General features: G+C 63.9%; 104 protein-coding genes, 2 tRNA genes and 1 pseudogene (2 of these 107 running past the window's edge). 55 read left to right on the top strand and 52 right to left on the bottom strand.

All coding sequences use genetic code 11. From position 1 onward, the window contains the following. Positions 1-1522, bottom strand: partial view of a 3-dehydroquinate synthase gene (gene aroB, locus ACQY4S_RS04590; protein WP_428484011.1) — the 5' portion only. It extends 158 nt beyond the left edge of the window; only the first 1522 of its 1680 coding nucleotides appear in the window; it begins with the start codon at positions 1520-1522; its stop codon lies off the left edge, out of view. Between the two features lie 110 nt (positions 1523-1632). Between aroB and ACQY4S_RS04585 the strand changes: the two genes are divergently transcribed. After that, positions 1633-1779 (top strand): hypothetical protein, encoded by a 147-nt coding sequence (locus ACQY4S_RS04585; protein WP_428484010.1) that lies wholly within the window; start codon positions 1633-1635, stop codon positions 1777-1779. A gap of 11 nt (positions 1780-1790) precedes the next feature. After that, positions 1791-2696, top strand: coding sequence for a tyrosine recombinase (locus ACQY4S_RS04580; protein ID WP_428484009.1), 906 nt, complete (start codon positions 1791-1793; stop codon positions 2694-2696). Positions 2697-2933: 237 nt separating this feature from the next. Here the strand turns inward: ACQY4S_RS04580 and ACQY4S_RS04575 are convergent, their stop codons facing one another. The 4 genes from ACQY4S_RS04575 to oxlT all read right to left on the bottom strand — a co-directional run bounded on the left by ACQY4S_RS04575 (position 2934) and on the right by oxlT (position 6603). Next, a complete protein-coding gene (locus ACQY4S_RS04575; protein ID WP_428484008.1) occupies positions 2934-3581 on the bottom strand; it encodes an SCO family protein in 648 nt (215 codons plus the stop codon). Further along, complete coding sequence (locus ACQY4S_RS04570; protein WP_428484007.1) at positions 3578-4012, bottom strand: copper chaperone PCu(A)C; 435 nt, start codon at positions 4010-4012, stop codon at positions 3578-3580. The genes ACQY4S_RS04575 and ACQY4S_RS04570 overlap by 4 nt, the downstream gene beginning before the upstream one ends. 19 nt (positions 4013-4031) lie before the next feature. Continuing rightward, positions 4032-5063: a cytochrome c oxidase assembly protein gene (locus ACQY4S_RS04565; RefSeq protein ID WP_428484006.1), complete on the bottom strand. Its 1032-nt coding sequence runs from the start codon at positions 5061-5063 to the stop codon at positions 4032-4034. Positions 5064-5319: 256 nt separating this feature from the next. Then, entirely contained in the window at positions 5320-6603 is a 1284-nt protein-coding gene (gene oxlT / locus ACQY4S_RS04560; protein ID WP_428484005.1) for an oxalate/formate MFS antiporter, read from the bottom strand. Between the two features lie 645 nt (positions 6604-7248). On the opposite strand from oxlT, the gene secD reads away from it, so the two are divergent. Both secD and secF read left to right on the top strand, forming a co-directional pair. After that, positions 7249-8826, top strand: a complete 1578-nt coding sequence (secD, locus tag ACQY4S_RS04555; protein WP_428484004.1) for a protein translocase subunit SecD — start codon at positions 7249-7251, stop codon at positions 8824-8826. A 9-nt stretch (positions 8827-8835) separates the two neighbouring features. Further along, a complete protein-coding gene (gene secF / locus ACQY4S_RS04550; protein ID WP_428484003.1) occupies positions 8836-9894 on the top strand; it encodes a protein translocase subunit SecF in 1059 nt (352 codons plus the stop codon). A gap of 103 nt (positions 9895-9997) precedes the next feature. On the opposite strand, the gene ACQY4S_RS04545 is transcribed toward secF, so the two are convergent. Continuing rightward, entirely contained in the window at positions 9998-10645 is a 648-nt protein-coding gene (locus tag ACQY4S_RS04545) for a class I SAM-dependent methyltransferase (protein WP_428484002.1), read from the bottom strand. A 167-nt stretch (positions 10646-10812) separates the two neighbouring features. Between ACQY4S_RS04545 and ACQY4S_RS04540 the strand changes: the two genes are divergently transcribed. Together ACQY4S_RS04540 and ACQY4S_RS04535 are read left to right on the top strand one after the other, a co-directional pair. Then, a complete protein-coding gene (locus ACQY4S_RS04540) occupies positions 10813-12519 on the top strand; it encodes a hypothetical protein (RefSeq protein ID WP_428484001.1) in 1707 nt (568 codons plus the stop codon). Continuing rightward, positions 12501-12767 carry a hypothetical protein gene (locus ACQY4S_RS04535; RefSeq protein ID WP_428484000.1) on the top strand — a complete coding sequence of 89 codons (267 nt, stop codon included), beginning with the start codon at positions 12501-12503 and terminating at the stop codon, positions 12765-12767. Before ACQY4S_RS04540 ends, ACQY4S_RS04535 begins: the two co-directional genes overlap by 19 nt. 36 nt (positions 12768-12803) lie before the next feature. On the opposite strand, the pseudogene ACQY4S_RS04530 reads toward ACQY4S_RS04535, so the two are convergent. Next, a pseudogene (locus tag ACQY4S_RS04530) lies at positions 12804-13765 on the bottom strand (IS110 family transposase). A 451-nt stretch (positions 13766-14216) separates the two neighbouring features. Between ACQY4S_RS04530 and glpX the strand changes: the two are divergent. The 5 genes from glpX (at position 14217) to ACQY4S_RS04505 (ending at position 18234) form a co-directional block, all read left to right on the top strand. Continuing rightward, a complete protein-coding gene (glpX, locus tag ACQY4S_RS04525; protein ID WP_428483999.1) occupies positions 14217-15212 on the top strand; it encodes a class II fructose-bisphosphatase in 996 nt (331 codons plus the stop codon). A 10-nt stretch (positions 15213-15222) separates the two neighbouring features. Further along, entirely contained in the window at positions 15223-17019 is a 1797-nt protein-coding gene (gene recJ, locus ACQY4S_RS04520; protein WP_428483998.1) for a single-stranded-DNA-specific exonuclease RecJ, read from the top strand. Positions 17020-17104: 85 nt separating this feature from the next. After that, a tRNA-Glu gene (locus ACQY4S_RS04515) sits at positions 17105-17180 on the top strand. Between the two features lie 143 nt (positions 17181-17323). Beyond that, positions 17324-17635 (top strand): PadR family transcriptional regulator, encoded by a 312-nt coding sequence (locus tag ACQY4S_RS04510; RefSeq protein WP_428483997.1) that lies wholly within the window; start codon positions 17324-17326, stop codon positions 17633-17635. Next, complete coding sequence (locus tag ACQY4S_RS04505; protein WP_428483996.1) at positions 17626-18234, top strand: hypothetical protein; 609 nt, start codon at positions 17626-17628, stop codon at positions 18232-18234. Before ACQY4S_RS04510 ends, ACQY4S_RS04505 begins: the two co-directional genes overlap by 10 nt. 546 nt (positions 18235-18780) lie before the next feature. On the opposite strand, the gene ACQY4S_RS04500 is transcribed toward ACQY4S_RS04505, so the two are convergent. After that, positions 18781-19089 (bottom strand): hypothetical protein, encoded by a 309-nt coding sequence (locus tag ACQY4S_RS04500; protein WP_428483995.1) that lies wholly within the window; start codon positions 19087-19089, stop codon positions 18781-18783. 338 nt (positions 19090-19427) lie between these two features. On the opposite strand from ACQY4S_RS04500, the gene ACQY4S_RS04495 reads away from it, so the two are divergent. Both ACQY4S_RS04495 and ACQY4S_RS04490 read left to right on the top strand, forming a co-directional pair. Continuing rightward, complete coding sequence (locus ACQY4S_RS04495) at positions 19428-20309, top strand: extracellular solute-binding protein (protein WP_428483994.1); 882 nt, start codon at positions 19428-19430, stop codon at positions 20307-20309. Continuing rightward, positions 20306-22210, top strand: a complete 1905-nt coding sequence (locus ACQY4S_RS04490) for an ATP-binding cassette domain-containing protein (RefSeq protein ID WP_428483993.1) — start codon at positions 20306-20308, stop codon at positions 22208-22210. The genes ACQY4S_RS04495 and ACQY4S_RS04490 overlap by 4 nt, the downstream gene beginning before the upstream one ends. A gap of 132 nt (positions 22211-22342) precedes the next feature. Here the strand turns inward: ACQY4S_RS04490 and ACQY4S_RS04485 are convergent, their stop codons facing one another. Continuing rightward, the gene (locus ACQY4S_RS04485) at positions 22343-23725 is read right to left on the bottom strand and encodes an aspartate aminotransferase family protein (RefSeq protein WP_428483992.1); all 1383 of its coding nucleotides are present in this window, start codon (positions 23723-23725) and stop codon (positions 22343-22345) included. A gap of 11 nt (positions 23726-23736) precedes the next feature. Beyond that, positions 23737-24327: a transporter substrate-binding domain-containing protein gene (locus tag ACQY4S_RS04480; RefSeq protein ID WP_428483991.1), complete on the bottom strand. Its 591-nt coding sequence runs from the start codon at positions 24325-24327 to the stop codon at positions 23737-23739. 193 nt (positions 24328-24520) lie between these two features. Between ACQY4S_RS04480 and ACQY4S_RS04475 the strand changes: the two genes are divergently transcribed. The 4 genes from ACQY4S_RS04475 (at position 24521) to ACQY4S_RS04460 (ending at position 30567) form a co-directional block, all read left to right on the top strand. Continuing rightward, positions 24521-28111 (top strand): hydantoinase B/oxoprolinase family protein, encoded by a 3591-nt coding sequence (locus ACQY4S_RS04475; RefSeq protein ID WP_428483990.1) that lies wholly within the window; start codon positions 24521-24523, stop codon positions 28109-28111. Between the two features lie 275 nt (positions 28112-28386). Next, complete coding sequence (locus ACQY4S_RS04470; RefSeq protein WP_428483989.1) at positions 28387-28584, top strand: hypothetical protein; 198 nt, start codon at positions 28387-28389, stop codon at positions 28582-28584. After that, positions 28581-28802 (top strand): hypothetical protein, encoded by a 222-nt coding sequence (locus ACQY4S_RS04465; RefSeq protein WP_428483988.1) that lies wholly within the window; start codon positions 28581-28583, stop codon positions 28800-28802. The genes ACQY4S_RS04470 and ACQY4S_RS04465 overlap by 4 nt, the downstream gene beginning before the upstream one ends. 64 nt (positions 28803-28866) lie before the next feature. Then, the gene (locus ACQY4S_RS04460) at positions 28867-30567 is read left to right on the top strand and encodes a glutamine--tRNA ligase/YqeY domain fusion protein (protein ID WP_428483987.1); all 1701 of its coding nucleotides are present in this window, start codon (positions 28867-28869) and stop codon (positions 30565-30567) included. 148 nt (positions 30568-30715) lie between these two features. On the opposite strand, the gene ACQY4S_RS04455 is transcribed toward ACQY4S_RS04460, so the two are convergent. The 6 genes from ACQY4S_RS04455 to ACQY4S_RS04430 all read right to left on the bottom strand — a co-directional run bounded on the left by ACQY4S_RS04455 (position 30716) and on the right by ACQY4S_RS04430 (position 36424). After that, positions 30716-32041, bottom strand: coding sequence for a diguanylate cyclase (locus ACQY4S_RS04455; protein ID WP_428483986.1), 1326 nt, complete (start codon positions 32039-32041; stop codon positions 30716-30718). Next, the gene (locus tag ACQY4S_RS04450; RefSeq protein ID WP_428483985.1) at positions 32041-32418 is read right to left on the bottom strand and encodes a hypothetical protein; all 378 of its coding nucleotides are present in this window, start codon (positions 32416-32418) and stop codon (positions 32041-32043) included. Before ACQY4S_RS04450 ends, ACQY4S_RS04455 begins: the two co-directional genes overlap by 1 nt. Positions 32419-33048: 630 nt before the next feature. After that, positions 33049-33762 carry an SDR family oxidoreductase gene (locus tag ACQY4S_RS04445; protein WP_428483984.1) on the bottom strand — a complete coding sequence of 238 codons (714 nt, stop codon included), beginning with the start codon at positions 33760-33762 and terminating at the stop codon, positions 33049-33051. A gap of 78 nt (positions 33763-33840) precedes the next feature. Continuing rightward, on the bottom strand, positions 33841-35133 hold the full coding sequence (locus ACQY4S_RS04440; RefSeq protein ID WP_428483983.1) for an O-acetylhomoserine aminocarboxypropyltransferase/cysteine synthase family protein: 1293 nt from the start codon (positions 35131-35133) through the stop codon (positions 33841-33843). A gap of 115 nt (positions 35134-35248) precedes the next feature. Next, positions 35249-35560 carry a hypothetical protein gene (locus ACQY4S_RS04435; protein WP_428483982.1) on the bottom strand — a complete coding sequence of 104 codons (312 nt, stop codon included), beginning with the start codon at positions 35558-35560 and terminating at the stop codon, positions 35249-35251. Between the two features lie 129 nt (positions 35561-35689). Then, the gene (locus ACQY4S_RS04430; RefSeq protein ID WP_428483981.1) at positions 35690-36424 is read right to left on the bottom strand and encodes a DsbA family oxidoreductase; all 735 of its coding nucleotides are present in this window, start codon (positions 36422-36424) and stop codon (positions 35690-35692) included. 151 nt (positions 36425-36575) lie between these two features. Here ACQY4S_RS04430 and ACQY4S_RS04425 point away from each other — a divergent pair, with 151 nt between their 5' ends. Further along, entirely contained in the window at positions 36576-37016 is a 441-nt protein-coding gene (locus tag ACQY4S_RS04425; protein WP_428483980.1) for a phasin family protein, read from the top strand. Positions 37017-37076: 60 nt separating this feature from the next. Continuing rightward, positions 37077-37763 (top strand): RraA family protein, encoded by a 687-nt coding sequence (locus tag ACQY4S_RS04420; RefSeq protein ID WP_428483979.1) that lies wholly within the window; start codon positions 37077-37079, stop codon positions 37761-37763. Positions 37764-37777: 14 nt separating this feature from the next. Here ACQY4S_RS04420 and ACQY4S_RS04415 read toward each other — a convergent pair whose 3' ends face one another. Together ACQY4S_RS04415 and ACQY4S_RS04410 are read right to left on the bottom strand one after the other, a co-directional pair. Beyond that, the gene (locus ACQY4S_RS04415; RefSeq protein WP_428483978.1) at positions 37778-38686 is read right to left on the bottom strand and encodes an ABC transporter substrate-binding protein; all 909 of its coding nucleotides are present in this window, start codon (positions 38684-38686) and stop codon (positions 37778-37780) included. Positions 38687-38744: 58 nt separating this feature from the next. Then, complete coding sequence (locus ACQY4S_RS04410) at positions 38745-39518, bottom strand: SDR family NAD(P)-dependent oxidoreductase (protein WP_428483977.1); 774 nt, start codon at positions 39516-39518, stop codon at positions 38745-38747. A 126-nt stretch (positions 39519-39644) separates the two neighbouring features. Here ACQY4S_RS04410 and ACQY4S_RS04405 point away from each other — a divergent pair, with 126 nt between their 5' ends. After that, positions 39645-40412: a hypothetical protein gene (locus ACQY4S_RS04405; RefSeq protein WP_428483976.1), complete on the top strand. Its 768-nt coding sequence runs from the start codon at positions 39645-39647 to the stop codon at positions 40410-40412. 445 nt (positions 40413-40857) lie between these two features. On the opposite strand, the gene ACQY4S_RS04400 is transcribed toward ACQY4S_RS04405, so the two are convergent. Continuing rightward, positions 40858-42042 (bottom strand): alpha-hydroxy acid oxidase, encoded by a 1185-nt coding sequence (locus ACQY4S_RS04400; RefSeq protein ID WP_428483975.1) that lies wholly within the window; start codon positions 42040-42042, stop codon positions 40858-40860. A 169-nt stretch (positions 42043-42211) separates the two neighbouring features. After that, on the bottom strand, positions 42212-43345 hold the full coding sequence (locus ACQY4S_RS04395; protein ID WP_428483659.1) for an ISAs1 family transposase: 1134 nt from the start codon (positions 43343-43345) through the stop codon (positions 42212-42214). A gap of 152 nt (positions 43346-43497) precedes the next feature. On the opposite strand from ACQY4S_RS04395, the gene ACQY4S_RS04390 reads away from it, so the two are divergent. Further along, positions 43498-44742 (top strand): cytochrome P450, encoded by a 1245-nt coding sequence (locus ACQY4S_RS04390; RefSeq protein ID WP_428483974.1) that lies wholly within the window; start codon positions 43498-43500, stop codon positions 44740-44742. 61 nt (positions 44743-44803) lie between these two features. Here ACQY4S_RS04390 and ACQY4S_RS04385 read toward each other — a convergent pair whose 3' ends face one another. From ACQY4S_RS04385 to ACQY4S_RS04370, 4 genes are read right to left on the bottom strand one after another with little or no spacing between them, the layout of a single operon-like run. Continuing rightward, complete coding sequence (locus ACQY4S_RS04385; RefSeq protein ID WP_428483973.1) at positions 44804-45181, bottom strand: DOPA 4,5-dioxygenase family protein; 378 nt, start codon at positions 45179-45181, stop codon at positions 44804-44806. Beyond that, on the bottom strand, positions 45181-46701 hold the full coding sequence (locus ACQY4S_RS04380; RefSeq protein ID WP_428484634.1) for an acyl-CoA synthetase: 1521 nt from the start codon (positions 46699-46701) through the stop codon (positions 45181-45183). The genes ACQY4S_RS04385 and ACQY4S_RS04380 overlap by 1 nt, the downstream gene beginning before the upstream one ends. 26 nt (positions 46702-46727) lie before the next feature. After that, positions 46728-47900 (bottom strand): acetyl-CoA acetyltransferase, encoded by a 1173-nt coding sequence (locus tag ACQY4S_RS04375; RefSeq protein ID WP_428483972.1) that lies wholly within the window; start codon positions 47898-47900, stop codon positions 46728-46730. A gap of 49 nt (positions 47901-47949) precedes the next feature. Continuing rightward, a complete protein-coding gene (locus tag ACQY4S_RS04370) occupies positions 47950-48639 on the bottom strand; it encodes an alpha/beta fold hydrolase (protein ID WP_428483971.1) in 690 nt (229 codons plus the stop codon). A gap of 58 nt (positions 48640-48697) precedes the next feature. Here ACQY4S_RS04370 and ACQY4S_RS04365 point away from each other — a divergent pair, with 58 nt between their 5' ends. Next, entirely contained in the window at positions 48698-49585 is an 888-nt protein-coding gene (locus tag ACQY4S_RS04365) for an alpha/beta hydrolase (protein ID WP_428483970.1), read from the top strand. A 67-nt stretch (positions 49586-49652) separates the two neighbouring features. Beyond that, positions 49653-49907, top strand: a complete 255-nt coding sequence (locus ACQY4S_RS04360; RefSeq protein WP_428483969.1) for a DUF3297 family protein — start codon at positions 49653-49655, stop codon at positions 49905-49907. Between the two features lie 15 nt (positions 49908-49922). Here the strand turns inward: ACQY4S_RS04360 and ACQY4S_RS04355 are convergent, their stop codons facing one another. Next, positions 49923-50318 (bottom strand): type II toxin-antitoxin system VapC family toxin, encoded by a 396-nt coding sequence (locus ACQY4S_RS04355; RefSeq protein ID WP_428483968.1) that lies wholly within the window; start codon positions 50316-50318, stop codon positions 49923-49925. Then, positions 50315-50560 carry a type II toxin-antitoxin system Phd/YefM family antitoxin gene (locus ACQY4S_RS04350; protein WP_428483967.1) on the bottom strand — a complete coding sequence of 82 codons (246 nt, stop codon included), beginning with the start codon at positions 50558-50560 and terminating at the stop codon, positions 50315-50317. The genes ACQY4S_RS04355 and ACQY4S_RS04350 overlap by 4 nt, the downstream gene beginning before the upstream one ends. Before the next feature lie 150 nt (positions 50561-50710). Here ACQY4S_RS04350 and ACQY4S_RS04345 point away from each other — a divergent pair, with 150 nt between their 5' ends. Continuing rightward, the gene (locus ACQY4S_RS04345; protein ID WP_428483966.1) at positions 50711-51646 is read left to right on the top strand and encodes a cytochrome P450; all 936 of its coding nucleotides are present in this window, start codon (positions 50711-50713) and stop codon (positions 51644-51646) included. A gap of 97 nt (positions 51647-51743) precedes the next feature. On the opposite strand, the gene ACQY4S_RS04340 is transcribed toward ACQY4S_RS04345, so the two are convergent. Together ACQY4S_RS04340 and queC are read right to left on the bottom strand one after the other, a co-directional pair. Next, positions 51744-52124, bottom strand: a complete 381-nt coding sequence (locus tag ACQY4S_RS04340; protein WP_428483965.1) for a Rap1a/Tai family immunity protein — start codon at positions 52122-52124, stop codon at positions 51744-51746. Further along, on the bottom strand, positions 52124-52873 hold the full coding sequence (gene queC / locus ACQY4S_RS04335) for a 7-cyano-7-deazaguanine synthase QueC (protein ID WP_428484633.1): 750 nt from the start codon (positions 52871-52873) through the stop codon (positions 52124-52126). The genes ACQY4S_RS04340 and queC overlap by 1 nt, the downstream gene beginning before the upstream one ends. A gap of 44 nt (positions 52874-52917) precedes the next feature. Here queC and ACQY4S_RS04330 point away from each other — a divergent pair, with 44 nt between their 5' ends. The 4 genes from ACQY4S_RS04330 to ACQY4S_RS04315 all read left to right on the top strand — a co-directional run bounded on the left by ACQY4S_RS04330 (position 52918) and on the right by ACQY4S_RS04315 (position 55625). Next, complete coding sequence (locus ACQY4S_RS04330) at positions 52918-53727, top strand: HesA/MoeB/ThiF family protein (protein ID WP_428483964.1); 810 nt, start codon at positions 52918-52920, stop codon at positions 53725-53727. Further along, positions 53717-54109: a DsrE/DsrF/DrsH-like family protein gene (locus ACQY4S_RS04325; RefSeq protein ID WP_428483963.1), complete on the top strand. Its 393-nt coding sequence runs from the start codon at positions 53717-53719 to the stop codon at positions 54107-54109. Before ACQY4S_RS04330 ends, ACQY4S_RS04325 begins: the two co-directional genes overlap by 11 nt. Before the next feature lie 377 nt (positions 54110-54486). Further along, positions 54487-54999: an SH3 domain-containing protein gene (locus ACQY4S_RS04320; protein ID WP_428483962.1), complete on the top strand. Its 513-nt coding sequence runs from the start codon at positions 54487-54489 to the stop codon at positions 54997-54999. Between the two features lie 152 nt (positions 55000-55151). After that, entirely contained in the window at positions 55152-55625 is a 474-nt protein-coding gene (locus tag ACQY4S_RS04315) for a response regulator (RefSeq protein ID WP_428483961.1), read from the top strand. A gap of 115 nt (positions 55626-55740) precedes the next feature. Here ACQY4S_RS04315 and ACQY4S_RS04310 read toward each other — a convergent pair whose 3' ends face one another. The 3 genes from ACQY4S_RS04310 to ACQY4S_RS04300 all read right to left on the bottom strand — a co-directional run bounded on the left by ACQY4S_RS04310 (position 55741) and on the right by ACQY4S_RS04300 (position 58384). After that, positions 55741-56523, bottom strand: a complete 783-nt coding sequence (locus ACQY4S_RS04310) for a DUF6065 family protein (protein ID WP_428483960.1) — start codon at positions 56521-56523, stop codon at positions 55741-55743. 332 nt (positions 56524-56855) lie between these two features. Beyond that, entirely contained in the window at positions 56856-57164 is a 309-nt protein-coding gene (locus tag ACQY4S_RS04305) for a hypothetical protein (protein ID WP_428483959.1), read from the bottom strand. 155 nt (positions 57165-57319) lie between these two features. Continuing rightward, entirely contained in the window at positions 57320-58384 is a 1065-nt protein-coding gene (locus tag ACQY4S_RS04300) for a YeiH family protein (RefSeq protein ID WP_428483958.1), read from the bottom strand. A gap of 369 nt (positions 58385-58753) precedes the next feature. On the opposite strand from ACQY4S_RS04300, the gene ACQY4S_RS04295 reads away from it, so the two are divergent. Then, positions 58754-60838: a BTAD domain-containing putative transcriptional regulator gene (locus ACQY4S_RS04295; protein WP_428483957.1), complete on the top strand. Its 2085-nt coding sequence runs from the start codon at positions 58754-58756 to the stop codon at positions 60836-60838. Next, a complete protein-coding gene (locus ACQY4S_RS04290) occupies positions 60835-61875 on the top strand; it encodes an amino acid ABC transporter substrate-binding protein (RefSeq protein WP_428483956.1) in 1041 nt (346 codons plus the stop codon). The genes ACQY4S_RS04295 and ACQY4S_RS04290 overlap by 4 nt, the downstream gene beginning before the upstream one ends. A 241-nt stretch (positions 61876-62116) precedes the next feature. Here the strand turns inward: ACQY4S_RS04290 and ACQY4S_RS04285 are convergent, their stop codons facing one another. From ACQY4S_RS04285 to ACQY4S_RS04270, 4 genes are all read right to left on the bottom strand, one after another. After that, the gene (locus tag ACQY4S_RS04285) at positions 62117-63502 is read right to left on the bottom strand and encodes a malonyl-CoA decarboxylase (RefSeq protein ID WP_428483955.1); all 1386 of its coding nucleotides are present in this window, start codon (positions 63500-63502) and stop codon (positions 62117-62119) included. A gap of 51 nt (positions 63503-63553) precedes the next feature. After that, positions 63554-65023: an NAD(P)H-hydrate dehydratase gene (locus ACQY4S_RS04280; RefSeq protein WP_428483954.1), complete on the bottom strand. Its 1470-nt coding sequence runs from the start codon at positions 65021-65023 to the stop codon at positions 63554-63556. A 55-nt stretch (positions 65024-65078) separates the two neighbouring features. Then, complete coding sequence (locus ACQY4S_RS04275) at positions 65079-65711, bottom strand: 2OG-Fe(II) oxygenase (RefSeq protein WP_428483953.1); 633 nt, start codon at positions 65709-65711, stop codon at positions 65079-65081. 101 nt (positions 65712-65812) lie between these two features. Next, the gene (locus ACQY4S_RS04270) at positions 65813-67645 is read right to left on the bottom strand and encodes an inositol monophosphatase family protein (RefSeq protein WP_428483952.1); all 1833 of its coding nucleotides are present in this window, start codon (positions 67643-67645) and stop codon (positions 65813-65815) included. A 57-nt stretch (positions 67646-67702) separates the two neighbouring features. Here ACQY4S_RS04270 and zapE point away from each other — a divergent pair, with 57 nt between their 5' ends. The 5 genes from zapE (at position 67703) to ACQY4S_RS04245 (ending at position 74833) form a co-directional block, all read left to right on the top strand. Continuing rightward, positions 67703-68860: a cell division protein ZapE gene (gene zapE, locus ACQY4S_RS04265; protein WP_428483951.1), complete on the top strand. Its 1158-nt coding sequence runs from the start codon at positions 67703-67705 to the stop codon at positions 68858-68860. 209 nt (positions 68861-69069) lie between these two features. After that, positions 69070-70023 carry a malate dehydrogenase gene (gene mdh / locus ACQY4S_RS04260; protein WP_428483950.1) on the top strand — a complete coding sequence of 318 codons (954 nt, stop codon included), beginning with the start codon at positions 69070-69072 and terminating at the stop codon, positions 70021-70023. Positions 70024-70033: 10 nt separating this feature from the next. Next, complete coding sequence (gene sucC, locus ACQY4S_RS04255) at positions 70034-71230, top strand: ADP-forming succinate--CoA ligase subunit beta (protein ID WP_428483949.1); 1197 nt, start codon at positions 70034-70036, stop codon at positions 71228-71230. After that, the gene (gene sucD / locus ACQY4S_RS04250) at positions 71231-72106 is read left to right on the top strand and encodes a succinate--CoA ligase subunit alpha (RefSeq protein WP_428483948.1); all 876 of its coding nucleotides are present in this window, start codon (positions 71231-71233) and stop codon (positions 72104-72106) included. A 519-nt stretch (positions 72107-72625) separates the two neighbouring features. Continuing rightward, positions 72626-74833, top strand: a complete 2208-nt coding sequence (locus ACQY4S_RS04245; protein ID WP_428483947.1) for a hypothetical protein — start codon at positions 72626-72628, stop codon at positions 74831-74833. A 96-nt stretch (positions 74834-74929) separates the two neighbouring features. Here ACQY4S_RS04245 and ACQY4S_RS04240 read toward each other — a convergent pair whose 3' ends face one another. From ACQY4S_RS04240 to ACQY4S_RS04225, 4 genes are all read right to left on the bottom strand, one after another. Continuing rightward, positions 74930-75559 carry a glutathione S-transferase family protein gene (locus ACQY4S_RS04240; protein WP_428483946.1) on the bottom strand — a complete coding sequence of 210 codons (630 nt, stop codon included), beginning with the start codon at positions 75557-75559 and terminating at the stop codon, positions 74930-74932. Between the two features lie 193 nt (positions 75560-75752). Beyond that, on the bottom strand, positions 75753-77195 hold the full coding sequence (locus ACQY4S_RS04235; RefSeq protein WP_428483945.1) for a trypsin-like peptidase domain-containing protein: 1443 nt from the start codon (positions 77193-77195) through the stop codon (positions 75753-75755). 287 nt (positions 77196-77482) lie between these two features. Then, entirely contained in the window at positions 77483-78637 is a 1155-nt protein-coding gene (locus ACQY4S_RS04230; protein WP_428483944.1) for an LLM class flavin-dependent oxidoreductase, read from the bottom strand. Positions 78638-78655: 18 nt separating this feature from the next. Next, positions 78656-79507 carry an MBL fold metallo-hydrolase gene (locus tag ACQY4S_RS04225; RefSeq protein ID WP_428483943.1) on the bottom strand — a complete coding sequence of 284 codons (852 nt, stop codon included), beginning with the start codon at positions 79505-79507 and terminating at the stop codon, positions 78656-78658. 102 nt (positions 79508-79609) lie between these two features. Between ACQY4S_RS04225 and ACQY4S_RS04220 the strand changes: the two genes are divergently transcribed. The 6 genes from ACQY4S_RS04220 to ACQY4S_RS04195 all read left to right on the top strand — a co-directional run bounded on the left by ACQY4S_RS04220 (position 79610) and on the right by ACQY4S_RS04195 (position 85083). Beyond that, on the top strand, positions 79610-80215 hold the full coding sequence (locus ACQY4S_RS04220; RefSeq protein ID WP_428483942.1) for a 2-hydroxychromene-2-carboxylate isomerase: 606 nt from the start codon (positions 79610-79612) through the stop codon (positions 80213-80215). A 70-nt stretch (positions 80216-80285) separates the two neighbouring features. After that, positions 80286-81434: an acyl-CoA dehydrogenase family protein gene (locus tag ACQY4S_RS04215; RefSeq protein ID WP_428483941.1), complete on the top strand. Its 1149-nt coding sequence runs from the start codon at positions 80286-80288 to the stop codon at positions 81432-81434. 14 nt (positions 81435-81448) lie between these two features. Next, positions 81449-82534, top strand: a complete 1086-nt coding sequence (locus ACQY4S_RS04210; RefSeq protein WP_428483940.1) for an acyl-CoA dehydrogenase family protein — start codon at positions 81449-81451, stop codon at positions 82532-82534. Between the two features lie 170 nt (positions 82535-82704). Beyond that, positions 82705-83202, top strand: a complete 498-nt coding sequence (locus tag ACQY4S_RS04205; RefSeq protein ID WP_428483939.1) for a hypothetical protein — start codon at positions 82705-82707, stop codon at positions 83200-83202. A gap of 310 nt (positions 83203-83512) precedes the next feature. Continuing rightward, positions 83513-84304 (top strand): AAA family ATPase, encoded by a 792-nt coding sequence (locus tag ACQY4S_RS04200; RefSeq protein ID WP_428483938.1) that lies wholly within the window; start codon positions 83513-83515, stop codon positions 84302-84304. Next, complete coding sequence (locus tag ACQY4S_RS04195) at positions 84301-85083, top strand: hypothetical protein (protein ID WP_428483937.1); 783 nt, start codon at positions 84301-84303, stop codon at positions 85081-85083. Before ACQY4S_RS04200 ends, ACQY4S_RS04195 begins: the two co-directional genes overlap by 4 nt. A gap of 206 nt (positions 85084-85289) precedes the next feature. On the opposite strand, the gene ACQY4S_RS04190 is transcribed toward ACQY4S_RS04195, so the two are convergent. After that, the gene (locus tag ACQY4S_RS04190) at positions 85290-85658 is read right to left on the bottom strand and encodes a DUF4286 family protein (protein WP_428483936.1); all 369 of its coding nucleotides are present in this window, start codon (positions 85656-85658) and stop codon (positions 85290-85292) included. 12 nt (positions 85659-85670) lie between these two features. After that, positions 85671-87362 (bottom strand): gamma-glutamyltransferase family protein, encoded by a 1692-nt coding sequence (locus ACQY4S_RS04185; protein ID WP_428483935.1) that lies wholly within the window; start codon positions 87360-87362, stop codon positions 85671-85673. A gap of 310 nt (positions 87363-87672) precedes the next feature. On the opposite strand from ACQY4S_RS04185, the gene ACQY4S_RS04180 reads away from it, so the two are divergent. The 8 genes from ACQY4S_RS04180 to ACQY4S_RS04145 all read left to right on the top strand — a co-directional run bounded on the left by ACQY4S_RS04180 (position 87673) and on the right by ACQY4S_RS04145 (position 97337). Continuing rightward, positions 87673-88917 carry an ABC transporter substrate-binding protein gene (locus ACQY4S_RS04180; protein WP_428483934.1) on the top strand — a complete coding sequence of 415 codons (1245 nt, stop codon included), beginning with the start codon at positions 87673-87675 and terminating at the stop codon, positions 88915-88917. Between the two features lie 37 nt (positions 88918-88954). After that, complete coding sequence (locus ACQY4S_RS04175; protein ID WP_428483933.1) at positions 88955-89830, top strand: branched-chain amino acid ABC transporter permease; 876 nt, start codon at positions 88955-88957, stop codon at positions 89828-89830. After that, positions 89823-90761, top strand: a complete 939-nt coding sequence (locus ACQY4S_RS04170) for a branched-chain amino acid ABC transporter permease (protein WP_428483932.1) — start codon at positions 89823-89825, stop codon at positions 90759-90761. Before ACQY4S_RS04175 ends, ACQY4S_RS04170 begins: the two co-directional genes overlap by 8 nt. After that, positions 90751-91473: an ABC transporter ATP-binding protein gene (locus tag ACQY4S_RS04165; protein WP_428483931.1), complete on the top strand. Its 723-nt coding sequence runs from the start codon at positions 90751-90753 to the stop codon at positions 91471-91473. Before ACQY4S_RS04170 ends, ACQY4S_RS04165 begins: the two co-directional genes overlap by 11 nt. A 169-nt stretch (positions 91474-91642) precedes the next feature. Beyond that, on the top strand, positions 91643-92359 hold the full coding sequence (locus ACQY4S_RS04160; protein WP_428483930.1) for an ABC transporter ATP-binding protein: 717 nt from the start codon (positions 91643-91645) through the stop codon (positions 92357-92359). Between the two features lie 307 nt (positions 92360-92666). Next, positions 92667-94307, top strand: a complete 1641-nt coding sequence (locus ACQY4S_RS04155; RefSeq protein WP_428483929.1) for a flavin-containing monooxygenase — start codon at positions 92667-92669, stop codon at positions 94305-94307. Between the two features lie 241 nt (positions 94308-94548). After that, positions 94549-95844 carry an MFS transporter gene (locus tag ACQY4S_RS04150; protein ID WP_428483928.1) on the top strand — a complete coding sequence of 432 codons (1296 nt, stop codon included), beginning with the start codon at positions 94549-94551 and terminating at the stop codon, positions 95842-95844. 632 nt (positions 95845-96476) lie between these two features. Further along, on the top strand, positions 96477-97337 hold the full coding sequence (locus ACQY4S_RS04145) for an extracellular solute-binding protein (protein WP_428483927.1): 861 nt from the start codon (positions 96477-96479) through the stop codon (positions 97335-97337). 154 nt (positions 97338-97491) lie between these two features. On the opposite strand, the gene ACQY4S_RS04140 is transcribed toward ACQY4S_RS04145, so the two are convergent. Genes ACQY4S_RS04140 through ACQY4S_RS04130 form a run of 3 tightly spaced genes read right to left on the bottom strand, consistent with a single transcriptional unit; the run spans position 97492 to position 99586 of the window. Further along, positions 97492-98658: a hypothetical protein gene (locus ACQY4S_RS04140; RefSeq protein ID WP_428483926.1), complete on the bottom strand. Its 1167-nt coding sequence runs from the start codon at positions 98656-98658 to the stop codon at positions 97492-97494. Positions 98659-98671: 13 nt separating this feature from the next. Then, positions 98672-99250: a DUF3035 domain-containing protein gene (locus ACQY4S_RS04135; protein ID WP_428483925.1), complete on the bottom strand. Its 579-nt coding sequence runs from the start codon at positions 99248-99250 to the stop codon at positions 98672-98674. 48 nt (positions 99251-99298) lie between these two features. After that, positions 99299-99586 (bottom strand): MFS transporter, encoded by a 288-nt coding sequence (locus ACQY4S_RS04130; RefSeq protein WP_428483924.1) that lies wholly within the window; start codon positions 99584-99586, stop codon positions 99299-99301. A gap of 124 nt (positions 99587-99710) precedes the next feature. Here ACQY4S_RS04130 and ACQY4S_RS04125 point away from each other — a divergent pair, with 124 nt between their 5' ends. Next, entirely contained in the window at positions 99711-100898 is a 1188-nt protein-coding gene (locus tag ACQY4S_RS04125; RefSeq protein WP_428483923.1) for a J domain-containing protein, read from the top strand. Between the two features lie 20 nt (positions 100899-100918). Here the strand turns inward: ACQY4S_RS04125 and secB are convergent, their stop codons facing one another. After that, positions 100919-101440, bottom strand: coding sequence for a protein-export chaperone SecB (gene secB / locus ACQY4S_RS04120; protein WP_428483922.1), 522 nt, complete (start codon positions 101438-101440; stop codon positions 100919-100921). Between the two features lie 92 nt (positions 101441-101532). Next, entirely contained in the window at positions 101533-102087 is a 555-nt protein-coding gene (locus ACQY4S_RS04115; protein ID WP_428483921.1) for a histidine phosphatase family protein, read from the bottom strand. A gap of 145 nt (positions 102088-102232) precedes the next feature. On the opposite strand from ACQY4S_RS04115, the gene ACQY4S_RS04110 reads away from it, so the two are divergent. Together ACQY4S_RS04110 and ACQY4S_RS04105 are read left to right on the top strand one after the other, a co-directional pair. Further along, positions 102233-102907 (top strand): Tim44/TimA family putative adaptor protein, encoded by a 675-nt coding sequence (locus tag ACQY4S_RS04110; RefSeq protein WP_428483920.1) that lies wholly within the window; start codon positions 102233-102235, stop codon positions 102905-102907. Positions 102908-102934: 27 nt separating this feature from the next. Continuing rightward, complete coding sequence (locus tag ACQY4S_RS04105; RefSeq protein WP_428483919.1) at positions 102935-103720, top strand: (Fe-S)-binding protein; 786 nt, start codon at positions 102935-102937, stop codon at positions 103718-103720. 74 nt (positions 103721-103794) lie between these two features. On the opposite strand, the gene ACQY4S_RS04100 is transcribed toward ACQY4S_RS04105, so the two are convergent. From ACQY4S_RS04100 to ACQY4S_RS04085, 4 genes are all read right to left on the bottom strand, one after another. Then, on the bottom strand, positions 103795-104034 hold the full coding sequence (locus ACQY4S_RS04100) for a type II toxin-antitoxin system VapB family antitoxin (protein ID WP_428483918.1): 240 nt from the start codon (positions 104032-104034) through the stop codon (positions 103795-103797). Between the two features lie 79 nt (positions 104035-104113). Continuing rightward, complete coding sequence (locus ACQY4S_RS04095) at positions 104114-104863, bottom strand: amino acid ABC transporter ATP-binding protein (protein WP_428484632.1); 750 nt, start codon at positions 104861-104863, stop codon at positions 104114-104116. Positions 104864-104928: 65 nt separating this feature from the next. Further along, positions 104929-106074 (bottom strand): amino acid ABC transporter permease, encoded by a 1146-nt coding sequence (locus tag ACQY4S_RS04090; protein ID WP_428483917.1) that lies wholly within the window; start codon positions 106072-106074, stop codon positions 104929-104931. A gap of 3 nt (positions 106075-106077) precedes the next feature. Beyond that, on the bottom strand, positions 106078-107289 hold the full coding sequence (locus tag ACQY4S_RS04085) for an amino acid ABC transporter permease (protein ID WP_428483916.1): 1212 nt from the start codon (positions 107287-107289) through the stop codon (positions 106078-106080). A gap of 219 nt (positions 107290-107508) precedes the next feature. On the opposite strand from ACQY4S_RS04085, the gene ACQY4S_RS04080 reads away from it, so the two are divergent. Next, a complete protein-coding gene (locus ACQY4S_RS04080) occupies positions 107509-109893 on the top strand; it encodes a 1-deoxy-D-xylulose-5-phosphate synthase N-terminal domain-containing protein (protein ID WP_428483915.1) in 2385 nt (794 codons plus the stop codon). A 48-nt stretch (positions 109894-109941) separates the two neighbouring features. Then, positions 109942-110018 (top strand) — tRNA-Arg (locus ACQY4S_RS04075). A 967-nt stretch (positions 110019-110985) separates the two neighbouring features. Here the strand turns inward: ACQY4S_RS04075 and ACQY4S_RS04070 are convergent. Next, positions 110986-111603 (bottom strand): NIPSNAP family protein, encoded by a 618-nt coding sequence (locus ACQY4S_RS04070; protein WP_428483914.1) that lies wholly within the window; start codon positions 111601-111603, stop codon positions 110986-110988. A 672-nt stretch (positions 111604-112275) separates the two neighbouring features. On the opposite strand from ACQY4S_RS04070, the gene ACQY4S_RS04065 reads away from it, so the two are divergent. Beyond that, positions 112276-113607, top strand: coding sequence for an IS4 family transposase (locus tag ACQY4S_RS04065; protein ID WP_428483309.1), 1332 nt, complete (start codon positions 112276-112278; stop codon positions 113605-113607). A gap of 266 nt (positions 113608-113873) precedes the next feature. Here the strand turns inward: ACQY4S_RS04065 and rpiA are convergent, their stop codons facing one another. Beyond that, positions 113874-114514, bottom strand: the 3' portion of a protein-coding gene (gene rpiA / locus ACQY4S_RS04060; protein WP_428483913.1) for a ribose-5-phosphate isomerase RpiA. The gene runs 52 nt beyond the window's last position; 641 of the gene's 693 nt are visible here — the last part of the coding sequence; its start codon lies beyond the right edge, outside the window — the gene reads right to left on this strand; it ends in the stop codon at positions 113874-113876.

Here is a 114514-nt window from a genome sequence, read left to right as displayed (position 1 = left end):
CGGAGAACCGCCGGTTCAGCATCGACAGCTCCGCCGGCAGTCCGACGGCGGACAGATGCGCGGTCACCCGCTCCGCATCCGCGGCGGCGCAATGGCCAAGCCGAACCGAAAGCCTGAAGGCCAGGCCGAGGCCGATGGCGACAGCCTCACCGTGTAGCAGGCCGCCGTCGTAGCCGTATTCGGCCTCCAGCGCGTGGCCGAAGGTGTGCCCCAGGTTCAGCAGGGCGCGGCCGTCATTCGGCTTTTCCTCGCGTTCGTCGTCGCCGACGACGGCGGCCTTGAAGGCACAGGCGCGCCGGATCGCCTCGGCCTGCGCTTCGCGGTCGCCGGACACCACATCCGGTCCGGCCTGTTCGCACCAGGCGAAGAACGCGGCATCGCCGATCAGCCCGGCCTTGACGATCTCGGCATAGCCGGCACGCAATTCGCGCGGCGGCAGCGTTGCCAGGGTGCCGGTATCGGCCAGTACCATGCGCGGCTGATAGAAGGCGCCGACCAGGTTCTTGCCGCGACGCGTGTTCACGCCGGTCTTGCCACCGACCGACGAGTCGACCTGAGACAGCAGCGTGGTCGGAATCTGGACGAACGGCAGGCCGCGCAACGTGGTGGCGGCGGCGAAGCCGGCTAGATCGCCGACCACGCCGCCACCCAGGGCGATGATGGCGGTGCGCCGCTCGATCCCGGTTTCCAGAAGCTGGTCCACCACGTCCTGATAGGTGTCCATGTTCTTGGTCGCTTCACCGGGATCGACAATGATGGCATGGGCGGCAATGGCGGTCTGCGCCAGCCCATCCATCAATAGCGGCAGGTGCAGCCCTGCCACCGTCCGGTCGGTGATCACCACCGCACGCTTCTGTGGCAGTTTCGGCGCCAGCAAGGCTCCGGCGCGCGCCAGCAGGTTGTCGCCGATCACCACGTCGTAGCTGGTGCTAGGCAACACCACGTGCAGTCGCCGAGCAGGCTTCCAGTCCAGCAGGGCGTTCACGACTTGGCTGGTGGTATGGTCCGGATGTTCATCGCCGCAGTCGACGACCAGATCCGCCTCGGCATAGACCGGATATCGGCGGTCCATCAGGTCGCGCAATGTGTCCTCTCGATCACGGCCGGCCAGCAAGGGGCGGTTGTCGCGGCTGGCCACGCGGCGAACGAGCGTGGGCAGGGTGCAGCGCAGCCAGACGGACACCGCCTCCACCCTGGCCTCTTCTCGGGTGCGCGGATCGATGAAGGCGCCGCCGCCGAAGGCGATGACCATCGGATCGGCCGCCAGCAGCCGGCGGATCACCCGCCGTTCTCCGTCGCGGAACGCGGTTTCGCCGTAGCGGGCGAACAGTTCCGGAATGGTGCAGCCGGCGGCCAGCTCGATCTCCTGATCGGCGTCACGAAACGGCAGGCCGAGCCGGGCGGCGAGCCGGCGGCCGATGGAGGTTTTGCCGGCCCCCATCAGCCCGACCAGCGCGATGCTGCGACCGGCGATCGAATCTGGAATGGGAATCGTCTCCCGCAGAGCAGTGTTGCGTGTCATGATCCGAGACGTTAGCACACCGACCTCGGAACAGGCGACTGCCCCCGAGTCTGCCTGGGTTGCCTGGGTCGAAGGGCCACCAGACTTGGGACACTGCTTCAGGAGCTTGGATGATGCGCATTTTCCTGGCTGTCGTCGTGGCCGGGCTGATTATCCTGGCTGGCGGCATGCTGATGCTGGGGGCCTTTCCACCCGCGCCACAGCCGCACCCGGTGGAGAAGGTCGTGCCGAACGACAAGTTCGCCCCACAGCACTGACGCATCAAGGCGTGGACCCGCGCGTGGAGGCGTTCCTGGAAATGCAGACGGTCGAGCGCGGTGCCGCTCGCAACACCATCCTGTCCTATACCCTGGATCTGCAAGACTTCGCCCAGTTCGCGGCCGAGACGAGGTTCGCGGTGTCGGCGGCGGACGCCGAGACCTGCCGGGCCTACATGGCGTCGCTGCACAAGCGCGGCCTGTCCGCCCGCACCGCCGCCCGCCGCCTGTCCGCCTTGCGACAGTTTCATCTGTTCCTGCTGCGGGAGGGCCTGCGGGCCGATGATCCCACCCGGCAGCTCGACATGCCGCGGTTGCCCCAGACACTGCCCAAGCTGCTGACCGAGACGGAGGTGGACGCGCTGCTGGATGCCGCTCGGCGCAAACCCGGTCGGCCCGGCGTCGTTGCCTGCGCCGCCCTGGAAATCCTCTATGCCACCGGCATGCGCGTCACCGAGCTGCTGTCGCTGCCGCGGGAGGCGCTGACGCAGAACCGTCAGGCCATGATCATCAAGGGCAAGGGCAGCAAGGAGCGGATGGTGCCGCTGTCGGCGCAGGCCAGGGATGCCGCGGCGGCGCTGCTGGCGGCGACGGAGGGCAAAAGCCGCTGGCTGTTCCCCGGCCGCGATACAAAACGCACGCTGACCCGTCAGGCGTTCTTTCTGTTGCTGAAGCAGGTGGCGCTGGCAGCAGGCCTGGACCCAGTCCGCGTGTCGCCGCACGTGCTGCGGCATGCGTTCGCGTCCCACATGCTGGCCCGCGGCGCCGACTTGCGCAGCCTGCAGGTGCTGCTGGGTCACGCCGACATTTCCACCGTGCAAATCTATACGCACGTGCAGACCGAGCGGCTGCGTCAGGTGGTGGAGGAGCATCATCCGCTGTCGGAAACCTGGAGCGGTACGACCGGCCGGAGATGACGGCCGGCTAGCCAATGAAAGCGCTATTGTCGGGCAGGCTCGGCATCATGACTCCAGGCTTCATCTTTAGCCGGAAAGGCCGGCCATGAGGCGGATGGCGGCTGAGGCCACGTTGTGCAACGATCCGCACCTGCAGTCGGCCGCATCGATGCGTTCATCACATCCTCGCCAAGCCTCTCGACCTGCTTTCCGCTGTGGTCAGGCGTGCCGCATGGGCGAAGCGCTGGCCGGGTGTATCTACACCTGGCTCCGCAGCCAATCGAACCAGGATGGCTTTTCGGTTGTCAGCCTGGTCAGGTCGGCAGCCACGCCATCGATGTCGGGCGTCTGTGACGCCATTGAAGGAACCAGCAACCGAGCATTGCCCTGCCGGTCGAAGACATAGATGGCGGAGCTGTGGGTCACCTGGTACTGCCGGGGATCGGCGGACGGTGTGACCGAATAAGCGATGCGAAACCGCTTCGCCAAGCGTTCAAGCTCATCCGCGCTGCCGCGCAGGCCGACAAAACCCGGCGCGAACAACCCGACGTAGTTTTTCAGGACTGGCAGCGTGTCCCGGCCGGGATCGACAGTGACGAACAGGAAGCGGATCTGCTTCGCCGCGTCGCCGGTCTTGTCGAGGGCGTTGGCCACGTTCTGCATCGTCAGCGGGCAGGCATCGGGACAGAACGTGTAGCCGAAATACAGCATCGTGACGAGGCCGTGGTAATCCGCCTGCGTCACCGTGCGTCCGTCGGGGGTCGCCTGCATAGTAAACGACAGGGACGGCGACGAGCCGGTCACGTCGATGTCGTGCCAGGTCCCGTCCTCGGCCCGCGCCACCCTTGGAACGGATGCGGTCGCGGCGCCGGCGGCCAGCAGTCGCAGGGCCTCACGCCGCTTCATTTGCCGGCTCCTTGTCTGGCGCCCACGCCTTCAATCGCGAATGCGGCGGCGAGCGAGCCGCCATTCGCGAAATGCAGCGTCACCGGCTCGGTTCCCGTGTGCCGCAGCAGGGGGCCTGACGGGTCCATGCACATCAGGTGATAGCCGCCTGGGGCGAAGCGAACGGTGCCGTGCGGCGGAACCGGAACCGTGTCCACCATGGCCATCCGCGCCATGCCGCCCTCGGTGGTCGATTGGTGCAGCATGAGCGATGTGCAATCGGGCGCGCTGGCGCCGGACAGGACCAGTGGCGTGTCGCCGCGGTTTTCCAGCGTGAAATAGCCCGCGGCGGGACGTGACGGCAGCAGGACCTGCATCCGGCCCTGTGTCACCACCGCATCCGCCGCCGCGCCCCACGCCGTCCGGCCGCCGATCAGCAGCGGCGCGATCACCGCCAGCCTGACCAGGACCCTAACGCCCGGTCCAACCCTTGGACGAGATCCGGACCCCTGGTGCGAACTCGATATCATCGCAGCCGTTGCCACCACATTGCCGGTCCTCCTGCAGACGGATGTTGTTCATGATCAGCATGAACGCGAAAGAACTCATCATGGACGAGGGGATCCACACCACAAGTCCGCCGAGGTGCTGGTCGAACAGCGCGCCGATCGAGGGGAACAGCCGTCCGCACAGGTCGTAGTACGAATACAGCGGGGTCAAGCCAAAGGTCAGGCGGGCGCCGATCAGCAACTGCGGGAAGATGACCAGAAGACATGTTGCCAGCCGCACCGCATACGAATAGCGCGCCGCCGGTGTTGGCCGGGGGTCGAGCACGAAGCACCAGAACAGCAGCCCGTCGATGACCATGCTCAGGTTCATCGTCGTGTAGAGCAGCGGCGAGACCATGGCGTGGAAATGGATGGCGGGGCGCAGCCAGAACCACACCAGGCCGACGAACAGCACGCCGGCGACGACCGGGGTCTGCACGACCCGCAGCACGCGATGCAGCCACCCCGCCCCGGCCAGCCGGCGAAGCATGACGGGCATGCCGCGGCTGATCGTCTCGCCGGGCCAGGCCAGCGCGATCAGGAACGGGCCAAGGTGATGCATCCCCAGATGCTGCAGCCGGTTGAGGAAGAACATGTGCTGCGAGAGGTAGACGAAGTGGGTCTGCAAGGTGGCGTAGATCAGCGCGACGCCGGTCAGGAACGCGATGCGTCGTAGCCTGTGCGGACGATCCGCCGGCGCCGTCAGGGCCAGACCGTGAAGATACCAGACCAGGGGCAGGACGGTGCCTAGATACTCGATCCAGGAAAAGTCCCACGGGGCGATTGCCGGCAGCTCCGCCGGATAGGTCGCGGACGCCCACCAGATCAGGCAGCCAAGCGCCAGGACAGCACCGGAAAGGAGCGCTGACCGGCCGAGTGGCGTGGTCCCTTGAATGGTCGCTGGGGCGTCTCGCCCGGGCAGCAACGCCGGCATGGTAAGGTGTGGGCTGTTCACGGCGAGCAGGCATCAAGCCGAACGCAAACGCTGACAAGTTACAACGAGCTCACCGATTGCGCGTCCGGTCCAGATTCCGCGCCACGGGCTTGTCCCGGCCATCTTCGCACCAGCGGCTGGGGGCGGATGGCCGGGACGAGCCTTACAGGCACAGACATGGTCATTGAAGCGGCGTCCACGCCCCGCAAGTGCTGGGTGGCTGACCGAAGTCGAGCCAGCACAAGGCCTGGAGCGGTCCATAGACAGGCGTGCGACCCTACGCGACCATCGGATCGGCGATCGCGCTCTGCGCCCGCCGGAGGGGCCGCAAGATGAAGACCGCCATGAAGACGACCGCGAAGTTCATGATTGCCGTGGCGAGAAACACCGAATACCAGCTTCCGGTAGCCGCCTTCAATACGTTGGCGAACGGGACGAGCAGTGCCGATGTGCCCTTGGCCGTGTAGAGCAGGGCGGCATTCACGGTCGCATATTGTACCCCAAACGTGTCCGTACAGGTCGACGGGAACAGGCTGAAGATCTCGCCCCACGTAAAGAAGATCAGGGCCGCGAAAATTACGAAAGCCCAATGACTTGTCCCTAGCGATCCAAGCAGCAGGTAGCTGACGCCGCCGAGGCTGAACGCGATGACCATGGTCGGCTCGCGCCCGATCTGGTCGGAAACCCAGCCGAAAAACGGCCGAGCGGCGCCGTTCATGACGTTATCGACCACCAGCGCCACGGCGAGCGTGGATGCCCCCAGAAACAGTACCGTGTCCGATATCTTGAAGTCGGATGCGATAAGCGCAAGCTGCGCCGTCGCCATCAGCCCGCTCGCCGAGACCAGGATGAACATGATGTACAGGACCCAGAATACCGGCGTGACAAGCACCTCGCGTGGTGTGCGGTCGCGCGTGCTCTGCTGAACAGCCTTGCTCGCGACCGCGGCGGGGACCTCGCCGGGGTTGGGCGCGCGAAGCGTCCAGGCCACCACGAACAGGATGAGGCCTTGAGCAAGCCCGAACGTCAGGAATGTCGCGGCGTATCCGCGTGACGCGATCATCATCTTGATCGGGATCACGGTCAGTGCCGCCCCGGCGCCGAAGCTGCCCGCCGTGATGCCGACGGCGAGGCCGCGCCGGTCGGGAAACCATTTCACGGCATTGCCCACACAGGTCGCGTAGATCGCGCCGGCACCAAGACCGGATATCGCGGCACCCACATAGAGCATGCCTATCGTGTCGGCATAGGCGTTGATCACCCAGGCGATCGCGACCAGGATGCCGCCTGCTGCCACGGCCACCTTTGGTCCGCGGTTCGGCCCAAGGCGGTCCACTAGCCAGCCACCAGCCGGCGTGAGCCAGGTTTCCAGCGCAATGAAGATACTGAAGGCCCACTGGATCTCGGCGGTTGTCCAGCCATGGGCCTGCTGGATCGGCTTGACGAAGAGCGTCCAGCCATACTGCAGGTTGGCGATCAGCATCATGGCGATGACACCGAAGATGAGCTGCGCCCACCGGCCACTTAATCCTGCCTCTCCAGCCGGAAGATTTCTGGACATTTCCTGCTTCCCCGTTCTATCTCGCACCGGACACTTTTCATGCTTTCTGGCGCGTGTTGAGCCCAAGATCGCGGATACGCCCATATTCGCGGATACGCTAATTGTTTACTGGGCCGTTGGGCGGAAAAGCCCTGGCCGCATCAGGCGACTTGGGTGACGGCGACGATGGTGATGCTGGATTGGAGCCGTGGCGGCAACAGGAACTCGAGCTGATTGATCGGTACTTGGAGTTTCCCGCTCAGGCTGGCTGTGGCGGATCAGTCGTGATCCCGGTCCATGAGTCGTCGGCGAACGTACACCGATTGTCCGCGGGGCGGCGGTTTCTTCAGCGCGCTGCATCCGATCAGCCCGGAGGCCAACGCATACGGACGATGCTGCGGCGTGACCTGGGGCAGCAGGCCAGGCATGCGATGACGATATGGGGTTGGATACGGCGCGCGTCGTGATGCAAAGACCGGAGGGAATGGGCAATTCGGTTGCCTTGATCGTCGCCTGCCGTCAGGCGAGACGTCGCCGGGTTGACAATCCGCTGTCTCTCGATTTTCGCGAATCCGTCAGCGCGGCCTAGACAATCGCATCAGGCGCGTTGCATAGCACCGCCGCCGATCGACCGAATTGGTATCCGGGAGCCGCGCGCGTAAGACCATGATGTATTTCAGCCGCATGAAGACCGCCATTGTCCTGGGCGTCTGCCTGCTGGGGCTTCTGCTTGGCTTGCCAAACCTGTTCGCCGCTCCGGCGCCCTGGCTGCCGTGGCGGACCGTGCATCTCGGGCTGGATCTGCGTGGCGGCAGCTATCTGCTGCTGGAAGTCGATATGGCCGCGGTGACCAAGGAGCGGCTGGACAGCCTGCTGGACGGGGTGCGTCAGGCGCTGCGCGGGGCGTCGATCTTCTACCAGACGCTGGAGGCGCAGCCCGACCAGAACCGCGTGCTGCTGCGGCTGCGCGATGCCACAAGGACCGACGCGGCGGTGGCTGCCGTCAAGCCGTTGATTAGCCAGGATTCCGCCACCGGCGTGCCCGACCTGACGATCGGATCGTCCGCCGACGGCACGATCACGCTGACCTTGTCGGCGGTTGCGCTGCGTCAGCGGGCGGCGGGCGCGGTGCAGCAGTCGATCGAGATCGTCCGCCGCCGCATTGACGAGACCGGGGTGCTCGACCCGCAGATCACCCGGCAGGGCGACAGCCGCATCGTCGTGCAGCTTCCTGGTGTGGGCGATCCGGATCGCATCAAGCAGTTGATCGGCCAGACCGCGCATATGACCTTCCGCCTGGTGGATGAGACCGCGAACCCGGCCAGTGGCGGCCCGCCGCCGCCAGGTGACGACTACCTGGCGATGCAGGACCGGCCCGGCGAGAAGATCGCGGTGCGCAAGCGCATCGATGTGGACGGCGCCGACCTGACCGACGCGCGCGCCGGCACCAACCAGGAAACCGGCGACTGGGTGGTCAACTTCACCTTCAACTCGATCGGCGCTCGGCGTTTCGCCGATGTCAGCAGAGCCAACGTCAACCATCGCTTCGCCATTGTGCTGGACAACAAGGTGATCTCCGCCCCGGTGATCCGCGAGGCGATCACTGGCGGCCGCGGCCAGATCAGCGGATCGTTCACGGCGGCCTCGGCCAGCGACCTGGCGGTGCTGCTGCGGGCCGGTGCCCTGCCGGCGCCGCTGACGGTGATCGAGCAACGCAGCGTGGGCCCTGAACTTGGCGCCGACAGCATCCGCGCCGGGGCGATCTCCCTGGCAGCGGGCTTCGTGCTGGTGATCGGCTTCATGGGGTTCTTCTACGGGCTGTTCGGCTGGTTCGCCAACTTGGCGCTGGTGGTCAACCTGATCCTGCTGCTGGCGGTCATGTCGCTGCTGCAGGCGACGCTGACCCTGCCGGGCATGGCGGGCATCCTGCTGACCCTGGGCATGGCGGTGGACGCCAACGTGCTGATCAACGAACGCATCCGCGAGGAGCAGAAACTCGGCCGTCCGCCCCTGGCGGCGTTGGAGCATGGATTCAAGCGCGCCTACAGCACGATCTTCGACAGCAACGCCACCACCTTTCTGGCCCATGTGATGCTGTTCGTCTTCGGCTCCGGCCCGGTGCGCGGGTTTGCCGTGACCATCACCGTGGGGATCGCGACCTCGCTGTTCACCGCCTGGATGCTCACCCGGCTGCTGGTGTCACGCTGGTATGTGGCGACGCGGCCCAAGCTGCTGCCGGTGTAAGGGAACGCCATGTTCATCAGACCTCGCCTACGCCTGGTTCCCGATGGCACCCGCATCCAGTTCATGCGCGGCCGGTTCATGGGGCTGATCGTCTCGGCGATCCTGTCCAGCGCCTCGGTCGTGCTGTTCTTCTATCCCGGCCTGAACCTCGGCATCGACTTCTCCGGCGGCGTGGTGATGGAGGTGCGGACCAATGGGCCAGCCAATTTCGACCAGATCCGCGCTGCGCTGAGCAGCGAGCACATTCCGCAACAGGGGGTGCAGCGGTTTGGCGATCCGTCGGAGGTGCTGATCCGCCTTGGGGCGCAATCCAGCGAGCAGGCCACACAGGCCGCCGTCGGGCGGGTGCGCGACGCGCTTGAGAAAGGCGTGCCTGGTTCGAAGATCGAGCGTACTGATGCGGTCGGCGCCAGCGTCTCGGCGGAGCTGTTCCGCAACGGGTTGCTGGCCCTGGGCATCAGCCTGCTGATGATCCTGGTCTATATCTGGTTTCGCTTTGAATGGCAGTTCGCCGTCGGTGCGGTGGTGACGCTGATCCTGGACGTCACCAAGGCGATCGGCTTCCTGGCGCTGACCCGGATCGAGTTCGACCTGGTGATGGTCGCGGCGATCCTGACCGTGCTGGGCTATTCCACCAACGACAAGGTGGTGGTGTACGACCGGGTCCGCGAGAACCTGCGCAAATACAAGTCGATGCCGCTGCGCGAGCTGATTGACCTGTCGATCAACGAGACGCTGAACCGCACGCTGGGAACCTCGATGACGGTGTTCCTGGCCAGCCTGCCATTGGCGCTGTTCGGCGGCGAGTCGATCTCCGGCTTTGCCTGGGTGATGCTGTTCGGCATCGTCGTCGGCACGTCGTCGTCGATCTTCATTGCCGCGCCGATCCTGCTGTTCCTGGGTGAGCGCCGCCTGCGCCGCGACGCCGCCGCCCCCAGGTCGGTCGTCACCACCTCAGCCCCCAGCCCAGCCCCTAGCCCAGCGCCCAGCCCAGCCCCCACTGCGGCCAAGCAGGGCGCGACGGCGGCGAAAACGTCAGCCAAGGCGAAAGCGGCCACTCGACGGTGATCACCCGCCGGCGCACCGGCCAGGGCCACTGCGCATTTGCGGCGGCGATACAACCTTACATGATCATGAATAGCTGAACCGGTGCCGCCTGGACGGCCAGACCCTACGTCTCCCGCCCAATCCGGAATCCGGTCTTCCGCGTGGTGCGGCCGCGCTCGAACGCCACGAGACTGTCGTAGAAATGCATCGACAGCGTGCTGCGGGTGAACTCGGTCGGCGGCAAGGCGCCGCGGGTCCAGTCAGCGTTCATCTCGTCCACCAGGGTCTTGCAGAGCTCGATAAACGTGCCCGGACGCTGTAATCCGCCGCCAAACTGCTCCCAATAGGCGGTATGCAGGTCTTCCACCATGTAAACGCCATCCGGCGCGGTGCGATGGAACAGGAAGCCGAACGTCGCGACCACGTGTTGCATGATATGGCTGCCGTCATCCAGGACGATGTCGGGGGTGCCGAACTCCTCGATCAACTGATCAAGGAACACAGGATCGGCTTGGTCGCCGATGCGGATGGCGATCTGGTCTTCCTCGAAGGCGGCGCACTGCGGCCTGACATCGATGCCGATCAGCCTGGCATGCGGGCCGAAGTAACGCTTCCACATCTGCAACGAGCCACCCTCGCCGCAGCCGATTTCCAGGAAGGTCAGTGGCCGGTTCACATAGCGCGCAAAGTGCCTTTCGTAGGCGGGGAAGTAATGCTTCCACTTGTCAATGATCCGACCATCATTACTCAGGAAGTCCGCCCACAGGTTCATGCAACCGATCCTTTCCACCGAGCTGAGCCATCTTATACAAGGCATTCGCGGTTCGCCGGGGATGATTTCCATGGTCCAGCGTCACTCTGTCCGGTATCGCGTGGTCGGGTGGAGGACAGCAGGTTCGCATTGACCTGTTTGGACAGACGCTGCGATGAGGCACGGTCATGACGCCAACCAGGGTTTCCGCTGATCCGCCGGCGGTTGTGACTGGCATGTTTTCGCGGTGGATCGGCAGACGCCGCGATGCGGAGCAGGAAACGGTGGTCCCACGACAGCCGGGTCCGCCGGGGCATGCCGCGGTCGCCGTGCTGTCACTTGGCATCATCGCAACGAGTGCGGCCCAGGCCCAGGTCATCCCGTCTGGCCCGCTGCCCGGAGGCGCGAAACCGCGGCCGGACGAGATCACCGCCCTGCTTGGCTTCACGCCGCTGAACAAGGGCGGCGATACCATGAGCGAAGGGGCGGTTCTGCGCTTTCCAGGCAGCGGGTCCTCGCCCAGCTCAGTTACGGTGCGCGCCTGGACCCTGCCGACCTATGCCGCCGACACCGCGCAGATTCTCAGCAAGTTCATTGCCAATGCCCCGCTTGCCGCCACCGCCTCGAACGCACCGGTGGTATCGAACGGCCGGTTCTATACGACCATCGGCACGCCTTCGCCCACGGCCGCGAACAATGCCTTTGTCTGGAGCGTGCTTGGCGTGGTGAACAATGCCAGCACCGGGGGCGGAACCGGGCAGCATGTCGGTGTGTACGGTCAGGGTCTGCGTAGCGCCGCGGCTCCTCAGACAACGACAATCACCACCGCTTCGACATCGGCAACCGTGCCGGTGGCCGATACCAGCGCCTTCCAAAGCTACAACGGGCGCGCGCTGAACTCGGCCTTCAACCGGATGCCCGTCCTGATCAACGGCACGCGGTATGAGTGCGTTGGCGCCAGCACCGCGTCCGGCCGGGGCACCATCACCTTGACCACCCCGGTCAGCGCGGCCGACGGCGCCGCCGGTACACAGGTCATCGGGGTCAACAATCCGCAGCTTTGGGGCGGTGTATTCGAGGCGCATGACTTGACCCGGCTACCGTCCTCCCGGACCAATGCGCTGCTCGGGCTGGAGGTCGATGTGGTGGCCAGCGGGCGGGACGATGCGCGCAACCGCGGCGGCATCTCGATCGTCGGCGGGACGGCGTCGTCCGGGATTGGACCCACGGTGATCGCCACCGGCATTAGAATTTCCGCCGCCAAACCAGGTGATTCGTATAATTCCGTGCTGACCGTCGCCACCGCCTACAACACGGCCATTCTCGATTTCCGCCATGCCAGGCAAGGCAAGAACGCGCATGCGATCTGGATGAAGGCGGGGCAGGACATCGCGTTCGGTGCGGGCTCACCGCCCTGGTCGCCGGCGCAGACGCTTGCCGGTGACGGCACTTACCTGAACCTGACCGGGCCGCTTGTCTCCTATGGCAAGCCGGGCTGGAGTTCGGCGAACTACGGCGAGAACCTGCTGCTGACCTCGGGTCCGGTGCTGGGAGCGGCACATCCCGCGCTGGCGATTGCCGACGCCGGCAACACCAATCTTTGTGGCGTTGCGAATGTCGGCGGCAGCCTGACCTTCGCGGCGATGCCGGCGTATGGGCGGCCCGGGCCGCCTTTCGTGGTCATGCGGCTGTCGCCGACAGGCGTGCAGCTTGGCACGGGCGTCCCGCTGGCCACCAGCGCCGCCGCCGGTTTTGCCTTGCTGCCGACCACGGCCGGTACGCCGACCGGGAATGCCGGTGCGGTTGGCAAGGCCGCTGTCGTGATCGACACGACTGACAACCAGTTGTGCTGGTCCACCGGAAGGGGAAGCTGGAAATGCGCAACTGGTCACTGATCGCGATAACGATCACCGTCTTGGCAAGTACGATAGTACAAAATCCGGTCGCGCACGCGCAGGACGCGGCGCCAGGCACGTATCCTGTAACATTGCCGCCGCACACGTTCCAGGCCGTGGTCAACTATCTGAAGCGCCAGCCTTGGGAGGATGTGCAGCCGCTGATGGCAGCCTTGGCGGAGGCCGCGCAGGCCTCGGCGCCCCGGCCACCGGCCAAGCAGCCTCCCGCACCGGACAGCCCCAGGTGATCTTGCGAGACGTGATCTTTAGAGTATCCGTCTTGGTCAAGCCACCTCTGGCGTCCATGTGCGATGATCGCGCAGCAGCGCGTTGGCGATGATGATGAGTTTGCGCATGATCGCGACGATGGCGAGCTTGGCGGGTTTGCCGGCCTGGCGCAGCGCCTGGTATTTGGCCTTGAGCGGCGGATTGAAGCGGATGGCGACCAGGGCGGGCATGTCGATCGCCTGCCGGAGGTTGGCCCTGCCGCCCTGGATGAAGCTTTTGCCTTGCCAGGTGCCGGATTGTCGGGTGACCGGCGCCAGGCCAGCGAGGCTGGCGGCCTGCTTGGCGTCCATCGAGCCGAGTTCTGGCATGTCGATAAGCAAGGCGAGGCCGGTGGCGGCGCCCAGGCCAGGGATGCTGACAAGGATGTCGAAGCGGGCCTTGAGCCTGTCATGGGCGGCCAGAATGGTTGTCCGCTGGCGATCGATGGCCTGGATCTGGGTGTCGATTTGCTTGAGGTGTTGCTGGCTTTGGCGCTTGAGCAGGGCAGCGTGAGGGTCTTGGCGCGGTTGAGTGCTGCGGTGCGGTCCTTCACCAAGGCCCGCCGTGCGGCCAGCAGTTCGGCCAGCTGATCAACGGTTGGATCCCGGGCGGGGGGGATGTCGGGCTGCAGGAGGGCGCCGAAGCGGGCCAGCATGGCGGCATCGACGGGATCGGTCTTGACCCGTTTGCCGGTGGCCTCGGCGAAGCGGCGGGCCTGCAGCGGGTTGACTTTGACGGCGGGCAGCGCGGCGCGGCCCAGCGCCATTTCGAGGGCGCGGTGGTAGGCGCCGGTGGCCTCGAAGACGATGCGGGTTGGCTGGTAGGGGGTGATCCAGGCGATCAGCCTGGCGTGGCCTTGGCGATCATTGGTGAACCGCTGGGCGAGGCCCTGCGGGTGGAGGTGGACCTCGAGGGTGTCTTTGGCGACGTCGATGCCGAGGGTGACGTGATCCGCGGTTGGTGCTATGGCGTGGCTCATCTTTTCCTGTCCCATGCTTGTCATCCGGGGCGTGCAACACCCAGGTATCCGTTCGGGCCTTGAGGAAAAGAAGCGGGCGATCCCACTCTAACTCGGTCCTACCCGACCGGCGTGATCTCGATCCATCCCGCTTCACCAGCGGCGGGTTGCAACCCGCCGCTGGTGAACCATTGTTCCGCAAAACCTGGGGCAAGTCATAAGACAAGCGTGATCGCCTGAGGCTGACCCAGTCAGAAGGCGTGAACCACGCGATCAAACAATGAGTTAAAGCGCGATCCGTGGGTCAACCTAAACCAATCGCGCTTTATGCGACTTGACCGTGCGGATATCTGCTTCCGCACTCGGCGGATCAAGCCAGCAACACCTGTTTGATGATCGGACCCTGCCCGGCGGCGCGGACCGTGCTAAAGTGGTGTGGACTCGAACCACGTCCCTGATCCGGAGGAACCTCATGGCCCCGACCACCAAGCCGCTGCCCGGCACGATGACCGACCGTAATCTGGCCCTGGAACTCGTGCGGGTGACGGAGGCCGCGGCGTTGGCGGCTTCCCGCTGGATTGGTCTCGGCAAGAAGAACGAGGCCGACGGCGCCGCCGTGGAAGCGATGAGGCGAGCCTTTGATGCCGTGGCGATCGAGGGGACGGTGGTGATTGGGGAAGGGGAGATGGATGAGGCGCCGATGCTGTTCATCGGCGAGAAGGTCGGTGCCGGCGGCCCGCCAATGGATATCGCCGTCGATCCGCTGGAGGGCACGACACTGACCGCCAAGGGCGGGCCGAACGCGATGGCGACATTGGCGCTGGCCGACCGGGGCAACTTCCTGCATGCGCCGGACATCTACATGGACAAGATCGCCGTCGGCGGCGGCCTGCCGGCGGGCGTGGTCAACCTGGACGACTCGGTGGCGTCCAACCTGCGCAATCTGGCACGGGCGAAGAAGCGTGATCGGTCGGATCTGACCGCCTGCATCCTGGACCGCGACCGGCACAAGGACCTGATCGCGCATTGCCGGGAGGCCGGTGCCCGCGTCGTGCTAATCAGCGATGGCGATGTGGCCGGCGTCATCGCCACCGCGCTGCCCGATGCGCAGATCGATATCTACCTGGGCTCCGGCGGTGCGCCGGAGGGCGTGCTGTCGGCCGCGGCGTTGCGCTGCGTCGGCGGTCAGATGCAAGGCCGCTTGCTATACGAAACGGATGAGCAGATCGAGCGGGTGCGCGCCATGGGCCACAGTGATCCCAAGCGCTGCTTCAGTTGCGATGAACTGGCGAAGGGCGACGTGATGTTCGCCGCCACCGGCGTCACCACCGGCGCCATGCTGCGTGGGGTGAAATGGAGCGGCGGCGGCGCGGTCACCCACTCCATCGTCATGCGCAGCCACTCCGGCACTGTCCGCTTCATCGAGGCGCACCACAACTTCGCGCAGAAGACCTGGACGCCGACCTGAGGCGGCGGTCTTGAGCACGACTTTTTCCGATACTATTGCTGGGCCTGTCCTGGGCGTCACCAGCAGCCTGTCCGGACGCTGCTGGCAATGGCGCAGCGGCGAGGACCGGGTGGCATTCGGCATTGCCCAGCGGCTGGAACTGCCGGAGATCGTCGGCCGCCTGCTCGCCGGGCGCGGCGTCGGGATCGAAGCGGCGGCGGATTTCCTGCAGCCTACCTTGCGGGTCCTGCTGCCGGACCCGTCCTGCCTGATCGACATGGACGTGGCGGCGGATCGCCTCGCCCAGGCCGCGCTGGGTAGCGAGACGGTGGCGGTGTTCGGCGACTATGACGTGGACGGTGCGTGCAGTTCGGCGTTGATGGTGCGGTTTCTGCGCGGCCTTGGGTGCGTCGTGCATCACCATGTCCCGGATCGCATCCTGGAGGGCTACGGGCCCAATCAGCCGGCGCTGGCCGGGTTGGTGGCGCGCGGCGCCGGCCTGATTGTCTGCGTTGATTGCGGCACCGCCGCCGCTATGGCGCTGTCCGGCGTGGCGGGCCAGGCCGAGGTAATCGTGCTGGACCACCACAAGGCGGAAGGCCTGCCGCCGGCGATTCTGGCGACCGTCAACCCGAACCGGCTGGATTGCAGCTCCGGCCTGACGAGCTTGTGCGCTGCCGGCGTGGCGTTCATGACGGCGATCGCCACGGTGCGGGCGTTGCGCCGCCTGGGCTTCTTCGCCGGTCGGCCGGAGCCCGACCTGATCGAGCTGCTGGACCTGGTGGCGCTGGCGACGGTGTGTGACGTGATGCCGCTGACCGGGCTCAACCGGGCGCTGGTTTGTCAGGGTCTGAAGGTAATGGCCCGCCGGACGCGTCCAGGCATCACGGCGCTGCTGGAGGTTGCTCAGGCACGCGAGAAGCTGAACGCCGCCACCTGCGGCTTCGCCCTCGGCCCCCGCATCAACGCCGGCGGCCGCATCAGCGAGGCCGATCTGGGGCTGCGGCTGTTGCTGACCGAGGACCGGGTGGAAGCGCTGGCCCTGGCCGAACGGCTCGATGCGGTCAACCGGCAGCGCCAGGACGTGGAGGCGGGCATCATGGAGGCCGCCATGCGGTCAGCCGAGGCGCAGGTGACGGCTGGTCAGGCGGTGGTGCTGGTGGCTGGCGAGGGCTGGCATCCGGGTGTGGTCGGCATCGTCGCCGGCCGGATCAAGGAGCGGTTCAACCGGCCCGCCTGCGTGGCGGGGATTGCCGGCGGGCTGGGCAAGGGCTCGGGTCGCTCCGTGGCCGGGCTGGATCTGGGCGCGGCGGTGATCGCGGCGTGCCAGGCCGGCATCCTGGAGACCGGGGGCGGCCACGCGATGGCGGCCGGGTTTTCGGTGCGGGCCGAGCGGGTCGAGGACTTTCGGGCGTTCTTGAACGACCGTCTGGTTGCGGCGTCCGCCTTGCCGGGTGCCGCCGACCTGACGGTTGAGGCCACCTTCACCGTCGCCGGCGCCACCATCGATCTGGCTCGCCACCTGGAGCGTCTCGCCCCATTTGGCGCCGGCAACGAGGAGCCGACGCTGGTGCTGCACCGCGCCCGCGTGGTGCGCGCCGATCGGGTCGGGCGGGAGGCGAACACCATCCGTGCCTTTGTGGAAGGCGAGGGCGGCGGGCTGCGGTTGAAGGCCATGCTGTTCCGCGCGCGTGAGGGTGGCTTGGCGGATGCCTTGCTGGCGCGGGGAAATGGCGTGCCGCTGCATCTGGCCGGCCATCTGCGGGCGGAGGAATGGAACGGCTCGGTCAGTCCCTGCTTCGTCATCGTCGATGGCGCGGTGGCTTGAAGCAGCGGTGATGCGACGGCGCTTGACCGGTGCGGGAGCCTCCGCTACTCACCGCCGGCCCGGCGGCGATCGTCGGCACCGGCCTGTCCCGTTCGTCTAGAGGCCCAGGACACTGCCCTTTCACGGCGGCGACAGGGGTTCGAATCCCCTACGGGACGCCAAATCGGAATGAAGCAGCATAAATTATTGACCTATTTCAGGTGCTTTCGTTCTGAATTCATAGCGCCTCCACTAGTGTCCCCACCAAACTAACCTCCCACACAAATTTGCTTGCTATCTCACCGCCCCTATGTAGACTTGCGACATGGCAATAAACGAACCGCGTATGTCCGCTCAGACGCTTAAGGTCTTAGGTGCTTTAATGGTATCGACGCGGGATGGCTTGTCCGGCTCTGAGATTTGCCGCGTCGCAAAGCTTCCATCTGGCACCGTGTATCCTATCCTGCTTCGGCTGGAGGTGGCCGGGTGGTTGGAAAGCCGATGGGAGACTGAGCACCCGAAGGTTCTGGGGAGGCCGCGCAGGCGGTTCTACTGGGTGACGGGCGTTGGGCAACGTAACGCCCGGGACACTTTCCGGCAGCTTGAACCGGCGTTCGGGAGCTTCTCATGGGCGTAATCGAGGGTGTGCTTCTACCGGTCCTTTGCTCCTGTGCAACGGTTGTCGTTGCGATTGTGTCGCGTGTGCTGGCTGATGACGTCAAGGAGTGGACTCCCAAAATTGTTGAGTGGTTTATTGCTCGGGCTGTCTCTCGAACCCACCAGGATTGGCAAGTCCGATTGGGCGATGAGTGGCGCGCCGAGGCAGCAACAATGCCAGGGACGCTTGCCAAACTAGTATTCGCAGCGGGCTTGATGGTTGCTGGCGATAGACTGATGGACTTGCCAACGGCAGAGAAACTCCCCCGGCCTAGAGACGTTATTGTTGACTTGCTTACTGAACGTTTTGTGAGAATTGCGGAAAAGTATGTCGACAAAGAGATCAGTCGTATTCAGTTGAAATCGTTGGCGGACGTAGTGTGGACGCTAGATCGGGAAGACCTCGTCGACGATGCGGCGCTGGTGCTGGTAGAATGCTTTTTTGGCGGACCGAACGCTATACAAAGCCAAATCAGCGCCATGCGAGAAGATCCGGACTCCTTCCTTAAGCACACAAACCAGTTAATGAAACAGCGGATCCGCTCCCTCGTGTCTTTGGGAATTGAGACTAGGAAGTAGTCATTGGTCCAATGTAAGACCCATCGCTGACCTGAAACTCAGTCGGAACCGTGACGCGTTCGACGAGAGACCAGTCCCGAGCCCTCTCCAAGCAGACTTGCTGTTCTGCTTGACCTGACGTTTGGTGTGGCTGCCGCTGCCTGCTGTCGCTTTGGTGCATAGCCGGGCGGTTGCTCGTACGCCTTCTGAGAACTGATGGGCAATGGCGGGCACTGACTAAGTATGATTTTAGGTATTTTACTCGCTGCTTTGATCATACCAATGTGGCTCTGACGAAGCAGGACCGGCAGCTTGTCCTTTGTTTTTGCCAGGCTTGCTTCCCGCCAAACCCGGCTGTAGCATTTGCCGTGCGCTCAAGCAGCTATGCCGAATTTCTCCCTATCTTTGCTGCCAAGACATGTTGCACCGCCTCATGCCTCAATCCGCGTCGATCAGTGGATCAACGGAGGTCGAACCGGTTGCCATGCCTTTGCAACTGCGGATCATCGCTGTGGATTAAATCCGCATGATCAGGCGGTGAATGCTCCGCCCGAGGTTCATCCGCCACTATTGGTGGGCCTGATCAGCCGAACGCGGACCGTTCCCAGTCGGTTCTGGCGTTATCTGGGGCACGCTCTTCGTGCTCAATCCCTGCCCCTGCAGCAGTTTCTTGTCCGTCTGCTGCAAAAACCGGTTGTTGGCCTTCTGCTGAGCCGCGGGCGGCTGGATGCCGGCGGCTCTTTCTCGCGGCACGACCTCGCTTGGTGTCGGCTGATAGTCGAGGCCATTGGCCCGATTGCCTTCCTCGCGCGGCACCGAGCCGCCACCTGGCGTCTGTGCCATCGCCGCGGCCGTCAGACAGAATGCCGCGACCATGGCCGTTAAATACAAGCGCATCATTACCTCCCTGCGGATCAGGATTTCGTCGCTGAGGCAACTGAAACGGCATGCGTGGCCGCTGGTTTCGCTTTCACGAGCGAACGACCCCCATCACCGGCGTGGGCTTGGGAAGCGGCTGGGTCGCACATCCACCCAGTCAACCAAAGCCGCAATGCCGCGTCGGCACCGAGGGATAGTCGCATTAGACGACACGGTCTCACCTGGCCTTGTGAGAGGGTCGGGTAGCCGCGTCGGGTCTACGCCGCTATAGCGGGCAATGAATAACGACCGCTCGCCAGGCTGCTGACGACGGTACCACGATCAAGGAGCATCTCATGCACAGACGTAGCCTGCTGCTGGCTGCCGCCGCGCTGCCGGTCGTTCGCACCGCGGCCTACGCCCAGGGTAACGCGGGGGGCACCGTCAACGTGCTTTATGCCGGATCACTGGTGAACCTGATGGAGCACGGCGTCGGACCAGCCTTCGTCAAGGCGGGCCAGGGCCGCTTCCGGGGCTATGCCGGCGGGTCGAACAAGCTGGCCAACGAGATCAAGGGCAAGCTTCGCCGCGCCGACGTCTTCATCAGTGCGAACCCCAAGGTGAATGATGACCTGATGGGCACAGCCAACGACGATTGGGTGAGCTGGTACGTGGTGTTCGCCCAGTCGCCTCTGGTGATCGGCTACAACCCGCTCAGCCGGTTCGTCGGCGACCTGAAGAGCAAGCCCTGGTACCAGGTGCTGCAGGAGCCGGGGATTCGGATCGGCCGGACCGATCCCAAGCTCGACCCGAAGGGAAAGCTGACCATCGACCTGCTCGACAAGGCGGCGCAGGTCACCCACCAGCCCGGCCTGACGCAGAAGGTTCTCGGCGCGCCGGAGAATCCCGCTCAGGTATTTCCGGAAGAAAACTTGATTGGGCGGCTGCAGTCGGGCCAGCTTGACGTGGCCTTCTTCTATTCGACGGAGACCGCCGATCGGCGGATCGACGCGATCACGCCACCACCCGAGATGACGCTCAGCGCGCACTACACCGCGACGGTGCCGCGCGACGCCGCCAATCCGGCCGGCGCTGAACGCTTCGTGTCGTTCCTGTTGAGCGCCGGGGGCCAGGCTCTCATGCGGCAGCATGGTCTCGACGTCGTCAAGCCGTCGGTCGCTGGCGATGCGTCGAAGGTTCCGGCATCGCTGCATCAGGCACTCAGCGCCGCCGGGTGAGGCGGCCCGTACCGGCGCTGCTGCCGTGGCTCGCTGGCCTTCTGGCGCTCTATCTGATCGCGCCGTTCATTGTTGGCCTGGCGCAGTTCGGGCTGGCGGATTGGCGCTCAATCGACTGGGGCAGTATCGGCGGCGCCTGCGCGGTCTCGCTGGTTACCGCCTCGCTGGCCACATTGGTTGTGACGCTGGGCGGCGTGCCGCTCGGCTATCTGCTGGCGCGGGTGTCGGGGCGGGCGATGGCCCTGCTCGGCTTTATCGTGCAATTGCCGCTCGCGCTTCCGCCACTGGCAAGCGGGATTCTGCTGCTGTTTCTGCTTGGCTATGCCAGTCCGATTGGCAGGCTGACCGGCGGCACGCTGACGGATTCGATCACCGGCATCATCCTGGCGGAGGCATTCGTATCAGCCCCGTTCCTGATCATCGCCGCCCGCTCGGCCTTTGCCGCGATGGACCCGGTGCTGGAGGACGTGGCCGCCACCCTCGGCCATCGGCCCTGGGCGGTATTCGTGCGGGTCAGCCTGCCGCTGGTCTGGCGGCAGATCCTGGCTGGCATGCTGCTGGCGTGGCTGCGCGCCTTCGGCGAGTTTGGTGCGACGGTCATGGTCGCCTATCATCCATATTCGCTGCCGGTTTACACCTATGTCGCCTTCGGCAGCCAGGGCCTGCCGGCGATGCTGCCGGTGCTTCTGCCGACGCTGCTCGCCGCGGTGGCCGTCATGGCGCTTGCGGCCCTGTTCGGGAACCGTCGCAAGCGACGACGATCACCGCCAACCGTCGATATCCTTCAATCGGCGGCACGGCCTGATGCGGCGAAGACCGCGCCGCGGCGAGCGGGCAGTCCGGACCGGCTGCTTGGCTTTACCTTCGGCCGTCATCTTGATGGGTTCGATCTCAATATAACCTGGCATACCAAGGCGCGTCGCCTGGCTATTTTAGGTGCGTCCGGCTCCGGTAAGTCGCTTACGCTGCGATTGATCGCCGGGCTTGACCGGGTACAAGACGGCTGTCTCGAGCTTGCCGGACGTGATCTGTTTGCTTGTCCTCCGGACCAGCGTGGCATCGCTTATGTGCCGCAGGCTTATGGCTTGTTCCCGCATCTGACCGTCATCGGGCAACTGTTGTTTGCCAAGGGCTCCGATCCGGCAATCGCGGCGCAATGGATTGATCGGCTTGGCCTGCGAGGTCTGAAGCATCGGTTGCCGGATGCGCTGTCGCTGGGTCAGCAGCAGCGCGTGGCGCTGGCGCGCGCGTTCAGCCGGCCGGCGGGACTACTGCTGCTGGATGAACCATTTTCCGCCCTCGACGCGCCGCTGCGCATCCAGTTGCGGCGCGAATTGCGCGCCCTACAGGGGGATATCGATGCGACGACGATCCTGGTGACGCATGACCCGGAGGAAGCCTTCCTGCTGGCCGATGAACTGCTTATCCTTGACGCTGGCCAAGTGCTGCAGGCCGGTTCGGTTGATAGCGTGTATGCCCGGCCGGCGAGCGAAACGGTGGCCCGGCTTCTGGGCGCCGACAACATTGCGTATGGCTGCGTCGCTGCTGCCGATTGCATCGATATTGGCAATAGGGTGCGGCTTGATGTCGCCGGTCCGGCGCTTCAGGCCGGTGCACGGGTGGGGTGGTCGGCGCGGCCCGAGAGCATCCGGATTGTCTCCAACGGCTTGCACCCCGCGCGGATCATCGACGTTTCAAGGTCGATCGCCGGGCGCCGGGAGGTGTGGCTTGAACTTGGTGACTGCCTACTGCGGGCTAGCCATGATGCTGGAAAGATCGTGCCGGGACCTTGCCGCGTCACGGTTGATCCCGCAGCAGTGCAGGCGTGGACCTCGTCGGCAGCCATGCAGTCGGTTGATCAGCAGCCATACGGGGTCTGCGCCGAGCACGACAGAACATGACGTGATGGTCAGGCAGGCCCGGACTAACGAGAAGTCATTGATCAGACGTGTCATTGGAAATGGGCGGAGGTCAAGATCAGCCCATGGCGAACATCGGCCCCGGCGAAGCCCAACTGCCCGCCTCGAGGTTCCCTACTGAATTGTCCCCTCCCGCTTCATCGCCCGTATTGTCGCCCGAAACGCATCCACGGTGATTGCCATCTCCTCCTCCCCATGCATCGCCGAAATCGTGCCGGAGGGACCGGAGTTCATGTCCACGCCATTCACCAGCAAGCCCATCCGCACCTGTCCAGTCACGCCCGCACCGCGCGACTTGCCCAGCATCCGTGGAATGAACGATACCGCGTCGAAGGCCGACGGCGTGATGTCCACGCCATCCGGGTTCGTATAGATGTGAATCCCGGAGTAGGAACCATACACGGCCCAGTTCACGGCTTCCTCCTCCAGCACCTCGGTCATCTGCGCCCGCACCTCGGTGCCGAAGGCGTTCGCTCGGTCGCAGGCATCGGTGGTGGAGAGGATCTCCAGCGTCGCCACGCCGGCCGCGGCCGAGACCGGGTTCGCATTGAACGTGCCGGGGTGGTAGATCTTCTCCTGGCCGTTCTGCTTGGTTACCTCGAAGTCCAGCCAGTCCAGGATATCCTTGCGTCCGCCGACCGCGCCGCCCGGCAGTCCGCCCGATACGATCTTCGCCATCGTCGTCATGTCCGGCGTCACCCCCAGCGCCTTCTGCGCCCCGCCGGACGACACCCGGAACCCGGTCACCACCTCGTCGAAGATCAGGATCGCGCCGGACTGCGTGGTCAGGTCGCGCAGCACCTGCAGGAACGATGGCAGGATCGGCATCTTGCCGAAGCTCGCCCCGGTCGGCTCCAGGATCACCGCCGCGATATCCTTGTGGTCGTTGAAGATCCGCGTGATCCCATCGACATCGTTCGGGTCGCACAGCAGCACGCTGTCGGACAGGCCGGCGACCACGCCGCTGGTGGGCGTGCCGTCGAAGTGGTTCGAGTAGCCGCTGGTCATGTGGTCGTTCCAGCCATGAAAATGGCCGCGGAACCGCACCAGCTTGCCGCGCCCGGTATAGGCACGCGCCAGACGCAACGCCATCAGCGTCGCCTCGGTGCCTGAGCCGGTGAAGCGCACCCGCTCGGCCGAGGGCACCATCTGGGTGACCAGCTCCGCCCAGCGCACTTCCAGTTCGTGGCAGGCGCCAAAATGCGTGCCCCGGTCCAGCGCCGCATGCACCGCCGCCATCACCGTCGGGTGGTTGTGTCCCAGGATCAGCGCGCCGTGACCGCCGAAATAATCCACGTACTTGTTGTTGTCGACATCCCACTTCACCGGTCCCAGCGCCCGCTGAACATACAACGGATACGGATCGAAATGTCTTCCATCGTGCGCCACCCCGCTCGGCAGCAAGCCCCGTGCCTTGGTCGCCAGCGCGGCGGACCCTGGAGTCATCGCCTCATAGGTCGCGGTGAGTGTCGCATTGGGTATGGTACTGGCAGACATGGAAAATCCTTTCAGAGGCGGTAGCGGTCACTACAGCGTTTCAGGAACTGGCGCACCCGCCTGATGCTAGGCTGGAAGCAGAAATAGTCGGGCATACCTTCCCCGATGATGAGGCCGCCGTCCATCGAGATGATGCGGTCGGTCATGCTGTCACGCTCAAGCTGCCGCATCGCCGCCAGCACCGCGTTCACCAGTTCGAGATCGAGGGCGGAGGTCACCTCGTCGAACCGCATGATCTTCGGGTCCATCGCCGGCGTCCGCGCGATCCTCACCGCCCGGTCCGGGGCGATCTTGCCAGAGCGCTGGCTGAAATCAATCCTGCCAGACAGGACCGCCGGGAAGTGTCCGTTGCACTGCGTGATCACCGGTTCGACTTTGTTAGGGTCGTCCAGAAGGTCCGGGACAATTTCGTGCGCCATGTCGATCTTGAATCCTACCCGGCCGCGATGGTCGTCCACGTAGGTTGGCAGCGGCGAGATGCCATGGGTGTCGACGATGATCTTGTCACGCTTGAGGACCATGTCCAGCAGCGGCTCCCGGACTCCGACCGGGGCAGAAGCCGGCAAAAAAGCAATGGCGAGCAGGAACCGCGACAGGCGCACAATAGGGGCTCCGCTTTTTCTCAGAGGGGCAAAAGTCGTGCCGGGCGCGAGCCACGCCTGTCGATGAAAATCACGTGGACGATGCCGGTTCGCCCAGGTTTCCGCAAGCTCGCAGACGTTACGTTTACCGGGGCTTGCCTCGGCGTGCCGAAGTTGCCCTCATGCGTCCGAGACCAACCGGCAGGATGACAGCATGTGGCAGTTCTGGATCGATCGCGGCGGCACCTTCACCGACATCGTCGCGCGTCATCCGGACGGGCATCTGTCCACCCATAAGCTGTTGTCGGAAAATCCGGAGCGCTACCAGGACGCCGCCATTGCCGGCATCAAGTCGATCCTGGGCCTCGGGCTAGACGTGCCGATTCCGCCCGGGCTGATCGAGGCGGTGAAGATGGGCACCACCGTCGCCACCAATGCGCTGCTGGAGCGCAAGGGCGACCGCACGCTGCTGCTCGTCAACCGCGGCTTCGCCGATGCGCTGCGGATCGGCAACCAGGCTCGCCCGCGGCTGTTCGACCTGGCGATCACCCTGCCCAGCATGCTGTATGAGCAGGTGGCGGAGGTCGGCGGCCGCGTCGGCGTGGACGGCACCGAGATCGAAACGCTGGAGGACGACCAGGCGCGCGCGATCATGGCGGCGGCCCGCAAGACTGGTATCAACGCTTGCGCCATCGTGCTGATGCACGCCTGGAAATACCCCGCGCACGAACAGCGCCTGGCCGAACTGGCGCGGCAGGCGGGATTCTCGCAAGTTTCCGCCAGCCACGCCGTCAGTCCCTTGCTGCGCTTGGTGCCGCGTGGCGACACCACGGTTGTGGATGCATACCTGTCACCGATACTTCGGCGCTATGTTGAACAGGTGGCGAGCGAGCTGACTGGCACGCGGTTGTATTTCATGCAGTCCAACGGCGGCCTGACCGAGGCGGGCAATTTTCAGGGCAAGGACGCGATCCTGTCCGGTCCCGCCGGCGGCATAGTCGGCGCGGCACGAACGGCCGGCATGGCGGACCTCGACCGGATTATCGGGTTCGACATGGGGGGCACGTCGACGGATGTCGCGCTGTATGCGGGCGGCTTCGAGCGAGCGTTTGAGACCGAGGTCGCCGGAGTACGCATGCGGGCGCCGATGATGGCGATCAACACCGTGGCGGCCGGCGGCGGTTCGGTTCTGCACTTCGATGGCGCGCGCATGCGGGTTGGGCCGGATTCGGCGGGCGCGGATCCGGGGCCGGCCTGCTACCGGCGTGGCGGTCCGCTGACCGTCACCGACGCGAATGTCTGTGTCGGCAAGATCCAGGCTGATCATTTCCCGACGATCTTTGGGCCGGGTGGTGACCAAAGGCTGGACCCGGCGGTGGTGGCGGAAAAGTTTGCCGAACTGGCGCCGGACATCGAGGCGGCAACCGGGCAGGCGCAGACTCCGCGGCAGGTGGCGGAAGGGTTCCTGCAAATCGCCGTGGCGAACATGGCGAACGCCATCAAGCAGGTCTCGGTGCAGAAGGGCCACGACGTGAGCCGCTTCGCGCTGCAATGCTTCGGTGGTGCCGGCGGCCAGCATGCCTGCCTGGTGGCCGATGCGCTAGGGATGGAGACGGTGTTCATCCATCCATATGCCGGGGTGCTGTCCGCCTATGGCATGGGATTGGCCGACCAGACGGCGATGAAGGAACAGGCCGTCGAAATGCCGCTGCGGGCGGACACGCTGCCGGCGCTTGAGGCGCTGGCCAATCAAATGGCGGCGGATGCGGTTGCCGAACTGGCGGAGCAGGGGGCCCAGGCGGCTTCGGTCACAACGGTGCGTTCGCTGCATCTGCGTTATGCCGGGACCGAGGCGGCACTGATCGTGCCACTCCAGGATTTGGAAGCGATTTCGCACAATTTCGACGTCGCGCACCGCCAGCGCTTTGGCTTCGCCACACCCGACCGCCCGGTCGTTGTGGAGACGGTCGCGGCCGAGGCCGTGCTGGCCGGCGAGATCGCCGCGGAAGCGACCTTGCCAGCGCGTGAGAGCGGCACACCGGAGGTGATCGATCGTGTGCAAATATTCACCGGCGGCGAGGCGCGGGAGGCGCCCGTGCTCGACCGCACGTCGCTGCTGGCGGGCGATCGCATTGATGGGCCGGCGCTGGTGCGGGAGGCCAATGCCACCACGGTGATCGAGCCAGGCTGGACCGCAGAGGTCACGGCGCTCGACCACATCATCCTGCGGCGAACGGAAGCCTTGCCGGCCCGCGTCGTCGGTGACACCGGGCGGCCCGATCCGGTCCTGCTGGAACTGTTCAACAACCTGTTCATGAACGTGGCGGAACAGACCGGCGCGGTGCTGCAGAACACGTCGATGAGCGTGAACATCAAGGAGCGGCTGGACTTCTCCTGCGCCATCTTCGATGCCGATGGCAACCTGGTCGCCAATGCGCCGCATGTGCCCGTGCATCTGGGGGCGATGGGCGAGAGCGTGCGCACCGTACTGGATCACCGGCGCGGTCGGTTGAAACGCGGCGACGTCGTCGCGCTCAACAATCCGTTCAATGGCGGCACCCATCTGCCGGACATCACGGTGATCACACCGGTATTCGATGCGGCCGGAAAAGACATCTTGTTCTTTGTTGGCAGCCGCGGCCACCATGCGGACATTGGCGGCATCACGCCCGGCTCGACCCCGCCGACGTCGCGGACGCTGGAGGAGGAGGGGGTCGTGATCGACGATTTCCTGCTTGTCGATGGCGGACATTTTCGGGAAATCGAGTTCCGCGGGCTGCTGGCCGACGCGCGATATCCGGCGCGCAGTCCGGATGTGAATGTCGCTGATATCAAGGCACAGGTGGCGGCAAACGAGAAGGGCGTGCAGGAACTGCAACGGGTGGTCGCTCAATTCGGCTGGCCCACGGTCAGCGCGTATATGCGGCACGTGATGGACAATGCCGAGGAGTCGGTGCGGCGGGTGCTCGATCGGATCGGCTCCGGTCGCTTCGACTACCAGATGGACAACGGCCGGCGGCTGGCCGTTTCGATCAGTGTCGATCGGGCGGCGCGCAGCGCGACGGTGGATTTTACCGGGACAGGGCCGCAGAACGAGGGAAACTTCAACTCGCCCCCGGCGGTGACACGGGCCGCGGTGTTGTACGTGTTCCGCTGCCTGGTCGGCGACGATATTCCGCTGAACGACGGCTGCATGAAACCGCTGACCCTGATCATTCCGCCTGGCACGTTCCTGTCGCCGCATCCCGGCGCGGCGGTGGTGGCCGGCAACACCGAGGTTTCGCAGGCGACCTGCAACGCGCTGTTTGGCGCGCTGGGCTGCATCGCCTGTTCCCAGGCAACGATGAACAACTTCCTGTTCGGCGATGCGACGCGGCAGTATTATGAGACAATCTGCGGCGGCACCGGCGCCGGTCCTGGGTTCAACGGCACCTCGGCGATCCAGACGCACATGACCAACACCCGCATGACCGACCCGGAGATCCTGGAGCTGCGCTACCCGGTGCGGCTGGAACTGTTCGGCATTCGCCAGGGTTCGGCGGGGTCCGGGACATGGCAGGGCGGTGACGGAGCGGTGCGCCGCATCCGCTTTCTCGAGCCGATGACGGCGGTGATCGTCTCATCCCGGCGGACTGTCGCCCCATTCGGTCTGGAAGGCGGTGCTGACGGCGCGCCCGGTCTGCAATGGGTAGAGCGGGCGGACGGGACACACCAGACGCTGACCGGTCAGGATAGCGCCGAACTGTCGCCGGGAGATGTGTTCGTCATCGAAACCCCCGGCGGCGGCGGCTACAGGCGTGCGTAGTCGGCGGAATGTGGCTCAACGAGGCCGATCGCTCCGGATCATTCGCTGCCTTGTGGCCGCGTCGGAACCGCCTCGCGGCTCGGTGCACGTATCGGTACACTGGGATGTTCTCGGCGCACACACCCTCGATGTAGGCGAATGCCTTCTCGGCCACGGTGATCACTCAGACTTCGCAACCATTCCGGTCCTTGCCAATGCTCATTATAACGAAAGAGTTTCGTTGACGGATATTTGAAGATGCTTCATAGTCTGGCGATTAAACAGGAATACTCCCGATGAGCGACGCTCCAATTGATGACATCGATCGGCCGAAAATGCGCCAGATCATCGCTGATATTGACCAAAAAAGGGCGGACACCGACCGCAAGCGGCAGGAGATACAGTTTGCTCCCTGGCAGATCTTGATGACCGGGCTGGGCAGCGGCGCCGCCCTGTTCGCCGCGGGCGCCGCATTCATGAAAGTGTTCGGATGACCAACGTTGATTTCCGGAACGCCCTTGGGCGACTTGGCCTTTCGCAATCCGCCCTGGCTCGGGTGATGCGCCAGCTTGGTGACCCGCGCGGCCAGATGACCTTGTTGCGCTCGATTTCCAACTGGTGTCGCGGCGAAACGGCGGTGCCCGGCGAAATGTGGGTGGTTATTCGGCTGCTTGAGCTGACGCCATCGTATTTGTCGGTCGAGGCGTCGTGACACCAACGGTCGCCAGATCGGCGGCTTGGATGTAGTCAGGCCAGGCAAAGCTGGAGCCGAAGGCATGGTGGGCACTGAGACGCTTGAGTCCGAGAAGGATGCGGCTGGACGCGACTTCATGCGTGACATTGTGCAGGCGGATCTGGACGCCGGCCGCACGCAATGCGTCGTCACGCGGTTTCCGCCCGAACCCAACGGCTTCCTGCATCTGGGTCATGCCAAGTCGATCTGCCTGAACTTCGGCATCGCGCAGGAATTTGGCGGCCGCTGCCACCTGCGCTTCGACGACACCAACCCGGTGAAGGAGGAGCAGCTTTTCGTCGATGCCATCCAGCGCGACGTCCGCTGGTTAGGCTTTGACTGGGGCGTACACCTGCACTACGCCTCCGACTACTTCGAGCAGCTTTATGCCTGGGCTGAACATCTGGTGCGGGAAGGCAAGGCTTATGTCGATGACACGCCGCCCGAGGCGATGCGGTCGCAGCGCGGCACGCTGACGGAACCGGGCCAGAACAGCCCGTTCCGCTACCGGTCAGTCGAGGAGAACCTGGATCTGTTCCGCCGCATGCGCGCGGGTGAGTTTCCAAATGGTGCGCGCGTCCTGCGGGCGAAGATCGACATGGCGTCGGGCAACATGAACCTGCGCGATCCGGTGCTGTATCGCATCCTGCACGCCCACCACCCGCGCACCGGCGACGCCTGGTGCATCTATCCGACCTATGATTTCGCGCATGGCCAGTCGGATGCGATCGAGGGGATCACCCACTCGATCTGCACCTTGGAGTTCGAGGACCATCGACCGCTGTACGACTGGCTGATCGACAACCTGCCGGTGCCGTCCCGGCCGCGACAGTATGAGTTCGCTCGTCTGAACGTCACCTACATGGTGCTGTCGAAGCGGCACCTGACGCGGCTGGTGCAGGAGAAGCACGTGCATGGGTGGGACGACCCGCGCATGCCGACCTTGGCCGGGATCAGGCGGCGCGGGGTTCCGGCCGCCGCTTTGCGCGAATTCATCCGCCGGGTCGGCGTTGCACGGGCCTACAGCCAGGTGGATGTGGCGATGCTGGATTCGGCGGTCCGCGACACCCTGAACCCGATGGCCGAACGGCGGATGGCGGTGCTGCGGCCGTTGAAGCTGATCATCGAGAATTATCCGGAAGGCCAGACCGAAACGCTGGCGGCGCAGAACCACCCTGACAATCGCGCGGCCGGGACTCGTCCGGTCAGCTTCGGCCGCGAGATCTACGTCGAGCGCGACGATTTCATGGAAGCGCCGCCGAAGAAGTTCTTCCGCCTGTCACCGGGTCGGGAAGTCCGTCTCCGCTGGGCCTATTTCGTCACCTGTCGGGACGTTGTGAAGGACGCGGCGGGGCAGGTGGTGGCACTGCGTTGTACATACGATCCTGCCTCCCGCGGCGGCAACTCGCCGGATGGACGGAAGGTCCAGGCAACGCTGCATTGGGTGGCCGCGGCGGACGCCTTAACGGCTGAGGTGCGGTTGTACTCGCATCTCTTCAACCGGCCCGACCCAGGCGCCGACGGCGACGCGCTGGCGGATATTGCTCCGAATTCGCTGGAGGTGCTGACAGGTTGCCTGGTCGAACGCGCGCTGGCGCAGGCCGATGTGGGGCAGGCGGTTCAATTCGAACGCACTGGTTACTTCGCCGCCGATCCGGATTCACGTCCTGGGTATACGGTGTTCAATCGAACCGTCGGCCTGCGGGATACCTGGGCGAAGGTGCAGGCTGGGCCGCAGCGGTGAAGCGCTTTTAAGGCCACCATGTTGCGGTGCGCGGCACTAGACCATGATCATGTGAGGTGATACCAGCGCTAGTGTCCGATCATAGTTTAGCTTCTTGTTTGATTACATGATTAAGCCATTTGGCTGATCAGTCTCAAACGACTGCGCCCTAGGCGACGGAGCGTACCGGGCTCGACAGCATGACACGGTTGCGACCCGATCCTTTCGCCGCATAAAGCGCCGTATCGGCAGCGGCCAGCAAATCACTGAGGGTGGAGCACTCAGCATTCAAGATAGCACAGCCGAGACTGGCTGTGCAGTGTAACAGTTGGCGCGCGACCCTGATCGGGGTGGTGGCGATCGAGACGCGAAGCCTCTCGGCGAGATCGCCAGCACCGTGCAGCTCTGTCGAAGGCAACAGCACGGCAAATTCCTCACCGCCGAGACGGGCAAATGTGTCGCTTGGCCGGAGCATGCTCATGCAGGTCCGCGACAGCGCTTTCAAGGCTTCGTCACCTGCGCCATGCCCGTAGGAGTCATTGACCTGCTTGAAGTGGTCCACGTCGATCATGATTAGGCTGAGTGGCTGACCATGGCGCGTCGATCGCGCATACTCGCGCTCCGCAACCTCGAAGAAACGCGCACGATTGCACGCGCCGGTCAGATGATCTGTCGTGAGCATCTGCCGGAGATTGCCGGCGTTGGTGGCTTGCCACGTGACATGGCGCAAGACGACGGTATAGCCCAGGATCATGGTCCCCGCGTGTCCCTCGCCTTCGCCTCGCGCGGCAATCAGCGTCTGGCACCAGTAGCGGCCGCCGTCGCGTCGCGCGTGCCAACCCTCCTCCAGGTACCAGCCATTGCGGTGTGCCGTGGCGATCTGTTCGGACGTACTCGAGGCAGCCGGTCCGGCATCCCGCGCCCGAAACATGTCGAGTGTCTGACCAATGATTTCATGTTCAGCAAAACCAGTCTGGCGTAGTACCGATGGATTGACGGCATCAATCCTGCCCTCTGCATCCAGCGAGATAATGGCAAAGTCATTAACGTTGTCGAGCAGCGAGGCAAACCAGGTTTCCGCCTCCTTCAGACGGCGCTCTTGTGCCACCAGCCCGGACACGTCCGCTATGGTGGCCGTGAAACGATTGCCGCCAAGCTTGACGAGCGTGCAAGCCAGAACCTTGGGTTCGTCGCTTCCCTTGTCGGTGCCGGGACCGACGAAGATGCGATGGTTCTCGCATACAACGCCATTTGGCGCCGGGAAGGCATCGATCATGTTGCGCAGCTCGGGCGCATAGCTGTCCATCAACGTAAAGAAGTTGGTGATGAACGGCGTTCGCGCGATGGGCAGCAGCAATTTCATCGCAAGAGGGTTCATCAATCCGATCGCCCCATCTCCGGCGACCTCAGCTAGGCCGATCGGGCAGGCGTACAGGAACTGCAGCACTTCCTCGTGCTCTTTTTCCAGGCTTTTATCGTGTTGATTGGCCATCATCAGCGCTGGATCAGAATGTAGTGCCGCGGTGCGGCCGCGCCCTTCAACATGCGAAGGCGTACCGGTGTTGGCCGCATTCGCAAGGTCAGGACAAAGTCAATAATCGTATCAAGCTCCGCCTCATCCTCAAAACGTTGCGCTACCAGGAAATTATTCATGCATTGAGCCGTGTTCAGGAAGAAGTGGGAGCCGATCACCGACTCGGCCGATAAGCCCGCCAGCCGTGACTCGGTCGCGTTATAAACGGCAACGAGGCCGTCCTGAGACAGACCGATGACCCCGAACGGCAATGCATCGACCTGTACTTTGGTCAGAGTATCGAGATCGGCCAGTCGAATATCGGCGAACCCGGCCACATTGAAGTCATGTCCTGGCACTGGTAAATCCTACAATTGATTAGGATAGGCAACCGCTGAACTGGCTAACGTCAGCCAAGCGGCCATTATAACATCGCGATTTAATAACGATCGGTGTTCCAGACAGCAGCTAAATTATCTTGTCTGCGACACCATGGTTAAGCTGCTTGAATGAGAAGTTTTCATAGACATCAAAGTCCGCAGGAACGTTGAATTCGGCTCACTGTAAATCAAACGCCTTCGAAGCATCATCTGCCCGGCAATCCTTATATCGATGATGATATGGAACACAATCGAAATCTTATGAAACACCATAAACTGAAATCTCACACCAGGTGTCGTCGTCGCATTGCCCAGCTTATACCTTCGGCCACAACCATGCATGCCGCAGTGCAACAATCGTGCGCAGGTCAAACCGGCTGGCGTGAGTTCTGAGCAATGTCCGGCGTCGCTCTCTCGCGGTGGACGCGGGCGCGCCATCCACGCCGACCACCGCGTGATCAGCCGATGCGCCGCGTCCCGCCGCTGAGCCAAGGCACGCCGACGCAAGTTCGCACCGTGGCAATGATGCCCCGCGTGCAACGGGCGGAACAGAGCGAGCGGCCTTATACAAATGAAGCTGGCCGATGCGCCGTCGCACGGTTCAACCGGCTATTCCGGGTAGATCATCTTCCGGGTCACGCCGCCATCGACGACGAACTCGGCGCCGGTGATAAAGCCGCTCGCCGGTCCGACCAGGAAGGCAGCCAATGCTGCGATATCCTCCGATCTTCCCACACGCCCCGCCGGATGGAATGCATGCTCCTCCGCCGCCGGCTGTGGTCCCTTGGTAGCAATCCAGCCAGGGCTGATGCAGTTCACCCGGACTTCGGGACCAAGGCTGACCGCCAGCGCATGAGTCAGCGCCACCAGGCCGCCCTTGGAGGCGGAATAGGATTCGGTGTTCGGCTCCGACATCCGTGCTCGAGAGGATGCAATAGTGACCACTGCGCCGTTAGCGGCGCGCAGCAGCGCCTCGGTGGCACGGACGAGAAGAAACGTGCTGGTCAGGTTGGTCGTCAGCACGGACGACCATTCCGCCAGCGCCAGATCAGCGATCGGTTTGCGAATCATGAACCCGGCGTTGCAGATCAGCGCATCCAGCCGCTGCTCTCCGGTGTCCAATGACCGCGCCAGAGCCGCCACGGATGCTTCGTCGCCGACATCACAGACCACGTAGCGTCCACCCGGTGGGGCGGTGCCGTCCACGTTGCGATCGGCGACGACAACGCGCCAGCCATCCTGCGCCAGACGCGCCGCAATAGCGGCGCCGATACCCATCGCACCACCAGTTACGACGGCGACACGGCTTGACGATTCGTTCATGCCTTCGCTCCCGGTTGATGCCAGCCTGACAAGGCCACGAGAGCCGATGGTTCAACCCGCTCCGTGGCCTTGCGTACGTCAGCCCTTCGCCCCGTCCAGGGCTTGCGACAGGTCATCCAGGATGTCGTCGATGTGCTCCAGTCCAACCGACAGCCGCACATAACCGGGCGTCACGCCGGTCGCCGCCTGCTCGGATTCGGTAAGCTGGGAGTGCGTGGTGCTGGCCGGATGAATCGCCAGGCTGCGGGCGTCGCCGATGTTCGCGACGTGGTAGAACAGCTTGAGCCCATCGATGAACCTCTGGCCCGCGGTCAAGCCGCCGGCCAGCTCGAAGCCCATCAGTCCGCCCTGACCCTTCGGCAGGTATTTCGCCGTCCGTTCCGCGCCGATCCCCTTATGGTGGGCGGGATGAATGACCCGGCTCACGTCACGGCGCTCTGCCAGGAAATTGGCGACAGCCAAGGCGTTGCGGCTGTGCTCGCGCATGCGCAGCGGCAGCGTCTCCAGCCCCTGCAGGAACAGGAAGGCGTTGAACGGCGCCATGGGCGCGCCAAGGTCGCGCAGCATGGTGACGCGCATCTTCAGGATGTAGGCGATCGGGCCGAGCGGCTTGACGGCCTGCGACCAGACGGCGCCGTGATAGGAGGGGTCGGGCGTGTTCAGCGCTGGCTGGCGCGCCGGGTTGGCTTCCCAGTCAAAGTTGCCGCCGTCGATCACCACGCCGCCGATCGAATTGCCGTGGCCGCCGATGTACTTGGTGGTGGAATACATGACCACGGCGGCGCCATGGTCGAACGGCCGCACCAGCAACGGCGCGGATGTGTTGTCCATGATCAGCGGGATGCCGAAGGACCGGCCGATGGCCGCGACCTCGGCGATCGGAAACGGGACCAGCTTGGGGTTGGGCAATGTCTCGGCGTAATACGCGCGGGTGCGGTCATCGGTGGCACGGGCGAAGGCCTCGGGGTCGTTGGGATCGACAAAGCGGACTTCGATCCCCTGATCCTTCAGCGTGTTGGCGAACAGGTTCCAGGTGCCGCCATACAGGTCCGTGGAGCTGACGACATTGTCGCCAATCCGGGCGAGATTCTGCACCGAGAACGCCGACGCGGCCTGGCCGGATGCCACGGTCAACGCCGCAACGCCGCCTTCGATCGCGGCAAGCCGCTTCTCCAGCACGTCGCATGTCGGGTTCATGATGCGGGTGTAGATGTTGCCCAGTTCCTTCAGGCTGAACAGGTTCGCCGCCTGTTCGGCACTGTCGAACTGGAAGGACGTCGTCTGGTAGATCGGCACCGCGACGGAATGGGTGGCGCTGTCGCGGCGCCAACCGGCGTGCAAGGCGAGGGTTTCAGGGTGCTTGCTGCTCATGGACCGTGCTCCTGATCGTGCGGTTGTACGCAGTTATAGGCGCTGTGATGATACGGTAAACGGCTGAACCAGAAAGAGAAGCCTGTTGCCGAAGACAGGGCCGCCAGAGCTTCCTTTAATCGCAGCGGCCGGGCTGTGGAGAAAAAACGCGCTGGTCTTCTTTCGCTTGGCAGTATCCTACGGCTGCAATGTCATGCATTTGGGCCGCCGCCGATCGTGATGAAGCAAGTTCAAGGTCTGGGTCGGCCGGCCGTTTATCAGGATCGTTATCAATAATTAGGCCGTTCAGCTCATTGCGCCACATCCTTGCCCTCGTGGCGGGTGCGGGTCCGCCCACCACCATTCGCGGTGCTGGTCTGACGTAAGGCATGAATGATGAACCTGCGCCCGCCACGATGGAGTTGGTCACGCGGACGAGTTTCGGCATGTCGACCGCCTTTGTCAGCCAGCTAGTGGATAAAATCCAACGGATAGGTCCGTTGAATTTATCCACTAGGCTTTGATTTGGTGGGCCGATTCACCTAACGCTTGGAAACCAAGCGTCAGGATCGGACCACTAGCATTGCTGGCGATCCCGCAGGATCGACCGCCCGCGACGCAGCGCGTCGGCGATCCTGTCTGCCGGCATTGCTCCAGAGAACAGCTCATACCCATCCAGGAAAAATGACGGCACGCCGCTCACGCCCGCCTCGCGCGCGGTCTGATCGGCGGCCCGCATCTCCCGCTCTGCCAGGTCACCCGCCAGGAAGGCCGACACGTCCGCGCGATCCAGCCCGGCTTCGGCGGCGCAATCGGCAAGCACCACAAGGTCACCGATATCGCTTCCCTGGGTAAAGTAGGCCCGGAATACAGCTTCCATCACGGCGTCCTGCCGAGCATTCTGGCCGGCGTACCAGATCAGCCGATGCGCGTTGATCGTGTTGGGGGTCCGGGTCATCAGGTCGGTCCGGAACGTCAATCCCACGGCTTCGGCTGCCTCAGTGATGCGCCGGTCGAGTGACATGGCCTTCTCGGCGCTGCCGAATTTCAACGCGCGATAGGTAGCCCGGTCCCGGCCTTCCCGCGGCATGTCCGGATTGAGCTGGAACGGGTTCCATTGCACGGAAAACGCTAATCCCTCCGGCGCCAGCGCGGCCAGGGCGCCTTCCAGGTGGCGCTTGCCGATGTAGCACCAGGGGCAGATGGCGTCGGACACGATGTCGATCCGCGTGCCCGCCGCGGATTGTGCTACCTCGGCATTATCGCGACCCTCCGGCCCGCTGACCTCTCCGGCGCTGAATTGATCATCCATGATTGATCTCCTTACGCGTTAGATGGACTGCCGCCACCGGTTTGTCGCGGCGCTCCTGTTGAGATGACCTGCTGGAGCCGGCTTGGATTTCCCGTGCGAGCGGCCTAACCTGACCAGCCTGCTGGACCGGTCCAGCATAAGGAGCGTCCCAATGGCATACTCGCCCAAAATAATGCCGGAGTTTGGCGATTTCACCAAGCTGTTCGCCGAACTCAAGTTTCCGGCCATGCCGGACATGGAAGCATTTGTCTCCGCCAGCCGGCGAAACATTGAAACGCTGACCGCGGCCAACAAGGTTGCGCTGGAAGGCGCGCAGGCCGTGGCTCGCCGTCACATGGAGATCGTCCAGCAGAACATGGCCGAATTGACGGAGGCGATGCAGACCCTGTCGACCGCCGAAGCCCCGCACGCCAAGGCGGCCAAGCAAGCCGAACTGCTGAAGCTGGCGTATGAACGGTCGGTCGAAAACATCAAGGAACTCAGCGACCTTATCCAGCAGTCCAACACCGAGGCGCTGAAACTGCTCAACCAGCGGTTTACCGAAGCAATGGACGAGGTCAAGCTGCTGGCGGACAGATCCGCCAAGGCCTGATCGGTTTGCCCGGATCTCCCTGCTTTGGCACTGTCCCGCTGCTGAACGGGGAGATACCGCATGCTCGACAACCCGCCGCTGCTGACCATCCATCGTGGCTTTCGCCGACCCGACAAGGCGCTGATCGAGCAGTTCCGCGGCGCGCAGACATCGCATCTGGCGGATGCGATGGATGGGCGCGGGGCACTAGACTACCGCATCAAGCCGCTGGATCCGTCGAACGCGTCGTTCGTCGGGCCGGCGCTGACGGCGTTCGCCTATCCGGCCGACATCGTGGCGATGTTCGGCGCGCTGTCCGAGGCCGAGGCCGGTGACGTGATCGTGCTGGCCAATGACGGCTACACGCGGACGGCGGTGTTTGGCGACATCGCGGCGGGAATGATGAAGAACAAGGGCGTAGCCGCGTTCGTCACCGACGGACTGGCGCGTGACAAGGCCGGTATCGTCGCGACCGGATTACCGGTGTTCTGTCGGGGTATCCAGCTCAATTCGCCGGCGATGAACGGTCCCGGCGTGGTCGGCGCGCCTGTCACCCTGGGGGACGTGCATGTGGAGCCGGGCGATGTGATCGTCGGCGACGCGGATGGTATTGTCGTTGTCCCAGCGGTTCGGCTGCGTCCGGTGCTCGATCGACTGGCGGCGGTGCGGGCGGCGGAAGCGCGCACGGTCAGGCTGGTCGAGCAGGGTGCTACGATGGCCGAAGGGGTTCGGCGGATGATCGAAAAGGCAACCGTCATTGGCGGCTGATCAGGGATGGCTGATCAGGCGGTTTCGCGCAGGACCTGTTCGGCCAGGCTGGTATCGACACATTCCTGGAACGGGATGTCCCGCTGCAGCGCGCCGCCGGAGCGCATGGCGGCGGCCAACCGATCAAAACCGTCCGGCCGGATGACCGGGTCAGGGCCGTAAAGCGCCAGCGTGCGGTAGCGATCGATCGCCGCCGCGAACATCGGCGGTGGAAGATCGGGGAAGAAGCCTGCCAGGGTGCGGGCGATCTCGGTCCCAGGCGTGCTACCAATCCAGCGCAGGGTCTTGTGCATGGCCCGCACCACACCCAGCAGTTCATCGCGTTTCTGCGTCAGCACGGAGCGGCGGGTGTTCAGCGTGGTGTAGGCGGTCAGTCCCCGGTTCGCCGCCGCGTACCAGAGATGGCCGGCGCCGGACGCCAGCAGTTCTTCGGCATAGGGTTGGAATAGCTGCACCGCATCGACGCGGCCATCGCGCAGGGCAGCCGTATTCTGTGCCATCGTGCCGCCCATGATGCGGGGCACGTCGGCCGGGTCGGCGCCGTCACGGCGGATGTCGTCCTGCAGGCACAGCCACGGGGTCGGCACCTCCGTCACCGTGGCAAAGCGAACGTTCGTCAGGTCGGCGGGCCGGAAATCCGGCCAGGACTGCCGTCCAATCACGAAGAACGGGTCGCGGGCCACGACATCACAGAAGCACACAACGTCGGAAGCCGGATCGGCATCATGCGTCAGCAGAACCCGCAACGGGCCACCCCACATCACGTCGATCCGGCCGGCGCGCAGATCGGCGGCGGTGCGCTCGGGGTCGGAGGATGCTCTCAAGGTTACCTCGACGCCCTCGGCCGCGTAGGCGCCGGTCGCGTGCGCGGCATAAAACGGCGTGTAAAACAGCGCGCGGAAATTCTCTGACAAGATGATCAATGCGGGTGATCCTTGGTTGCAGAAGTCATCACGATGCGGTGGCGTGCGTCCCGGCGGGTCAGAACAGCGAATAGCCGCCATCAATCACGAACGTATCGCCGGTGTGGTAGCGCGAGGCGCTGCTCATGAGGTACACGGCGATGCCGCCAAAATCCGTGCCGTCTCCCCAGCGGCGCATCGGCACGCGCGGCAGCACCTTGGTCTTGAAGCCTTCGGTGGACACTGCGTTGGCGGTCATGTTGGTCTCGATCCAGCCGGGCAGGATTGCATGCGACCGTACACCGTGGCGGGCGAACTCCACCGCCATGGCGCGTACCATGGAGATCATGCCGCCCTTGGTCGCGGCGTAATGCTCGCCGCGAGGTGCTGCCTCGATCGCGGCGAGGGATGCGGTGCCGACCAGGACGCCGCCGCCGCCGCGTTCCACCATGTGCCTGGCGGCGGTGCGAAAGGTGTAGAAGGCGCCGTCCAGATTGACGCGGGTGACGCGGTGCCACTCGGTGCTGGTCATGTCCAGGAAGCCGTGCCCGCCGCGGCCGGAGACGCCGGCGTTGGCAAAGCAGCCATCGACGCGGCCAAAGGTTTCCAGCGTGCGGACGAAGGCGGCTTGCACCGCGGCTTCATCGCCGACATCGCATACCAGCGCCAGGATCTTTCGGCCTGTGGCCTGAAGCTGTTCCGCGGCTTTCGCGTTCTTTGCGGCGTTGGTGCCCCAGATGGCGATGTCCGCGCCGGCCTGCGCCATCGCCTCGGCCATTCCAAGACCGATGCCGCTGTTGCCGCCAGTTACCAAAGCCACCTTGCCGGTCAGGTCGAAGGGACTATAGGGCATGGTGTCGTCTCCTGCCTGGTGATGTTCGCCTTGTCTCTATCACCTGCATCGAACGAGGCAACCGCGGCCGGCGATTTGGCGACCGCGGCAATTCCGCCTAATGTTTTGGCTGAAGGAGTTCGCAGCATGATCCTGACAGCAGACAGCCTTGTCGCGCACCGGACCAGCCGGCGGAAGACCGCCAACGGCTGGCATACCACCTTCATTGGGCAGAACCGCAATACGCTGAAGGCGGGCGATGCCGAGCCATCTTCCGAAGGCGTTTATCCGATGGCGTTCCTGGTGGAGAAGGAAGCTGGGGCGATCGTTCATCCGCATTTCCATCAGGCCGCTCAATACCAGGTGGTGGTGCAAGGCTCCGGGCGCCTCGGCCTGCACGACATCGCCAGCGTCGCCGTGCATTACACCGACGCCTATTCGGCCTATGGCCCAATTGTCGCAGCCGAGGACGGCGTGGCTTGGTTTACCCTGCGCAATGCCTGGGATCCAGGTGCCCGTTACATGCCCGAGCATCGCCGCCAGTTGCGCGAGGCGCGGGCGAAGCACCAACATCGGGAGGCGACCTGCGGCCCGTTGCCGCCGCTGACGGAGGCGGAACGTGCGGCGCTGGCCGACATATACGGCGTGGCCGTCATCGCGGAAACCGAGGACGGTCTGGGGACATGGCGCTACACCGTTCCGGCAGGCAGGGGCGTGACAGGGCCTGATCCGGCAACCGGCGGCGGCCAGTTCTGGCTGGTATCGGCGGGTTCAGCCGCGGTTGGGGGCGGCGCCTTGCTGCCGACTCGGTCATGCGTTTTCGTCGCGCCGGATGACGCCGCGGCGCGGCTGGTCGCCGGTCCGTCCGGTGCCGACCTGCTTTGCATGCAGTTTCCGAAGCTGGCGCGGGATTAGCCCGCGCGTTGGAGCATCAAGCATCCCACTGTGAGCCGGGGCATCCGCTGTCTGCTCATGGCCAAACCTGGTCCGGTTCCCGAGGCGTTTCCCCAGCCGGACCTCAGTTTCTATCCGATGCGGCGAGCGGACGCGACCTTATTCGTTGTAGCCGCTTGCGACATCGGGGTTACAGTCGCGAACAAGCATATCTTGAACGTGGACCATAACCAGAAAATACTCGGGCGTTTCGAACCAGCCTTGAGAACGGCACCGCCAACTTGATGGCGAGCCCGATCGCTGGCGTGGGTCGTGACACGTGGTTGGAGAGGACGTTACTGCGATCTGCTGCTGTTAAACACCGTCAAGCCATAACTGCCGCAAATCATGTATATGTCTGCAACTGCTGCAAATCATGCAGATGGCTGCTCGATGTTTCGCGGCAGCGCTTGCCGGTGTCGCCATTTTATCCTGCCATCAGCCGGTTGCTCTCCCGATCGCCGAAGAAGATATCGGTCGAGATCTCATCCACACGGTTGCACCCGGTATAGGCCATCGTCTTGTCCATCTCGGTCTGGATGATGCCGACGGCCTTGGACGCGCCGGCTTCCCCGCCCACCGCGGTCCCGTAGAGGGTGGCTCGCCCTGTCAGCACGCACTTGGCGCCCAAAGCCATCGCCTTGACGATATCGGAGCCGCGGCGAACGCCTGAATCGAGGATGATGGTTGCCTTGTCGCCCACCGCCTCGGCAATTTCGGGCAACATGTCGATGGTCGCGGCGGCGCTGTCCATGTTGCGGCCGCCGTGGTTCGAGACGATCAGGCCGTCGACGCCGTAGCCGATCGCCTTCAGCGCATCGTCCACTCGGTTGATCCCTTTCAGCATCAGGATGCCCGGCCACTTGTCGCGGAAGATCCGGATGTCGTCCCAGTTGAGCGAGTCCTGGCGCATGACTTCCTTGGTCTGCACATCGTTGCCGATCGGCCGGCGATACGGATCCGGATAGTTCTCGTTGCGCGGCATGCCGATCGTCGTCAGGTATTTCATCAGCACCGTGGTGAACCATGTCGGGTGGCGCATGATGTCGACGGTGAAGCGCATGGTGGGATGGAACGGCAGCAGGAAGCCGTTCTTGGCGTTGTATTCGCGGTTCGGCGGCACGATGGTGTCGGTGGTGACGATCAGCGCCTCGAAGCCGTTGTTCTTGGCGCGCTCGATCAACTGGTAGGACAGTTCGCGCTGCTTCCAGACGTAAAGCTGGAACCACAGGCGGAAATTCGCCTCCTTGGCGATCTTCTCCATCGAGGTCATGGCGCCGGTTGCCAGGGTGAACGGTATCTTGGCCCGCGCCGCGGCTTTGGCCAGTTCCAGTTCGCCCTCGTGCCAGCACAGGCCGGCCGCGCCGGTGGGCGCGATCGCCATCGGCAGGCTGATGTCCTTGCCAAACAGGGTTGTCCTGGTAGACCGGCCGGAGACATCGACCAGGGCACGATGCTTCAGCTTGATCTTCTCGAAGGCGGCGCGGTTGTTGCGCAGCGCGAGTTCATCCTCGGTCGAACGATCGACGAACTCGAACACGCCCCGCGGCAGGCGTTTCTTCGCCGCCGCGCGCAGATCGAAGACATTGTAGCAGTTATCGAGCGCCGGCATTCCCTACTCCTTCTGATCAAGCGATGATGAAGAGGGCAGGGGGGTTGTCAAGCGTGCCGGTCGATCCTTGCGTCCAGCGGCGCGCGACGACGCCAAGCCAGGCCGCATTGCCATGCCGCATTGATCCTGGGGCCGCTGGGCGGTCAGGCAGGGGAATCGCTTGAGTGTCTCATGCGATGCGCCGGATGACGTTTTCCAGATAATCCTGATTCCAGCCGGCCTTTTTACGGCGGTTCTTAAAGCTGGTGACGGGTTTCGCCTGGTTCAGTAAATTCATGGCAGTATGTTTCACGACCGCCATGTTGGCAGGGCCATGAGCGGTGCGCAGGCGCGCCAAATCGTCGTGGAATACCACATCCAGCACCCAGTGCAGCCGGTTCTCAATGCCCCAGTGGCTCCGCACGACCCTGGCGAGGGTCTCGGCACTGAGTTTGGTTGAGCACAGGTAGTATCGGGTTTCTGTCTGGATAACGCCGCCCCGCTCGGTTTCGCTTTCGATCATGCCGATGGCGGTCAGGCCAGGGAATGCAAATTCGCCCGGATGACGCCGCTCGGCGAACAGCCAGTTGATGTCGTGGCAGATCGTATGGCGGCGGGTTTCGATCCGGCCATGGTCGCCATCGACGGTCTCGAAGCTTTGCAGCGTCAGCGTTGGTGGTGGATCGGCAAAGACGGTTTCCACTTCGGCATAGGTCGCTGGCCAGTTCTCCTTCAAGGCCAGCACGTAATCGCCACCACCCTCGATGATCGTCTGGGCAATCTCCTTCTGCGTGCCCATGGCATCGATGGTCACCAACGCGCCGGCCAGTTCCAGACGACGCAGCAGCACAGGAATGGCGGTGATCTCATTGGATTTCGCCGACACCGCCTCTTGTCCAAGGACCAATCGCTGACGCGTCGCCCAGGCGGACACCGTATGCAGCGGCAGACGCCCTTTGCCGCGGGCATGGCTGCGACGCGAGGTCTTGCCATCGATCGCGATAATCTCGGGCGTGTCAGTCCGCAACCCGTCTACCCAGGTCAGGAAACATGTCTTGAACAGCTCAGGATCAATCGCCGCGATCACGTCGCACAATGTGTCGTGGCTCGGGATGCCGTGCTTGAACGGCAGAAAACGGCGGAGGAAGCCCTGGCGTTCGCTGCCCCACAGGCTGATTTCGACAAAGTCGTCCGCACCGGCGATGGTCCCGCAGAGCATCAGCAACAGGATTTCCGGTAGAGGATATAGCACCTTCGTCGCTTGGCGCGGGTCCCGGAGGGCCGCGAAGTGGGACAAGAAGCAGGGCTGGCTTGGCATGGACATAGAGACCTCCTGATGAGAGGCTTCCTATGAATCCGATTCTAGCCCGCACGGGAATCCCTCAACCACTCAAGCGATCGCCCTGGGCGGTCAGGTGAATTGGGTTGCAGAGCAATCTCTTCTCCTGTTTGATAGCCGGGCTGAGGGAGGATCCCATGAACGCGCCCGTCGGCTTTGAAGCCTTGGCTGATCCCTGGACGATCCCGATCGATCAGATCGACGTCGCGGACGCAAGGATTTTCCAGGACGATGTTTGGCCAGGCTGGTTCGCGCGGTTGCGGCGCGACGATCCGGTTCATTTCACCACGGACAGCCAGTTCGGCGCATACTGGTCGGTCACTCGATATAAGGACATCATGCAGGTGGAGACCAATCCCCAGGTCTTCTCCTCGGCTTCCGGCATCACACTGCTGGATCAGGAAACGCAGTACCGGCTGGCGATGTTCATCGCCATGGACCCGCCCAAGCATGACGTCCAGCGGCTGGTGGTGGCACCGATCGTGGCGCCCGGCAACCTCGCGAACATGGCCGGCACGATCAGACAGCGGGCTGCGACGATCCTGGACAACCTGCCGCGCAACGAGACGTTCGACTGGGTCGAGCATGTGTCGGTCGAGCTGACGACGCAGATGCTCGCGACCTTGTTTGATTATCCGCTCGAGCGCCGTCGCGACCTGACCTACTGGTCGAATATCGCGACCACCAACTTCAAGGATCCCAATGCCCTGGTGAAGACCGAGGAAGAGCGGTTCACCGAGCTGCGGAAGATGGCGGCGGCGATGATGGATTTGTGGAACCAGCGGGTGAACGCGCCGCCGGCGTCCGACCTGATCTCAATGCTCGCGCACGGCGAGGCGACCCGGAACATGGACCCGATGGAGTTCATGGGAAATTGCGTGCTGCTGATCGTCGGCGGCAACGACACGACGCGGAACTCGATCAGCGGCGGGTTGTGGGCGCTGAACAAACATCCGGACGAATATCGCAAGCTACGTGAAAATCCTGGCCTGATTCCGAACATGGTGCCGGAGATCATCCGCTGGCAGACGCCGCTGGCGTATATGCGCCGGACGGCTCTGCGGGATTACGAGCTTGCCGGCAAGACGATCCACGCAGGCGACAAGCTGGCGATGTGGTATATCTCCGGCAACCGGGATGCCGAGGCGATCGAGGACGCGGATCGTTTCATCATCGACCGCTCGCGTCCCCGCCAGCATCTTTCGTTTGGGTTCGGCATTCATCGCTGCGTCGGCAACCGCCTTGCGGAGTTGCAACTAACGATCTTGTGGGAAGAAATTATGAAACGCTTCCCGTTCATCGAGCTGATGCAGGAGCCCAAACGGGTGTATTCCAGCTTTGTGCACGGAATATCGTCGATGATGGTTCGCATCCCGGGTTAGGCAAGCGCGGACCATCCTTCATCCGTGCGATCGCTTGCCCATGAAGAGGCCAGGCAGGCCGTCAGGCGTGCTGGTCGGCCTCTGGCAGCATTCCGATGTTCAGCGGCAGCACCGCCCCCATCCAGGTTGCGTTGATCGTGTGATCATCGCGCGGGCGGCCGGATTGCGGGTGCAACAGGACCGTCAGCCCCAGGCGGTTCATCATGACGAACGGCACCAGCGTGGGAAACAGATCCACCGGGAACGCTATCTGGTACATCGCTGTCGGATGCGGTCCAACCGGTACGTCGTGCCAACGCCCCATCCTGACAGCGAACCGCGTCTGCACCCATTCACGCAGCACCTCGGCTTGCCTACGGCTTGCGGGATCGTAATAAACATGGATGTGGTAATCGGTGATCCGACCCAGATCAACCGGCACGTCATCGACTGGCGCCATCACGTCGTCCTCAGTAACAGGTGTTTCACATCACGTTTGCTCACCTTGCCGTAGCCGGATTTGGGCAGATCCGGCCAGAAGGTAAAACCGTGCGGCCATTTGTATTTCGCCAGCCTGCCCTCCAGATGCGCCAGAAGCGCCGCGGCGGTGACCTGCGCGCCGGGTTCCAGCACCAGTACCGCAACGCCGCTTTCGCCCCATTTCTCGTGCGGCAGACCGACCACACAGGCCTCCGCCACGGCTGGATGCAGCAGCAAGGCTTCCTCGATCTCGCGTGGATACACGTTCGATCCGCCGGAGATATACATGTCCGATGCGCGCCCGGTGATATAGACGAAGCCGCGCTCGTCCATGTGGCCCAGGTCGCCGGTGTGGAACCAGCCATGCGCGAAGGCTTTGTCCGTGGCTTCGGGATTGTCGTGGTAGCCGGCGAAGACGCCTGGGCCGCGTACGCAGATTTCGCCGGTGGTGCGATCGGCAAGGCGTGCGCCGGCATCGTCCAGGATGGCGACCTCCATGCCGACGCGGGGAAAACCGCAGCTTCCCAGCGGCATCTCGGCGTCGATCTCGCTGTGCAGGTCGGGTGGCAGGACGGTGATGTTGCCGGTGACCTCGCCCATGCCGAAATACTGCACCAGCACCTTGCCGAGTTTTCGCAGGGCCTGGAGCTGGTCGGCGCGATACATCGGCGCGCCGGCATAGATCACGTGGCGCAGCGAGCTGTGGTCGTAACGATCCACCGACTCGTGCCGGGTCAGCATAGTCAGAATGGTCGGCACGGTGAACATGTTGGTGACGCGGTGCCGCTCGACCAGGCGCCAGGCTTCCTCGCAATCCAGTCGTTCGCCTGACGGCAGGATGCTGGCCGCGCCGCGGGCGACCTGGGGAAGGGCGTGGACGCCGGCGCCGTGCGACAAGGGCGCGACGACCAGGGATGCATCCTGCTCCGTCGTGCCGGGCATCAGGTCACAGAGATGGTTGCAGATGACATATTCCATCTGCCCGTGCGTCAACACGCCGGCCTTGGGCCGACCGGTGGTGCCGGACGTATAGAAGAACCAGGCCGGATGATCGCGGTCCACGTCGACCGGCCAGTGCATCGGCGTGGCGGATTTGGCCAGCGAGTCCCAGCTTGCCGCAATGCCACCGTCGCCGATCGAAATGTCCAGCCGACAGGCGGGATTTTCCGCCTTGGCCGCTTTGGCGTGGTGGTGAAAGGCGGTGTCGAAGATATGCACCGCGGCAGCGGAGGATTGCGCCAGGTACGCCACTTCCGGCGGGGTCAGGCGAAAGTTCGTCGGCACCCAGGTGGCACCGATGAACCAGGTCGCGAACATGGTTTCCAGCACGGCGTTGGAGTTGCGCGCGTGCAGCAGCACCCGATCGCCGTCTCGTATCCCGGCCGCCGCCAGCGCGCCCGCCGCGGCCTGGACCCGCGCATGGAAATCCGCCCAGGTCCAGGTGTTGTCACGCCAGACGATCGCCGGCCGGTCAGGGAACCGGCGGGCGGTCTGGACCAGCAGATGCGCCAGGTTGCTGGTCGGGATCAGCGCAGCGGCTCCAGGATCGAGACGTAGTTGGCCACCGCCGCGCCGCCCATGTTGAACACCGCCCCCAGGTCTGCCTTCGGCAACTGCATGCCGGTCGGCGCCTGACCAATGAGCTGCATCGCGGTGATCGCATGCATCGACACGCCGGTGGCGCCGATCGGGTGGCCCTTGGCCTTCAATCCGCCGGAGGGATTGACCGGCAGCCGCCCGTCCTTCGCCGTCCAGCCTTCCAGCACCGCGCGGGCGCCCTGGCCCGGCGCTGTCAGTCCCATTGCCTCATATTCAAGCAGTTCGGCGATGGTGAAGCAGTCATGCGATTCGACGAAGGACAGATCAGTCAGCTTGGTATCGGCGGCGTCCAGCGCGCGCGCCCAGGCCCGGGCGGCGCCTTCGAACCCAGTGATTTCGCGCTTGCTGATCGGCAGGAAGTCGTTGACCTGCACGGCGGCCTTGAAACGGACCGCCTTGCTCATGGCGCGCGCGGTTTCCTCGTCGGCGAGCACAAGGGCCACGGCGCCGTCGGAAACCAGCGAGCAATCGGTGCGCTTCAGCGGCGGGGCGACATAGGGGTTCTTCTCGCTGACGGTGCGGCAGAAGTCGTAGCCGAGGTCCTTGCGCATCTGCGCGAAGGGATTGTCCACGCCATTCTTGTGGTTCTTCGCCGCGATCGCCGCCAGCGCGTCGGACTGGTCGCCGTAGCGCTGGAAATACGTCTCGGCGATGCGGCCGAACACCCCGGCAAAGCCCGCCGGGATGTCGGCTTCTTCTTTCTGGTAGCTGGCCTTCAGCAAGACGTCGCCGACTTCCTTGCCCGGCGTGGCGGTCATCTTCTCGACGCCGATCACCAGCGCGAAGCGGCCGCGACCCGCCAGCAGGAAATCGCGCGCGCCATAGACGGCGGCGGAGCCGGAGGCGCAGGCGTTCTCGAACCGGGTGATCGGCGTGAAGCGCAGTTCCGGCACATGCTGCAGCACCAGCGACGCCGGAAAATCCTGCGCGGAGAAGCCGTTGTTGAACAGGCTGACGAAGGTCGCATCGACGTCGTGCGCGGCGATACCGGCATCGGCGATGGCGGCACCGGCGACGCGGCCGATCAGGGATTCTATATCCGGGTCGTCCAGCTTGCCGAACGGCGAGTGGGACCAGCCGACAATACAGGCTTCGGTCATGATGGTTCCTCCTGAAAGGCGGGAGTTTAGCCGATCCGGGGCAGTCGCGCTATTCCACCATGATCAGGCGAGCCAGCGCCTCGGGTTCCGTCAGCATCGGATAGTGGCCGGTGTCGAGCTCATGCCAGTGCGCCTTCAACGTCTCCGCCGCGCGCTTCTGGTGCGCCAAGGGCGGATTGACGCTCTGGCGGCACCAGATGACCGAGGCGTTCCAGGGCTGCTGCCAAAACCTCGGCAGCTTTACCGGTGACGCCATCGCCGCGACCGGATGCGGCGTGTAGCGGGCGAGCGCCCATGCCTTCGTAGGCTGATCCAGCGAGACGAACATCCGGTTGGCGGCGTCCTCAGCGGACGGACCGGTAGCGGTGTCGGTGGTGACCGCGGTTGGGCGCTTGACGTGGTCGGCGACGTTTTCTCCGTCGAACAGCGCCAGCGCGTCGGCGAAGACGATGCGTCCAATGCGGTCGCGGGCGGTTTCGGCAACGCGGGCGGCGACCATGCCGCCGCAGCTTGTACCGACCAGGACGACGTGGTGCAGGTCCTCGAAGAACAGCATCTCCGCGATCTCGGCCGCCTGCGATTCCGTATCGATCCCCGGCCGCAAGGCGTGGCGGCGTTCGGCGCAGCCGTCCAGCGTCGGTGTGAAGACGGTGTGGCCGGCGGCGCGCAGGTGCGGTGCGACGCGCTGCCAGATCCATCCGCCCTGATAGGCGCCGTGCAACAGGACACAGGTTGCCATTGGTGTTTTCCTCCCATCATTCTGGCCGCAAGATCAGCACAGCAACGGGAGAAGCGCCATGGCGAGCCAGGCAGTGAATTTCTACAGCGAAGGCACACGTCTATCCGGAGACCTGTTCCTGCCCGACGGCCTGGATGCCGGCGAGACGCGGGCCGGCATCGTCCTGTGCCATGGCTATACCGGCGTGCGGAACCTCTATTTGCCGGACACCGCGATGGCGCTGACCGAGGCCGGCTACGTTGTCCTGACGTTCGATTACAAAGGCTGGGGCGACAGTGACGGGCCGAAGTCGCGGCTGTCCCCGTATGGCCGGGTGATTGACTCGCAAGCGGCGTTGACCTTCCTCGGTGCGCAGCCGATGGTCGATGCCCATCGGCTAGGCATCTACGGCACCAGCTATGGCGGGGCGACGGTGGTCTGGACCGCGGCGGTCGATCCGCGGGTGAAAGCCGTGGTGTCGGTGGTCGGCATCGGGCATGGCCGTCGCTGGATGCGCAGCGTGCGACGGCCGGACGAGTTCGCCGATCTGCTGCGACTGTCCGAGGCCGACCGCATCCGGCGCGTGATGACCGGAGAATTGGAATTCGCCGACCGCAACGCGGTGCTGTTGCCGGATCGCCAGTCAGCCGAACTGGCCGCCGCCGCACGTCGCGGCAATCCCGGCGCCGTCGGCGAAATCCCCCTCGAATACATCGACGACACGCTGGGCTTTCACCCCGAATGGATCGTCGACAAGATCGCGCCGCGGCCGGTGCTGTTCATCACCAGTGACCAGGATCGGCTGGTGCCGCCGGAGGAAAGCGAATCGCTCTATGCCAAGGCCGGCGAACCGAAAAAGCTGGTCGTGCTAAAGGGCTGGGGACACTATGAGGTGTACACCGGCGAAGCCTTCCGCCAGGTAATCGAGCCGACCCTGGCGTGGTACCAGACGCATCTGCCGGCATGATGCCCGCCTCGACATCATCGCCCTGGATCGGTATCGGGCGCCATCCGATCGCCTTGGGAGGATTCTGATGTCCGACGTCCCGCCTGACCGCCTGTCCAACAATCCCACCAGCCCGTTTTACGATGAGGCTATTCTGCGCCGAGGCATCGGTATTCGCTTCCGAGGTGTCGAAAAAACCAACGTGGAGGAATACTGCGTCAGCGAGGGCTGGGTCCGGGTGGCCGTCGGCAAGACCGTTGACCGCCGCGGTTTCCCGCTGACGATGAAGGCGCAGGGACCTGTCGAGCCATATTTCCGGGATGCCGGCGGCGAACCGGTCTAGCCGCCGTGCCCGCCATCAAACCGCGATGATCGAATCGCTGTAGGCCGCAACTCTCTGATCGTGGGTCAGCAGCCGGAGCGGAGTCGCCATGGCCTGGATCACCAGCATACGGTCGAACAGATCGGCATGCAGCGGTGCCAGGGTTTCGACGGCGGCCGCATGGGCTGGTGAGATCGGCATCATCTCGAAGCCGGCGTCGCGAAAGTAATCAAGGGCATCCTGGCCGGAAATCGGCATATCATTCGGACCGCCCCTGCCCAGCGCATGCTTGATGGCGATTTCCCAGACGGTCGCGGTGCTGACGACGATCTGGTTGTCCGGATCGTCAATCAGACGGCGAGCCTTGGGGGAGAGGTTGGGATGGTCGGCGATGGCCCACAGCGCGATGTGCGTGTCGAGCAGCAGTCTCACGCGGCGGAACCGGCGAACAATGCCGCGATCGTGGCTTCGTCGGCGTCGATCGTGTCTGGCACGGTAAACTTGCCCTTGGCGATGCCGATGCGCTTGCCGCTCGCGATGGGATTGATGGCAACGAGGCGAGCGGCGGGACGACCATTCCGGGCGATGATGATTTCAGCCTCGGCACCGGTTTCCACGGCTTCCACAAGGCGCGAAAGGTTGGATTTGGCTTCCAGCATGTTGAACGAATGCATTAGAAAGTTTCCTTAGTCAGACCAGACCAAGCTAATATGATCTTCATGGCATGTCAAGGCCGAGATCAAAAACGCGACGGCATGGTATCCTGCGATGGCATGCCATCAGGGAAATCTCCAATATCAGCCACGACGGCTCTCCAATTTGATGTGCGCGATCCGGCTTGCCTGGCCGACCCGTACCCAATGTACGATTGGCTGCGGGCCGCGGCGCCGGTCTGGAAGGCACCATTCGGGCGCTGGTTGGTGACCCGCCACGACGACTGCGCCCTGCTGCTGCGCGATCGTCGCTTCGGCAAGGATTACGCCGATCCCGACGCCCTGATGCGCCGCTGCGGCCCGACCGCTTTGCAGGAGCCCGCGATTGTCGAGCTGTCGCACATGATGCTGATGCGCGACCCACCCGACCACACGCGGCTGCGCGGCCTTGTCACCAAGGCCTTCACCGCACGCCGGATCGAGGCGCTGCGCGAACGGGTGCGGGAGATGACCGACCGCTTGCTCGACAAGATCATCCCGCACGGCCGGATGGATGTGATCCGCGATCTTGCCTTCCCCCTGCCGGTCCTGGTGATCTGCGAATTGCTGGGCGTTCCCGAGGCGGATCGGGAACGCTTCGTCACCGGTCCCAGCAGCGGCGGCGGCGCGCTGCTCAACCCCACGCCGCCGACGCGGGCCGAACTGGATGCCGCCAACGCCGGGTTCGAGCGATCCGGCACCTACTTCGACGCCCTGTTCGAGCAACGGCGGCGGGAGCCGAGGGACGACCTGATCACCCACTTGGTGCAGGCGGAGGATGCCGGCGACCGCCTCACCATCGGCGAACTGCGGGCGAACGTGAACCTGCTGTTCGCCGCCGGCCACGAAACGACGGTAAACCTGATCGGCAACGGATTTCCGTCGCTGCTGCGGCATCCGGAGCAATGGCGGATGCTACGCGATGAGCCATCGCTTGTCCCGCATGCGATCTGCGGCTGGTCGAGCCGACCAGCCGAACTCGCGGCTGAACTTTACCTTGCGCGGTGTGGCGGAATTACCGGTCGGTTGGAGAAAGTACCCGGTAAAAGGCTGCATGCACCGATGTAGAATGCCGCAGAGCGCCACTTATGGCTGCGCTTGGCATCAACCGCCCGCGCGACCGTGTGAGACCGCTGTCGGCGAGTATTTGCAACATTGGCTGACATCAGCGACAAGGAAACCGCTCGCCCAGGAACCGGAACAATCCCTCGGCGGATGGCATCGAGCGGCGCTCGGGCAGCGCACGCACCCAGTTGACGAACTCACTCATGGTCGAGGCACGGGATGGCGCGGGCTTGGTGAAACAGAACGGTTTCTTGTCGCCGGCGTCATGCAGTTCGACGGTGATCGCGCCCTGCGCGAAGCCGTGGCAGAAGTTGATCCTGGCGTCGGCGCCCGGTTCGCGCGGGTTGCTCGCACAGGCTTCGGCCAGTTCTCCAGCCGTGTTGGTGCGGATCGCTATCGGCTCCGCCGCAAGGCCCACCGTCGTGCCCATCGGCAGCGACAGGCCGGGAGTAAGCAACGCAAGCGCGAGAAGTCGCTTCATCAAGAGGTCTCCTGTTCAGAAAGGTCCCGCCTGGGGTCGAATGGCAGGCTGCCGGTGGCGATCCAGCGCACCCACCCTTGGGCGCGCAGCAGACAGGCCGGGCACGTCCCGCATCCAAAGCCCCAGGCGTGGCGATGGGTGCGGTTGCCCAGATAGCAGGTATGGGTTCGTTCTCGAATGATATCCACGAGCGACAACCCGCCAAGCTCGAACGCCAGCGCCCAGGTTGCCGCCTTGTCCCGCCACATCAGCGGGGTCTCCAGCACGAAGCGCCGGTCCATCCCGAGATTGAGCGCGAGTTGCATGGCCTTGATGGTATCATCCCGGCAGTCCGGATAGCCGGAGTAGTCGGTCTCGCACACGCCCGCCACGATACGCCGCAGACCGCGGCGATAGGCAATCGCGGCGGCGCAGGTCATGAACAGCAGATTACGGCCGGGCACGAAGGTGTTTGGCAGGCCGCTCTGGTCCAAGGCGATCGCCATATCTGCGGTCATCGCGGTTTGGCCCAGACCGGCAATGGTGCTGGTCAGGTCGACGATATGATCGGTGCCGAGATGTCCGCAGGCCAAAGCCTGGCGGACTGGTTCCCGGCACTCCATCTCCACGCCGTGGCGTTGGCCATACTGGAACCCGACGGTTTCAACCCGCGGATAGCGCGCCAGCGCCCAGGCGAGACATGTGGACGAGTCCTGTCCGCCGGAGAACAGCACCAGAGCGGAGTCTTCAATCTGCTCGACCTGCGTCATTTCTGCTCTGTCATCCACGGCCTTGTCATCCTATCATCAGAAGCATGGACCTTGATTTCACGGAAGACGAAATCCAGCGCTACTCCCGCCACATCCTGTTGCGGGAAGTTGGCGGGATCGGACAGGCGAAGCTGAAGGCCGCGCGGGTGCTGGTGATCGGTGCCGGCGGCCTCGGCTCGCCGCTGATACTTTATCTGGCGGCGGCGGGCATCGGGACGATCGGTGTGGTCGATGACGATGTGGTGGAGCTGTCCAACCTGCAACGCCAGATCGGTCATACAACCGGGCGTATCGGCAGGCCAAAGACGGCCTCGGCCGGGAAAGCAGCGACGGACATAAATCCAGCGGTGCGGATGGAAGCGCATGCGGTTCGGCTGGATGCCAGCAATGTGCTGGATCTGGTCAGCCGCTACGACATCATCTGCGATGGGACTGACAACTTCGGCACGCGCTTCGTGCTTTCCGACGCTTGCGTGCTGGCGAAGCGCACCTTGGTTTCGGCCGCTGTATTGCGGTTCGAAGGCCAGCTTTCAGTGTTCAAGCCACACACGGGCGGTCCGTGCTATCGCTGCCTCTATCCGGAACCTCCATCGCCGGGATCGGTGCCGACTTGCAGCGAAGCTGGCGTCCTAGGTGCTGTCACCGGCGTGATGGGCACGCTACAGGCGACCGAGGTGCTGAAGGAGGTGCTGGGTATCGGCGATTCGTTGTCCGGCCGGCTGCTGGTGTGGGATGCTCTGGCAACCCGCTTCCGCCTTGTGAAGCTGCGCCCGGATCCGGCCTGTGCGTCGTGCGGCCCGCATGCGACGATCACGGATCTGACGGCCCACCCCGGAGGTGCGGATGGCATCTGATCCACCGGGGGACACCTTGGGCATCATTCTGCTGTCCGGCACGCATGACCGGGCACACTACGCTTTCGTTATCGCGTCCGGCGCGGCGGCGCTCGGGCGGCAGGTTGTCATGTTTGCCACAAATCTGGGTTGCCGAGCGCTGTGCCGGGACTGGTCAGGCCTGATGTTCAAGGACCGTGATAGTCGGATTGAGGCGCGTGGCGTGGCCGGTCTGGAGAGCTTGCGTGAGGCCTGCCTGGATATGCATGTCAGGATGATTGCCTGTGAGGCGGGATTGCGGTCGGAGGCGCTGGACGCCGGATTGCTGCTGCCGAACGTCGAGGTCGCCGGGATTGCGACGTTCCTCATGGCGGTTAAGACTGGACAGATCATCACAATCTGAGCGATCTACGGTCATGGCGTTGACCCGATTCGTCGTGATTTGGCACCTGTAAAGGCATGCGCTTCGGCATCCCATCGGCGTTCTTGTTCCGCCTGGGTTCAAGCTTTCTCATGATGAGCGTCACGACGAGCTGGGCTCAGACCGGAACCTTGCAGGTTCCTGGCAATCCGTCTCATGGCATGGCGATGCACTCGCCGTCACCTGTCCCGCGGCAGCCGGTTCACCAGTCTGGCGGTGCCGTTGCCGTCCCCGTACCTGTCGTGCTGCCGCACGGTTCGGCGCATCCCCATAGGCCGACCAGGAAGGCGGTGCCTACAAACCCGTCGCCCGAGGCGATGCCGATAGCCAAAGCTCCAACGACCATGGATGCGCCAGCCGTGCCGGTGCCTGGTGCGGCAGCCGAAGCTCCGCCGGAGGTAGGCGGCGGAAACACGAAAAAGCCACCCGATCCCGAGAAGCCCGAAGGGGCCGCGGCCAGGCTGCCGCGCTTCGCATCGCTGCGGTCCGATGATGTCAACATGCGGGTGGGACCAGGCACCCGCTATCGTATCGAGTGGGTCTACAGGCGCCGCGACCTGCCGGTGGAGATCGAGCGAGAATACGATGTCTGGCGGTGGGTCTGTGATCCGGATGGCGTGCATGGCTGGGTGCATCAGGCGACGTTGATGGGACGACGCAGCTTTATTGTTAAAAATGCCGATGCCATGCTGCGATCCGATGCCAGCGACACCGCTGCCGCGGTCGCGGTCCTGAAGGTCGGCGTTATAGGACGCATCCGCTCATGCGAAGCAGCATCCGACTGGTGCAATGTGCAGGCCGGTTCCTATCGCGGCTACCTGCGGCGACAGCAACTCTGGGGTGTGCTGCCAGGCGAAGCCGTTACGCCCTAAAACGGGAACAGACCATTTCACGTTAATTCACGGAAAAATGCGTTTTTTCAACGCGGAACTATGGCGCTCGTGGCTTCACTTGTTCGTGTCTGATCGACAGTTTGTGTTCATCAACTCGGCGACTGCCGGGTTCGTTCGCAAAAAAGGCAGACATGATGAACATGATCACCTCGCTCGGCGGTCCTCGCGACTACGGCTTCCAAAGTACCCGTGCGGCCAACCGGCAGGCTCTCGTGGTCATTGCCAGCGATGCACCCGAGACTGTTTACCAGCTTCAAGCGGTTTGTGAGTTCTTTGATCTGGCGGTGGAAGTTGTCCGCGAGGGAGCGGATCTGATGCAGGTGCTACAGGAAAACCGCCCTATGGCGGTCATTACCGATGTTGATGGTGAAGGTCAGGATGGCTTTCACACCATGAAGATTGTCGCGAAATACGACCGGGATTTGCCAATTCTGCTGCTGACAGGCGGCGACCCGGTGATGATGGGTGCTGCCGATGCGGTGCAGAACATTTGGAACCTGACCATGGTCACCCAGTCCACCGGCTCTCACTTGGCGGGTCAGCTTGCTGATTTTCTGTTTGCCGCGGGGCGGCGGGCAGGGTGCATGCGTCTGGTTCCAGTCTGAAAGCATTGCACAATCGGCATCGTCGCGGTCGCGATCACGGTGGGTGCAAGATCACATTGCAGGAACGGGCTCGGGCCTTGATGCTTCCGGCCGCACGGCGGCGCCGCAGCCAGCGTCACGGCATTTTTGTCTCTGTTCCCCGCGTGCATTCATGCCGGTTCTTCCGCGTGCTGATCGCATAGGCACCAAACGGCCTATCCGGCCGGCTGTTCGGCTTCACAATTGATGCGTGATAGGCGTCCCAGTGCGCCTGAGTAAGATGCGACGGTCCCGGTGTGACAGCCATTCTGTCCAGGGTTTCGTTGCAGTAGCTCTGCCGGGGCACCGGCTGGACCTGCAGCAGTGGATAATCCGCACGCAGCCGGATCGGCGTATGGCTGCGGGTGAACCGCATGTTGCTGAACAATGGGCCGAACCAGCGGTCGGTTTCGACGATGCCCTCGAATAGGCTGATGCCCCCAGGCGGGGCCAGGTTTGCCGGAGCGCGGACCAGAAGGTGCCAATCAGGGGCGGTCTGCGCGATCAGTCCCGTCCACATTTGTAGGGTTCCAGGTTCAGGCAAGGCCGTCAGGAACGGAGGGGAGCAGCCTTTGAGCGCAGCCGGCGCCACCGCATCAAACTCCGCCGCGTAGCCCGGCATCTGCGCCGACGGCAGCAGAGGCATCCAATCAGGTGCTTCATCACAGCACCAGAAGATGTCGGATCCATCCCAGAGTACCTGGATGTCCACTGCCGGAAACACCCACCAGCCAAACGCCGTCGCGCTTGTCAGCGCCTCACAGTACCGCACCGCCCGTACCGGTAACGTGCCGCACGCCGATCTGTCAGCCCGAATGGGCGCTCGGCCACGGCTGGTAAGCTGGTGGAAATGGACGATCGGCTCGCTCGGAGGGGTCATCGGAAATCACCGCTGGCAGGAGGGAAGGGAAATCGTCAGGGCGCGGCAGAATCAGCCGCTCCGCCCGCCTGATCAGGCGACAGCGAGGAAGCCGGTTCTGCTGGGTGGAGAAATCCGAATAGCTTGAGGGCACGAAGTCGCACGGGCACAGCGCCGGCGCCCGGAAGGATTTGGAAGCCGGGAGCGGACGCCGGCGTCCAGCCAAGATGTTCGGCTGGACCGGACCAAATCCAGGTAGCCTAGAGCCGATCCGGCTGCTTCACGCGCCGTCAGACACGGTAGCGGCGGCCTGCTTGTCGCCAGCCGGCCGTTACGCCAAAATTTTGATGAGCCTAGGCGCCTCGAACCGGCAGACGGAACCCACCGCCCAAGCGGATAATGCCCTTGTCAGCGGTGTTGACCGGCAGACGGAACCCGCCGCCTAGAACAATCTTGTCGGCATCGGCAGTATGGACTTCGGCCTTTACCGAAGCGGCATTGGCCTTGCTGGTAAACAACATTGCAATCTCCTTGTAAGTAAACATGCCAACGGCACCAGGGCAGTTGCCTGCGCTGGTGACCAAGACTTGACCATATTGATGACATCTTTGCGCTTTGTTTGCCGAACTGTAGTGCTGCTCCAGTCGGTTGGCGTTTGACATGGGCAGCGTGCCGTTATCACGCCGGTCGGACACAAAGGCATAGCTATCCCGTTGACGTCCTAAGATTTATCTGGATTATAAACCGCAGTCAAGACAAATTTTCCTATAATTTCACTTATGGCATGAGAATCGTCCATATTGGTTCCGGTGGCCAATCAAAGTGCATGGCTCCAGGTCTGCACGGCAAGGCTGGAGACCGCCACCCCGAACCATGTCACCAGGCCCAGCACAAGGGGACGGCTGCCGGCGCCGACGAACGCGCGCCAGTGGCCTTGCAGGCCGACCGCCGCCAGCGCGACGACCATGACCAAACGGCCAAGCGTCTGGATCTGCATGGCGTGAGAGCCCATCAGTCCGGCGGTGTTGGCGGCGGCCGCCAACACGAACAGCACGATGAATACAGGAACGATGGCGAGCACGCGTTTGGCCAAGGGCTGGCCCTTGGATTGCGCCAAGGCATGGCCGTCCGGATCCAGGAACGGCAGCGCAAGGCCGAAGCCGATGACCAGCGGGATGATCAGGGTGGTGCGGGTAAGTTTGACGATTGTCGCGGTGGTTCCCGCCGATTGGCTGAACGCGAAGCCGGCTGCGACCACGGCCGAGGTATCGTTGACCGCGGTTCCGGCCCAGACGCCAAAGCCATTGTCCGTCAGGCCCAGCAAGTGACCCAGCGCGGGGAAGGTGAATACCGCGACCATATTAAAGAAAAAGACCACGGTCACTGAGTAGGCGATCTCCTCCGCCTTGGCCCGAATGACCGGCGCCAGCGCGGCGATGGCGGAGCCGCCGCAAATGGTGGTGCCGATCCCGATCAGGCAACGCATCCGCCAGTCGATCCCCAAGCCCTTGCCCAGCCATAGGGCACAGATCAGGCCGACCGCCATCGTGACCGCCAGAAGCGGCAGTGAACGCAGCCCGGTGTGGACAATGACGCCCAGGTCAAGGCTGGCGCCCAGAAGCACGATGCCGCCCTTCAGGCAAAGTTTGCTGATTTCGCCAATGCGGAGGGATTTCGCCTGAGCGACCGCCGGTATGGCGTTGGTAATCAATACACCGATTGCGATGGCGAACAACGGCGCCCCAACCAGGGGAACAAAAGCCCCGCATATCTCCGCCAAGCCGGCAATCGCCACGCATAGGACCAGCCCCAGACCGCGGCGAAACCACGGCTCAGTCATCCAGCGTGCTTGTGCCGGCACCATCGTGCCTTGGACAGCCACAGCAATCTCCCTCGCATCAAACCAGCCGGAATAGTGGGGCAAGCAGCAGGAAATGTCACCAACACGGCGTGTCTTGGAAAAATCTGGCCCGGCCAAATCAGCGCGATTCACATTCATATTATGGATAATGTATCTAATTCCGGGAAACCTTGGGCAGCATACTCTTTCGATATCATACCTATTGATGCAACGCAGCCATCGCGGTAAAAGCGTAATACTACTATTGTTGGGGTTGCAGAAAACTCATGATGACTCCCGACGCCTGAGAGGATTCGTTCAATTCTGCAAAACCTCCCCGGTCCGGACGGTGCCGTTCCAGCCCCGAAGCATGGTGCTCGGCTGCAACTTCGGCTGTTTGGGCATATGGCGGTGGACGATCAGCAGGGCAGGACATTTCTGCCGCGAACCCGCAAGACCCGCGCCTTGCTGGCGATCCTCGCCATGGCCACCCCAAAGCCGGTGCTGCGCCTGCATCTCGCTGCCCTGCTGTGGAGCCAGCGTGAACAGGAGCAGGCCCGCGCGTCACTGCGTCAGAGTGTGCATGAGTTGCAGGATACCCTCGGTTACAATTGGAGCCATCTTCTTGTCGCCGACCGTCATAACCTGACATTGCGTGGAACCGGATTGCACATTGATGCGGCGTCCCTGACACAACCGACCCGCGACATGCCCGATGTCCTTGAGCGGTTCAGGGTTGTGCTGCTCGAGGACCTGAGCGGCCTTGATCCCGCATTCGATCGTTGGCTGGATGAGGAGCGGGCGCGCTTTGCCCGCATCGGCCGGACGATCGGTGAGAGCTTGTTGGCGCGCTGCTCGAATCCGGTCGCCGCCATAGAAACGGCGGAACAGCTTCTGGCGATCGATCGCACGCATGAAGGAGCGTGGCGAGCCATGATGCGCGCCCATGTCGATCGCGGCGACCGCGGCATGGCGCTGACCACCTACGATCGATGTTGCACTGCCTTGGCGGAGTCAACGCACGCCCGGCCATCGCCGGAAACCGAGGACCTTATCTCAAGGATTCGGGACGCTTTCGCAGATGGGCAGATCGGCGGCCTATCCTTGGTTCCCGTCGCGCCGGCATCGTCCCCCTCGGCATCGTCGTTCCGGCCGGATATGCGCCGGGACCGGCAAGCCTTGCGGCTCTGCATCGCTCCGCTGCGCATACTGGGGCCAGAGGTCGATGATGGTTTTGCCGGGGGACTGGCTGAAGAGATCTCGGCGGGATTGTCCCGCTTCCGCTGGATATCCTGTGTGCCGGCGACCTTGTGGCAGGGCACGGCGGATGGCAACCCAGCCGATGCGACCTGGGCGGGCCTTGGCGGCGATCTGGTGCTGGATGGCACCATCCAACGCGCCGCGGGACGGCTGCGGATCATCGCCCGCCTGATCGACATGCGATCCGGCGGAGAGATCGTCTGGGCTGGTCGGTTCGACCGCGATATGACGGATCCGCTAGGTTTGCAGGACGAGGTGGGCGCCGCGATCGTCGCCCAGGTCGATCCCGAGCTGATGAAATACGAGGGACGCCGTAACGCTGGGCGCCAGCGCAGCGACCTGACGGCACAGGACTTGCTGCTGCAGGCGTTGCCGGCACTTTACCGCATGGAGCGAGACGCCTTCCTTGAAGCACGGCGGTTGCTAGAGGCGTCGCTGCGTTCTGATCCAGGCAGTTCGGTCGTGCATGGGTGGCTGGCTTACTGGAATCTGCTTTTTGTCGGACAAGGCTGGGCAACCGATCCGGATCGGTTCACCGCCGAGGCCGCCGAACTGGCGGAGCGGGCGGTCATGCTGGATCCGAGCGATGCGCGGGCGCTGACCCTGGCAGGCCATGTGCGCGGATTCCTTGGCAAGCATCCGGAAGAAGCGACCGCGTTGCACGAACGAGCCTTGACCTTGAACCCGAACCTGGCGGTCGCCTGGTGCTTCTCCGGCCTGTCGCACTCCTACATCGGACGCCACGACGAGGCGCTGCACCGCATTACCCAGGCGCGCCACCTGTCACCCTCCGACCCACATGTTTTCTTCTTCGACATGGCGCTGATCATGCCGTATCTGATGCGGGGCGATTACGCCAACGCGATTGAGGTTGGCCGAAGGTCCATCGAATTGAATCCCTGGTTCTCCTCCGCTTATAAAGGCTACCTCGCGGCGCTGGGACACATGGACAGGCCGCGTGAGGCGGGAGAGGTCCTGCGGCGGCTGCTGAGTTTGGAGCCTAATTTTTCAGTACACCAGGCAATGGTACGCTCGCCGCTATCGCGTCCCGAGGATATCGCGCGCTACGCGGAGGGACTAAGGCGGGCGGGATTGCCGGAGATTAGCTCGGATCTATCTGGCCAAACACCGGCTCTGCTGATCGATCATTCGCCTGTTGATCTTATCTCCGCACCCCCGCACAGTCCGGTCGCAAGGCGGGATGATCCGCGCGCCATTGGGGGATTTTCGGAATGACACGACCTGGCAAGGTGGCGGGGGCCGCTCTTTTCGCCGGCTTGATGCTCTCATTGAGCTGGATGAAGCCGGCCGCCGCACAGGGCTCGGGGTCGGCGAGCCTGGATGCGGTCAAGGGACGCGGCCAGGTTCTTTGCGGCATTGCCGGAACAGTACCTGGATTTTCCCTGCCCGATAGTCAGGGCGTGATGCGCGGGTTGGATGCCGATTCCTGCCGAGCGGTGACGGCGGCTGCGTTGGGCGATGCCGCCAAGACCAAGTTCGTCGCGACGACGACACAGAACCGCTTCACCGCCTTGCAATCCGGGGAAGTCGATTTGCTGTCCCGCAGCACGACCTGGACCTTGGCACGAGAAGCCAACCTGGGTCTCGAATTCGCCTGGGTGAACTACTACGACGGCACCGGGTTCCTGGTGAAGAAGTCGGCCGGGGTGAAGGAGGCGAAGGAGATGGACGGGGCGACGATCTGCGTGCAGCCCGGCACCAGCACCGAATTGGCGATCAACGATTTCTACCGGTTGCACAACATGAAGTTCACCCCGATCCTGATTGCGGACCAGGCGGAAATTCAGGGCGCCTTCCTGTCAGGGCGATGCGATGCCTACTCGACGGACGCGTCCGCACTGGCGACGTTCCGCTTTAGCCAAGGGCCCAAGGCGGATGACCTGGTGCTGCTGCCGGACATCATCAGCAAAGAGCCGCTTGGCGTGATGGTGCGCAAAGGCGACGACAAGTGGTTCGACATCGTCCGGTGGACATTCATCGCGATGATTACCGCCGAGGAGAAGGGCGTCACCAGCGCCAACATCGACAGCTTCGCCAACACCACCGACCCTGACATCCGCCGCCTGCTCGGCCTGGAGGGTGACATGGGCAAGGCGCTGGGGCTGGATAACAAGTGGGCCTACAATGTCATCAAGCAGGTCGGCAATTTCGGTGAGATGTGGAACCGGAATATTACGCCGATGGGTGTGCCCCGAGGCATCAACAACATCTGGACGAAGGGCGGATTGCAGTATGCGCCGCCGATCCGGTGAAGCAGTCGGGTTGTCGGAATTGTTCGTTCGGGAAGTGGAATGCACTTGAGGCCATGACCTCAAGATGCCGGATGTGAACTATCCGTCACCGGCATTGGAGAGACGGCGACCGAGAGAATATAATACTATAGGCGAACAAGCGGCGCAAATCTTGCTCCCGGCGGTCTGGCCGGATCAGTGCGGCCGGACCGTTACAAAAAGCGGGTCAGCGGGTCGATGAAGTGCAATCCTGGTCACTGGCTCAACCCCACCCCCGCGCCAGCTTTCGCACCGCCGTGGACGCGTTGCGCTTACCCTCTCCAGCGTAATCCTCGTGCCAATCCTCGATTTTCGCCGGATCGTAGAGGTAATTCACCATCAAGGTCGCACTCTCCTTCGCACCCTTGTCCGAGGTATCCCCCGCCATCTTCAGCCGCTCCACCCGCGCGCCATTCGACAGATGAAAATGCGCCACCGGGTCGCGCGCCCGCTTGCCGTTCGCTTCCACCAACAAGTACCGCGCCGACAGCCGGATCAGCACCGGTTCGGCGGCCTTTCGAAAGCCGGCATCGCGCCACCAATGCCGCTTCCCGATAATCCCTGCGAGTGCCGCGGCACCGGTCTGGGCCGGAAAGGCTTCCACCAGAGCGGCGGACTCCTCGTCGCTTAACAGCTCGGCCTCGTTTGAAGCCAGCAGCGGGTCGAGCCAACGCCGGAAACCGGGGATCGGTGAAAGCGTCGCGAAGGTCTTCAGATTGCGGAACTCCGCCGACAACTCCTCCACCACGCGCTTGATCAGGAAATTGCCGAAACTGATTCCGGCCAACCCGGACTGGCAGTTGCTGATCGAGTAGAAGATCGCGGTATCCGCCTGCTTGGTGTCCTGCACCGGCGCCTTTTCATCCAGCAGGTCCTGCACGCTGCCGGCCAGGCCCTTGACCAATGCGACCTCGACAAAGATCAGCGGCTCCCCCGGCATTCTGGGATGAAAGAACGCATAGCACCGGCGATCCGAGTCCAGCCGGTTCTTCAGGTCGCGCCATGATCGGATGGCGTGCACTGCCTCATAGTTCACCAGTTTTTCCAGCAGGGCGGCGGGACTGTTCCAGTCGATGCGCTGCAACTCCAGAAAGCCGATGTCGAACCAGGCGGCCAGCAGCCCGCGCAGGTCGCCATCCAGAGCCGTCAGCAGCTTGTCATTGCCGCGCACCTCCAGCAGGAAACCACGCAGCTCGACCAGGAACTTGCGGCCATCCGGAATCGAGGTGAATTGTGTCAGCAGCTTCATCCGCGGCGGCTCCAGCGCGCGCCGCAGCTTCGCCTTGGCGCTCGCCCGCTCCGCCGGATCGTCGGCCGCCTGTACCCTGGTATAGGCAGCCGACACCGCGTCTGGATCGGAATCAAAGCTGGCCAGGGTGCGCAGGAAGTCTGTCCGTCCGGGCTCGTCCAGCCCGAGATAGGTCTGTGCCAGCCCCGCCGCGCGGTTGCGTGCGCTGACTTCGCCGCCGCGTCCGGCGAGGCAGGCCTTCATCTGCGCCTCGAGTGTCTCGTCGGTCTCACCCGAGACTCCCGCGGCCATGTCTCGCCATACAGTGGTAATCCGCCGGATTGCCCGGTCCAGCAAGCCGGTTGAAACAGCTTCGCTCATGCACGCCTCATGTGGACAATGCCCTTGAACTGACGGACTGACGCAAGAAGATCATAACCGGGATGGCGAGAAAGTCGCTGCATTTATCGGTTGGGCGCGTACACTGATCAGTGCCGGCAGCAGGTCCTCCACGACCATGCCCGGTCCGGCCTTTACTGCCGCCTGTCCGTGCAGGTAAGCCCCCGCCGCGGCGGCGCCCCAGGGGTCCATTCCTTGCGCAAGTAGGCCGCCGATCGCACCGGCAAGGACATCGCCCGCGCCGGCGGTGGCCAACCAGGGCGGGGCGGAAAGGTTGATGGCGGCCTTGCCGTCGGGTGCCACGATGATCGTGTCGGCGCCCTTCAGCAGCACCACGGCTCCGGTCCGCGCCGCGGCTGCCCTTGCGGCGGACAAGCGATTGGGGACGGGATCGCCGAACACCCGCGCGAATTCGCCGGCATGCGGTGTCAGCACCGCGGCGCCACGTAAGGCATCCGGATCGCCGGAGAATGCCGAGAACACATCCGCGTCCGCCACCACGGCGCGACCAGCCGCGATCAGGGCGGGCAATATGGTGCGGGCTTCCTCCCGCCCGAGGCCTGGACCGCAAACCCATACTCTCCGTCGTTCGTCTTCTAGAAGGCTTGAGATATCGGCTTCATTGACAAGCAGCCCTGGTTCGCCGCCGCGATATACGGAAGCGGACCCACGCGCGGCAATCGTCACCATGCCGGCACCTACGCGACGAGCAGCTTCGGCCGCCAGGCGGGAGGCACCGGTCATGTTGGCGCCGCCAACAATCGTGACATGTCCCCGGGTGTACTTGTGGGTCTCGGTAGTCAGCACCGGAAGCTGCCACAGCAACGGAAGGTTGGCGAACGTGTTCGGCCTGATCCCGCCCAGGACGAGAGCCGGAAGTCCAATATCGGCCAGTTCAATCTGGCCGCACAGGTCGCGGCCGGGCAACAGCAGGTGACCCGGCTTCAGGCGAAAGAACGTCACGGTCGATTCGGCCGCTCGCACGCGACCGCTTGTCAGGCCGGTGGCGCCGTCGAGCCCAGAGGGCACGTCCACGGCGACGATCCGTCGCGCCGCTTGCAAGGTCTCCGCAACGGATTCAGCGATCGGGCGCGTCAGCCCGGCGCCAAACACGGCATCGACAACCAGATCCGCCCGAGCCGCTTCCGTGGCGCTAAAGGTCACAATCGGTCCTGCCCACTGGCGCGCGGCATCGGCGGCATCGGAGCCATCTCGGGGGGGCGCCAGTGCGGCAACCTTCACCGGCCAGCCTTGCTGCCAGAGCAGTCTGGCCGCAACGTAGCCGTCTCCACCGTTGTTGCCGGGGCCGGTCAGTATCAGAACCCTGCAACGGCCGACATTTCGCTTGATCGATCTAGCTACGGCTCGGCCGGCGGCTGCCATCAGCGCTGGGCCGGCATGCCCGTGCTTTTCGGCGGCGCGATCGGCTTGTCCCATCTGCTCCGGCGTCAGCAACTCCGCGCGGCCAGCCAGCCGCCGGATCAGGTCGGGGTCAAACGTCATCGGATGTCCCGATCAATGAAGTGCCCAAAGTATCAGGGGATCGCCGGTGCGGCGATCAAGCGGCCTGGGTCAGCCGCTTCATGAAGGCCGAGAACCGGTGGCGGCGCAACTCGCTGCGCGCCTTGTCGTCGGTGGTCATGTAGTTGAGTTGGACACTGTAGCGCGACCCGACGAACGTACGGTGACCGTGCCAGGTAGCAGGACCGTTGGGGAACACCAGCAGCGTGCCATTGACCGGTGGAACCTCGACGGCGAAATCCTCCAGGTTCCGCGGGCCACGCAGCAGACGCAGGCAACCTTCCTGGCGAGTGAAGGCATCGGTCTGCCGGTTCAGATACAGCAGCACCGTCACCCGCTTGGCCAACGAATCGCAGTGAATACGGCCGTCCCGGTCGCTGGTCCAGCCGCGTAGCGTCACCATGGTGGGGGCATCGGTCAGGTCCAGGCCGAACTTGCGTTCGATCGCCTGACGCAGGACCAGGCCTTCCATCGCCTGCATCAGCGCAACCGCGTTGCGGCCCAGTCGAACGGAATCAACGGGAAAGGAACCTCGTTTGCCGAGCGCCGGCAGGTCCGCCAGCACGCTATCCAGAGCAGCAGGCGGGACGAAGTCGGGCACGACGACATGGGAAAACGGATCGGCCGAGACTGGAGTCGCGAGCAGCTTTGGGTAGTCCAGCTCAATCATCGGATCCTCGTGGCGGCGTCAGGCTGTCTTGGGCCGCACCTTGAGTTAGTGGCGTGGCACGACGATGAGGCACATGCTGTGTTTCCAGCTAACCAGACTTCCTATGGTGTGCGCCTTAGCAGCAAAGCCTCGGTCAGGTCGAGGATGTCGTCCGGCCAGTATTCGTCAGGCCTGGCCCGTTCCGCGTGCAGAGCTGGATCAGGACGGCAGGTCAGCACCGGCATGACCCAACGGATCGGCAGCGACACGCGGCCGTCCACGGCCCCCAGCAGTGCACCGGCGATGCTGGCATTGGTATCGGTGTCGCCGCCGCATCCGACCGTCTGGATCAGTGCCGCCTCGGTGCCGGTGCCGGCGCTCAGGTGGAAAAAGGCGTTTTGCAGGGCGATCAGCACCCAGCCCATCTGGCGTTGGTAGTCGGCTGGAGGGACGCCGGACACGCCATGGCGCAATGCCAAAAGGACACTGGCTCCGTCTGGGTCCGCGGCCTCGGCGGTCCGAATGGCGGTATCAGCCATCTCGGTCCGGCTGGCGCCCGCGATGGCGACGGCAATCGCGGCGGCGAAGGCCGCGCAGGCGACGCGGCAAGCCGGATGCGGGTGGGACAGTGCGGAATCCGCCATTGCCGCACGCGCGGCCTGCTCCGGCGTGGCTGCCCAAACGCCGACCGGGGCGATCCGCATCAGCGAGCCGTTGCTCTGGCTGGCCGGATCGGCCGCATGCCGCGCCGCCTGGGCCTTGTTCCGGTCGGCTTGCGCGGCGGGCGCGAAGGCGCGCGCCGTAGTTGTGCCGCAGTCGAACGGGCCCGACTGGTACCACCGGCCATAGGCTGCCGCGGCTGCCTCCGGACCGTATTCCGAATGCCCGACCAGGCTGCGGGCGAGCGCCAGTCCCAGTTCCGAGTCATCCGTCGGCTGGCCGGCCAGCGTGTTCCAGACCGGGCTCGGTTCCAGATTCCGCACCCCGTTTGGGTAGTCCGCGCGAATATGGTCGGCGGTGCGAAATTCCACCTGACTTCCCAGGCTGTCGCCAATCACCATTCCCAGCAGGCAGCCGAGGGCGCGGTCGAACCTTTGGTCCTCGGGCGGGCGGGGCCACGTCAAGCTGACCCGGGCTGGACGCATCGGCTCCGGGCTGCGACGCCAGGGGCGCGTGCGCAAGGTGGCCACGGCATCTGGCGCGCCGCCGAAACAGGCGGATGGGCGGCTGTCGCCATGTTGGTCGTAACTGACGGGGACACCGTCCTCGGTGACCAGAATGCCGCCGGCGGCAGTCAACAGCGCGTGGCCAGCAGCGATATCGTGGGCAGCGACCGGCCGCAGCGTCACCGTGGCGAGGCCGTCGCCGACCGCCACCCGTGCCAGGCGATAGGCAATCGAAGGCAGTGGCATGAACCGGGCAGGCGCGCAGGCGGTGGCGTTCCAGACCGGCCGTTGCCAGGTGCCGTGGTTCAGGAACACCACGTCGCCCGCGGTCAGCCGGCGGGTGCGCAGATCGATCTCGACGGGCTGGCCGTTGCGGGTGATGCCGCCGCCCTCGGCCCAGGCAATCAGGTCTGGGCCACGATCCGGCGATAGCGGGGCGAACACCACGCCGAGAACCGGCGTGCCCTGGCGCAGCAGTCCGACCGAGACGGCGCTGCCGCGGCGGCCTTCCAGGAAAGCCCGCGTGCCGTCATGCGGATCGACCACCCAGCAGAAGCCGTTCGCCTCGGCGGCCAGCACGCCGGCTTCCTCGCCCACGAAGCGGGCGGGCAGCAGCGCCGTCAGGCGGGCACGCAGGAAAAGCTCGATCTCGGTGTCGATCGGTGATGTGTCGCCGTCGCTGAACCGCGGTCCGCCCGGCCGACTGAACTCGGCGGCGAGCCAGGCGCCGGCCTGTCCGACCAGGTCGATGACGGCCGGAAGAATAGGAGGCAGGGTTGCTGTTGTCATGGAACGGGAAAGTCTAGGCGTTCGCGGCCGGACACGCTATCTGCACGATCGCCCGCCATGGATAATCCGACAGAGCCCCTTCTGAAACAAGCCGGTCCGCTGCCGGCCTACCGTTCCCTGATCGACAAGGGCGACCTTGCGCCCGACCCGGCGCAGGCGTTGGCGGCCGAGCGGCTGCAGGACTTGTGGGAGCGGCTGCGCGGCTATGACCCCAGGCCGGCGGCGGGGCAGGCGCATGGGGGATTGCTGGCGCGCCTGCTGCACCGCCGCCATGCCGAGGAATACATGCCGATCGGCCTGTACCTGGTTGGTGAGGTCGGGCGTGGAAAATCCATGCTTATGGATCTGTTCTTCGACGTGGCGGACGTCCCCCGCAAGCAGCGTATTCATTTTCATCGATTCATGCAGACCGTGCATAGCCGCCTGCACGCCTGGAAACGGGCGAACCCGAATGGCACCGACCCGATCCCGCCGCTGGCCGATACTATTGCCGCCGAGGCAGCGTTGCTGTGCTTTGATGAATTCCAGGTCAACGACATCGCCGATGCGATGATCCTGGGGCGGCTGTTCCAGGCGCTGTTCGATCGCGGCGTGGTGGTGGTCGCGACGTCCAACATCGCGCCCGATGACCTGTTCAAGGGCCAGCCCGGCCGCGATGCGTTCCTGCCGTTCATCGCGCTGATCAAGCAGCGGGTGGACGTGCTGTTGATGACCGGTGGCCGGGATTACCGGCGGGAGCGGATGCGGGGTCTGCGCACATGGCATGTGCCGGCGGATGACCGGTCCCGGCACGAACTGGATGAGGCGTTTGCGAAGCTGACCGGCGGCGCCGCGGTGAAACCTGTTGTCCTGACGGTCATGGGCCGCGAACTGATTGTGCCCCAAGCGGCCGACGGCGTCGCACGATTCAACTTTGACCGATTGTGCAACACCGCCCTTGGCGCCGGCGACTACCTGGCTATTGCGACGAACTTTCGTACCCTGGTGCTGGACGGCATCCCCCGTCTGTCACCCGATAATTACGATCAGGCTCGGCGATTCATCGTGCTGGTCGATACGCTATACGATCAGCACGTGAAGCTGGTTGCTTCCGCCGATGCGACGCCCGATCAGCTTTATCAGCGCGGCGAGAACGCCAGGATGTTTGAACGAACGGCGTCTCGGTTGGATGAAATGCAGAGCCAGGATTGGCTGGGATTGGCGCATCCGGCATGATGAATGCTGTCGCGGCTTTCATGCGCGGTGCACCGCGCCGGGCGTAAGCCTGATCGCGCAGCACTTGCTGCTGCACCGCAGCGTCTTGCCCGGTGGCGCGCGATACGCTAGCAACGCGTCGTCTTCCGGGCGCCAATCGCAGCCGCCGGTTCGGCAGGCCCGTTCACGTCAGTTGGGTGCGGCGGTTGCGCCCTCGGAAGGACTCGCTCATGGCCCGCAACAAAATCGCCCTGATCGGCGCCGGTAATATCGGCGGCACGCTTGCCCATCTCATTGGCCTCAAGGAACTTGGCGACGTCGTGCTGTTCGACGTGTTCGGCGGGGTGGCGGCGGGCAAGGCGCTGGACATCATGCAGTCAGGCCCGGTGGACGGGTTCGACGTGGCGATGTCCGGCGGATCCGACTATGCGGCGATCAAGGATGCCGACGTGGTGATCGTCACCGCCGGCTTCCCTCGCACCCCCGGCATGTCCCGCGACGACCTGATCGGCAAGAACGCCGGCGTCATCGCCACCGTTGCCGAGGGCATCAAGACCCACTGCCCGAATGCCTTCGTCATCTGTATCACCAATCCGCTGGACGCCATGGTCTGGGTGATGAAGGAAAAGTCAGGTCTGCCGGCCAACAAGGTTGTCGGCATGGCGGGGGTGCTCGACAGCTCTCGGTTCCAGTTGTTCCTGGCGCAGGAATTCGGCGTGTCGGTGCAGGACGTCACGGCCTTTGTGCTGGGCGGCCATGGCGACACGATGGTGCCACTGACCCGCTATTCCACCGTCGCCGGCATCCCGGTGCCAGACCTGATCAAGATGGGCTGGAGCACGCAGGAGAAGATCGACGCGATTGTGGCGCGCACCGCGAATGGCGGCGGCGAGATCGTCAAGCTGCTGGAACGCGGCAGTGCTTTCTACGCTCCGGCGGCCTCGGCCATCGCCATGGCGGAGGCCTACCTGAAGGACAAGAAGCGGGTGCTGCCCTGCGCCGCCTACCTGACCGGCCAGTATGGCATCAACGGCATGTATGTTGGCGTTCCAGTCGTCATCGGCGCCGATGGCGTGGAGAAGATCGTCGAGATCGAGCTGAACGCCGCCGAGAAGACCGCATTCGACCAATCCTGCGGCGCTGTCCGAGAGCTGATCGACGCATCCCGCAAGCTGGTCGGCTGAGGAACCCGCGATGAACATCCACGAGTACCAGGGCAAGGACCTGCTCAAGCGCTACGGCGTCATGGTTCTGGACGGCCACGTCGCTTGGACACCGGACGAGGCCGTGTTGGCGGCGGGCAAGCTTCCAGGGCCGGTTTACGTCGTCAAATCGCAGATCCATGCGGGTGGCCGTGGCGCCGGCCACTTCGCCGACGATCCGCAAGGCAAGGGCGGCGTGCGGATCGCGCGGTCCCTGACTGAGGTTCGAGCGGCGGCCGAGGCGATGATCGGCCACACCCTGATCACCAAGCAGACCGGTGAGGCTGGCCGTCCGGTGCGACGGGTCTATGTCGAAGCCGGCTGCGACATCGCCCGAGAGCTTTACCTGTCGTTGCTGGTTGATCGGATCTCCGGGCGCGTGACGGTGATCGCCTCGACCGAGGGCGGCATGGAGATCGAGGAGGTCGCGGCCAACCATCCGGAGAAGATATTGCGGGTCGGGATCGATCCGGTATCAGGCGTTTCCGGTTTCCACGGGCGTCGGCTGGCAACGGGGCTCGGCCTGTCGGGCAGGCAGGCAGCAGCTTTTGGAAAGTTCGTGATGGCCATGTACGCGGCGTTCACCTCGCTGGACTGCGCGGTGGTCGAGATCAACCCGTTGGTCGTCACCGGCGCCGGTGAGGTCATTGCGTTGGATGCGAAAGTTAGCTTCGACGACTCCGCGTTGTTCCGCCATCCGGAACTGGAAAAGCTGCGCGATGAGGCGGAAGAGGATCCCAAGGAACTGGAAGCCGCCAGGTTCGAGCTCAACTACGTCGCGCTGGACGGCAACATCGGCTGCATGGTCAACGGCGCCGGCCTGGCGATGGCGACGATGGACATCATCAAGCTGTATGGCATGGCACCGGCCAACTTCCTGGATGTGGGCGGTGGCGCGACCAAGGAACGCGTGACTGCGGCGTTCAAGATCATCCTGTCGGACCCGAATGTCGAAGGCATTCTGGTGAACATCTTCGGCGGCATCATGCGCTGCGACATCATTGCCGATGGCGTGGTGTCAGCCGCGCGCGAGGTGCAGCTTTCGGTGCCGCTGGTGGTTCGGCTGGCGGGCACCAACGTCGAGTTGGGCAAGGAGATCCTGGCGAAGTCCAACCTGCCGATCGTCGCCGCCGACAACCTGGCGGATGCCGCCGAGAAAATCGTCAACGCGGTGCGGGAGGCTGCCTAGATGTCCGTTCTGGTCGACCGCGACACCACCGTAATTTGCCAGGGTTTCACCGGGCAGCAGGGCACCTACCACAGCGAGCAGGCGATCGCCTACGGCACCCGGATGGTGGGCGGCGTCACCCCAGGCAAGGGCGGCACGCTGCACCTGAACCTGCCGGTGTTCGACACGGTTTGGGAGGCGCGGGAGAAGACCGGTGCCACCGCCAGCGTCATCTATGTGCCGCCGCCGTTTGCCGCGGACGCCATCCTGGAAGCCATCGATGCCGAACTCCCGCTGATCATCTGCATCACCGAAGGCATCCCGGTGCTGGACATGGTCCGGGTGAAGCGCGCCTTGAGCGGAACGAAGTCGCGGCTGATCGGGCCGAACTGTCCTGGGGTCATAACGCCGGACGCGTGCAAGATCGGCATCATGCCCGGTCACATCCACAGACGCGGCAGCGTCGGGATCGTTTCACGATCCGGCACCTTGACCTATGAGGCGGTGGCACAGACCACGGCGGCCGGCCTGGGCCAGAGCAGTTGCGTTGGCATCGGCGGCGATCCGGTGAAGGGAACCGATTTCATCGAGGTGCTGGAGATGTTCCTTGCTGATCCGGAAACCAAGCAGATCGTCATGATTGGCGAGATCGGCGGCAACAGCGAGACAGATGCGGCGGAGTTCCTGGCGAAGAACAAGGTGAAGAAGCCGACGGTCGGTTTCATCGCCGGGGCAGCGGCGCCCCCTGGCCGGCGGATGGGTCATGCCGGGGCGGTGATCAGTGGTGGCAAGGATACCGCGGCCGCGAAGATGGAGGCGATGCGGAACGCCGGCATCTTTGTCGCCGAGAGCCCGGCGGCCTTGGGCAGCACGATGGTCGACGTGTTGAAGGGATAGTTCCGGCATTCCAGTGCCGCGGCGGACGCCGGAGCAAGGTCAGCCGATTTTACCGCAAGGATCATCCAGAACCTGGTGTCGGTGACGTCCGGTTTTGCTTGTCCTCTATGCTCGAATGAAGCGGCGACACGACGCCTTCCGCCAGCGTTACAGCGGACGTGGTTCATTTCGAGCAATCCCATGCCGGAATGGATATCTCAGGTTCCCGTATGTTCATGTCGGCGGCGCGATGATGGTTTGGCACGCGCGCCAGGCCGTTGCTCCGGCAGATCTTAAACATCACGCGGCAGTCATCACGACCATCCTGGTACGAGCCGCCCGTGCGCAACGGCGCTCTCCGCTGATAGCGTGTGCCGATTGTTAGATATTCTTGCCTATTACGTTAGTTAATGTTAGAACGTCCGGCGAACACCGCTGGCGGCACGGGCCGCCGGTACTCGGTCGAAGGAAGGCCTACCGGATGCTCGTCTGTCGCCATATCGTTGCCGTTTCCGCCACTGGCCGGGTGGAGACCGCACCATGAGCGTGATTCTGACCGGCTCGGGTGGCAAGGTTGTCATGGCCGCACCGGGACGGCCGATGCTGGCGGGGCCGTTGCCTGCCGTGGCATCTGGCAGCAGTTCGGCGCTGGTGTTTTCCTCGGCCGGCGGTCTGACCGGCTGGTGGGATGCCGGCGTTGCCGCCGGTGTGCTTGATTCAACAGGCTTGCCGTTGACTAGGTTCGGCGTCTCGGCTGGGTCTGCCGCCGACAAATCCGGCTCCGCTACCCCCCTTACGGTGTGGCATGCGGCAACGAGCGGCACCGGCTACCCGACAGCCACGCCTCGCCTGAACGGGCTGCTGGGCGGTATTGGGCTAAACATGATCGTGCCGCCGACCTTGCCGGCGTCCGGCCAGCAGCTTCCCCTGATGGATCCGGATCAGGGGCTGGTGAGCGGCGCGATGAGCCTCGGAGCCGGCGCCGCCTGGACCGTCTTTCTGGTCTGGTCGCGGCCCAACTGGCGGCAGAGTTCCACCGCCGCCAGCACCTTGCTGAGCATTGGCGGCATTCAGGTGCTCGCCGTCGACAACAATAGTGGCGGCCGGCTGGTGCTGTTTCCCGGCCCGCGGCAAACCGTGTTGGCCACGACCATCACCCGCCGCCACTCGCACGCCGTCATCCTGCGCAACACGCCCGGCACGGGCGTCGATGTCTGGCTGGATGCGACCCAGGTTGCCACCGCCGCGCCCAATCCGTTGGCGCCATCCGCTGCCGCGCCGCTGCTGTTCCTGCATGACGGCACTGCCGGCGGAGGCGCCGAATGCTGGTTTCACGAAGCGGCCGTCTGGAACAATGCATTGACCATTGGCGGAATTGCCGCCGTCCTGACCTATGAGACGCGCTGGATCCTGGGTCCGCGCAAGGGCATCCAGGTTCTTGTCACCGGCCAGTCCAACGCCGGCAACGGCTGGACAGATGGCGCGTGGCATCTGCTGGCGCAGGGGGTCGCTTGGCATCTCGGTGCGTTGGGCTTCGGCGTGGTCGCCAACTACGGAGACACAAGCTCGCGGGCAGCGACCTGTATTCATGGCGAAGGCATCTATCCGGTAACGTCAGGTGGCCTTCCCCTGACCGGCTCGTTTCTGAATAATCCCGGCGATGGCAGCACTCCGTCCACCTGGCATCTTGGGGCTGATGGCCTTGCGGTGCAGACCTGGATCCAATCCGACACAGCCGCGGAAGACGCCGCCGATATTGCCGTCATCCTGTGGCCGTGGTCTGAGGACGACAGTACCCGCCTCTACAGCGAGAAGGCGACTTATGAGGCCGCCGCGCGTCAATTTCTGTCGCTCGAACGCGGCATGCTGTCCCGCTCGCCTGCAAGCCTGCCGCAGGTCTGGTGGTCGGCGATTCCTTTTCCTTGGAACAACAATGATCCAGGCACGCAGATGCAGCGGGAGGTGGTGGCCGACATGGCGGCTGATCCAACGCAGAACGTGACGGTGGTTTTGCCGCAGACGTCCGACAGCCTGCCGCGCTGCATAGGGGGGGCGCCGCTGGTCTATGACCCGGTCAAAGGGATCTGGAGCGGTGGCGACAATTCACATCGCGATCTGCCGGACAATCAGCGCTTCGGCATGCTGGCGGCGCCACTGGTGGCGCGCGCGATCCTCGCGTCCGAAGGCGGCGACACGATCACCGCCATCCCGGCAGGCATTCCCGCGGCGGGTGGGCCAATGGTCATCCATGTCTACCGCCAGTCCAATACCAGCCTGATCATCACGGTGCATCACGACAGCGGCACCGATCTGATCGTTCCGGCTACATTGGCCGCGGTTGGCGCCGGATGGGCGGTGATGGACGGCGGTTCGGTCGCCTCGCCCGGCACGATTGTCACGGCGACCGCCTGCGTACGGCTGAATACGACCCAGGTGCAGATCACGCTGTCCCAGGCGCTGGTCAACCCCAGCGCGTCCTGCCGGCTGTTCTATCCGTATGGCACTGCGACAATGGGTCGCGGCAACTCGGTCACCGACAACTTTTCCGAGGTAACGCCGCCGCTAGGATGGAACATCGCCGCCGATCTGGGCACCGCCCCTGGGGTTGAGGCGGCGTTTGTCGCCAGTGCGGCAGCACTCGGCTCCACAACTCCGCTCGACTACATTACCACGCCATGGCGCTTCAACATACCTGTTCACATACCAATGGCGACCGCATCGGGCGTGCAATTGAGCGACACGCCGTAGCGTCTGCGGCCTGACGACGATCTTTATGAAGCGGCAGGTTCAGCTCCGGCCGCCGCGTCTTGCCTCGATGATCTGATCCGCTCGATCGGAAAGAGCCTATCGGTCATCCACCGGCATGTTCGCCTGTACGGATGGCCGAGCATTGAAGGATTCATGCCAAGTGGCGAGCGTTGGGTGTCCGTTGCGCCAGGCCAGGTCGGCGAAGCGGAAGTCCAGATAGGCCAGCGCCACTCCAATAGCCAAATGCCCTACGGTGAAGCCGCCTCTCCCGAGCGCTTCGGCTTCGCCTTCGAGCGCATCGACACAGGCCACCAGCTTCGAACGCCACAGCGCCTTGTGCGGCTCGCTCTGGCGTTCCGGCGGCCGAAAACCTTCGGCTAGCAGAGGCAGGGCGTTGTCCAGCATTCCCTGACCCAGCGCGTGGCGGCGCAGGGCGGTCAGACGCTCCGGCCAAGCCGCGGGATAGAGTTTCGGACCGTCATGCAGCGTGTCCAGGTATTCGATGATGACGGGCGAGTCGTAGACGACGGTGCCATCCGGCAGTTCCAGGGTGGGGATCTTTCCGACAGGGTTGAGCTTCATCAGCGCCCGGTGCGGTGTCGTGCCGCCGGCAATGGTGCGTGTCGTCTGGATACGGTCCTGCAGCCCCATTTCCGCGATGGCAATCATCACCTTGCGCACATACGGTGACCGAGGGGACCAATGCAGGATCATGGGATTGGTCATGCGCGCGCCTTTAGGGTCTTCGGCGCGACTTTTCCGCGGCGCCAATACAGCAAGCCGAGGTTCGCCATGAACGGGATTGAAGTCAACGGCACCGGCTTGTGCCATGCACGAAGTCGATCTGGACCAAGTCTCTCGACCCAGCGTCGTTATCCCATTACCGAGCCCAGTTCCGCCCTGAGTGGCCGGCCCGGCGTCAGCCGCCTGCTGCACCGGTTTGCACTGCCACCCATTTCGGGCCTTTTACGTTACGCACCTTTGGCAGGACGAGCATTAGCACAAATGCGCGTTTGCTGGCGCGGGCTGCTTCAATACGGGACTGTGCCTCGGCTGGCGTGGCAACCGGTTGATCCTGCACGCGCAGGATGACGTCGCCACTGACCATGCCTCGATGCGCCGGATCGGAATTGGCGGCAACATCCGACACCAGCACGCCCTTGAGGCCGTTCTCCAGTCCCAACTTCGCCGCGGCATCGGATGTCAGCGCCGACAACGACAGGCCGAGATTGGGCGGAATAATGATCTTTGGGCGCTGCGCGAGCATGGGCGCATCCTGGGCATCCCATTGGTCACGCGGCCAGGCATCGACGACAATCGAAACGTTGTGTTCCTCTCCGTCGTGTCGCACCAACAGCGTTGCCGTATCGCCCACTGTCGTTGTGACGATGTCACGCAGCAGCGCGCGGTCGTCGCTTGGCGTGCTGCCGTCATAGCGCAAGATCACGTCGCCGATTGCAAGGCCGGCCTTCTTCGCCGGCCCATCCGGCAGCACCCAGGCAACAAGCGAACCTTCCGGTTGCGCCATGCCCATGGCCTCGGCCATTTCCGGCGTTATCGTCTGCACCTTCACGCCAATCCAGCCGGGACGAACCCAGCCGTACTTCCGCAGCCGGTCGACCACGAAGCGTGCGTTGCGCGACGGTATCGCGAAGCCGACACCGGATGACCCGGAGGTGGGCGAGATGATGTCCGAGTCCACTCCGATCACATTGCCCTGCATGTCGAACAGCGGGCCGCCGGAGTTGCCGTGATTGATCGTGGCATCAGTCTGTATGAAGTCGTCGTAGGGTGAATCTTGAATATCGCGATTGAGCCCGCTGACGATGCCGGCGGACACCGATAGGCCGATGCCAAATGGATCGCCCGCGGCAAGCACCTGATCGCCGACCTGTAACCTGTCGCTGTCGCCCCAGTGCGCCGCAGCCAAGGAATGATTCGCTGCCACCTTTACAAGCGCCAGATCCGCGAGGCGTGACGCGCCCGTTATCCTTCCAGCCAGGCGTGCGCCGTCGGAGAAGACGACCGTGATTTCAACGCTGTCCTGCACCACATGGTAGTTGGTCACGATCAACCCGGAAGGATCAATGACAAAGCCCGAACCAATGTAGGTCTTCAGGTTCGAACTGGCGGTAGGCTCGGGTATCGCCGCGTCCACGGTGGGCGCGGAGGTGGGAACGCTTACTGCGTCTGGCTTTCTGACGGAGATGTTGACCACCGTCGGCAACAGGCCACGGATGATTTCGGATCTGCTGGCGCTGACATCATCGGCAAGTGCGGGACCTGCGCCGGACACGGCCAGCACGATCATGATCGCGGCGGTCAGGAAGCGGTGGCGCGGCGGCGCCTGGCAACGGTCCATCGTCATCGTGCGCTGACGGCACGCCCCTTCGAGATAAATGAAGCTTGGTGTCCAGGCCCCGAAGTTCGTCGCGTTATGCGGCGGCTGTAGGGGATTAGCAGGCTACTGAAAACAAAGAGCACCAGTGACTAAGTAGGGCGGCTACAAATTCGCGTGTCAAGTCGTCCAGAGGCCGGGCTGCCGCGTTTGCCGTCCGTTTGATACGAAATGGCAACGCCGGATTCAATAAGGCAGTTCCTCGAACAACCGTACCTAAAGGAAACCCTGCTTAACTACCAACGGCGGCGTTACTCCGCCGCCGCCCGCTTCGCCGCCAGCCGGTCGATCTCCGCCTGCACAGCGGCGCTGGACTGCCCGATATATTCCGCATGGTGGTCCCGGGCGTGGTCGTAGCTTTCGATCCGCCATTCGCGCGATGCCTGGAAATGCGGATGGACATAGCGGGCCATCAGCTCGTAATGCCGCTTCGTCTGCGCCCAGTCGGCCCAGTTCTGTGCCAGTTCCATGATCGCGCCAAAGCCGCCGGAGCCTTTCTGCAAGCGGTTGATGAAAGCGATCGCGTCGTCCGGGGTGCCGATGCAGGCGGCGCCGCTGTCGACCATGTACTGGTAGCGGTCGGTGATGTCGGACGGTACGATCGGGAAGGTGGCAACGTCCTGGAAATAGTCGCAAAACCGGTCCAGGCCGTGGCGGACGTTCTCGCGCGCCTTTTCCCGCGTCTCGGCGATGTGCATCAGCGTGACCAGCCGCCAGTTCCTGCGATCCGGCACATGCCCGTTCAGCGTCGCCTGTTCGGCGTACAGGTCCCAGTTCCTGGCGTGGTGCTTCATCGCGTCATCGCTGGTGCCGCCGATCGACAGCATGCCGATCCCATGCCGCCCCGCCGCCAGCGCGCCGGCCGGGGAGCGTGAGGCCGCCACCGCCATCTCCATGCGCGGGCGGGTATAGGGCGGCAATTGCAAACGGGCGTCAGTCAGGTCGAACCAGTCGGATTTGCGGGTGACGCTGTCGCCGCGCATCAGTTCGATAATGACGTCCAGCGACTCGTTCATCCGGCGGCGCTGGTCGGCCGGATCGATGCCGATCTTCTTGGCGTCATGCACCAGCGAGCCTGGACCAACCCCCATCATCGCCCGGCCGCGGGTCTGGTAGTCGAGCTGCACCATGCGGTCCGCCAGCATAAACGGGTTGTGATACGGCAGCGAGACGACCCCGGTGCCGAGGCGAATATGCCGGGTCCGCTCCGCCGCCGCGGCGATGAATACCTCTGGACTGGCGATGATCTCGAAGCCGCCGGAGTGATGCTCGCCGATCCAGGCCTCATGGTAGTTCAGCCTGTCCAGGTGCTGGAGCAGCTCCATGTCGCGCTCCAGCGCCAGGATGGGGTTTTCCGTCATGTCATGGAACGGCGCGAGAAAGATGCCGCTGCGCAAATAGGTCATGGACGCGTCTCCTGTGGTTCAGACATCAAGTCTGTAGCTGTCGCCGTCGCGGACAATCCGGCCGGCGGTCGCGCCGGCGAAGTGCGTACCGATCACCAGGACCGGCGTGTCGGCCAGGCCGTCGAACATGACCCGCCGAGTTTCGACACCCTGAAGCGGATCGCTGTCGGCCAGGGTGCTCCAGTCCGGGCGCGCGATCTGGCAGGGATGATGCATGAAGTCGCCGGTTATCAGTGCCTGTTCGCCGTTCGATTGAATCATCACGCTGACATGGCCGGGCGTGTGCCCGACCGTCGGGACGAGGCGGATCTCGTCGCAGACCTGCTCGGTGGTCTCGACCATGGTCGCCAGTCCGGCCTCGATGATCGGGGTAACGGAGTCGGCCATGATGTGGGCCATGTCGGGGCGATCCTGAATCGTGTGCCAATGTTCGTATTCGCTGCGGCCCATCAGGTAGCGGGCCCGTGGGAAGGTCGGCACCCAGCGCCCATCGACCATCATGGTGTTCCAGCCGACGTGGTCGACGTGCAGATGCGTGCACAGCACGGTGTCGATCGACTCGGGCGGAAAGCCGGCTGCCGTCAGGTCGGCCAGAAACGGTCCGTCCCGGTCATTCCAGTGCGGGATGCGACGGTTCTGTTTGGCATTGCCCAGACAGGTATCGACGATGATCGACCGTGTCGGCGTCTGCACGACGAAGCTGTGGATGCTCATGCGCAGCTTCCCGGCTTCATCGGCGAAGTGCGGGCGCAGCCAGGCGATCGGCAGAATTGCCTCCGGCGTCGCCTGGGGCAGCAAGAAGCGGCTGCCACCGGTCATCTCCAGCTCGACGATCTTTGTCACTGTGACGTCGCCGATCGTCCATTTCATGAGGTCTGCTCCCGTCCTGGCGCCACTCTATCCCGGTTCGCGCAACTTGTGCCAATCGACACGCTCCATCAGGATCGCCGCCAACGCGCCAGGAGGAAACACATGGCCCCGCACATCGACTACTACGCCTCATTGAATTCGCCATGGACCCATCTGGGCGCGGCGCGGATCGAGGCGATGGCAATGGCCAACAACGCCACCCTGCGCATCTTTCCGGTGGATTTCGGCGCCATTTTTTCGCAGTCCGGTGGGCTGCCGCTGCCGAAGCGGGCGCCGCAGCGGCAGGCCTATCGGCTGATGGAGCTGCCACGCTGGCGCGATCACCTGGGTATCCCGATCCATGTCGAGCCGAAGTTCTTCCCTGCCAGCGAAACGCTGACCGCCGGCTGCGTGATCGCGCTACGGGAGACGGTGGGCGACCAGCCGGCGATCAAGCTGGCGCATCGCGTGCTGAAGGCGCTGTGGCAGGAGGAGAAGAACCCCGCTGACCCCGCCACGCTGACTGAATTGATCTCCGACATTGGGCTGGATCCCGAACAGGTCTTGAAACTTGGCGCCGAACCGGGTTGGGCAGAGCGGCGTCTCGCCGATACGCAGGTGGCGCTGGATCACGGCGTGTTCGGCGCGCCGAGCTACGTGATCGCCGGGGAAATCTTCTGGGGTCAGGATCGGCTGGCGTTTGTGGAGCGTCGGCTGGCGCAAGGATGATGGGCGCCTTCATCCGGCTGGCGCAGCGCCACGTGCGGAAAACCGGCAACACCAACTTGTAGGAAATATCATGGCAACGCCGATGTTCCGTTTTGATCCCGTGGATCTGCCGCCCGAGGCGCTGGCGATCCGCACTGAGGTGAGGGATTTCATCCAGGAACACCAGCATCTGATGGGTTTCACCCGGTCCGAATTTAACCGCGATTTCAGCCGAGCGATGGCTCGGCGCGGCTGGATTGGGATGACATGGCCGAAACAATACGGCGGCCACGAGCGCAGCGCGTTCGAGCGCTATGTCGTCATCGAGGAAATGCTGGCGGCCGGTGCCCCTTTGTCCGCTCATTATACAGGCGATCGGCAGAGCGGCCCGAACATCCTGCGGTTTGGCACGAAGGCGCAGAAGCAGTTCTTCTGCCCAAGGATCGCCGCCGGGGAACTGACCTTCTGCATCGGCATGAGTGAGCCGAACTCCGGCTCCGATTTGGCGGCGACCCGGACCCGCGCTGTCAAGGTCGATGGCGGCTACAAGATCAACGGCAGCAAGCTGTGGACCTCGAACGCGCATCGCGCCGACTACGCCATCCTGTTCTGCAAGATGGCAGGCGACGGCAAGCAGGAGCCGGATCGCCATGCCGGCGCCACTCAGTTCCTGCTGGACCTGAAGTTGCCCGGCATTGAGATCAGGCCGGTGCTGGACCTGCTGGGCGAGCATCATTTCAACGAAATCTTCCTGACGGACGTGATCGTCCCTGACGATCGCCTGCTGGGCCAGGAGGGCAACGGCTGGAACCAGGTGACCAGCGAGCTGGCCTTCGAGCGCAGCGCGCCGGATCGCTTCCTGGTGTTTTTCCAGATGCTGCGGGAAATGGTGCGCATGGCCGGCCCGACCCCGGACAGGGCCACCGCCGCCGCGCTGGGCAAGCTGATCGCGCAACTGGCGACCTTGCGCGGCATGTCGCTGTCGATCGCCGGAATGCTGCACGAGGGCTTGCAGCCGAACACGGAATCCGCCGTCGTGAAGGATCTGGGCACGCGCTACGAGCAGGACATCCCCGTCGCCGCCCGTCAGTTGTTTCCCGCCGAACCAGAGCTGGAGGCGATGGAGACCTATGTCTCGATGATCGCGCGCAGCACGATGAATGCGCCACGCCTGTCCATCCAGGGTGGCACGCGGGAGATCCTGCGCGGCATCATCGCGCGCGGCCTTGGTCTGCGCTGAAGGGAGTTTCGGACGTGGCGATTCGTGACGAGACCCGGATGCTGCTGGAAAGCATGACCCGGCTGTTCGAGGACAAATCCACTAAGGCAGTCATCGATCGCGCCGAGACCGGCGGGTTCGCGGCCGATCTGTGGCAGGCGGTGGCCGAGACCGGCGTGCCGCTGGCCGCGCTGCCGGAGTCCGCCGGCGGGGCGGACGCCGAATGGTCGGACCTGTTCGCCGTGCTGCGGGTAGCCGGGCGATACTCCGTGCCGCTGCCGCTGGCCGAGACGATGCTGGCCGCCTGGGTTGCTGGCAGTGCTGGCCTGGAGGTATCCGAAGGACCGATGACCGTCGGTCCTGTGCTCGCCTCTGATCGGCTGACGGTAGTACGCGATGGCAATGGCTGGCGGCTGTCCGGCGTGGCGAGCCGGCTGCCGTACGCGTCGCACGTGGCAAAGACCGTGCTGATCGTCGATGGGCCGGATGGGGAGATGGCCGTCGCTCTCGAAGGCACAGCGGATGCCGACGTTTCGCCGGGGAAGAACATCGCCAATGAGGCTCGGGATACCCTGAGGTTCAACGGCGTTCGTTTCTCCGCTGACGCGGTCGGCGCCCTCGGCGGCGGTGTCTCACGTGACGCACTTTATCGGAGAGGCGCGCTGGCCAGGGCGACGATGATGTCGGGGGCGCTGGAACGGGCGATGGACCTTGCGGTCGGCTACGCGCAGGAACGGGTGCAGTTCGGCCGGCCAATCTCCAAGTTCCAGGCGGTGCAGCAGAACCTCGCGGTGCTGGCGGGCCAGACGGCGGCGGCGGTGGCCGCGGCCAATTTGGGCATCGAGGCGCTGGGCAAGCGCGATCCCGACCGCGAAGCCTTCCTGATCGCGATCGCCAAGACCCGTGTGGGGGAGGCGGCGACGCTGGCGTGCGAGATCGCCCATCAGGTGCATGGCGCGATCGGCTTCACCAAGGAGTACGCGCTGCAGCTATCGACCCGGCGGCTGTGGTCGTGGCGGGAGGAGTTCGGATCGGATCCAGAATGGGCGGCGAGGGTTGGGTCGTATGCTTGCGCAAATGGGGTGGATGGACTTTGGTCGTTGCTAACGGAAGTCGCGTAATGATAAACCACGACACACCTCCTGGCCGAACATCGGCGCGGACTTTCGATTGAGTAAATTCTAGCCGTATGACGAGATATGCAACGTATCCCAGTGTCGGGTCGGCCACATCCACGGGCGACCGCCCGGACGCTGACAGGGGTCTGCCCGGTGCTGTCCCTGCTATTCTAATGACCGTTGTTTCCGCCGCGCTCTGCATACTCTGGCTTATGTCCGATGCTGGCTCCAGTTCTGTCGTTGACAATGCCGCCGGTGGCACCAGTAGCGAACTGGCATTGGTCAACGACAGCGAGACCACGGGTGCCCTTGCAACCCTGGACGGATCTCCTGCTTTTCAGGCGCAGTTCAGGGAAAGGGCGGACGCCTGTTCCCGACCTTTGGCCTGGGTGGCGGTATCGGCTCCAGCCGGCCAGGTGCCAACCAAGATACGCTTGAAATCCGGCAGCTATATTTCGCCAGAGTTCAGTTTGTCTGACCGGCCCGTTCGGATCGCCGTTCCTTATCCGGCACCGTATGAGGCCGGGCGGGGAAGTCTGACGATTTTCCACACCGGCGGTGACGCTGTCATCGGGCTGCGGCCGGCATGGCATGTTTCCCGCGAAGCAGGCAGCATGACGCATGCCGTAACATGGCCTTCCACTGGGCGTTGTATGAAACCCAATGGCTAAGATCGCCGCCTGGCTCAAGGCTCAACTTGGCCCCAGCCCGATCATCGGACTGTCGATGGTTATAATGACTGGTCTTGCCATCCTGTCGACATTCAAGATCACGCCCTCGGTGCCATCGTGGCTAGGGTACGTGGTCGTCCTCACTATGGTTACTTTGGCGACATCATATTACGTCAGTTGCCTGTTCCGGCTCTGGCCGCAGGTCGTCTCAGACCGAAGCACTGCTGGCTACCGCATTCAAACTCATAGTCGGCTTGTGCCTGCGGCGGATGGCACGCCACGGATTGCGGCGCTCGACGAACTCCAGTCCATGACTGGCCTGAGCTCCGTCAAGGCCGAGATCAGCACGCTGATACAGCGCCTGAGGGTGGAGGCCGCCCGGCGCGATCAGGGACTGTCGGTGGCGCCAGTCTCCCTCCATATGGTGTTCGCCGGGCCACCCGGTGTCGGCAAGACAGTCGTTGCCCGCCTGTACGGGTCGATTCTGCGCGATCTTGGGGTGCTGGAAAAAGGCCATCTTGTTGAGACCGACCGTGCCGGACTCGTCGCCGGCTATGTCGGACAGACCGCGTTGAAAACCCAGGACACGATTACCCGGGCGCTGGACGGCATCCTGTTTATTGATGAGGCCTACGCGCTTGTCGGACGAGCACCCGGCGAAACCGATTCGTTTGGCGCGGAGGCCATCAACACCTTGCTGAAGGAGATGGAGGACAAGCGCGATCGTTTGGTCGTTATCGTCGCCGGCTATCCTGGTCACATGCAGCAGTTCCTGCTGGCCAATCCCGGCCTGCCATCGCGGTTCACCAAGACGATTCTGTTCGACAGTTACAAGCCTGAGGAACTTGTTGAGATCTTTCATACAACGGCACGCCGCGATGGCCTGCTCCTGGACACTGCGGCCAATCCGCTGCTGCAGGACTTCTTCAAGCTGGCAACTACCGGTTTGGATTTTGGCAACGCGCGCACCGCGCGGACACTTCTGGAACGGACACGCGAAGCCCAGGCAACGCGGATCGCCCCGATGCTCGGCGCGGGTTCGGTTGATCTGAATACGCTAACAGTGGCTGACATCATCGCGGCCAAGGCTGCAATGGCATGAAGCGTTTCATCGGCAAACTGGGGTTCATCCACCGGCGGCTGTGGCAGCAGGACGGCAACTACAGGATTGCCCTGTTGCTTGGTCCCGCTCCATGTCTCGGATTGAGTATTGCCGCTGTAATATGGGGTTCTTTTACGGCCGTAAAGCAATTCACCTACCAGCCGCCGTCCTGGGCAACGGCCCCGCACCGCGCAATGTGGCAGACCGGCACTGACCAGGCAGCCGTCCTTGAGCCCGCAAGGCCTCTTCCAGCGTTCGCCGCGGATGGTTCGCTGGAAGGCATTGAACCCGGCTGGAATGTGGCGATCCGCCCGATTACTGTGAGCCCAACCATGAATGTGGACGTCAAAACCACCTCGGTCGCGACGTTCAATATTACCGGCGCAACCATTGATATGGAGCAGATTCTGGCCGCGCGGTCGAAGGAGCCGCTTTATGTTGCCGTCGGCACCGGATTTTTCATCGTGAAGGACGGTGGGACCTATACCTTGTCTGCTCGCTTCGAACGCGTATTTGCTCCGACTGCAAACTGCATTGTGCGACTGGGTTTTGGCAAGAACCGGATCATCTCAAACGTGACCGTTAACGTCAGCAACGCGGTTTCCAAGGATTATGACGCTGCATCATTTGTGTTGCGTCCTGGCCTATATCCTATCGCTTGGGGTTTCGGATGTTGGCACGGTCTGAAGGTCATCGGACCAGGTCGAATGACGCTCCTGGTCGTACACCCTGGAGGTAAGGCGCTTGAGCCGGCCCGGCCTGACGAACTGGTTCGATAGCGTCGCGCGTAAACCAACACTTGGTCAACGCGCGACCGCGTACGCCGAGCGTCAAGTTTCCATGCCGACACAAGTCATGCCGTTGACTGAATTTGTTAGCATCGCCTTCTTTGAACCCGTCAGCCACCAACCCGAGTCGCCTTGATGGCTGTTTGGGGCTCTATGCCTACGGGGGCGGATGGCCTGGCCGGGATGTCGACGGCGATCTACGTCGTCGCCGGGCTGTGGACCGTCCCGGCAATCCGCTGGAAAACGCTGTGCCGACGATTCGTCGTGTGCGGCCGGATCATCGGCTTCCAAAGACCCGTATCGGACGCGGCTTTCCAGGCCGCTGTATCGGGCACGTCCGGTGTCTCCAGTTCGTAGATCGCGAGATATTTCGCGGTGTCGTCTTGCGCCGAATGCTCGAGTTTGTAGCGCGAGCACGCGGTGCAGCCTGGGACCTGCACGATCAGCGGAACATGCTCCTCGTCATAGATACGGTTGAATTCCGCTTCGTGCTCAGCCGGGATGTCCATTTGCACCAGAAAGATATAGGCCATGTGGTGATTCTCCTTGAGCGCGCCGATCGCCAAGCTGTCCGAAGCCTATATCGCGATGGCATAGGCGGGCCGGCGCGGGTCGGCCCCCGCACCCATCATCCCGGTTTCCGGATCAGTCAGGATCGCCTCCACCGAGCCGGCCAGCCAGGTCCAGTCCGGCCAGTCCTGGATCGTGTGCCCACGTGCCGCCAGTTCATCACGCGTCGCCTGGTCGATGCGCCCCTCCACCGCCAGACGGCCGGGGAAATACTCGAACGGCGCGAAGGACGACGGGAAGTTGTAGGACGCGACGCGCGGCGCCTCGATCGCGCTTTGCACGTCCATGCCGAAATGCATGACGTTCAGCAGCACCTGCAGCATCGCCTGGGTCTGCACATCCCCGCCGGGCGTGCCGAACGGCATCACGCCACCGGCCTCGGTGACCAGCAGCGCCGGGTTCGGCGTCAGCCGCGGCCGCTTGCCCGGCGCCACGCCAGCCGGATGGCGCGGATCGGAGCGGCTCTGCGAGCCTCGGCCGGACGGTGTGATGCCCAGACCCGGCACCACCGGCACGTTGCCGGACCCGTCGGAGGGCGTCGCGCTGAAGGCATTGCCCCAGCGGTCGACAACACAGCAGTACGACGTGTCGGCCTCGACCTTCGGCAGATCGACATCGGTGCTCAGATACGACCGGTTCGGCCGGTCCAGCGGCGCCGGCATTTCTCCAAATGCCCGATCATCCCGCACCGCGGCAGCACGCCGAGCGATGGTGCTGGGGTCGAGCAGATGGTCGATCGGCACGTCGATGAAGCGCGGATCGCCGAAATGATACTCCCGGTCCGCCAGTGCCAGATCGAGGCAGGCGACGATCCGGTGCAGGTAGTCAGCGGAGTTATGCGCCAGTCCATCGATCCCAAGATGCTCGACCAGCGCCAGTGCCTGTTGCAGTGCTGGTCCCTGGCACCACGGGCCACAGGTGATCAGCTCATGCCCACGCCAGCGCCGCCGCACTACCGGCTCGATGGCGGAATTGTAGTCGGCCAGGTCGGCCATCGACAGGTAGCCGCCTTGCTGTTCCTGGAACCGCACGATCGCCCGGGCGATGTCGCCGCGATAGAAGGCATGGTGCGCGGCATCCAGCCCGGCCCGGCGATCCGGCCCGGCAGCGCGGTCCTGGTCGGCCATGAACCGCAAGGTCCGCGCCAGATCAGTCTGCACGAACTTGTCGCCCGCCTTGGGCACGCGCCCATTCGGCAGGAACACGGCGGTATTCGACTCCCAACGGCGGTACTCCGCCTCATGCGATGCGATCGACCTGGCCAGCAGCGGATAGACGGCAAAGCCTTCGGCGGCGAAGCGGATGGCGGAGGCGGCGACATCGGCAAAGCGCATCGTGCCGTGCCGGCGCAGCGCGGTGATCCAGGCATCCGGGGCGGCGGGCACCACGGTGCGCAGCACGCCGTCGGGGATTTTCCCGCCATGCTCGCGCATGAACAGGTCGGCCGGGAGCGACTTCGGCCACCAGCCCAGGCCGGCGATGCTTTCCGTCGTGCCGTCGGCCAGCCGGATCAGGATCGGCGCAACACCGGCAACGTTCACCAGATCGGGCTGCAGCACACCCAGCGCGAGGCCCGCCGCCACGCCGGCATCGATTGCGTTGCCGCCGGCCTCCAGGACTGAGAACCCGGCCGCGGCGGCAAGGTAATGGCCGGCTGAAATAGCGTGCCGCGTGCCTTCGATCGTCGGACGATGGGTCATGCGCCAGCCCTTCCCGTTGGTAACGTCAGGGTGCGGCAAAAAACCGAACAGGTCCAGCGCCGGCGCTGATCCTCAATCGGTAAACGGCTCCGCACAGACGTGCGAAAAGGCTCCGCCAGAACCCGATCGGGCAGCGAGGTCGGATGGACCAAGCCGCCGCATGGACGAACAGGTGATCGGCCAGGAATTGACAGGATTGGGGGCATGTATCACAAGCCGCCGCGGCAAAAAGAAAATCGTCGTATCGAATTGATTTGGATGCTCCGAACCAGGTTGTTACGATAGGATATAGGTGAAGGAAGCTGTCCACATGAGGTTCAAGGCCCTCGCGCTCGCGTTGCTGTGCTCCGCCGCCGCTGGTTCAGTCCAGGCGCAAACGGCACCGACCGAAATCAAGATCGGCGCGCTGTACGCTAGCTCCGGCCCCTATGCCAGCATATCAATGCCGGTGTTTGATGCGTTCAAGGTGTGGATGGACCAGGTCAACGCCCAAGGTGGCGTGGAGGTAAAGGCGTTCGGCAAGAAAATCCCCATCAAGCTGATCGCCTACGACGACCAGAGCAGCACCGCCACCGCCGCCACCCTGTATAACCAGCTTATTACTCAGGACCACGTCGACCTGCTGATCTCCGACTCCGGCTCCGTCTTGACATCTGTCGGGGTGCCGATCGCCAAGGAGCACAAGCAGTTCCTGTTCGACGTATCGGGCACCGGTGCGGCGTTCTTCACCAACGACAATCCGTATATCGCGCTGATGGCGGACCCGGTCTCGACCATCTGGCCGCACTACATCTCCGACTATCTGGGCGATGAAGGTGCCAAGGCCGGCATCAAGACTGTGGCGATCCTGTATTCCACCAATGATTTCACCGGCACCCAGGCTGCCGCCCTCAAGGGCTTCTTTGAAAAGGACGGCAAGGTCAAGGTCGTCTACTACCAGGGCGTGCCGACCTCGACATCGAATTATACCGTGTTGATCAACAATATTGCTTCGCTCAACCCCGATGCGGTGCTGGAACTCGGCTATGTCGGCAACGACATCGCCTTCCTGCGCAACCTGCAGGACAGCGGCAACCAGTTCCGCTTTGTCTTCTCGATCTATGCCGGCACCGAAAAGGACGAGATCGAGAAGAACGTCGGCGTCTCCGGCATGACCAACATCTTCAGCTATGTTCCAGCATCCAACTACGAGTACACGCCGAATTTCGGCATGACGCAGAAGGAATTCCGGGCCGCCTGGGACAAGAAGTATCCGCCCGGCTCGAACGTCGCGTTCGGCGCCAATGCGATCTACGGCTACATGACGGGGCTGGTGGTGGAGCAGACCTTGGCGACGACCAAAAGCCTGGGCCAGATGGATATCCATGACGCGGTATTCGCGCTATCCAACAAGCTGAAGACGCTCGACGGCACATTTATCCTGCGCAAGGATGGCGCACAGGTCGGCGAGGTGACGCCGCTCGGCCAGTTGCAGCCGGCCGGCAAGAATGAACTGAAACTGGTCGCCGTCTATCCGCCGAACCTGGCGAATGGCAAGGCCGTCCTCGGCAAGTGACGCTGCCCACCAGCAGAAACAAGCCATTGCCGCGTGCATGTTGACTGGCGCCATCGTGGCCGGTGTGATTTTCGGCCTGTATTATACCTTGGTCGGGCTCGGCCTGAACCTGGTGTTCGGCGTCATGCGCATCGTCAACCTGGCGCATGGCGACTTCCTCATGCTTGGCGGCATCGCCGCCTGGTGGCTGTTCACCACGTTCGGCCTGCATCCGCTGGTCGCGGCCGCGATCGTCGTGGTCGTCTTCATACTGGTCGGCCTGCCGATCTACTACCTGGTGGTGCCGCGCCTGCTGCGGGCGCGCGACGCCGAGATGCTGTCGCTCATCCTGTTCTTCGGCCTGTCGCAGATGATCGAGGCGGTGACCACCATCGCCCTGGGCACCACCGAGCGATCCTTGCCGCCACGCCTGCTGGGTGTCGGGCCATTCATCATCCTGGGCACGCGGCTGCCGAAAGCCTGGATCTTCAGCGCCGCGGTCAGTGCGGTCGCGGTGCTGCTGGTGTATCTCTATCTGTATCGCACGCGGATCGGCACGCTGACCCGTGCGGTGATGGTCAGCCGCGATGAGGCGCTGGCCACCGGCATCGACGTCAACCTGGTATCCGCCGTGGCCTTCGGCATCAGCATCGCGCTGGCCGGAGCAGCCGGTGTGTTCGCGCCGTTCATCCTGGGCAGCATCACGCCTGGCATGGGGGTCGCAATCAACATCACCGCCTTCGCCGTCATCGTTGTCGGCACCCTGGGCAACCCGCTCGGCACCCTGCTGGGCGGCATCATTTACGGCGTCTCGCTGATGCTGATGCAGACCTATCTGAGTTCCTGGGCCAATCTGTTGCCAAACCTGCTGCTGATCGCCGTGCTGCTGGTGCGGCCCGAGGGAATTCTTGGAAGGCAGGTGCGGCGTGCCTGAGGTCCCCCTGCGCATCCGCCGCGTCGTTCTGGACGCCATCATCGCCGCCGTCGTGGTGGCGGTCATGGGCGTGATGCGCGGCGTCTACTCGAACGAACTGATGCTGTTCAACTTCATCGTCTTCCTGGCCCTGGCGCAAGGACTGAACATCATCTACGGCTTCACCGGCTACCTGCCGTTTGGCTATGTCGGCTTCTATGGCGCCGGAGCCTATGGCTTTTCACTTGTCGTGATGCATCTGCACGTGCCGGCGATGGTCGGCATGCTCGCGGCTGCCGGCGCCGCCCTGATGCTGGCGTTGATCCTGCTGCCGCTGCTGCGGCTGTCCGGGGCCTATTTCGCCATCGCCAGCCTGGCCGCCGCGCAGGCGGTGTATGAGGTGGTTGCCAACCCGGACCTGGAGGACATCACCAAGGGACCCTATGGCGTTTCATTGTCGGATGTGTTCGCACCGGCGTTCTCCTACTACACGGCGCTGGCGATCCTGGCTGGCGCGCTTGTGCTGGTGGTCTGGCTGCGCAACTCGCGCTTCGGCATGTCGCTGCAGGCGATCCGGGATGATCCCGTCAGTGCGGCGATGGCTGGCGTGTCCGTGGTTCGGGGCCGCACCATCGCCTGGCTGCTGTCGGCGCTGGTTGCCGGACTGGTGGGCGGGGTGTTCGCCTGGCATATCTCGGTTTTCTATCCCGACACCGCGTTCGACCTGAGCGTATCGATCTTCTCGACTGTCTTCCTGCTGTTCGGTGGCGCCACCACGTTGTGCGGCCCGCTGCTGGGCGTCTTTATCCTGTACGGCTTCTACAACGTTATCGGCATCGCCGTTCCGCAGTATTTCCAGTTCTCCTACGGCGCGCTGATCGTGCTGCTGGTGCTGTTCCTGCCGAACGGCCTGGTGTCGCTGCTGACCAGCCGAGGCATCCGTGTCCCCTGAACCGCTGCTGACCGTGAACGGCCTGGTGAAGCGCTTCGGCGGCTTCCGCGCGCTGGACGGCGTCAGTTTTCATCTCAACCAGGGCGAGGTGCTGGGACTGGTCGGCCCTAATGGTTCGGGCAAGACCACCTGCATCAACGTGATCTGTGGACTGTATGCAGCGGATGGCGGCGCGATCGCCTATGAAGGCCGATCCATTATTGGCGAGAAGTCGCATCGCCTGGTGAAGCGCGGGATCAACCGCACCTTCCAGTCGCCGAGGCCCTTCCTGTCGCTGACGGTGCGTGAGAACGTCGAGGTCGCGGCGTATTATGGCGACCCCGGGCCGGGGTTCGACATCGACGCCTTGCTGGCGCTGCTGGAACTGGACGGCTATGCCACCCGACCCGCTGCGGAACTGAACAGCGCGCAGCAGAAGACGCTGGATCTGGCCCGCGCCATGGCGACCGAACCAAGGCTGCTGCTGGTCGACGAACTGGCGGCCGGCCTGAACCCGGCGGAACTGTCGCGCATGGCCGAACGGTTGCGGGCGTTGGCGGATGGTGGCATGGCGCTGCTGGTGGTGGAGCACCTGATGGGGTTCATCGACAAGGTCACTGACCGCGTGGTGGTGATGGCTGCCGGCAAGGAATTCTTCGGCGGCACGCTGGCGGATGCAACGCGTGATCCCGAGGTAATCCGCGTGTTCCTGGGGGGCGGGCACCATGGGTAACTCTGGAAGGGTCCGGCATGGAACAGTAGCGCCGTCACCCGTCATGGCGCGCGAAGGCCCACCATCCACGCCTCGCGGCGCTGAGCAAGGGCAAAGGCGGTGCTGACACCCCTGCGGCCACTGGCAGGAAGACGTGGCAGCGCAGGGACTCGCGCGGCGCAAGTCCAGCATGAGTGACCTGCCCTCCGTCATCCGCACGACTGGTATCGAGGCTGGCTACGGACGCGTCCAGGTCCTTTGGGGCGCCGGCCTGGACGTGCGCGCGAGGGAAAGCGTCGTCCTGTTGGGCGCGAACGGCGCCGGCAAGACGACCCTGCTGAAGGTGATCGTCGGCCTGCTGCCGGCTTGGGGCGGCGCCGTATGGCTCGACCCCGACGACGTGACCACATGGCGCACCGATAAGCGCGTCCGCCGCGGCATGGCCTACATGTCGGAAATCGGCGTCTTCCCCGGCCTGTCGATCAACGAGAACCTGCGGGTCGGCGGCCAGTTCATCGAGAAGACCACGCTGAAGCGCCGCATGGAGGAGCTTTACAGCGACTTTCCCGATCTGGCGCACCGCCGCGGCACCCTGGCCGGCAGCCTGTCCGGCGGGCAGCGCAAGATGCTGGGGATCGCCAAGGCGCTGGCGTCCTCGCCGCGGCTGCTGATCATGGACGAACCCTCAGCCGGCCTGTCGCCGCTGTTCGTCGGCCAGGTGATCGAGGTTCTGGGCCGTTTCCGCGAAGCCGGCCTGGCAATGCTGATCGCCGAACAGAACATCGCGTTTCTGGACCTCGCGGATCGGGTGTTCACGATGGATGGGGGGCGGATCAGGTTTGAGGGCAGCGTGGCGGAGCTTGAGGCCGATGACGGGCTGCACCGGACGTATTTCGGGCTGGCTTGAACGGACGCCTGTACTTCAACGCGGATGACCCTGCGGCTTCGGTTCGGCTAGCGACCGTGCCTTCCGCAGCATGCCTGATCGGCGAGGGCAGCGGCCGATAGGGGCGACTTTCATACCGTGAAGTATCGCTGCTAATGACCTAGGAATTTCCGACGCCGCCTTGGCTCCCTTGATCCGCCATGCTGCTGGTGAGTAGGATATTCTACCATCGGGAACGCAATTCGATAGGTCGTCTTGAAGTAGAACGCGACATCGGCCGGTTGCGGACACGGCCCGGCCTTGTGACGCCGCATGCAGGAGCGACGGTATGGACGCCTTACAGGATACCCAGACCAATCATGACGCCACGGCGGCCCTCGACTACGACGCGATCATTATCGGTGCCGGCATGTCGGGCCTGTACCAGCTCTACCGGCTCCGGGCGCTGGGAATGCGGGTCCGGGTGTTCGAGACCGGAACCGGCGTCGGCGGCACCTGGTACTGGAACCGCTATCCCGGTGCGCGCTTCGATTCCGAAAGCTATTCCTATAGCTACTCGTTTTCCAAGGAACTGCTGGAGGAATGGACCTGGAACGAACATTTCGCCCCGCAGCCGGAGACGCTGCGCTACCTCAATCACGTCGCGGACAGGTTCGACCTGCGCCGCGACATCCAGTTTCGCAGCCGGGTTACCGCAGCCCGCTATCAGGATGACACGCGAAGCTGGACCGTGACCTTGGAGGATGCAAGCCAGCACAACGCGCGCTTCCTGATCACCGCCCTTGGGCCGTTGTCGGCGCCGACGATGCCGCGGATCGAAGGGGTGGAGACGTTCCACGGCAGGTCCTTTCACACGGCCCGATGGCCCCATGAGCCCGTCAGTTTCGAGGGCCAGCGCGTTGCGGTCATCGGCACCGGCGCCACCGGCGTGCAGACGATCCAGGAAGTGGTCAAGACGGCCAAACATCTGACCGTGTTCCAGCGCACGCCGAACTGGTGTGCGCCCCTGCACAACGGCAAGATCGACGCGGCCGAGATGGCGAAGATCAAGGCCGGCTATCCGGAGATGTTCCGGCGCTGCCAGGAGACCTTCGCCTGCTTCCTGCACACCCCCGATCCGCGCGGCACCTTCGAGGTGACGCCGGAGCAACGCGAGGCGTTCTTCGAGACGCTGTATGCCTCGCCCGGCTTCGGCATCTGGCAGGGCAACTTTCGGGACATCCTGACCGACCCGAAGGCAAACGACGTCATTAGCGACTTCGTGGCCAGGAAGATCCGTCAGCGGGTGAAGGACCAGGCGGTCGCGGAAAAGCTGATCCCCAGGAACCATGGCTTCGGCACACGACGCGTGCCGCTGGAGACCCGGTATTACGAAGCCTATAACCAGCCCAATGTCCGGCTGGTGGACATCAAGGAAACCCCGATCGAGCGGATCACGCCGGCGGGCGTCAAGACCAGCGAGGCCGAGTACGCGTTCGACATTATCATCTATGCAACGGGTTTCGATGCCATTACCGGCAGTTTCGACCGGATCGACTTCCGCGGCGTGGATGGACTGCGGCTGAAGGACAAGTGGAAGCGTGGGCCGCGGACCTATCTCGGCGTCATGGTCGAGGATTTTCCCAACATGTTCATGCTGATGGGACCGCACACCGCGCTTGGCAATATCCCGCGCAGCATTGAATACAATGTCGATTGGGTGACCGGCGTGCTGCGCCACGCGTGGAACCATGGCCTGACGCACGTGGCGGCCACGCAGGCGGGCGTCGCGTCCTGGACCGATCACGTCAAGGCGCTGGGTGCGGGGCTGCTGTCCAATGAGGTCAACTCCTGGATGACCGGCGTCAACAGCAATGTGGAGGGCAAGCAGACCCGCATCATCGCCCGCTACAGCGGTAGTGCGCCTGCCTATCGTGCGAGATGCAACGAGGTCGCGGCGATGGGGTATCAGGAATTGTCGCTGGCATAGACGGTCACTGATCCAACACCATCCGGGCAGCCTGTCGCAGGGGACACACCATGAGCCAGCAGGAAGCACACGCGGCGGCTCCTCATGTTATTTCGATTTATCATCGACGTTGGCGAGCTTGCTGCATGACTTTGAAGTGCAGACTAGTGAAAGAGCCGCGGACCGCATCAAGGCGGATTTACGTGAGTGTCCAAGGCGAATAGCGTCACACAACCGGCGACCAAGCCGGATGGAGGAAACCATGGCCCCGACAAACGAAGCATTCCTGATGCGCAAGGTCGCATGGCGGCTTCTGCCATTCGTTGGCTTAGGCTACTTCTTCAATGCTCTCGATCGTTCGAACATCGCAATCGCCGCGCTGACCATGAACAAGAGCCTCGGCTTTACCGCGGCGGAATACGGCCTGGGTGCCGGCGCGTTCTTCTGGAGCTACGTGCTGTTCCAGATTCCCAGCAACGTCATGCTGACAAGACTAGGCGCGCGGCGCTGGCTGTCCGCTATCATGCTCGCCTGGGGCATTTGCTCGGGCGCGACCGCTCTGGTTACAGGTGTAACCAGCTTCGTCATCGTGCGCTTCCTGCTGGGCGTGGCGGAGGCAGGATACTTCGCCGGCGTGACCTATTTCATGACCTACTGGTTCCCAGGCCGCTTCCGCGGACGCGCCATGGGCGTTTTCTTCGCATTCTCGGCGGTCGCGGTGTCCCTCGGCTCGCCAATCTCGGGCACCATCGTCGGACTTCATGGCTGGCTGGGCCTGCAAGGCTGGCAATGGATCTTTCTGATCGAGGCGGCGCCGTCCGTGCTGCTCGCGCTGTGCGGACCGCTGATCCTGTCCGACCGGCCATCCAAGGCCGCTTGGCTCACGTCCGATGAGAGTGGCTGGCTGGAGGACGTGCTGGACCGTGAGCAGCACGACAAGGAAGGCCATGTCATTCCGATCATGCAGGCGTTGCGCAGCCGCCGCGTGATCCTGCTGGCGCTGGCCTATCTGGGCAACGGTTTCGGGGTCTATGGCACCGTCTTCTTCGTACCTCTGATCATCAAGGACCTTGGTTTCAGCAACCTGACCACGAGCTGGCTCGCCTCGCTGCCCGCTGGCCTAGGCGTGATCGGCATGATCCTGTTTTCCCGAAGCTCCGACCGAAGCGGTGAGCGGGTGTGGCATGTGATCGTGGCAATGGGATTGGGCGGCCTCGGCTTGCTGCTGACCGGCATGACGATCGGCAGCGCGCCGTTCGAGCTGATCGGCCTTTGCGTGGCCGGGTTCGGCATTGGTGCTGATTTGCCGGTCTTCTGGAACCTGCCGACGGCCTACCTCAGTGCGGCAACGGCGGCTGCCGGCATCGCGGTCATCAACTCGATTGGCAACCTGTCGGGCTATTTGGCGCCGCAACTTGTCGGCGTGCTCCGCGACCGGACGGGAAACTATGGCGCTGCCATGCTGACCTGCGGGGTGCTCATGATCGTGTCCGCTATCCTGGTTCGGCTTGCCGGTGTTCGGGTGCCGGGCGTTCCGCCGTATCCGGTGCGGGTATGAGCGACGGAGCCATGTAGCGAAAAAATTCCGTTTTGGAAATCGGTCTTCTTATCGCCATTTGTAACGATATCAGTTTGTGTCATAGCGCTGATTTACCGTAAACAGACCCGCATCAGCGCGCTGTCGCGGCAATGCCTCCCTGACGGGCGCGATCCGACAAGGTCGCGACCATCGGGTATCAGGAAGTATCGCTGGCATGGACGGCCATTGATATGGAGCCCAAGCCAGCGACCCTGCCGAAAGCCTGCCGTTCCGACTTCAGACTATAACGCGACGCGGAATTAACACTCTGTGATGATCATATTACCAGCAGGAGGAGCGGGTGTCGGTGGCTCCCCGGCCATGATTTTGACCTGCGGTCAGGCTCAACCGGTGGCCTCAAGTCGGGCCACTCGATTGCTCGGCTCTTGGCGTCGATCGAACCGCAAGCGTAGCCATGGATCGCTGCTCGAGTCGTCCACCAACAACCTCCGCGCAAGTCCCATGCTATGGACATGCTGATTTTGATGAAATGTGGGGCAAGTCGGATGACCTAGCAATCTCGGAGACTTGAATCGGGACGACGAGAACGTGGGTTGGAGTGGCGTTATTCCTGTATGAACATATCGCCTCGTATTTCCGGAGAAGCCGTCATGTCGTTCCAACACCCACGTACTACGCTCGCGCGGCTTGCCCTGTCGTTGGCAACCTTCGCCGTTCCCATCGCCGCGCGTGCGCAGTCCGTGGACTTGGTAGCCGCCGGCAGTCTGAACCTGCCACTCTCCGCGGTTGCCGACGCTTTCACCGCGAAGACCGGCATCAAGGTGACGCAGACCTACAGCCCGTCAGGTACGTTGCGGCAAGAGATCGAGGGTGGCCTGCGGCCGGACGTATTTGCCAGCGCCGATACCGCCGGCCCGCGGGCGCTGGAACAGGAGGGATTGGCCGGACCAGTGCAGACCTTCGCGAACAACCAGATCGTTGCGGTCTTCCGCTCCGGCTTCGGCCAGACGGTGAACCCGTCCAGCCTGCTTGGCGTGCTGCTGGATGCCTCCACAAGGGTCGGTACCTCCACCCCGGTTGCTGATCCGCTTGGTGACTACACGCAGCTAATCTTCCAAAAGGCTGACGCGGTCGTGCCTGGGGCCGCGGCCACGCTGGACGCCAAGCGCGATGAACTGGTGGCGAACCCAAGCGCCCCCCCGGTCCCTGCCGGAGCCAACAGCCTGGTTTATTTCGTCGACACAACAAAGACCGTCGACGCTTTCATTTCTTATGTAACGAGTGCGGTCCAGGCCCGTGCCCTCGATCCCACACTGCGGATCGTCTATCTGCCGCGAGAGCTGACGGTGCAGGCGCCATTCGGGTTGACGGTGTTGAACGGCGCGTCGCCTGATGGCCAGCAATTCGCCCAGTATATCCTATCCCCGCGCGGACAGCAGATCCTGGCGAGCTACGGCTTTATACCCGCGTGCCGCTTGTGGGATCGGAACCTGTTCCGTAACTTTTGCTAAGGTCTCGCAGCGAGGATTACGACAACTCATGCAGGATCAGCGGCCAATCATTCCTGCCGTCGCGCGAGCGTCGAAAGAACACGCTCGCCGACATGGTGTCCAGCTTCATCGCGAACTCAGCCGGTCCGTATAAGCGGCTGCCGAGCGGCCAGGTCTAGCCGCTCGGCAGCAGCAGGCTGTCGCCCTCGTACCGCTTGTTCGCGATCGGAAACAGGCCATAGCCGAACCGCACCGCCTGCGGGTCCGGTGTTGCCTGCAGCCGCAGCACGATCGGCGCCACTGCCATCAGGCCGCGGTTCTTCCGGCCGTGTGCCTGCATCGCATGCTTCACCGCCTCGATCAGCGCCTCGTCATAGCCAGCCAACGCACAGCCGGGCGACAATACCAGCAGGCCGGGATTGCGCAGATTGATGCGCGCCTGGCTGCCGGCGATCCGGTCAGCCACTGCGGCGCGCAGGCCGGCAGGGTCCCAGGATTGGCCGAACGGAACCTCGAACCGGTCGAACGGCTCGACCTGAACGGCGACGGTTTCGGTTGGGCCGGTCGCCAGGTTGAAGCTGTCAATGCGGGCCAGGTCGCCAGTGGGATGCGGAAAGCTGATCCGGTTGCCCTGCATCGTGAGGCAATGCGCGCTGGCGAACGGCGCCAGGCCGTGCAACGAGAAGCCGCGCATCGCGACGCCCGCCACCATCGCGGCGAACAGCGGATGGTGCGACCAGGTGGCGACGAAATGCAGGAACCCGGTCAGATGGACCGCGGCGACAGGCGTCGCGATATCGTCGAGGCAGCGCCATCCCGGCTGCCGCATCCTCGCCCGCAGATGCCGGATCGCCCAGGCCAGCGCATGCTCGCCCAGGCCATGGTACGGATCGACGGGGTTAGCATCCCCGACCGCCAGCGGCTGATCACTCAGGCGGTCATGCGTCGCGATCGCCTGCTCCAGCAACGCCGGCCCGATCCGATACACGTTGTCCGGCGGCGTGGCTGGCTGATACAGCGCGGCGATGCGATCCATTTCGGACCGCCCGATGACAAACACATGCGCCGGCAGGGTCGTCGCGACCGGCCGAGGCTCCGCCACTGGTTCAGCGATAATGACCGCGAACGGCGGCGCGGCATCGTTCGGCAGCCCCGGCGTGGTCGTCACTTGTCCGCAGCGGCCGCAGCGCAGACTGATCGACCGGAACCGGGCAGGGTCATAGCCCGCGATCAGCGGGCTGCCGCAATCGCAAGCAAGCGTGTCCGAACCCGGCCCGACAAACACCGGTCCCTCGCTCTGCTGGACGAAATGCACATTGTCATCCTGGTGCAACATCGTCATGCGACGGATCAGCCTACAGCCAGGACAACAGGTTGCCGAACCAGCCGGCTTTCCTCTGCTGGATGATCGGCGTATCGCCGACATCCGGACCCTCGCCCAGCGCCGCGTTCTGCCGTAGCCGCTGCGATTCCTTCTGTGCATCGACCGTGGCGTGCTGCGAGTCGGGCTTGCGCCAATACAACAGCTTGTCGACGAAGCTGTCGTCGTTTCCGGCGTAACGAGCATCCTGATCAACCCGGGTGCGGATATCGGCGGGCGCGGCGGGACCAGCCTGCTCCATCAGCGCCGTCTGGCCGGGACTGGCAGCACTTTGCGGAGCGCCAAGCGCGAGCTGCGGCACCAGCGCTTCCTCGGCCTGCTGACGCTCAGACTGCTCCTGCGGGCGAGGTGCGCCGGGCTGCGGTGGACGCAGATTATATTCCGGCGGCATCGATAAAGGCGCGCGCGTCGTGACGGTGTACTCGTCCGGCGCGTCGCGCGTCAGTCCGAAGGTGCGGGTCAGACCATCGCTGTCGCAGGCGGACAGCAGAAGCAGGCCGCCGGTCAGCAGGAACAGGCGAAGTGCGCGCGGTCGCAACGGTTCGGTTTGCATGGTGGCCTCCTTAATCACGGACCCGTTCACGCTGCAAGCGCCGGCATTTCAGGACGGTGGCGCCGCTGCCGCCGGAACCGGCTGCCGCCGTGATGGAATGGCGATCAGCCTGCCGAACAGGTCTCCCAGCCGGCCGCCCGTGATCAGGAGTACCGCGTAGCCGGACGCGTAGCACGATATGACCAGTTGCAGTTCAGCCGGGGTTGCACCCAGACTTTCATGAATCAACGAAAGCACCACATTGACGATGAAGAAGTCCACCGGCGGCAGGAAGCCACCCGCGAGAAGCACCAGCAACGCCACCCAACGGAGCGCGCTTTTTTGTCGAGCCGGCACGTATTCTCCACAAACTGATCAGCCAGTGCCGAATCGTTCTGGTATAGGCACTGAACCGCTTCACCAGACCATGCCCTTGGGAATGTCCGCCGTTGCCACAAGCCGGACCTAGCACGTAATCTGCATGGCGCCACCCCGCACCCATCTCGACCCGGAAGGCTATTATGCCTGTCTCGGGCTGGAGCCGGCGGCAAGCCGCAATGCGATCATCACCGCATTCCGGCGCAAGGCGCGGGTCTTGCACCCGGACGTGCCGAGGACCGGCGACACCAGTGCATTTGTCGCCCTCAGGCGAGCCTACGACGTCTTGTCGAACCGGGAACGTCGGGAAACCTACGACCGCACGGCCCGCGAAGCCGAGGCAAAAGCCTCCGCCCTACACTCGGCCAAAGCACCAGGCATGGGGACTGCCGAACGCGAATGGTCCGACATCGAGCCAAAAGTCCAACGCTCCTCCTACGAGACCACCACGAAGCTTGTCCGGCGTCCCCGGTTGTCCGACCTTCCGATGCCGGTCTGGCTTGGCCTGGGGGCTTTTCTGTGCCTGTGCCTGCTTGAGGCGGTGTTGCATCTGCGCTCGCCGCCGCCCGTGGCCAACGATGGGATCAGGCCGAACGCAGCGCCTGTCGCGCCGCTTTCGCCCAGTGCGCAACGAGCGGTGCTGTATGGCCCGGCGCCGGTCCGGCTGGCCGGCGTGCCGAATTTCTATGTCGTTCCGGCAGCCGGCGCGACGGTGCTGTGGCGGCAGGAAACCGAGCGCAGCGGACTTATCCCGGTCGGCCAGTTGCCGCCGTTCAGCAGCGTCCAGGCGCTGCGGCTGTTTCGCCAGAACGGTCTCGTGGAAGTTCGTTTGAACGAAACCACCAATGGTTTCATTGAGGCCAAACACCTCATGCCGGGCGACGCCGCCACCGCTCGGCGCGCCTATTGCGGCTACAATGCTGGCCCCGCCCCATCCGACGGCGAATTGCTTGAGCGGCGAGACAGCGGAACTGGAACCATCCAGCTTGAAAACCGGGCGATCGAGCCGGCGGTGGTCAAGTTGCGGGATACGTCCGGCGCGGTTGCCCTGTCGGTGTTTCTCGCGCCCGGCGGTCACGTGGTGCTGGCAGGCGTGCCAAATGGCACCTTCCGTCCCGACTTCGCGGTCGGCGAGTTGTGGAGTCGAGCCTGCAATTCCTTCGCGGCCGGGATGCGAGCGCGTCGGATGGCGGATAGCCTGATCATCACGCCTCAGTCACGCCTGGTGGTTCCACCTGACGACGAACTTGCGGCAGTCGACATTCCCGACCAGGCGTTTGAGCGCAACTGATCGGCAACCCACCCGGCTATTCAGGCGACGATGCTGTCGGCCGTCCCGGTCTGGTTGCGGCGGGCCTGCCACAGCGCCACGAAGTCGATCGGCTGCAGCAGAACCGGCGGGAAACCACCCTCCCGCGTTACATCCGACAAGATATTGCGCGCGAACGGGAACAGGATCCGCGGACATTCCACCAGAAGCACGGGTTCGACCGCATTGTCCGGCAGGCCATTCAGGGTGAACACACCGGCATAAGTCAGTTCGGCGACGAAGACGGTGGCACCCGGCGAGGCGGCCTGTCCATTCGCCTGAGCCGAACTGTCATGCGCCTCGGCGCGAATCATGATGGCGACCTCGTAAACGCTCTGGCCTTCCTGCACCCGGCGCGCCTGCACGTCTAGGTTGATGCTGACCTGAGGCTGCGAGCGAAGCTGTGTATAGATGCCCGGTGCGCCCGGCACCTCGAATGACAGATCCTTCACATATTGGATGTTTACCACAAGCGGCTGCGTTTGCTGGCCGATGCCCTGCGGCGCTGGACTGGTCTCGGACATGGGAGTCTCCGTTCAAGATGCCGCGCGTCATACGCGAGACGCACGCGGCGCCGGGTAACACGCCTGATGCGTGATTTCTATACAAGCTTGACTCAGGCCCGCCAGACCAACCCTTGCGGCGCCGGCGTGGTAGGATCGTAGCGCAGCCATTGACCGTTCGCCACGCTCTGGCCGGTCATCGACAGGATGAACCCCCAATGGCTGATCACCAGCGTCGCACGCCAGCCATCCAGGGCAGCAATGCTGGAGCGGAAACGGGCCGCACGGTCGATGACCAAGGCTTCCGGTTCCTCCTCGCGTGGCCACCAGACGTCGTCGATCAGGGAAAAATCGTGGTGCGGCCAGTTCCGCTGCAGATCAGCGCATGGCGAGCCGATGTCGCAGGCGAAGGCGAAACGCTCCCGCACGATCGGATCAATGGTCACTGGCACCCCAAGGGCGCGGGCGACCGGCGCGGCGGTCTGCAAGGCGCGCGTGTAGGGCGAGACGATGATGCGCTCAATTCCTTCGTCGGCCAGCGCGCCGGCGGCGTCCCGGGCCTGGGCGTGGCCAAGTTCCGTCAGACACGGGTCGACAAGGCCGGGATCGCGGCGCGTCTCGCCGAAAAGCAGGTTGAACTCACTCTGTCCATGCCGCAGCAAAATCATCGACGGGCCATAACAGGTGGCTTGCCCAAGAGACAAGTAGGCGAACAATGACAGCAATTATACCGGTTATTGGGCGATCGATCGGGGATTTGTTTGTCAGGACCCGTGCGCGACCCTATCTCTATCCCAACAGGAGGCATGGAGCATGGGTGCGAGCGGTGGATTTCCAATCGATCTGGTCCTTTTTGGGATGATCGCGGCGTTTCTGGTGCTGCGGCTGCGCAGCATCCTGGGCCGTCGGACAGGCTTTGAGCGCCAGGCGCCGCCCTATCAGCCGCCCGCGGCGCCGCGCATGGCGGCAGCCCCAGTGATCGAGGGGCGGGTTGAACCGGCGACGCCCGCCGCCCCGCAGACGGTGCCCGAGGCGACATCGCCGAATGGCCAGATTCTGGTTCAGATGCGGGAGATCGATCACGCCTTCGACGTCAACCGCTTCCTGGCCGGCGTGGATCAGGCATTCCGAATGATCGTGGCCGAGTTTGCCGCTGGCGACCGGGTGGCGCTGCGGGCGCTGCTGTCCGATGATACCTACCAGGCGTTCGAGCAGGCGATCAGCAGCCGTGAAGCCGCGGGCGAGGCGCAGATCAGCGAAATCAAGTCGATCCAGCAGCTCGCGATCGAGCAGGCGGCGTTGAAGGGCAAGGTTGGACAGGTGACGGTGCGAATCGTCTCCGACCAGATCAGCTATACCAGGGACAAGGACGGCAAGCCGGTGATCGGCACCGACGCCGTGACCGAGATCAACGACCTGTGGTCGTTTGAGCGCGATCTATCCAAACAGGACCCGACGTGGCGGCTGGTTGCCGCCCGCAGCGGTTGATCCGGTAAAGTCGTCCCAGGTCTGGTCATGGGTGAAAGGAAACCGCGGGTTGGTCTATTCGTGACCTGCCTGGTGGACCTGCACCGGCCGTCGGTCGCGTTCGCCGCGATCACACTGCTGGAACGCGCTGGTTGCCAGGTAGAGGTGCCGCGAGCGCAGACTTGTTGCGGCCAGCCTGCCTACAATACCGGCGACCGGCATACGGCGCGTGATCTGGCGACGGGTATCGTGTCGGCGTTCAACGGCTATGACTACATCGTCGCGCCATCCGGCTCATGTGCCGGGATGCTGAAGCAGCATTTGCCTCACCTGTTTGATGATGACCCCAACCTGCGCGCGAAGGCCGACGCGCTGGCGTTCCGTGTGTTCGAATTGACCAATTTCCTGACCGATGTCATGGGTATGCGGGATGGCGGCGGTGGCCGCATCGGCGGCAGCGTGACCTATCATGATGGTTGCTCCGGCCTGCGGGAACTGGGGGTCAAGCAGCAGCCGCGCGACCTGCTGCGGGCAGCCGGGGTCACGCTGGTGGAAATGGCTGAACCAGAGGTCTGCTGCGGCTTCGGCGGCACCTTCTGCGTGAAGTATCCCGAAATCTCCGAACGGATGGTGTCCGACAAGACGGCGGGCATCGTCGCGACCGGTGCGGAAACCGTGCTGGCGGGCGATCTTGGCTGTCTGCTGAACATCGCCGGGCGCTTGAAGCGGGAAGGGCATCGGACCCATGTTCGGCATGTGGCCGAGGTGCTGGCTGGAATGACGGACAATCTGCCGCCGATTGGCGAGGCAGGGAATGAGCCTGATCTTTTATGAGGGCAGGGCGATATCCGTCTTGTCGAAGTCATTCCCTTTGAACAGAGCGACAATGGCGGACGCGTCGATAAACATCAAAGTCGGTCGCTGATCTCGTCGTAGAAAGCCTTATCGGCATCCAACCCGGTGGCGGGGCGCGACAGCACACGATCCTGTAGCGGGCGTAGACGCTCCCGTAACGGTGTCACATTATCCAGACGCTGCAATTCGTTGCGCAAAGCCAGCCCTACGGCATCCGTCTTGCTGGTCGTCATGCAAGCTGCCAGCATTTCGGCCAACTCGTTAACCATTTCGCCGCAAATGTTGAGAGGCATAACAGGACCATTGTGTAGACAAAAGGTATAGAGTGTATTTACGTCTACGCGAAAATAGGCAAAAAAGCACGAGCGATATTTAGTGGCCTCGCAGGATCTGACTCAGGAACAGCTTTAACCGATCCGTCTGTGGGTTCTCGAACAACTGGTTTGGTGCCCCGCTCTCGACGATCTCGCCGCGGTCCATGAAGACAACCCGGTCGGCGACCTGGCGGGCGAAGCCCATTTCATGTGTCACGCAGACCATGGTCATGCCGGTTTCGGCCAGCCCGATCATGGTGTCGAGCACCTCCTTGATCATTTCCGGATCAAGTGCCGAGGTCGGTTCATCGAACAGCATGATCTTTGGCTTCATGCACAGCGACCGGGCGATGGCGACGCGCTGCTGCTGGCCGCCGGACAACTGGCCAGGATATTTCCTTGCCTGCTCGGGGATCTTGACCCGCCGCAGATAATCCATCGCCAGCTCTTCCGCCTCGGCCTTCGGCATCTTGCGCACCCAGATCGGCGCCAGCGTGCAGTTCTCCAGAATGGTCAGGTGCGGAAACAGGTTGAAGCTCTGGAACACCATGCCGACGTCGCGGCGGATGGTGTCCAGCGCCCGCAGGTCATCCGTCAGTTCCGTTCCGTCCACCAGGATACGACCCTCCTGGTGCGTCTCCAGCCGGTTGATGCAGCGGATCATCGTCGACTTGCCCGACCCGGACGGGCCGCAGACGACGACACGCTCCTTCTCCGCCACCGTCAGCGATATGTCGCGCAGCACGTGCATGCTGCCGTACCACTTGTTGACCTTGTCCAGCACGATGGCCGGCGGCTTGCTCAACATTGCATCGTCCACCGGTGGGCTGTCCTGGGCGTATTGAACGGCTTGGCTCATGATGCTGATCCCTGTTAGCGCTGGCGGGAGCGGTTGAGATCACGCTCCAGGCTTCGGCTGTACGTCGACATGGCGAAACAGAAGGCGATGTAGACCACTGCGAGGGCGAAGTAGATCTCGGTGGCGAAGCTTTGCCATGGCGGGTCGCTGAGCGCGATCTTGCCCATGGTCAACAGGTCGAAGATGCCGATGATCAGCACCAGGCTGGTGTCCTTGAAGAAGCCGATGAAGGTGTTGACCAGCGGCGGGATCACCAGCCGCAGTGCCTGCGGCAGGATGATCAGGCTGGTCTTCTTCCAGTAGCTCAAGCCCAGTGCGTCGGCGGCTTCCGCCTGGCCTTTCGGCAAGGCTTGCAGCCCACCGCGTATGACCTCGGCCAGGTAGGCGCCGGCGAACAGGATGAAGGCGATCTGCGCCCGCAGCAGCTTGTCGACGTTGACGCCTGCCGGCATGAACAGGGGAAACATCACGCTGGCCATGAACAGCACGGAGATCAGCGGCACCCCGCGGATCAGCTCGACATACAGGACGCAAAGCAGCTTTACCGCGGGCAGCTTCGTCGAGCGCCGTCCGAGCGCGACAAGGATCGCCAGCGGGAAGGAAAACGCCGCGCCGAACGTCGCCAGGATCAGGGTGATCGGCAGTCCGCCCCAGGCGTCTTCCGGGACCGGGGTCAGGCCGAAGATGCCACCCCACATCAGCACGCCGACCAGCGCCAGCGTCGCCACCCAGACCAGCAGCAGTTCCTTGCGCCAGAACCGCCGCATCCCGGAGACGACATACAGGCCGATGAACAACAGGACGACGATGGCCGGCCGCCATTGCTCATCGTATGGATAGCGGCCGAACAGGATCAGGCGGTATTTGTCCGGGATGATCGCCCAGCAGGCGCCGATCCCCTTGGCATTCTGGCAGATCGTGGTGTCCGGTATGCCCTTGTTGCTATAAGGCACGCTCCAGATCGCGTTGATGACGGCCCATTCAACAAAGCCGAACACGACACGGACGATGATGTAGCCCAGGACCAGCGTCAGGGCAGTGGACCACCACGAGCCCAGCAGGTTGGTGCGAATCCAGGCCCATGGTCCGGCCATCGCGACGGGTGGTTTTGTGCGGGACCCGGTCGGCAGGATACCGGCGGTGGCGGCGGATTGGCTCATGTCTCAGCGCTCCACCAACGCGATGCGCGCATTGTACCAGTTCATGAACAGGCTGATCGACAGGCTGATCGTCAGGTAGACCGCCATGATGACCGCGATGCCCTCGATCGCCTGGCCGGTCTGGTTCAGCGTGGTGTTGGCGATCGAGACGATGTCCTGGTAGCCGATGGCCACCGCGAGGGAGCTATTCTTGGTCAGATTTAGATATTGGCTGGTCAGCGGCGGGATGATCACCCGCATGGCCTGCGGCAGCACGATTTTCCGCAGCACTGCTCCGCGTCGCAGGCCCAGCGCGCCCGCGGCCTCCCACTGGCCTTGCGGCACTGCCTGAATGCCGGAGCGAACGATTTCCGCGATGTAGGATGCGGTGTAGGTGACGAGGCCGAGCAGCAGGGCGAAGTATTCCGGGCTGACGGTGCCGCCACCCTGGAAGTTGAAGCCGCGCAGGACCGGGCGGTCGATGGTGAACGGCGCGCCAAGGATCGCCCAGATGACCAGGGGGAAGCCGATCAGCAGCGCCAGCGCCACCGGCCAGACGGCAGGGCGGACGCCGGTGGCATCCTGCTGCCGGCGCGCTCGGCGGCTGTAAAGAATTGTGCCGATGATGCCCGCCGCGAAGCCCAGCAAGGCCCAGCTATGCGCCGGCTGCCAGTCCAGTTCCGCCAGCCTGGTGCCGCGGTTACACAGGTAGGCGATGCCACCCAGATGCCAGGCCTGCTTCGGCGCCGGCAGGCTTTGCAGCAACGTGTACCAGAACAGCAACTGGAGCAGCACCGGGATATCGCGCACCGTCTCGACGTAGAACGCCGTCAGTTTCGCCAGCAGCCAGTTCTTCGACAGGCGTCCGATACCAATCAGCACACCCAGGATCGTGGTCAGCACGATGCCGACCACCGCCACCCGAAGCGTGTTCAGGACGCCGATCAGCAGTGCCGTGCCGTAGGTGTTCACCGCCGGGTTGTAGGGGATCAGTGACTCGCCGATCGGGATGCCGGCTACCCTGCCCAAGAAGCCAAAACCGGTGGCGATATGCCGTGCCGCCAGGTTGGCGTTGGTGTTGCCGATCAGATACCAGACGATCGCCGCGACAAGGCCGACGATGACGACCTGCCATACGATCGAGCGGAACACCGGGTCGGACCAGGAGACACGGACCCCGCGTTTCGGAGCGATACGCGCCTGGATCAACCGCGGATCAGCGGTGGCTTCGGACATCAGGCGGTTCTTTCCCTCGTGCGACCATGGACAGAATTATGCAACAAATGCGCCATTCGTGATGCACACGTTGCAGCGCTGCACCTACTCAATTTGCAACACTCAGCCTTCGGGATCAACTGGCCGCGTCCGCAAGCGGAACCGGTGACTCGGATCGCGAAGGGTGGCAGAACCGGCGATGACGCCAATCCGGTGGATCAACGACCGCGGGAGCGAGTAATGAACGCACCTCTGACGACGATAACACCGCTTGTGCCGCCGCAGTCGCGTCAGGCGCACATCCTCCGTCAGTTGGAGCGCAAGCTGCTGTGGCTGTCCGCCTGGATGATCCACAACGCCAACCATATCCGCCCCAACCGCGACGGCCTGAAGGTGGGTGGCCATCAGGCGTCCTGCGCCTCCTGCATCTCGATCCTCGCGGCGCTGTACTTCGAGGTTGCCCGCCCGCAGGACCGCATCGCGGTGAAGCCGCATGCCGGTCCGGTGTTCCATGCGATCAACTACCTGTTTGGGCGGCAGACCCGCGACAAGATGGCGGGATTACGTCAGTTCGGTGGGGTGCAGCCCTATCCGTCACGGGTCAAGGACGGCGGCGAGGTCGATTTCTCCACCGGCTCGGTCGGCCTCGGCGTCGCGATGACCAGTTTCGCCGCACTGATGGCGGACTACACGCGGCTGCACGGCCTCGGGCGGACCGACCTGCCGCCCGGCCGGCAGATCGCCATCTGCGGCGATGCCGAACTGGATGAGGGCAACATTTATGAGGCGCTGCTGGAAGGTTGGAAGCACGATGTCCGCGATGTGTGGTGGATCATCGACTACAACCGCCAGAGCCTGGATTCCGTGGTGCCCGACCGGCTGTTCGGCCGCATCGAGGGCCTGTTCCGCGACATGGGCTGGAACTGCGTCACCATCAAGTACGGTCGCCAGCTTCAGGCCGCGTTCGCGCGCGACGGTGGTGAAGCATTGCGCGCCTGGATCGACGACTGCCCGAACAGCCTTTACTCGGCACTGACCTTCCAGGGCGGCGCGGCCTGGCGGCAGACGCTGCTGGCCGATCTCGGCCGGTCCAGGGCGCGCGCCATCATTGATGAGCTGAATGATGAGGAACTCGGCGCCCTGATGACCAATCTGGGCGGCCATGACATCGAGACGGTCATCGAGACGCTGCGCGCCGCCGATGCCGACGGCGATCAGCCGACCTGTTTCATCGCCTACACCATCAAGGGCATGGGGCTGCCGTTCGCCGGCCACAAGGACAACCACGCCGGCCTGATGAGCAAGGAGCAGATGGAGCAGTTCCGCCGCGACATGGGCATCCGCCCCGGCCATGAATGGGACCTGTTCGAAGGCCTGGACGTGCCGGAGGCGGAATTGCGCGATTTCCTGCGCGACTGCCCGTTCGGCACCACGCTGACGCCGCAGGGGCGGTGCCTGTCCGCGCCCGCGGTTCCCGTGCCGGCGGCATTGCCGCTGCCGAAGCTCGACGGACGCAAGATGTCCACCCAGGGTGGCTTTGGCGAGATGCTGGCGGAGATCGGGCGAGGGCAGGGGGACCTGAAGGACCTGGCGGCCCACATCATGACCACGTCGCCGGATGTGACGGTATCGACGAACCTGGGGCCGTGGGTGAACCGGCGCGGGATCTTCGACCGGCACACCCGCAATGACGTGTTCCGCGATTCGAAGCTGGCCTCGGCACAGCGCTGGGGAATGTCACCCAAGGGGCAGCATGTCGAACTGGGCATCGCTGAACAGAACCTGTTCCTGTTGCTGGGGGCGGCGGGATTGGCGCCGGGCATGGCGGGCGCGCGCGTGCTGCCGGTGGGGACGGTGTATGACCCGTTCGTCAACCGTGGGCTGGATGCGCTGCTATATGCCTGCTACCAGGATGCGCGTTTCCTGCTGGTCTCGACGCCGTCGGGGCTGACCCTGGCGCCGGAGGGCGGGCAGCACCAGTCGGTGAACACCCCGCTGATCGGGATGGCGGCGGACCGGCTGGCGAGCTTCGAGCCGGCCTACGTCGACGAACTGGCGATCCTGCTGCGTCATGCATTCGATTTCATGCAGCGGCCGGACGGTTCGGCGGTTTGGCTGCGGCTGTCCACCCGCGGGTTGCAGCAGAAGCTGCGTGACCTCGACCCGGCCGCGGTGATCGCCGGGGCGCATTGGGTGGTGCCGCCGGCCGATGGCGCGCGGATCGCGCTGGCCTATCAGGGCCCGGTGGCGCCGGAAGCCGAGACGGCGTTCGCCGAACTGGCGGCGGAGGAGCCGGGGGCGGGGCTGCTTGCAATCACCTCGCCCGACCGCCTGCATGCTGGCTGGCTGGCGGCCGCGCGAGCCCGTCGGGGCAGCGAACGGGGCGCGGTATCCCACATCGAGACAATGTTGGCGCCCCTGGCGCGTGGAGCGGCGCTGGTGACGGTGCTGGATGGGCATCCGGCGACGCACGCGTGGCTGGGAGCGGTGCGTGGGCAAAGGGTGGTGCCGCTGGGGCCGGACAGGTTTGGCCAAAGCGGGGATATTCCGGATCTGTATCGGGAGTATGAATTGGATGCGGATGCCATTCTGGATGCCTGCGCACAGGCATTGCTGGCGGTCTGATCAGGAGGCTTTCGGTTGAAGGCAATTTGACAGATTATATCGGCCAGGGCGCCCTTAGCTCAGTTGGATAGAGCAACAGCCTTCTAAGCTGTGGGTCGGTGGTTCGAATCCACCAGGGCGCGCCATCAGAACGAGATGCAATATATTACGGCCGCTCCGCATTTCGTTTCGTCGTTCCTATGGCCGGCTGGTGCAAGTCCGTGCCCAACAACAAAAGTGGCTATCGCACGCCGGGAACTGGATCCACTGCAACTTCACGCTATCATCCATTAGGCCTTCTTGAGCTTATCAGCCGCATGACCTGAGGTGTCCACCGTAGGCCGCCCGTCAGCCGATGGGTGGCCTTTGCTCACTGGCCGCCAGCCGGTTACCCGGTGCAGCACGGTCCGCGTCTCGTCTCCAGCGGCGATCCAACCCTGCATCTGTCTCGACCACTCCGCCCATACGACTTCCTGCCTGGGGCCATGGCGCACCTCGACCACTGTCGCGCTCGCGGGGGCCGTGTTCATGTCTCGGAAGGGCCGCTTACTTGCCACATAATGGCATTTATCACGGATCAGTAAGAAGATCAAATCGTTTCGGGAAAGCAGTTAAATGCCAGCCGCCGACGTACGGAAACTCCAGCTGGTCACGGCAAGCCAACTCAGCTTGCTCGCAGCGATCGCACAGAGCAGGAGCATTCCGAGGCGGCCAGGAACGCAAGAGCGTCCGTCCGCAGTGGCAAACGGTCTCGTATGGTGCAGTCATACACCGTATGATGTTCCACATTTGTTCCTCAGACAACTGCCAAGTTTAACCTGCTGCAGTTGCCGGACCGCATAAGCCTGTCCCGCCGAACAAACGAGCATCCCTTGACCAGAAGACTCGTCTTGGTAATGGGTATCCTGGCGCGCTTGAGGCGGCCCTACGCCCCGCCAGGACGCCTCCGCACCTTGATAATGCGCGGCCCGTGCACCTCCTTACATAGCGGGATAGAGCGTAGGTACGTGCATCATGGCTGGCTCAAAAACCGGCCATTGATGCGGAAAAAACATCCAGGCCGCAACGCCACTTCAACGCCGAGGCAATCTTCCCGCCGTCGCACCCTGCGCTTTACCGGATCGGCGAGAACGCGGCCGGCATCAGGAATGCGTTCTCCTGCTTCACCACGACACCAGGCGGATTGCGCGCCGGCCAGTTCCCGGTGGCGGCCGCCGCCGAACGCACGCTGAACCGCTCCGCCGCATCCTTGTAGGCCCAGATATGCACCCATTTGTTCAGCGCGCCGAACTCCGAATACCAACCACCGACCAGCGGCGAGAACTTCGTGCGGCCCTCGATCTTTTCCGACCAGCGCTCGATCAGGCCCGGCATTGCCCCGGCAATCAGCGTATACTGGCGCATCTCGAATAGCGGCCCGACCGTGCGCGGCTCGAGCGGTGGTGAAAACGGCGCTGGCAGGAACACTTCGCTATACTGCGCCACCACGAATTCACGAATTGGCGGCGGCCAACCAGCCTCCTTTGTCGCGGCGGCGCGCACGGCGGTGCGATGTTCAAAGCTGTCATAGGACCAGACATGGATGATCTGGTTCAGCGGCCCGACCTCGGTGTGCCAGAACGCCGCCAGCTTCGAATGCTTTTCGCGGACCGGCAGAGCCTCCCCAAAGCGCTTCTCGACCTCGGCCAGCGTGCCCGGCTGCAACGTATAGGTGCGCATTTCAATGATCATTGGTATTTACTCCCCTAATTTCCGATCGACGCAAAGATTAGGGCAAATGCGGGTGGCATGGAATGGCGGCCGACAGACCAATGCCGAAGCGGCAGAGGGCGTCGGCAAGTGGGGATCGGCTTTGTTCCAGACCATAGCGGTCGCGGCGATCGTCGCAGTGACCGCGCTAGCCGGTTGTGATGTTTCCAGCGCACCACCGGGAACGCCCGGGTCGCTTTCGGGCCACGTCAACGGCCGAACCGACGTTGTCATTGATGGCCGCTGGCGATAGCGAATACCGCTGTATAAAGTATGTGGACGATGTATTGCCGCGACGTGGACACGGTCGGCTGGTTCGGTCACGGCGGGCCTGCGCCGCATAGGTGCTGAAACAGAGCGGTGGGAGCAGCGTTCGTCTAGAATGTCATGTACGGCGGCGGCGTGAAGGCCTGCCTACAAACCGCTATTGTGACCCCACCAGAAGATCTATGCCCGCATGACCCTGAGAATTCCCGGCGCTGCGACAAAAGATGCATTTGGAGCATTTTCCGATCAAGTCGCTCCATTTTGAATCCGTCATGCCAGGGCTTGTCCCTACCCGATGCACACATCCTATGAACGACCTTGCTAGGCCCCGTGCGGTATGGGCTTGTCATCTGCCTCAAATCGAGAAGTGCATTGCGGAGCATGGGCATGACAGCCAACCCCTCGCTGTTCAGTGATCGTCGTTTGGAAGCGGCTTGGCTGGACATGCAACAGCGGCTGTGCGGGATGGGCCAAAAGCGGGTGCAGGTGCGCGCGCTGGGCGGCGACCGGGCCGGCGAGATGAGGATAAGGCGGTTCCTGCACAACCCCCGCGTGACCCCCGATGAGATGATCGAGGCTGCGCGGACGCACACCGCCGCCTTGGTGGGCGGCCGGCACGTGCTGGCGATCCAGGACACCACCAGCCTGCGCGACGATGGCAAGGACAGCGGCCACTACCTGCATCCGACGATTGCCGTGGACGCCGACGACGGCACCTTGCTGGGCGTCGTCGCGGCCAGCTTCCTGCTGCGCCGGGGCAAGCAGGCGGCGCATTGCAACAAACGAGCGTTCGGCGACAAGGAAAGCGCTCGTTGGCTGGAGGCGACGCAAGAGGCGGCGCGGCTGTCGGCGGCTGGCGCGGCCTGCGTCACCACGGTGGCCGATCGCGAATGCGACCTCTACGAGGCCTTCGCGCTGCGCCCGCCGACGACGGAGTTGCTGATCCGCTGCCACCACAACCGCGTGCTGGCCGACGCGACGCGGCTGTATGCCGCCCCCACCGCGCTGGGCGAACTGGGCGGCAGCGTGGTGCACGTGCCAGCCGCCCCCGGCCGCGCCGAACGCCAGGCCAAGGTGGTGCTGTCTGCCTGCCCGGTCACGCTGCGCCGGCCAAAGCGCAACCGCGCGGCGGAAGCCGCCCGGCTGCCGGCGAAACTGAGCCTGACCTACGTCGAGGCGCGGGAAGTCAATGCACCGCCGCGAGTGAAGCCGCTGCACTGGCGCCTGCTGACAACGCACCCGGTGCAAACCCTGCCAGAGGCGCAACGCATCATCGACTTCTATCGCCGCCGCTGGAGCATCGAGCAGGTGTTCCGGGTCATGAAAACCCAGGGCTTCGACATTGAGGCCGTCGAAATGCAGGACGAAGCGGCCTTCGAGAACCTTGTCGCCACCACCCTGATCGCCGCCGTCAAGGTCATGCAGATGGTGCATGACCGGGACGGAACCGCCGCTCGGCCGCTGACCGACGCTTTCGACCCCGACGATCAACCCGTGTTGCAGGCCGTTTGCACCACCCTCGAAGGCAACACCGCCAAGCAGAAAAACCCGCACCCCCCCGGCTCGCTGGCCTACGCCACCTGGGTATGCGCACGCCTCGGCGGCTGGACCGGCTACTACGGCAAGCCGGGACCCATTGTCATTCATGCCGGCCTCGCCCGCTTTAACGCAATGCTCATGGGATACCACATCGCAAGGCATCAGCCGGGCCATGCTTGACGCAGCAGCCGCCAGATCGTTTCCATGTTGTGTGAATCCGGTAGGGCTTGTCCCGGCCATCTTCGCACCAACGGCTTGGGGGCGGATGGCCGGAACAAGTCCGGCCATGACGAATTGGTGCAGCTTGATCGAAAACCTCTCTATTAGTCAGCAGCCACCAAGCTGACTTGGCAGGGGAAGACAACGCTTCCCACGGTCGTGCGCCGCCAATTTCAACAGTTGCGAAAAGTAACGACTAATCAACGTGGCGGATACTACAGATCCCGTCAGGCGCTCGGGCCTTCCCGCCGTACATGACGTACGCCGTCCGCGCCAGCGACGAAAAGATCTTGTGCAATGCCGATGAACAGCCCGTGCCCGACGATGCCGGCCCGCGCGCCCAGTTTGGCGGACAGCGCGGTGGGATCGGTGATCGGTCCAAACCGGCTGTCCAGGATCATGTTTCCCTGATCGGTGCGAAACAGCACGCCGTCGACCTCACGGGGTATGACGGCAGCACCCAGCGATTGCAGGAAGCGCGCCTGAGAGCGCCAGCCGAATTCTAGCACTTCCACCGGCAAGGCCCAGTGCGTGCCGAGCCGGGGGGACAGCTTGCTTTCGTCCACCACGATCACCTCCCGCCGGCTGGCCTGAGCGACGATTTTCTCGCGCAGCAATGCGCCGCCGCCGCCCTTGATCAGGTCGAGCGAAGGGTCCACCTCGTCGGCCCCGTCAATGGTGATGTCGATCTCCCGGGGAATGTCGTCAGCCAGCAAGAAGATGCCAAGCTCCCTCGCCGCCGCTTCGGTCGCGCGGGACGTGGCGATGGCGACGATGTCCCTCAGGCCGCCTGCCCGTAGTCGTTCCGCGATGTTGCGCGCGGCAAAGATTGCCGTGGAGCCGGTACCTAGTCCGACCACCATGCCCG

Origin of the sequence: Rhodopila sp. (assembly GCF_965276935.1) — a bacterium.
In the GTDB taxonomy this organism is placed as follows: domain Bacteria; phylum Pseudomonadota; class Alphaproteobacteria; order Acetobacterales; family Acetobacteraceae; genus Rhodopila.
The sequence above is the reverse complement of the archived record's forward strand: the minus strand, read 5'-3'. Positions and strand labels throughout refer to the sequence as shown.

Coding starts and splice junctions, on each gene's coding strand:
- ACQY4S_RS04585 (WP_428484010.1), top strand. CDS start 1,633: ATGATGCGCATTTTCCTGGCTGTCGTCGTGGCCGGGCTGATTATCCTG.
- ACQY4S_RS04575 (WP_428484008.1), bottom strand. CDS start 3,581: ATGAAGCGGCGTGAGGCCCTGCGACTGCTGGCCGCCGGCGCCGCGACC.
- oxlT (WP_428484005.1), bottom strand. CDS start 6,603: ATGTCCAGAAATCTTCCGGCTGGAGAGGCAGGATTAAGTGGCCGGTGG.
- secD (WP_428484004.1), top strand. CDS start 7,249: ATGATGTATTTCAGCCGCATGAAGACCGCCATTGTCCTGGGCGTCTGC.
- secF (WP_428484003.1), top strand. CDS start 8,836: ATGTTCATCAGACCTCGCCTACGCCTGGTTCCCGATGGCACCCGCATC.
- ACQY4S_RS04545 (WP_428484002.1), bottom strand. CDS start 10,645: ATGAACCTGTGGGCGGACTTCCTGAGTAATGATGGTCGGATCATTGAC.
- ACQY4S_RS04540 (WP_428484001.1), top strand. CDS start 10,813: ATGACGCCAACCAGGGTTTCCGCTGATCCGCCGGCGGTTGTGACTGGC.
- ACQY4S_RS04535 (WP_428484000.1), top strand. CDS start 12,501: ATGCGCAACTGGTCACTGATCGCGATAACGATCACCGTCTTGGCAAGT.
- glpX (WP_428483999.1), top strand. CDS start 14,217: ATGGCCCCGACCACCAAGCCGCTGCCCGGCACGATGACCGACCGTAAT.
- ACQY4S_RS04510 (WP_428483997.1), top strand. CDS start 17,324: ATGGCAATAAACGAACCGCGTATGTCCGCTCAGACGCTTAAGGTCTTA.
- ACQY4S_RS04505 (WP_428483996.1), top strand. CDS start 17,626: ATGGGCGTAATCGAGGGTGTGCTTCTACCGGTCCTTTGCTCCTGTGCA.
- ACQY4S_RS04500 (WP_428483995.1), bottom strand. CDS start 19,089: ATGGTCGCGGCATTCTGTCTGACGGCCGCGGCGATGGCACAGACGCCA.
- ACQY4S_RS04495 (WP_428483994.1), top strand. CDS start 19,428: ATGCACAGACGTAGCCTGCTGCTGGCTGCCGCCGCGCTGCCGGTCGTT.
- ACQY4S_RS04485 (WP_428483992.1), bottom strand. CDS start 23,725: ATGTCTGCCAGTACCATACCCAATGCGACACTCACCGCGACCTATGAG.
- ACQY4S_RS04475 (WP_428483990.1), top strand. CDS start 24,521: ATGTGGCAGTTCTGGATCGATCGCGGCGGCACCTTCACCGACATCGTC.
- ACQY4S_RS04470 (WP_428483989.1), top strand. CDS start 28,387: ATGAGCGACGCTCCAATTGATGACATCGATCGGCCGAAAATGCGCCAG.
- ACQY4S_RS04465 (WP_428483988.1), top strand. CDS start 28,581: ATGACCAACGTTGATTTCCGGAACGCCCTTGGGCGACTTGGCCTTTCG.
- ACQY4S_RS04460 (WP_428483987.1), top strand. CDS start 28,867: ATGGTGGGCACTGAGACGCTTGAGTCCGAGAAGGATGCGGCTGGACGC.
- ACQY4S_RS04455 (WP_428483986.1), bottom strand. CDS start 32,041: ATGATGGCCAATCAACACGATAAAAGCCTGGAAAAAGAGCACGAGGAA.
- ACQY4S_RS04445 (WP_428483984.1), bottom strand. CDS start 33,762: ATGAACGAATCGTCAAGCCGTGTCGCCGTCGTAACTGGTGGTGCGATG.
- ACQY4S_RS04440 (WP_428483983.1), bottom strand. CDS start 35,133: ATGAGCAGCAAGCACCCTGAAACCCTCGCCTTGCACGCCGGTTGGCGC.
- ACQY4S_RS04435 (WP_428483982.1), bottom strand. CDS start 35,560: ATGCCGAAACTCGTCCGCGTGACCAACTCCATCGTGGCGGGCGCAGGT.
- ACQY4S_RS04430 (WP_428483981.1), bottom strand. CDS start 36,424: ATGGATGATCAATTCAGCGCCGGAGAGGTCAGCGGGCCGGAGGGTCGC.
- ACQY4S_RS04425 (WP_428483980.1), top strand. CDS start 36,576: ATGGCATACTCGCCCAAAATAATGCCGGAGTTTGGCGATTTCACCAAG.
- ACQY4S_RS04420 (WP_428483979.1), top strand. CDS start 37,077: ATGCTCGACAACCCGCCGCTGCTGACCATCCATCGTGGCTTTCGCCGA.
- ACQY4S_RS04410 (WP_428483977.1), bottom strand. CDS start 39,518: ATGCCCTATAGTCCCTTCGACCTGACCGGCAAGGTGGCTTTGGTAACT.
- ACQY4S_RS04405 (WP_428483976.1), top strand. CDS start 39,645: ATGATCCTGACAGCAGACAGCCTTGTCGCGCACCGGACCAGCCGGCGG.
- ACQY4S_RS04400 (WP_428483975.1), bottom strand. CDS start 42,042: ATGCCGGCGCTCGATAACTGCTACAATGTCTTCGATCTGCGCGCGGCG.
- ACQY4S_RS04395 (WP_428483659.1), bottom strand. CDS start 43,345: ATGTCCATGCCAAGCCAGCCCTGCTTCTTGTCCCACTTCGCGGCCCTC.
- ACQY4S_RS04390 (WP_428483974.1), top strand. CDS start 43,498: ATGAACGCGCCCGTCGGCTTTGAAGCCTTGGCTGATCCCTGGACGATC.
- ACQY4S_RS04385 (WP_428483973.1), bottom strand. CDS start 45,181: ATGGCGCCAGTCGATGACGTGCCGGTTGATCTGGGTCGGATCACCGAT.
- ACQY4S_RS04375 (WP_428483972.1), bottom strand. CDS start 47,900: ATGACCGAAGCCTGTATTGTCGGCTGGTCCCACTCGCCGTTCGGCAAG.
- ACQY4S_RS04370 (WP_428483971.1), bottom strand. CDS start 48,639: ATGGCAACCTGTGTCCTGTTGCACGGCGCCTATCAGGGCGGATGGATC.
- ACQY4S_RS04365 (WP_428483970.1), top strand. CDS start 48,698: ATGGCGAGCCAGGCAGTGAATTTCTACAGCGAAGGCACACGTCTATCC.
- ACQY4S_RS04360 (WP_428483969.1), top strand. CDS start 49,653: ATGTCCGACGTCCCGCCTGACCGCCTGTCCAACAATCCCACCAGCCCG.
- ACQY4S_RS04350 (WP_428483967.1), bottom strand. CDS start 50,560: ATGCATTCGTTCAACATGCTGGAAGCCAAATCCAACCTTTCGCGCCTT.
- ACQY4S_RS04340 (WP_428483965.1), bottom strand. CDS start 52,124: ATGAAGCGACTTCTCGCGCTTGCGTTGCTTACTCCCGGCCTGTCGCTG.
- queC (WP_428484633.1), bottom strand. CDS start 52,873: ATGACGCAGGTCGAGCAGATTGAAGACTCCGCTCTGGTGCTGTTCTCC.
- ACQY4S_RS04330 (WP_428483964.1), top strand. CDS start 52,918: ATGGACCTTGATTTCACGGAAGACGAAATCCAGCGCTACTCCCGCCAC.
- ACQY4S_RS04325 (WP_428483963.1), top strand. CDS start 53,717: ATGGCATCTGATCCACCGGGGGACACCTTGGGCATCATTCTGCTGTCC.
- ACQY4S_RS04315 (WP_428483961.1), top strand. CDS start 55,152: ATGATGAACATGATCACCTCGCTCGGCGGTCCTCGCGACTACGGCTTC.
- ACQY4S_RS04310 (WP_428483960.1), bottom strand. CDS start 56,523: ATGACCCCTCCGAGCGAGCCGATCGTCCATTTCCACCAGCTTACCAGC.
- ACQY4S_RS04305 (WP_428483959.1), bottom strand. CDS start 57,164: ATGTCAAACGCCAACCGACTGGAGCAGCACTACAGTTCGGCAAACAAA.
- ACQY4S_RS04290 (WP_428483956.1), top strand. CDS start 60,835: ATGACACGACCTGGCAAGGTGGCGGGGGCCGCTCTTTTCGCCGGCTTG.
- ACQY4S_RS04285 (WP_428483955.1), bottom strand. CDS start 63,502: ATGAGCGAAGCTGTTTCAACCGGCTTGCTGGACCGGGCAATCCGGCGG.
- ACQY4S_RS04280 (WP_428483954.1), bottom strand. CDS start 65,023: ATGACGTTTGACCCCGACCTGATCCGGCGGCTGGCTGGCCGCGCGGAG.
- ACQY4S_RS04275 (WP_428483953.1), bottom strand. CDS start 65,711: ATGATTGAGCTGGACTACCCAAAGCTGCTCGCGACTCCAGTCTCGGCC.
- ACQY4S_RS04270 (WP_428483952.1), bottom strand. CDS start 67,645: ATGACAACAGCAACCCTGCCTCCTATTCTTCCGGCCGTCATCGACCTG.
- zapE (WP_428483951.1), top strand. CDS start 67,703: ATGGATAATCCGACAGAGCCCCTTCTGAAACAAGCCGGTCCGCTGCCG.
- mdh (WP_428483950.1), top strand. CDS start 69,070: ATGGCCCGCAACAAAATCGCCCTGATCGGCGCCGGTAATATCGGCGGC.
- sucC (WP_428483949.1), top strand. CDS start 70,034: ATGAACATCCACGAGTACCAGGGCAAGGACCTGCTCAAGCGCTACGGC.
- sucD (WP_428483948.1), top strand. CDS start 71,231: ATGTCCGTTCTGGTCGACCGCGACACCACCGTAATTTGCCAGGGTTTC.
- ACQY4S_RS04245 (WP_428483947.1), top strand. CDS start 72,626: ATGAGCGTGATTCTGACCGGCTCGGGTGGCAAGGTTGTCATGGCCGCA.
- ACQY4S_RS04240 (WP_428483946.1), bottom strand. CDS start 75,559: ATGACCAATCCCATGATCCTGCATTGGTCCCCTCGGTCACCGTATGTG.
- ACQY4S_RS04235 (WP_428483945.1), bottom strand. CDS start 77,195: ATGGACCGTTGCCAGGCGCCGCCGCGCCACCGCTTCCTGACCGCCGCG.
- ACQY4S_RS04230 (WP_428483944.1), bottom strand. CDS start 78,637: ATGACCTATTTGCGCAGCGGCATCTTTCTCGCGCCGTTCCATGACATG.
- ACQY4S_RS04225 (WP_428483943.1), bottom strand. CDS start 79,507: ATGAAATGGACGATCGGCGACGTCACAGTGACAAAGATCGTCGAGCTG.
- ACQY4S_RS04220 (WP_428483942.1), top strand. CDS start 79,610: ATGGCCCCGCACATCGACTACTACGCCTCATTGAATTCGCCATGGACC.
- ACQY4S_RS04215 (WP_428483941.1), top strand. CDS start 80,286: ATGGCAACGCCGATGTTCCGTTTTGATCCCGTGGATCTGCCGCCCGAG.
- ACQY4S_RS04205 (WP_428483939.1), top strand. CDS start 82,705: ATGACCGTTGTTTCCGCCGCGCTCTGCATACTCTGGCTTATGTCCGAT.
- ACQY4S_RS04200 (WP_428483938.1), top strand. CDS start 83,513: ATGACTGGCCTGAGCTCCGTCAAGGCCGAGATCAGCACGCTGATACAG.
- ACQY4S_RS04195 (WP_428483937.1), top strand. CDS start 84,301: ATGAAGCGTTTCATCGGCAAACTGGGGTTCATCCACCGGCGGCTGTGG.
- ACQY4S_RS04185 (WP_428483935.1), bottom strand. CDS start 87,362: ATGACCCATCGTCCGACGATCGAAGGCACGCGGCACGCTATTTCAGCC.
- ACQY4S_RS04180 (WP_428483934.1), top strand. CDS start 87,673: ATGAGGTTCAAGGCCCTCGCGCTCGCGTTGCTGTGCTCCGCCGCCGCT.
- ACQY4S_RS04175 (WP_428483933.1), top strand. CDS start 88,955: ATGTTGACTGGCGCCATCGTGGCCGGTGTGATTTTCGGCCTGTATTAT.
- ACQY4S_RS04160 (WP_428483930.1), top strand. CDS start 91,643: ATGAGTGACCTGCCCTCCGTCATCCGCACGACTGGTATCGAGGCTGGC.
- ACQY4S_RS04155 (WP_428483929.1), top strand. CDS start 92,667: ATGGACGCCTTACAGGATACCCAGACCAATCATGACGCCACGGCGGCC.
- ACQY4S_RS04150 (WP_428483928.1), top strand. CDS start 94,549: ATGGCCCCGACAAACGAAGCATTCCTGATGCGCAAGGTCGCATGGCGG.
- ACQY4S_RS04145 (WP_428483927.1), top strand. CDS start 96,477: ATGTCGTTCCAACACCCACGTACTACGCTCGCGCGGCTTGCCCTGTCG.
- ACQY4S_RS04140 (WP_428483926.1), bottom strand. CDS start 98,658: ATGACGATGTTGCACCAGGATGACAATGTGCATTTCGTCCAGCAGAGC.
- ACQY4S_RS04135 (WP_428483925.1), bottom strand. CDS start 99,250: ATGCAAACCGAACCGTTGCGACCGCGCGCACTTCGCCTGTTCCTGCTG.
- ACQY4S_RS04125 (WP_428483923.1), top strand. CDS start 99,711: ATGGCGCCACCCCGCACCCATCTCGACCCGGAAGGCTATTATGCCTGT.
- secB (WP_428483922.1), bottom strand. CDS start 101,440: ATGTCCGAGACCAGTCCAGCGCCGCAGGGCATCGGCCAGCAAACGCAG.
- ACQY4S_RS04115 (WP_428483921.1), bottom strand. CDS start 102,087: ATGATTTTGCTGCGGCATGGACAGAGTGAGTTCAACCTGCTTTTCGGC.
- ACQY4S_RS04110 (WP_428483920.1), top strand. CDS start 102,233: ATGGGTGCGAGCGGTGGATTTCCAATCGATCTGGTCCTTTTTGGGATG.
- ACQY4S_RS04105 (WP_428483919.1), top strand. CDS start 102,935: ATGGGTGAAAGGAAACCGCGGGTTGGTCTATTCGTGACCTGCCTGGTG.
- ACQY4S_RS04100 (WP_428483918.1), bottom strand. CDS start 104,034: ATGCCTCTCAACATTTGCGGCGAAATGGTTAACGAGTTGGCCGAAATG.
- ACQY4S_RS04095 (WP_428484632.1), bottom strand. CDS start 104,863: ATGTTGAGCAAGCCGCCGGCCATCGTGCTGGACAAGGTCAACAAGTGG.
- ACQY4S_RS04090 (WP_428483917.1), bottom strand. CDS start 106,074: ATGAGCCAATCCGCCGCCACCGCCGGTATCCTGCCGACCGGGTCCCGC.
- ACQY4S_RS04085 (WP_428483916.1), bottom strand. CDS start 107,289: ATGTCCGAAGCCACCGCTGATCCGCGGTTGATCCAGGCGCGTATCGCT.
- ACQY4S_RS04080 (WP_428483915.1), top strand. CDS start 107,509: ATGAACGCACCTCTGACGACGATAACACCGCTTGTGCCGCCGCAGTCG.
- ACQY4S_RS04070 (WP_428483914.1), bottom strand. CDS start 111,603: ATGATCATTGAAATGCGCACCTATACGTTGCAGCCGGGCACGCTGGCC.
- ACQY4S_RS04065 (WP_428483309.1), top strand. CDS start 112,276: ATGACAGCCAACCCCTCGCTGTTCAGTGATCGTCGTTTGGAAGCGGCT.